This is a genomic window from Streptomyces sp. NBC_00258, assembly GCF_036182465.1.
Taxonomy (GTDB): Bacteria; Actinomycetota; Actinomycetes; order Streptomycetales; family Streptomycetaceae; genus Streptomyces.
In genome coordinates this window covers 2,636,253-2,751,595 of the sequence record NZ_CP108081.1, presented here as the reverse complement: position 1 = coordinate 2,751,595, position 115,343 = coordinate 2,636,253, and the positions used below count along the sequence as shown (strand labels likewise).

At 71.2% G+C, this 115,343-nt stretch carries 86 protein-coding genes, 2 tRNA genes, 3 pseudogenes and 1 riboswitch (1 of these 92 only partly in view); of the genes and pseudogenes, 50 read left to right on the top strand and 41 right to left on the bottom strand.

Annotated elements, in window-relative coordinates; genetic code table 11:
• Nucleotides 1-175 precede the first annotated feature (175 nt).
• The 6 genes from OG718_RS12490 (at nucleotide 176) to OG718_RS12465 (ending at nucleotide 6,229) form a co-directional block, all read left to right on the top strand.
• Nucleotides 176-1,378 carry an MBL fold metallo-hydrolase gene (locus OG718_RS12490; protein WP_328844156.1) on the top strand — a complete coding sequence of 401 codons (1,203 nt, stop codon included), beginning with the start codon at nucleotides 176-178 and terminating at the stop codon, nucleotides 1,376-1,378.
• A gap of 383 nt (nucleotides 1,379-1,761) precedes the next feature.
• Complete coding sequence (locus OG718_RS12485) at nucleotides 1,762-4,188, top strand: sensor histidine kinase (RefSeq protein WP_328844155.1); 2,427 nt, start codon at nucleotides 1,762-1,764, stop codon at nucleotides 4,186-4,188.
• 65 nt (nucleotides 4,189-4,253) lie between these two features.
• The gene (locus tag OG718_RS12480) at nucleotides 4,254-4,688 is read left to right on the top strand and encodes a roadblock/LC7 domain-containing protein (protein WP_143634356.1); all 435 of its coding nucleotides are present in this window, start codon (nucleotides 4,254-4,256) and stop codon (nucleotides 4,686-4,688) included.
• 2 nt (nucleotides 4,689-4,690) lie between these two features.
• Entirely contained in the window at nucleotides 4,691-5,062 is a 372-nt protein-coding gene (locus tag OG718_RS12475) for a DUF742 domain-containing protein (protein ID WP_143635063.1), read from the top strand.
• Nucleotides 5,040-5,639: a GTP-binding protein gene (locus OG718_RS12470; RefSeq protein WP_143634358.1), complete on the top strand. Its 600-nt coding sequence runs from the start codon at nucleotides 5,040-5,042 to the stop codon at nucleotides 5,637-5,639. The genes OG718_RS12475 and OG718_RS12470 overlap by 23 nt, the downstream gene beginning before the upstream one ends.
• The gene (locus OG718_RS12465; protein WP_328844154.1) at nucleotides 5,636-6,229 is read left to right on the top strand and encodes a GAF domain-containing protein; all 594 of its coding nucleotides are present in this window, start codon (nucleotides 5,636-5,638) and stop codon (nucleotides 6,227-6,229) included. Before OG718_RS12470 ends, OG718_RS12465 begins: the two co-directional genes overlap by 4 nt.
• A 72-nt stretch (nucleotides 6,230-6,301) precedes the next feature.
• Here OG718_RS12465 and OG718_RS12460 read toward each other — a convergent pair whose 3' ends face one another.
• The gene (locus OG718_RS12460; RefSeq protein WP_328844153.1) at nucleotides 6,302-8,185 is read right to left on the bottom strand and encodes a DUF2264 domain-containing protein; all 1,884 of its coding nucleotides are present in this window, start codon (nucleotides 8,183-8,185) and stop codon (nucleotides 6,302-6,304) included.
• Between the two features lie 302 nt (nucleotides 8,186-8,487).
• Between OG718_RS12460 and OG718_RS12455 the strand changes: the two genes are divergently transcribed.
• The 8 genes from OG718_RS12455 to OG718_RS12420 all read left to right on the top strand — a co-directional run bounded on the left by OG718_RS12455 (nucleotide 8,488) and on the right by OG718_RS12420 (nucleotide 16,651).
• The gene (locus OG718_RS12455; RefSeq protein ID WP_328844152.1) at nucleotides 8,488-9,672 is read left to right on the top strand and encodes a Gfo/Idh/MocA family protein; all 1,185 of its coding nucleotides are present in this window, start codon (nucleotides 8,488-8,490) and stop codon (nucleotides 9,670-9,672) included.
• A gap of 346 nt (nucleotides 9,673-10,018) precedes the next feature.
• Nucleotides 10,019-11,047, top strand: coding sequence for an L-threonine 3-dehydrogenase (tdh, locus tag OG718_RS12450; protein WP_143635065.1), 1,029 nt, complete (start codon nucleotides 10,019-10,021; stop codon nucleotides 11,045-11,047).
• Nucleotides 11,048-11,056: 9 nt separating this feature from the next.
• Nucleotides 11,057-12,262 carry a glycine C-acetyltransferase gene (locus tag OG718_RS12445; protein WP_328847746.1) on the top strand — a complete coding sequence of 402 codons (1,206 nt, stop codon included), beginning with the start codon at nucleotides 11,057-11,059 and terminating at the stop codon, nucleotides 12,260-12,262.
• A 92-nt stretch (nucleotides 12,263-12,354) separates the two neighbouring features.
• Nucleotides 12,355-13,257 (top strand): LysR family transcriptional regulator, encoded by a 903-nt coding sequence (locus OG718_RS12440; RefSeq protein WP_143634364.1) that lies wholly within the window; start codon nucleotides 12,355-12,357, stop codon nucleotides 13,255-13,257.
• Between the two features lie 48 nt (nucleotides 13,258-13,305).
• Nucleotides 13,306-13,902, top strand: coding sequence for a helix-turn-helix domain-containing protein (locus OG718_RS12435; RefSeq protein ID WP_328844151.1), 597 nt, complete (start codon nucleotides 13,306-13,308; stop codon nucleotides 13,900-13,902).
• A complete protein-coding gene (locus tag OG718_RS12430) occupies nucleotides 13,899-14,450 on the top strand; it encodes a GNAT family N-acetyltransferase (RefSeq protein ID WP_328844150.1) in 552 nt (183 codons plus the stop codon). Before OG718_RS12435 ends, OG718_RS12430 begins: the two co-directional genes overlap by 4 nt.
• A 97-nt stretch (nucleotides 14,451-14,547) precedes the next feature.
• Nucleotides 14,548-14,907, top strand: coding sequence for an MmcQ/YjbR family DNA-binding protein (locus OG718_RS12425; protein WP_186001073.1), 360 nt, complete (start codon nucleotides 14,548-14,550; stop codon nucleotides 14,905-14,907).
• Between the two features lie 358 nt (nucleotides 14,908-15,265).
• Entirely contained in the window at nucleotides 15,266-16,651 is a 1,386-nt protein-coding gene (locus OG718_RS12420) for an MFS transporter (RefSeq protein ID WP_328844149.1), read from the top strand.
• A gap of 27 nt (nucleotides 16,652-16,678) precedes the next feature.
• On the opposite strand, the gene OG718_RS12415 is transcribed toward OG718_RS12420, so the two are convergent.
• Both OG718_RS12415 and OG718_RS12410 read right to left on the bottom strand, forming a co-directional pair.
• The gene (locus OG718_RS12415) at nucleotides 16,679-17,593 is read right to left on the bottom strand and encodes a transketolase family protein (RefSeq protein WP_328844148.1); all 915 of its coding nucleotides are present in this window, start codon (nucleotides 17,591-17,593) and stop codon (nucleotides 16,679-16,681) included.
• Nucleotides 17,594-17,654: 61 nt separating this feature from the next.
• On the bottom strand, nucleotides 17,655-18,359 hold the full coding sequence (locus tag OG718_RS12410; RefSeq protein WP_328844147.1) for a thiamine pyrophosphate-dependent enzyme: 705 nt from the start codon (nucleotides 18,357-18,359) through the stop codon (nucleotides 17,655-17,657).
• Between the two features lie 174 nt (nucleotides 18,360-18,533).
• Here OG718_RS12410 and OG718_RS12405 point away from each other — a divergent pair.
• Nucleotides 18,534-18,610, top strand: a tRNA-Pro gene (locus OG718_RS12405).
• Nucleotides 18,611-18,697: 87 nt separating this feature from the next.
• Here OG718_RS12405 and OG718_RS12400 read toward each other — a convergent pair.
• Nucleotides 18,698-19,684, bottom strand: coding sequence for a formylglycine-generating enzyme family protein (locus OG718_RS12400; RefSeq protein ID WP_328844146.1), 987 nt, complete (start codon nucleotides 19,682-19,684; stop codon nucleotides 18,698-18,700).
• Nucleotides 19,681-20,034 (bottom strand): annotated as a pseudogene (locus OG718_RS12395) (hypothetical protein); the annotation flags it as partial. The pseudogene OG718_RS12395 and the gene OG718_RS12400, both read right to left, overlap by 4 nt.
• On the opposite strand from OG718_RS12395, the pseudogene OG718_RS12390 reads away from it, so the two are divergent.
• Both OG718_RS12390 and OG718_RS12385 read left to right on the top strand, forming a co-directional pair.
• A pseudogene (locus OG718_RS12390) lies at nucleotides 20,027-20,350 on the top strand (family 43 glycosylhydrolase); the annotation flags it as partial. The pseudogenes OG718_RS12395 and OG718_RS12390 overlap by 8 nt on opposite strands.
• 471 nt (nucleotides 20,351-20,821) lie before the next feature.
• On the top strand, nucleotides 20,822-21,220 hold the full coding sequence (locus OG718_RS12385) for a hypothetical protein (RefSeq protein WP_328844145.1): 399 nt from the start codon (nucleotides 20,822-20,824) through the stop codon (nucleotides 21,218-21,220).
• Nucleotides 21,221-21,297: 77 nt separating this feature from the next.
• Here OG718_RS12385 and OG718_RS12380 read toward each other — a convergent pair whose 3' ends face one another.
• The 3 genes from OG718_RS12380 to OG718_RS12370 are packed head-to-tail and all read right to left on the bottom strand — an operon-like array spanning nucleotide 21,298 to nucleotide 23,296.
• Nucleotides 21,298-22,170, bottom strand: a complete 873-nt coding sequence (locus OG718_RS12380; protein WP_143634378.1) for a haloalkane dehalogenase — start codon at nucleotides 22,168-22,170, stop codon at nucleotides 21,298-21,300.
• A 32-nt stretch (nucleotides 22,171-22,202) separates the two neighbouring features.
• Nucleotides 22,203-22,607, bottom strand: coding sequence for a pyridoxamine 5'-phosphate oxidase family protein (locus OG718_RS12375; protein WP_143634380.1), 405 nt, complete (start codon nucleotides 22,605-22,607; stop codon nucleotides 22,203-22,205).
• On the bottom strand, nucleotides 22,604-23,296 hold the full coding sequence (locus OG718_RS12370) for an NAD(P)-dependent oxidoreductase (protein WP_328844144.1): 693 nt from the start codon (nucleotides 23,294-23,296) through the stop codon (nucleotides 22,604-22,606). The genes OG718_RS12375 and OG718_RS12370 overlap by 4 nt, the downstream gene beginning before the upstream one ends.
• 76 nt (nucleotides 23,297-23,372) lie before the next feature.
• On the opposite strand from OG718_RS12370, the gene OG718_RS12365 reads away from it, so the two are divergent.
• The gene (locus OG718_RS12365; protein ID WP_328844143.1) at nucleotides 23,373-24,029 is read left to right on the top strand and encodes a TetR/AcrR family transcriptional regulator; all 657 of its coding nucleotides are present in this window, start codon (nucleotides 23,373-23,375) and stop codon (nucleotides 24,027-24,029) included.
• Nucleotides 24,030-24,231: 202 nt separating this feature from the next.
• Here the strand turns inward: OG718_RS12365 and OG718_RS12360 are convergent, their stop codons facing one another.
• Complete coding sequence (locus OG718_RS12360) at nucleotides 24,232-25,587, bottom strand: PQQ-binding-like beta-propeller repeat protein (protein WP_328844142.1); 1,356 nt, start codon at nucleotides 25,585-25,587, stop codon at nucleotides 24,232-24,234.
• Entirely contained in the window at nucleotides 25,584-26,135 is a 552-nt protein-coding gene (locus OG718_RS12355; protein WP_306936383.1) for a SigE family RNA polymerase sigma factor, read from the bottom strand. Before OG718_RS12355 ends, OG718_RS12360 begins: the two co-directional genes overlap by 4 nt.
• Nucleotides 26,136-26,355: 220 nt before the next feature.
• On the opposite strand from OG718_RS12355, the gene OG718_RS12350 reads away from it, so the two are divergent.
• Nucleotides 26,356-27,534 (top strand): cytochrome P450 family protein, encoded by a 1,179-nt coding sequence (locus OG718_RS12350; protein ID WP_328844141.1) that lies wholly within the window; start codon nucleotides 26,356-26,358, stop codon nucleotides 27,532-27,534.
• Between the two features lie 106 nt (nucleotides 27,535-27,640).
• Here OG718_RS12350 and OG718_RS12345 read toward each other — a convergent pair whose 3' ends face one another.
• The 5 genes and pseudogenes from OG718_RS12345 to OG718_RS12325 all read right to left on the bottom strand — a co-directional run bounded on the left by OG718_RS12345 (nucleotide 27,641) and on the right by OG718_RS12325 (nucleotide 31,481).
• Nucleotides 27,641-28,060 (bottom strand): TOBE domain-containing protein, encoded by a 420-nt coding sequence (locus tag OG718_RS12345; protein WP_143634389.1) that lies wholly within the window; start codon nucleotides 28,058-28,060, stop codon nucleotides 27,641-27,643.
• A gap of 117 nt (nucleotides 28,061-28,177) precedes the next feature.
• Nucleotides 28,178-29,338 carry an ABC transporter ATP-binding protein gene (locus OG718_RS12340; RefSeq protein ID WP_328844140.1) on the bottom strand — a complete coding sequence of 387 codons (1,161 nt, stop codon included), beginning with the start codon at nucleotides 29,336-29,338 and terminating at the stop codon, nucleotides 28,178-28,180.
• Nucleotides 29,335-30,213 (bottom strand): ABC transporter permease, encoded by an 879-nt coding sequence (locus OG718_RS12335; protein ID WP_143634392.1) that lies wholly within the window; start codon nucleotides 30,211-30,213, stop codon nucleotides 29,335-29,337. The genes OG718_RS12340 and OG718_RS12335 overlap by 4 nt, the downstream gene beginning before the upstream one ends.
• Nucleotides 30,210-31,034, bottom strand: a complete 825-nt coding sequence (modA, locus tag OG718_RS12330; RefSeq protein ID WP_328844139.1) for a molybdate ABC transporter substrate-binding protein — start codon at nucleotides 31,032-31,034, stop codon at nucleotides 30,210-30,212. The genes OG718_RS12335 and modA overlap by 4 nt, the downstream gene beginning before the upstream one ends.
• A gap of 51 nt (nucleotides 31,035-31,085) precedes the next feature.
• Nucleotides 31,086-31,481: pseudogene (locus OG718_RS12325) on the bottom strand (TOBE domain-containing protein).
• A gap of 187 nt (nucleotides 31,482-31,668) precedes the next feature.
• Here OG718_RS12325 and OG718_RS12320 point away from each other — a divergent pair.
• Nucleotides 31,669-32,361, top strand: a complete 693-nt coding sequence (locus tag OG718_RS12320; RefSeq protein WP_143634394.1) for a M24 family metallopeptidase — start codon at nucleotides 31,669-31,671, stop codon at nucleotides 32,359-32,361.
• A gap of 67 nt (nucleotides 32,362-32,428) precedes the next feature.
• Here the strand turns inward: OG718_RS12320 and OG718_RS12315 are convergent, their stop codons facing one another.
• Both OG718_RS12315 and OG718_RS12310 read right to left on the bottom strand, forming a co-directional pair.
• Nucleotides 32,429-33,430 (bottom strand): glycoside hydrolase family 43 protein, encoded by a 1,002-nt coding sequence (locus OG718_RS12315; protein WP_143635068.1) that lies wholly within the window; start codon nucleotides 33,428-33,430, stop codon nucleotides 32,429-32,431.
• Between the two features lie 79 nt (nucleotides 33,431-33,509).
• Nucleotides 33,510-34,280 carry an SCO2400 family protein gene (locus tag OG718_RS12310; protein ID WP_143634396.1) on the bottom strand — a complete coding sequence of 257 codons (771 nt, stop codon included), beginning with the start codon at nucleotides 34,278-34,280 and terminating at the stop codon, nucleotides 33,510-33,512.
• Between the two features lie 229 nt (nucleotides 34,281-34,509).
• Between OG718_RS12310 and OG718_RS12305 the strand changes: the two genes are divergently transcribed.
• Both OG718_RS12305 and OG718_RS12300 read left to right on the top strand, forming a co-directional pair.
• Complete coding sequence (locus tag OG718_RS12305; protein WP_328844138.1) at nucleotides 34,510-34,635, top strand: hypothetical protein; 126 nt, start codon at nucleotides 34,510-34,512, stop codon at nucleotides 34,633-34,635.
• A 442-nt stretch (nucleotides 34,636-35,077) separates the two neighbouring features.
• Nucleotides 35,078-36,925: an ABC transporter ATP-binding protein gene (locus tag OG718_RS12300; RefSeq protein ID WP_143634398.1), complete on the top strand. Its 1,848-nt coding sequence runs from the start codon at nucleotides 35,078-35,080 to the stop codon at nucleotides 36,923-36,925.
• A gap of 18 nt (nucleotides 36,926-36,943) precedes the next feature.
• Here the strand turns inward: OG718_RS12300 and OG718_RS12295 are convergent, their stop codons facing one another.
• Together OG718_RS12295 and OG718_RS12290 are read right to left on the bottom strand one after the other, a co-directional pair.
• Nucleotides 36,944-37,594: an NAD(P)H-binding protein gene (locus OG718_RS12295; RefSeq protein WP_328844137.1), complete on the bottom strand. Its 651-nt coding sequence runs from the start codon at nucleotides 37,592-37,594 to the stop codon at nucleotides 36,944-36,946.
• Nucleotides 37,595-37,670: 76 nt separating this feature from the next.
• Complete coding sequence (locus OG718_RS12290; protein ID WP_143634402.1) at nucleotides 37,671-38,102, bottom strand: VOC family protein; 432 nt, start codon at nucleotides 38,100-38,102, stop codon at nucleotides 37,671-37,673.
• A 120-nt stretch (nucleotides 38,103-38,222) separates the two neighbouring features.
• Here OG718_RS12290 and OG718_RS12285 point away from each other — a divergent pair, with 120 nt between their 5' ends.
• The 3 genes from OG718_RS12285 (at nucleotide 38,223) to OG718_RS12275 (ending at nucleotide 43,641) form a co-directional block, all read left to right on the top strand.
• Nucleotides 38,223-38,891 carry a GntR family transcriptional regulator gene (locus OG718_RS12285; RefSeq protein WP_143634404.1) on the top strand — a complete coding sequence of 223 codons (669 nt, stop codon included), beginning with the start codon at nucleotides 38,223-38,225 and terminating at the stop codon, nucleotides 38,889-38,891.
• Nucleotides 38,892-39,112: 221 nt separating this feature from the next.
• Nucleotides 39,113-40,063, top strand: coding sequence for an SDR family NAD(P)-dependent oxidoreductase (locus OG718_RS12280; RefSeq protein ID WP_328844136.1), 951 nt, complete (start codon nucleotides 39,113-39,115; stop codon nucleotides 40,061-40,063).
• A 203-nt stretch (nucleotides 40,064-40,266) separates the two neighbouring features.
• A complete protein-coding gene (locus OG718_RS12275) occupies nucleotides 40,267-43,641 on the top strand; it encodes a pyruvate carboxylase (protein ID WP_328847745.1) in 3,375 nt (1,124 codons plus the stop codon).
• Nucleotides 43,642-43,905: 264 nt separating this feature from the next.
• Here OG718_RS12275 and OG718_RS12270 read toward each other — a convergent pair whose 3' ends face one another.
• Entirely contained in the window at nucleotides 43,906-44,988 is a 1,083-nt protein-coding gene (locus OG718_RS12270; RefSeq protein ID WP_328844135.1) for a DUF2235 domain-containing protein, read from the bottom strand.
• A gap of 134 nt (nucleotides 44,989-45,122) precedes the next feature.
• Here OG718_RS12270 and OG718_RS12265 point away from each other — a divergent pair, with 134 nt between their 5' ends.
• The 3 genes from OG718_RS12265 to OG718_RS12255 are packed head-to-tail and all read left to right on the top strand — an operon-like array spanning nucleotide 45,123 to nucleotide 48,615.
• Nucleotides 45,123-46,295: a caspase family protein gene (locus OG718_RS12265; RefSeq protein ID WP_328844134.1), complete on the top strand. Its 1,173-nt coding sequence runs from the start codon at nucleotides 45,123-45,125 to the stop codon at nucleotides 46,293-46,295.
• Nucleotides 46,292-47,578: a hypothetical protein gene (locus OG718_RS12260; RefSeq protein WP_328844133.1), complete on the top strand. Its 1,287-nt coding sequence runs from the start codon at nucleotides 46,292-46,294 to the stop codon at nucleotides 47,576-47,578. The genes OG718_RS12265 and OG718_RS12260 overlap by 4 nt, the downstream gene beginning before the upstream one ends.
• Entirely contained in the window at nucleotides 47,575-48,615 is a 1,041-nt protein-coding gene (locus OG718_RS12255; RefSeq protein ID WP_143634415.1) for a ComEC/Rec2 family competence protein, read from the top strand. The genes OG718_RS12260 and OG718_RS12255 overlap by 4 nt, the downstream gene beginning before the upstream one ends.
• 15 nt (nucleotides 48,616-48,630) lie before the next feature.
• On the opposite strand, the gene OG718_RS12250 is transcribed toward OG718_RS12255, so the two are convergent.
• From OG718_RS12250 to OG718_RS12230, 5 genes are all read right to left on the bottom strand, one after another.
• A complete protein-coding gene (locus tag OG718_RS12250) occupies nucleotides 48,631-49,158 on the bottom strand; it encodes an NUDIX hydrolase family protein (RefSeq protein ID WP_055612524.1) in 528 nt (175 codons plus the stop codon).
• 162 nt (nucleotides 49,159-49,320) lie between these two features.
• A complete protein-coding gene (locus tag OG718_RS12245) occupies nucleotides 49,321-50,385 on the bottom strand; it encodes an iron-siderophore ABC transporter substrate-binding protein (protein ID WP_143634417.1) in 1,065 nt (354 codons plus the stop codon).
• Nucleotides 50,385-52,292: an ABC transporter ATP-binding protein gene (locus OG718_RS12240; protein ID WP_328844132.1), complete on the bottom strand. Its 1,908-nt coding sequence runs from the start codon at nucleotides 52,290-52,292 to the stop codon at nucleotides 50,385-50,387. Before OG718_RS12240 ends, OG718_RS12245 begins: the two co-directional genes overlap by 1 nt.
• Nucleotides 52,289-53,983: an ABC transporter ATP-binding protein gene (locus OG718_RS12235; RefSeq protein WP_328844131.1), complete on the bottom strand. Its 1,695-nt coding sequence runs from the start codon at nucleotides 53,981-53,983 to the stop codon at nucleotides 52,289-52,291. Before OG718_RS12235 ends, OG718_RS12240 begins: the two co-directional genes overlap by 4 nt.
• A 150-nt stretch (nucleotides 53,984-54,133) precedes the next feature.
• Complete coding sequence (locus OG718_RS12230; protein WP_328844130.1) at nucleotides 54,134-55,471, bottom strand: lysine N(6)-hydroxylase/L-ornithine N(5)-oxygenase family protein; 1,338 nt, start codon at nucleotides 55,469-55,471, stop codon at nucleotides 54,134-54,136.
• An 86-nt stretch (nucleotides 55,472-55,557) separates the two neighbouring features.
• Between OG718_RS12230 and OG718_RS12225 the strand changes: the two genes are divergently transcribed.
• Complete coding sequence (locus tag OG718_RS12225; RefSeq protein ID WP_328844129.1) at nucleotides 55,558-56,505, top strand: methionyl-tRNA formyltransferase; 948 nt, start codon at nucleotides 55,558-55,560, stop codon at nucleotides 56,503-56,505.
• Between the two features lie 173 nt (nucleotides 56,506-56,678).
• Nucleotides 56,679-57,494: an acetylglutamate kinase gene (gene argB, locus OG718_RS12220; RefSeq protein WP_328847744.1), complete on the top strand. Its 816-nt coding sequence runs from the start codon at nucleotides 56,679-56,681 to the stop codon at nucleotides 57,492-57,494.
• Nucleotides 57,495-57,626: 132 nt separating this feature from the next.
• On the opposite strand, the gene OG718_RS12215 is transcribed toward argB, so the two are convergent.
• Genes OG718_RS12215 through OG718_RS12205 form a run of 3 tightly spaced genes read right to left on the bottom strand, consistent with a single transcriptional unit; the run spans nucleotide 57,627 to nucleotide 60,632 of the window.
• Nucleotides 57,627-58,502 (bottom strand): ABC transporter ATP-binding protein, encoded by an 876-nt coding sequence (locus tag OG718_RS12215; RefSeq protein WP_143634434.1) that lies wholly within the window; start codon nucleotides 58,500-58,502, stop codon nucleotides 57,627-57,629.
• Nucleotides 58,503-58,506: 4 nt separating this feature from the next.
• Nucleotides 58,507-59,586 (bottom strand): FecCD family ABC transporter permease, encoded by a 1,080-nt coding sequence (locus OG718_RS12210; RefSeq protein WP_143635073.1) that lies wholly within the window; start codon nucleotides 59,584-59,586, stop codon nucleotides 58,507-58,509.
• A 23-nt stretch (nucleotides 59,587-59,609) separates the two neighbouring features.
• The gene (locus OG718_RS12205) at nucleotides 59,610-60,632 is read right to left on the bottom strand and encodes a FecCD family ABC transporter permease (protein WP_260694952.1); all 1,023 of its coding nucleotides are present in this window, start codon (nucleotides 60,630-60,632) and stop codon (nucleotides 59,610-59,612) included.
• Between the two features lie 110 nt (nucleotides 60,633-60,742).
• Here OG718_RS12205 and OG718_RS12200 point away from each other — a divergent pair, with 110 nt between their 5' ends.
• Genes OG718_RS12200 through OG718_RS12185 form a run of 4 tightly spaced genes read left to right on the top strand, consistent with a single transcriptional unit; the run spans nucleotide 60,743 to nucleotide 81,933 of the window.
• Entirely contained in the window at nucleotides 60,743-79,852 is a 19,110-nt protein-coding gene (locus tag OG718_RS12200; protein ID WP_443055010.1) for an amino acid adenylation domain-containing protein, read from the top strand.
• 42 nt (nucleotides 79,853-79,894) lie between these two features.
• Complete coding sequence (locus tag OG718_RS12195; RefSeq protein ID WP_328844127.1) at nucleotides 79,895-80,116, top strand: MbtH family protein; 222 nt, start codon at nucleotides 79,895-79,897, stop codon at nucleotides 80,114-80,116.
• Between the two features lie 12 nt (nucleotides 80,117-80,128).
• Complete coding sequence (locus OG718_RS12190; protein WP_328844126.1) at nucleotides 80,129-81,703, top strand: amidohydrolase; 1,575 nt, start codon at nucleotides 80,129-80,131, stop codon at nucleotides 81,701-81,703.
• A complete protein-coding gene (locus tag OG718_RS12185) occupies nucleotides 81,700-81,933 on the top strand; it encodes a hypothetical protein (RefSeq protein WP_328844125.1) in 234 nt (77 codons plus the stop codon). The genes OG718_RS12190 and OG718_RS12185 overlap by 4 nt, the downstream gene beginning before the upstream one ends.
• Before the next feature lie 56 nt (nucleotides 81,934-81,989).
• Here the strand turns inward: OG718_RS12185 and OG718_RS12180 are convergent, their stop codons facing one another.
• Nucleotides 81,990-82,649: an isochorismatase family protein gene (locus tag OG718_RS12180; protein ID WP_186001074.1), complete on the bottom strand. Its 660-nt coding sequence runs from the start codon at nucleotides 82,647-82,649 to the stop codon at nucleotides 81,990-81,992.
• Nucleotides 82,650-82,785: 136 nt separating this feature from the next.
• Between OG718_RS12180 and OG718_RS12175 the strand changes: the two genes are divergently transcribed.
• From OG718_RS12175 to OG718_RS12135, 9 genes are all read left to right on the top strand, one after another.
• Nucleotides 82,786-84,885, top strand: a complete 2,100-nt coding sequence (locus OG718_RS12175; RefSeq protein WP_328844124.1) for a penicillin acylase family protein — start codon at nucleotides 82,786-82,788, stop codon at nucleotides 84,883-84,885.
• Between the two features lie 78 nt (nucleotides 84,886-84,963).
• Nucleotides 84,964-85,542, top strand: a complete 579-nt coding sequence (locus tag OG718_RS12170; RefSeq protein WP_143634445.1) for an RNA polymerase sigma factor — start codon at nucleotides 84,964-84,966, stop codon at nucleotides 85,540-85,542.
• Between the two features lie 89 nt (nucleotides 85,543-85,631).
• Complete coding sequence (locus OG718_RS12165; protein WP_328844123.1) at nucleotides 85,632-86,282, top strand: helix-turn-helix domain-containing protein; 651 nt, start codon at nucleotides 85,632-85,634, stop codon at nucleotides 86,280-86,282.
• Nucleotides 86,283-86,329: 47 nt separating this feature from the next.
• Nucleotides 86,330-87,667, top strand: a complete 1,338-nt coding sequence (locus OG718_RS12160) for a M24 family metallopeptidase (protein WP_306936356.1) — start codon at nucleotides 86,330-86,332, stop codon at nucleotides 87,665-87,667.
• 95 nt (nucleotides 87,668-87,762) lie between these two features.
• Nucleotides 87,763-88,704: a thiamine pyrophosphate-dependent dehydrogenase E1 component subunit alpha gene (locus OG718_RS12155; protein WP_143635078.1), complete on the top strand. Its 942-nt coding sequence runs from the start codon at nucleotides 87,763-87,765 to the stop codon at nucleotides 88,702-88,704.
• Nucleotides 88,692-89,672 carry an alpha-ketoacid dehydrogenase subunit beta gene (locus OG718_RS12150; RefSeq protein WP_306936355.1) on the top strand — a complete coding sequence of 327 codons (981 nt, stop codon included), beginning with the start codon at nucleotides 88,692-88,694 and terminating at the stop codon, nucleotides 89,670-89,672. The genes OG718_RS12155 and OG718_RS12150 overlap by 13 nt, the downstream gene beginning before the upstream one ends.
• A gap of 29 nt (nucleotides 89,673-89,701) precedes the next feature.
• Nucleotides 89,702-91,060 (top strand): amidohydrolase family protein, encoded by a 1,359-nt coding sequence (locus tag OG718_RS12145; protein WP_328844122.1) that lies wholly within the window; start codon nucleotides 89,702-89,704, stop codon nucleotides 91,058-91,060.
• On the top strand, nucleotides 91,057-91,968 hold the full coding sequence (locus OG718_RS12140; protein WP_328844121.1) for a cupin domain-containing protein: 912 nt from the start codon (nucleotides 91,057-91,059) through the stop codon (nucleotides 91,966-91,968). Before OG718_RS12145 ends, OG718_RS12140 begins: the two co-directional genes overlap by 4 nt.
• A gap of 25 nt (nucleotides 91,969-91,993) precedes the next feature.
• The gene (locus OG718_RS12135; protein WP_306936352.1) at nucleotides 91,994-92,683 is read left to right on the top strand and encodes an SDR family NAD(P)-dependent oxidoreductase; all 690 of its coding nucleotides are present in this window, start codon (nucleotides 91,994-91,996) and stop codon (nucleotides 92,681-92,683) included.
• 46 nt (nucleotides 92,684-92,729) lie between these two features.
• Here OG718_RS12135 and OG718_RS12130 read toward each other — a convergent pair whose 3' ends face one another.
• From OG718_RS12130 to OG718_RS12105, 6 genes are all read right to left on the bottom strand, one after another.
• On the bottom strand, nucleotides 92,730-93,545 hold the full coding sequence (locus OG718_RS12130) for an SAM-dependent methyltransferase (protein WP_328844120.1): 816 nt from the start codon (nucleotides 93,543-93,545) through the stop codon (nucleotides 92,730-92,732).
• Between the two features lie 44 nt (nucleotides 93,546-93,589).
• A complete protein-coding gene (locus OG718_RS12125) occupies nucleotides 93,590-94,261 on the bottom strand; it encodes an endonuclease (protein ID WP_306936350.1) in 672 nt (223 codons plus the stop codon).
• Entirely contained in the window at nucleotides 94,258-94,608 is a 351-nt protein-coding gene (locus OG718_RS12120) for a DUF3140 domain-containing protein (RefSeq protein WP_306936349.1), read from the bottom strand. The genes OG718_RS12125 and OG718_RS12120 overlap by 4 nt, the downstream gene beginning before the upstream one ends.
• Before the next feature lie 78 nt (nucleotides 94,609-94,686).
• Nucleotides 94,687-95,166, bottom strand: coding sequence for a Dps family protein (locus OG718_RS12115; RefSeq protein ID WP_143634459.1), 480 nt, complete (start codon nucleotides 95,164-95,166; stop codon nucleotides 94,687-94,689).
• Nucleotides 95,163-95,441 carry a WhiB family transcriptional regulator gene (locus OG718_RS12110; RefSeq protein ID WP_306936348.1) on the bottom strand — a complete coding sequence of 93 codons (279 nt, stop codon included), beginning with the start codon at nucleotides 95,439-95,441 and terminating at the stop codon, nucleotides 95,163-95,165. The genes OG718_RS12115 and OG718_RS12110 overlap by 4 nt, the downstream gene beginning before the upstream one ends.
• Nucleotides 95,442-95,509: 68 nt before the next feature.
• The gene (locus OG718_RS12105; protein WP_328844119.1) at nucleotides 95,510-96,319 is read right to left on the bottom strand and encodes an alpha/beta hydrolase; all 810 of its coding nucleotides are present in this window, start codon (nucleotides 96,317-96,319) and stop codon (nucleotides 95,510-95,512) included.
• 152 nt (nucleotides 96,320-96,471) lie between these two features.
• On the opposite strand from OG718_RS12105, the gene OG718_RS12100 reads away from it, so the two are divergent.
• From OG718_RS12100 to OG718_RS12090, 3 genes are all read left to right on the top strand, one after another.
• The gene (locus tag OG718_RS12100) at nucleotides 96,472-97,245 is read left to right on the top strand and encodes a sulfite exporter TauE/SafE family protein (RefSeq protein ID WP_143634464.1); all 774 of its coding nucleotides are present in this window, start codon (nucleotides 96,472-96,474) and stop codon (nucleotides 97,243-97,245) included.
• A 186-nt stretch (nucleotides 97,246-97,431) separates the two neighbouring features.
• Nucleotides 97,432-99,267 carry a glycoside hydrolase family 15 protein gene (locus OG718_RS12095; RefSeq protein ID WP_143634465.1) on the top strand — a complete coding sequence of 612 codons (1,836 nt, stop codon included), beginning with the start codon at nucleotides 97,432-97,434 and terminating at the stop codon, nucleotides 99,265-99,267.
• A gap of 82 nt (nucleotides 99,268-99,349) precedes the next feature.
• Complete coding sequence (locus tag OG718_RS12090; protein WP_328844118.1) at nucleotides 99,350-100,096, top strand: cobalt-precorrin-6A reductase; 747 nt, start codon at nucleotides 99,350-99,352, stop codon at nucleotides 100,094-100,096.
• A gap of 22 nt (nucleotides 100,097-100,118) precedes the next feature.
• Here OG718_RS12090 and OG718_RS12085 read toward each other — a convergent pair whose 3' ends face one another.
• From OG718_RS12085 to OG718_RS12075, 3 genes are all read right to left on the bottom strand, one after another.
• Nucleotides 100,119-102,257, bottom strand: a complete 2,139-nt coding sequence (locus OG718_RS12085; protein ID WP_443055006.1) for an MDR family MFS transporter — start codon at nucleotides 102,255-102,257, stop codon at nucleotides 100,119-100,121.
• A 199-nt stretch (nucleotides 102,258-102,456) separates the two neighbouring features.
• Nucleotides 102,457-103,227, bottom strand: a complete 771-nt coding sequence (gene cobF, locus OG718_RS12080; RefSeq protein ID WP_143634470.1) for a precorrin-6A synthase (deacetylating) — start codon at nucleotides 103,225-103,227, stop codon at nucleotides 102,457-102,459.
• 79 nt (nucleotides 103,228-103,306) lie between these two features.
• Nucleotides 103,307-103,819 (bottom strand): DUF309 domain-containing protein, encoded by a 513-nt coding sequence (locus OG718_RS12075; RefSeq protein ID WP_143634471.1) that lies wholly within the window; start codon nucleotides 103,817-103,819, stop codon nucleotides 103,307-103,309.
• A gap of 101 nt (nucleotides 103,820-103,920) precedes the next feature.
• Between OG718_RS12075 and OG718_RS12070 the strand changes: the two genes are divergently transcribed.
• Nucleotides 103,921-103,994 (top strand) — tRNA-Pro (locus tag OG718_RS12070).
• Nucleotides 103,995-104,032: 38 nt separating this feature from the next.
• Here the strand turns inward: OG718_RS12070 and OG718_RS12065 are convergent.
• Entirely contained in the window at nucleotides 104,033-106,735 is a 2,703-nt protein-coding gene (locus OG718_RS12065; protein WP_328844117.1) for a discoidin domain-containing protein, read from the bottom strand.
• Nucleotides 106,736-106,966: 231 nt separating this feature from the next.
• On the opposite strand from OG718_RS12065, the gene OG718_RS12060 reads away from it, so the two are divergent.
• From OG718_RS12060 to OG718_RS12050, 3 genes are all read left to right on the top strand, one after another.
• Nucleotides 106,967-108,016 carry a LacI family DNA-binding transcriptional regulator gene (locus tag OG718_RS12060; protein WP_328844116.1) on the top strand — a complete coding sequence of 350 codons (1,050 nt, stop codon included), beginning with the start codon at nucleotides 106,967-106,969 and terminating at the stop codon, nucleotides 108,014-108,016.
• Nucleotides 108,017-108,140: 124 nt separating this feature from the next.
• Entirely contained in the window at nucleotides 108,141-111,020 is a 2,880-nt protein-coding gene (locus tag OG718_RS12055; protein WP_328844115.1) for a glycosyl hydrolase family 95 catalytic domain-containing protein, read from the top strand.
• A 191-nt stretch (nucleotides 111,021-111,211) separates the two neighbouring features.
• Nucleotides 111,212-111,384: riboswitch (cyclic di-AMP (ydaO/yuaA leader) on the top strand.
• A complete protein-coding gene (locus tag OG718_RS12050; protein ID WP_328844114.1) occupies nucleotides 111,369-112,913 on the top strand; it encodes a C40 family peptidase in 1,545 nt (514 codons plus the stop codon). It overlaps the preceding riboswitch by 16 nt.
• A gap of 93 nt (nucleotides 112,914-113,006) precedes the next feature.
• Here the strand turns inward: OG718_RS12050 and OG718_RS12045 are convergent, their stop codons facing one another.
• Both OG718_RS12045 and OG718_RS12040 read right to left on the bottom strand, forming a co-directional pair.
• On the bottom strand, nucleotides 113,007-113,867 hold the full coding sequence (locus tag OG718_RS12045; RefSeq protein WP_143634474.1) for a DUF4394 domain-containing protein: 861 nt from the start codon (nucleotides 113,865-113,867) through the stop codon (nucleotides 113,007-113,009).
• Between the two features lie 166 nt (nucleotides 113,868-114,033).
• Nucleotides 114,034-115,343, bottom strand: the final stretch of a protein-coding gene (locus OG718_RS12040; RefSeq protein WP_328844113.1) for an AfsR/SARP family transcriptional regulator. It continues 1,963 nt past the right edge of the window; only the last 1,310 of its 3,273 coding nucleotides appear in the window; the start codon falls outside the window, past its right edge; the stop codon is at nucleotides 114,034-114,036.

Sequence of the window (115,343 nt, the reverse complement as noted above, 5' to 3'; positions counted from 1 at the left end):
GAAAGTGCTGCATGTATCTGTCAACACACTGAATGGATCTTCAGTAGAACGTGATGTCGTACTCGATGGATCCCGCCATGGCCCGCGCGGAAACCGCCCTGCCATACGCCCGACCCGGCGCTGTCAGAGGCGGCGACCATAATGGAAAGTCAGACCGACTCCACCTGGAGGTGCCGTGACCGGTTCCCGTTCTCTGAGCTCCGGGCTCCGTGCGCTGCGGCCCGCCGCGTTCGGCGCGGATCCGAGCGGTGAGCGCATGGAGCGCATCCGCAGATCGCCGAACTACGCGGACGGCGTCTTCCGGAATCCCGAGGGCGCGCCCCGGCCCGACGGCGCCATGCTCGAGTTCGCGCGGTCCTTCTTCCGCAAGGAGGAGCGTGTCCGCCGCGCCCCGGCGGGCACGGTGCCGGTGCATGCCACGACCCTCGCGGACCTGGCCCGGCCGCCGGCCGAGGGGCTGCGGCTGACCTGGATGGGGCACTCCAGCGTGCTCGCCGAGATCGACGGGCACCGGGTGCTCTTCGACCCCGTCTGGGGCGAGCGCTGCTCCCCGTTCGCCTTCGCCGGTCCGAAGCGGCTGCACCCCGTGCCCCTGCCGCTGGAGGCGCTCGGCCCGGTGGACGTGGTCGTCATCTCGCACGACCACTACGACCACCTTGACCTGCCCACGATCAAGGCCCTGGCCGGTACGGACACGGTGTTCGCGGTGCCGCTCGGCGTCGGCGCCCACCTGGAGCACTGGGGCGTCTCCGCGGACAGGCTGCGCGAGCTCGACTGGCACGAGACGACGAAGGTCGGCGGAATCTCCCTCACCGCCACGCCCGCCCGCCACTTCTGCGGCCGCGGCCTGCGCAACACGCAGCACACCCTCTGGGCGTCCTGGGCGGTGGCCGGGGACGAGCACCGGATCTACCACAGCGGCGACACGGGGTACTTCGCCGGTTTCGCGGACATCGGCGCCGAGCACGGCCCCTTCGACGCCACGATGATCCAGATCGGCGCGTACAGCGAGTTCTGGCCCGACATCCACATGACACCCGAGGAGGGCATGCGGGCCCATCTGGACCTCCAGGGCGGTCGGCCGACTGGCGTGATGATGCCGATCCACTGGGCGACCTTCAATCTCGCGGCGCACCCCTGGGCGGAGCCCGGCGAGGGTACCGTCACCGCGGCCCGTGCGGTCGGCGCCCGGGTCGCGCTGCCCCGGCCCGGTGAGCCCTTCGAGCCGACCGCGGAGACCGTTCCGTCCGAGCCCTGGTGGCGTGGTGTGGCCGTCACCCCGGAAGGCGGCTGGCCCTCCGCCGCGGAGACGGTCCCTGACACACCGCGTGACACGAAAGAGGACACCGGAGACCCGGAATCCGTGCCCGCGGGGTGACGTAGAAGCGCGCGAACGGCATTCGAAGGCAATCGGCGAGGGCCGAGGAGCATCCTGCTCCTCGGCCCTCGCCGATTTTTGCTGACCGCTTCTGACCAGGTCTGATCGGTTCACTGGCGCACGGGAACGGGCGTGCGAGGGGTTTATCGGCCTGTCGTACGAACCCTCATACCAGAGCGGGACGCAGGCCGCCGGACTTTGTCAACTGCGCATCGCACATGATGCGGTGGCGACTACTGTGAGTGGCCGCTGAGCGACACAGGGCCGAATTCTTCGGCTCTCTCGACCGGCGCGGCGATGGCGCGTGTCCCAGTCGGCGCATGCCTCGGTCGCAGCACCCGCGGGAGCCCCCACAGCCCCGACACACCAGTACGAGGACGTCGATGTCTCACCTTCGCGCACCGGCCGCACGCGCAGACCGCCGCGAGGGCGGGCGGCACGGGCGACCGGTCGCCCGCACCGCCCCCACGCTGCCCGAGACCCATATACGGCCCCAGCTCCTCCGCCTCGCGGTCCTGCCGCCCATCGCGGTGGCCCTCAGCGCCAGCGCCGCCGTGCTCTTCATCGTCCGCACGACCGCCGCACGGCCCGGCCCCACCCTGTGGATCGTGCTCGGTGGAGCGGTCGCGGTCGCCCTCGCGGGCATCGTGATCGCCACCGTGGCCGCCGACCGCGTCGCGAGGTCCGTACACGAGCGCGTCGGTACTCTGCGCCGCACCAGCGCCCGCGGGCAGGCCGATCTGCGTGCCCTCGTCGAGACGCTGCGCCGGGGCGACGGGCCGCCCGAGCCTCGCCAGCGCAGCCGGCCCGCCTCGGACGCCGACGAGTTCGACCTGCTCGAGGACGACCTGGCGCGCGCCCACGACGGCGCCGTGAACGCCGTCGTCCAGGCCGCCCAGCTCTCCAGTCAGGCGGGCAGCGAGCAGAAGGTCGAGGTCTTCGTCAATCTGGCACGGCGCCTGCAGTCCCTGGTGCACCGCGAGATCTCGATCCTCGACGAGCTGGAGAACGAGATCGAGGACCCGGACCTGCTCAAGGGTCTGTTCCACGTCGACCATCTCGCCACCCGGATCCGGAGGCACGCCGAGAACCTCGCCGTGCTCGGCGGGGCCGTGTCGCGCCGGCAGTGGAGCAACCCGGTCTCCATGACCGAGGTGCTGCGCTCCGCGATCGCCGAGGTGGAGCAGTACTCGCGGGTCAAGCTCGTCCCGCCGATCGACGGCACCGTGCGCGGGCACGCCGTCGCCGACGTGATCCATCTGCTGGCCGAACTCGTCGAGAACGCCACGGTGTTCTCTGCGCCGCACACCCAAGTGCTGCTGCGGGCCAACGTGGTCACGTCCGGGCTCGCCGTCGAGGTCGAGGACCGCGGGCTCGGGATGCCGCTGGCCGAGCAGCACAAGATGAACGCGTTGCTCGCCGATCCGGATCAGGTCAACGTCGCGAGTCTGCTGCAGGACGGCCGCATCGGGCTGTTCGTGGTCTCGCAGCTCGCGCGTCGGCACGGGATCGTGGTGCGGCTGCAGACCAATATCTACGGTGGCGTGCAGGCCGTACTGGTCGTGCCGCAGGCGTTGCTGGGCGCGGAGGGGGACCAGTCGGCCGGGGGCGGGGCCGATGCCGTGGCCCGTTCCGGGGTCGGGTCTGGGGTTGGGGTTGGTTCCGGGGTCGGGTCTCCGCGGGAGGTCACGGCAGGAGGTGCCGGAGCCGGTGCGAGGGCCGGGGCGCTGGGGCAAGGTGCTTCCGGGCGTGAGGGGGCGGCCGGCCGTGGTGATCCCGGACATGGTGGTCCCGGACATGGTGGTCAGGCACATGCCCCTTCGGCGCCTGCCGCTTCGGTACAAGGTGCCTCGGTGTCCGGGGCTCCGGCACATGTTGCTCCGGTACATGGGACTGCGGCACATAGCCCTTCGACACACGGCTCTTCGACACATGGGGCCACGGTTTCTCATGGCATGTCGGCACAGGAGCCGCCGCTGAGGAACACGCCTCGCCACGGCACGCCAGGGCAGGACGCGCCGGCCCATGGCACGCCACCACATGGCACGCCCGCACATGGGAGCGCGGGACAGGGGACACCGGCTCACGGGACACCTGCCTATGGGACTCCCGCTCATGGGACTCCCGTCCATGGGGCACCTGACCACGGGAATCCGGTTCACGGGACTCCCGCCCACGGGACGCCGATCCCCGTACCGGGCGTGGTTCCGGGCGCCTCCGTCGACGTACCGCGGGCGCCGTTCCACGAATCCGCGTCGTATCCGTCCCACGATGCCCACGGGGTGAGGACCGCCGTGCCGGCGCAGCCGCGGCGGGACAGCGCGCCGGGCGGTCTGTCGGTCGTGAACGATGGTGCTCCGACCCCGCTCCCGGTGCGCCGTGCCGAGACGCGGCCCAACCCGGCGGAGGCCGTGCCCGGTATTCGTCCGGGCGATCGCCGGTTCGTCACCGAGAACACGGTCACGCCCCCGACGCCGCGCGGCGGTGTGGTGCGCGGCACCATGAGCAAGCCCCAACTGCCCAGACGGCGGGCTCAGGAGCACCTCGTGCCCGAGCTGCGCGACGGACCCGCACCCCGGCCGGACTCCGACTTCCACGTCGGTCACGACCCCGGCCTGATGGCGGCTTTCCAGCGCGGTATCGGGCTCGCCGAGGCCCAGTTGAGGGACTCCGCCCACATGGGTGAAACGCCCATAGGCGAAGCGCACCCCGCGCACGAACCACCCGAGGCACACGCGGCGCACGAGAAGGCGCCCGCGCCAGGTCATGACCTCACCGCCCGGCACGACGGGAGCACACCAGCCGGATGAACCACGCCACCCCCACCCACACCTCCGCTCCCGCAGACCTTCGTACTTCAAGGAGTCGATCCCCCATGGCGAGCGATGTGCCGACCGGGCACGCATCCGATCTCGACTGGCTGATGAGCGGCCTGGTGCAGCGCGTACCGCACACCAGAAGCGCGGTACTGCTCTCCTGCGACGGCCTCGTGAAGTCGGTGCACGGGCTCGACCCCGACAGTGCCGACCACATGGCGGCCCTGGCCTCCGGGCTCTACTCCCTGGGCCGCAGCGCGGGCGTCCGTTTCGGTGACGGCGGTGACGTACGCCAGGTCGTCGTCGAACTGGACTCCACCCTGCTGTTCGTGTCCACCGCGGGCTCCGGTACGTGTCTCGCCGTGCTCGCAGGACGGGACGCAGACGCGGCCGTGCTCGGCTATGAGATGGCGATGCTGGTCAAGAGCGTCCGTCCGTACCTGATGACCGCGCCGAGGCAGCACACCGTCGAACCGTCGGCGATGAGGCCTTGAGCGTGACCTCGGCGGGCGACGGGCCCTGGCTCGATGATGCGGCCGGACGCCTTGTGCGCCCCTACCAGGTCAGCAACGGCCGGACCCGGCCGAGCACCGCGCTCGATCTTCTGTCGCAGGTGATGGCCACCGGCGTCACCCCTCTCGGCTACCTCGGCCCCGAGCACGCCCAGGCACTCGAACTGTGCCGGGACCCCGTCTCGGTCGCCGAGGTCGCCGCGCATCTGAGACTGCCCGCCGCGGTGACCAAGGTGCTGCTGTCCGATCTCGTCGACTGCGGGGCGCTGTCCATGAAGCCCCCGACGTTCCACCACAACCCCACTGACCGGTCTCTTCTGGAGGCAGTGCTCGATGGACTACGACGACAGCTCTGACCCCTTTCCCACCGCCTTGAAGATCCTGGTGGCGGGAGGGTTCGGAGTAGGAAAGACCACCTTCGTCGGCGCGGTGAGCGAGATCGCGCCGCTCAGCACGGAGGAACTGCTGACGACGGTCAGCGCCGCGACCGACAATCTCGACGGCATCGAGAACAAGGTCGAGACGACCGTCGCGATGGACTTCGGCCGCATCACCCTCGATCCGGAACACGTGCTGTACCTGTTCGGCACGCCCGGACAGGAGCGGTTCTGGTTCATGTGGGACGAGCTCTCCGAAGGCGCGCTCGGCGCGGTCATCCTCGCCGACACCCGCCGTCTGGAGGACTGCTTCGCCGCCGTCGACTTCTTCGAACAGCGCGGCCTGGGATTCATCGTCGCCGTCAACGAGTTCGACGGAGGCTTCCGCTACGACCCGGAGGAGGTGCGGGCGGCCATCGACCTGGACCCGGAGGTGCCCGTCGTGCGCTGCGACGCCCGGATCTCCAGCTCGGGAGTGCAGACCCTGCTCACCCTCGTCCGCCATCTCCTCGCCCACGCCCCCTCGCACGCCCCCAGCCACGGAGCCCACACATGACGTACGACCCGCCACGCCCGGCCGGTCGGCTGCTGCTCACCCCCGAGGACAAGGAGGCCCCCGCCAGAACACGTCGGCTGCGGGTGCTCGGTCTGGGGCAGCACACGGAGCCGGCCCTCGACGCGTTCGCGGACCGGCTCGCCGAGCTCGCCGGGGCGCCGTACGCGATGGTCAACTTCATCGACGAGGAGCGGCAGTTCTTCGCGGGCCTGCACACTCCCGACGGCACCGTCCCGCCCGAGCCGTCGGCCGACGCCCGTACGGATCACACGGGCGCCGCGAAACCGAGGATCGGGCGCTATATGGCCCGGGACCATGGCTTCTGCCCACATGTGGTCGTCCGCCACAAGGCGCTGGTCCTGGAGGACGTCCGCGACTATCCCCGCTTCGCCGGCAACCCGGTCGTCGACGAGTTCGGCATCCACTCCTACCTCGGCGCCCCGCTCATCGACCGCACCGGCATCGTGCTCGGCACGGTGTGCGTCGCCGACGTCGAGCCCCGGCCGTGGGGGCGGGCGGGGCTCGACACCATCAAGTCGATGGCGGCGGAGCTGGTCGGGCGGATCGAGCTGCGGGAAGGCGGGTTCTGACCCGCGGCCTTCGCCTCCACATGGAGACGATGCCCCTCTCACACGGAGTCCGATGCACGTCGTTCATGTGCTTCATACGGAGACGGTGTCCCCTTCGGGGAACGTGATGCGGACCTCCTGTCCCTCGACCTCGCAGGACACCGACTCCCGTAGCGCCTGGGGGTGCACGGAGTCCCGCGTCAGCGCGAGCAGCGTGACGTACACGCCGGAGCCGCCCGGACGACCCGCCGCGCACCGCAGGTACGGCGTCGCGGAGTGCGGGCCGAAGGCGTTGGCCTCGACCTCGCGCGCGATGCCCGTGTCCTCGTCCCAGCCGTGCAGCGCGACAACGACACTGGTCAGCCCGTTGTCCGTCCGGGCCAGTGCCCAGCCGTGGCCCCGCTCGGCGGTGGGCCGGGTTTCGGAGGCGACCGCGTAGCCGCCCTCCCGGACGGTCAGGCCGGTCGGCGCGAGCACCCGGTGCACGCGTATCTCCCAGGGACCGCGCAGCACGCTCGTCGTCTCGATCGGGAACTCCTCCTCGCTCCCGGGCAGTTGGGCGCTGTAGCGGGAGGCGGCCGTCCGCCCGGAGCAGTGCAGCGGGACGATGGTGCGCCGGCGTGACGCGGTGCCGTCCGGGGTGACCAGCGCGATGTGCCCGTCCACGGTCCGCTCCCAGGCGTGGGGAGCCGCCTCGGGCGCGGTCGCCGTCGAGTAGCCGAACTTCGCGTGGTGCGGATCGTCCTCGGCGGGCCCGGACGGGGAGTTGTGGTCGCTGCCGTGGTTGACCAGGCGGACGATGCCGTCGTGTTTCGTGCCGTGCAACAGCCAGCCGGGGGCCGGGAGCGCGGTGTACTGGTCCGACTCCTCGACGGGCAGCGGCAGTTCGCGTGCCGTCCACACCGGGTGCTCCGGAGACAGCAGCAGCCCTAGGAAACCCATGCTCGCCCAGTACGGGGACGCGGGTCCCGAGTACGGCCGGGTCATCGGCAGGAACGTTTCGTACCAGCCGAGCGGCAGCAGCCCGCGCTCGTCGGGCACCCCCCGCTCCACGAAGTGCCGCACCGTGCCGGACGCCAGCCGTCGGGTGAGGCCCGGCTCCAGCGGCGTACAGCCGGCGAGGGCGCCCATCCATGCCGGAGCGGCGGTGGCGAAACGGTACGTCAGGGAGCGGCCGTGGTGCACGGGGGCACCGTCCGCGCCGAAGAACCGCGGGTAGTCGGCGAGGAATCGGGCGAGCCGCTCCCGGTAGACGTGGCCGCGGCCGCCGCCGTCGCCGCCGGTCATCCGGCACCACAGCAGCGGGTACAGGTGCATGGTCCAGCCGTTGTGGTAGTCGAAGATCCGGCCGTCGCCGTCGCTGTACCAGCCGTCGCCGGCGTACCAGTCGTCGAGGCGGTCGAGTCCGGCGTCGATGTCGTCCTGGCGGTGGGGCGCGCCGACCGAGGCCAGGAACTGCTCGGCCACCACCTGGTAGAGCCGCCAGTGGTTGTCCCAGGTGCGGCGGCCCACGAAACCCCACAGCCAGTCCACGACCCGCTCCTGGGCCTCGGTGTGCAACCGGTCCCAGATCCAGGGGCGGGTCTCGTGCAGCGCCACGGCGATCGAGGCGGCCTCCGCCATCTGCTGGGAGCAGTCGGTGAGTTCGGGCCAGGCCTCGCCGCTGTCGCGGTCGGTGCCCGCTGTCAGACCCCGCGCGTAGCGTTCCATGAGACGGGGATCGACGTCGCCCCGCGCCCCGGCGATCCGGAAGGAGGCCAGCAGGAATGACCGCGCGAACCCTTCGAGGCCGTCCGACACGACCCCCGACCACGAGGTCCGCCCGGGCAGCCGGTACTGCGCGAGGCCCGGCGTCGCGTACGGGACCAGGGCTTCGAGCTGCCGGTCGGCGAGCGCCTCCCAGTGTGCCCGCGTCCAGCCGGTGTGCGGCGACAGGACGTGGTCGATGGGCGGCAGGGACACATGCGGTGCGGGCATGGCAGGTTTCCGACTCCTCTGTTCCCGGGCGGGATTCCGGGTTCCGAAGAGGGATACGGCTGGTGGGGGCCGACAGATCAATCGTGCCGTGTGCGTATGCCAAGCGTCCTGTGCGCACAGCGTGAGAGCTGTTGCCCCACGGGCGGCCCTGTTCGTATGTGCGGCCCCCGTGCGCCCTCGCGGAAGGCGTCGCCCGATGGGAGGTTGACCCCGGCACAGGTGGTCCCGGCCTCCTCGGACGAACACGGCCGGACCGCCCGCGGCCGGACCCGACTCCTCGTCACCGAACGGGAAGGCACCTCATGACCGACCTGCGTCTCGGCGCCCTCGGCTTCGGCCTGCGCGGTTCGCTCGCGCGCATCGCCCACCGGCCCGGCCGGGGCTCGCGCGTGACCGTCGTCGCCGAACACGACCCGGCACTGCGGGACCGCGCCGCCGACCGCATCCCCGGCGTCCGGACCGTCGAGGACCACCGCAAGGTCATCGACGACCCGGACGTCGACGCCGTGCTCGTCCTCACCCCGGACCACACCCATGCCGACATCGCCTGCGAGGCCCTGCGCGCGGGCAAGCCCGTCTTCGTCGAGAAGCCCCTGGACATCACCATCGAGCGGTGCGACCTCATCCTGCGCACGGCCTTCGAGACCGGCACACGGCTGTATGTGGGCCACAACATGCGCCACATGCCGGTGATCCGGCTGATGCGCGACCTCATCCTTCGCGGCGACATAGGCACGGTCAAAACAGTGTGGGTACGCCACTTCGTCGGCTACGGAGGCGACTGGTACTTCAAGGACTGGCACGCCGAACGCCGGTGCACCACCGGCCTGTTGCTGCAGAAGGGCGCCCACGACCTCGACGTACTGCACTGGCTCGCGGGCGGATACACCCGGCGGGTACAGGCGTTCGGCGACCTGATGGTGTACGGCGGCAATCCGCACCGTCGTTCGCCGGGCGAGCCGAAGTCCGACGACTGGTACACGGAGGACGGCCACTGGCCGCCGCACACCCAGCGGGCGCTCAACCCCGTCATCGACGTCGAGGACGTGTCGATCGTCAACATGCGCCTGGACAACGGGGTGTTGGCCGCCTACCAGCAGTGCCACTTCACCCCCGACTACTGGCGCAACTACACCGTCATCGGCGACGCGGGCCGCCTGGAGAACTTCGGGGACGGGCCCGGGGGAGTGGTGAAGGTATGGAACGGCCGCCGCTCCGGGTACCGGGCCGAGGCCGACGCCGAGTACCCGGTGCCCGACGTGGAGCAGGACGCCGAGCACGGGGGCGCGGACCCGCTGCTGATCGAGGAGTTCCTGCGGTTCGCACGCGAGGGAGGGCGCACCGACACGTCTCCGATGGCCGCGCGCATGGCGGTTGCGGCGGGATTCCGGGCCACCGAGTCACTGCGCGGGGGCGGCGTTCCGTACGAGGTGCCGATGCTGGACGCGGAACTGATCGCGTACTTCGAGAGGGGGCAGACACGCTGACGGGGGGGGCGGGGTGATGCGAGGAAGCGGACGCGTCGAGGGGGCGGGGCCGGGCGAGAGGCCAGACACGTTCGCGGGTCCGAGGGACGCGTGGGAGGGAAGCGGATTCGGGAGAGGGGAGCGAGGCGTGAAGGAAAGCTGCGGCGGAGCTTAAGAAAACCTCGATGGACCGCAGCGCCCGCGTACGGCAGATTTCTCCGCGTCGGCAGTGGAGCGCCGCAGCCGCTGAGAGGCGCTCCCGCATGGGCCCACCCGCCATGCCCCCTGCCGTGACGCCACCCCTCACTCCGGGCCAGGGTCTGCCTTGGCATGCCCCGGCCCGGAACCCTCGTACACGGGAGCCGTGTTGAAGGCGCTGGTCAAGGAGAAGGCTGAGCCGGGACTCCGGCTCATGGACGTACCGGAGCCGGTCGTCGGACCCGGTGACGTGCTGATCAAGGTCCTCAGGACCGGTATCTGCGGCACCGACCTGCACATCCGCAGCTGGGACGGCTGGGCACAGCAGTCGATCAGGACCCCGCTCGTGGTCGGCCACGAGTTCGTGGGCGAGGTCGTCGAGACGGGCGCCGGCGTCGGCGACATCTCCGTGGGCGACCGGGTCAGCGGCGAGGGCCACCTCGTGTGCGGCAAGTGCCGCAACTGCCAGGCCGGGCGGCGCCATCTGTGCCGCGCCACGGTGGGGCTCGGCGTCGGCCGCGACGGCGCGTTCGCCGAGTATGTCGCGCTGCCCGCGTCCAACGTGTGGGTGCACCGCGTCCCCGTCGACCTCGACGTCGCCGCGATCTTCGACCCCTTCGGCAACGCCGTGCACACCGCGCTGTCGTTCCCGCTGGTCGGAGAGGACGTACTGATCACCGGCGCGGGGCCCATCGGCCTGATGGCCGCCGCCGTCGCCAAGCACGCCGGGGCCCGGCACGTCGTGGTCACCGACGTCAGCGAGGAGCGTCTGGAGCTCGCCCGCAAGATCGGCGTCAGCCTCGCGCTGAACGTCGCCGAGTCGACCATCACCGACGGACAGCGCACGCTCGGCCTGCGCGAGGGCTTCGACGTCGGCCTGGAGATGTCCGGCAACCCCGTCGCGATGCGCGACATGCTCGCCAACATGACGCACGGCGGAAAGATCGCCATGCTCGGACTGCCGTCCGAGGAGTTCGCCGTCGACTGGTCCCGGATCGTCACCTCCATGATCACGATCAAGGGCATCTACGGCCGCGAGATGTTCGAGACCTGGTACGCGATGTCGGTCCTCCTCGAAGGCGGCCTCGACCTCGCCCCCGTGATCACCGGCCGCTACGGCTACCGCGACTACGAGGCGGCGTTCGCCGACGCGGCGAGCGGCCGCGGCGGCAAGGTCATCCTCGACTGGACCCACTAAGGACTGATGATGTTCGACTCCGTACGCGATGACCTCCGCACCACCCTCGACGAGATCCGCGCCGCAGGCCTGCACAAGCCCGAGCGCGTCATCGGCAGCCCGCAGTCCGCGACCGTGAACGTCACCGCGGGCGGCCGCCCCGGAGAGGTCCTCAACTTCTGCGCGAACAACTACCTCGGTCTCGCCGACCACCCCGAGGTGATCGCCGCCGCCCACGAGGCCCTCGACCGCTGGGGCTACGGAATGGCGTCCGTGCGCTTCATCTGCGGTACGCAGGAGGTGCACAAGGAGCTGGAACAGCGCCTCTCCGCCTTCCTCGGCCAGGAGGACACGATCCTCTACTCCTCCTGCTTCGACGCCAACGGCGGAGTCTTCGAAACCCTCCTCGGCGAGGAGGACGCGGTGATCTCCGACGCCCTCAACCACGCGTCGATCATCGACGGCATCCGCCTCTCGAAGGCCCGCCGCCTCCGCTACGCCAACCGCGATCTCGCGGACCTGGAACAGCAGTTGAAGGAGGCCGCGGGCGCCCGCCGCAGGCTGATCGTCACCGACGGCGTCTTCTCCATGGACGGGTACGTGGCCCCGCTGCGCGAGATCTGCGACCTCGCCGACCGTTACGACGCGATGGTCATGGTCGACGACTCGCACGCCGTCGGCTTCGTCGGCCCGGGCGGCCGCGGCACCCCCGAGCTGCACGGTGTCATGGACCGCGTCGACATCATCACCGGCACCCTCGGCAAGGCACTCGGCGGCGCGTCCGGCGGGTACGTCGCCGCCCGCGCCGAGATCGTCGCCCTGCTGCGCCAGCGCTCGCGCCCGTACCTCTTCTCGAACACCCTGGCCCCGGTGATCGCCGCCGCCTCGCTCAAGGTCCTCGACCTGCTGGAGTCGGCGGGCGACCTGCGCGAGCAGCTCGCCGCGAACACCGCGCTGTTCCGCTCCCGGATGACCGAGGAGGGCTTCGACATCCTCCCCGGCGACCACGCCATCGCCCCGGTCATGATCGGCGACGCGGCCGTCGCCGGACGCATGGCGGAGCTGCTCCTCGACCGCGGGGTGTACGTGATCGGCTTCTCGTACCCGGTGGTCCCGCAGGGCCGCGCCCGCATCCGCGTACAGCTGTCCGCCGCGCACTCGACGGAGGACGTGAACCGCGCTGTGGACGCCTTCGTCGCGGCGAGGGCGGAGCTGGAGGCGGAGGCGAAGGCCTGAGCGCGGAGGAACGGGGCCGGGTGCCCGGCCCCGCGGATGGGCTGAGGACCGGAGCAGCAGAGTGAGCGCGAACCTCTGAGAGAATCGGTCACATGATCGAAGCGCGGCGGCTCCACATCCTCCGTGCGGTGGCGGACCATCGCACGGTGACGGCCGCCGCCGCCGCGCTCTACCTCACGCCCTCCGCCGTCTCGCAACAGCTCACCGCCCTTGAGCAGGAGACCGGCCACCGCCTGGTGGAGCGCAACGCCAGGGGCGTACGCCTGACTCCGGCCGGCGAGATCCTGCTCGGCCACACCAACGCGGTCCTCGCCCAGCTGGAGAAGGCCGAGGCGGAGCTCGCCGCGTACGACTCGGGTTCGGCGGGCACGGTCACGGTCGCCTCCTTCGCGACCGGTATCGGCCTGGTCGTCGCGCCCGCCGTGGCCCGGCTCGCGCGGACCGCGCCCGGCATCCGTATCCGCGTCCAGGACGCCGAGGGCGACGCCAGCCTGCCGATGGTGCTCGACCGGCAGGTCGACGTGGCGGTCGCCGTCGAGTACCGGGGCGCCCCGGACGCCGACGACCCCCGCCTCGCGCACATCCCGCTGTACGCCGAGCCGTTCGACGCCGTGGTCCCGGTGACCCACCGCCTCGCCGACCGTACGGAGGTGCCGCTCGCCGAGCTGGCCAAGGACCCGTGGATCGGCCCGTACCCCGGAAACCCCTGCCACGACGTGGTGGTCCTGGCCTGTGAGCACGCGGGATTCCAGCCCCGTCTCGAACACTCCTCGGACGACTTCCGGGCGGTCGTCGCGCTCGCGTCGGCGGACGCGGGGGTCGCCCTGGTGCCGCGCTCTGCCCTGAGCGGCATGGATCTTGCGGGTGTGGTCGTACGCCCCGTCGACGGGGTCGCACCCACGCGCCGGGTCTTCGCCGCCGTGCGCCGGGGAGCCGAGGAGCATCCGCTGATCCGGCCGGTGCTGGAGGCGCTGGGCGAGGCCGCACCGGTGTGATGGCCGCCCACGGGTGGCGCGTTTCTTATATGGGATAGCATCCCGAATATGAGAAGTGATGGAGGCGCTGCCGCGGAGGCCGGCGGCCCGGACCCCGTCGATGCCCGACTCGGCGTGCGGCTGGCCGAGCTGCGGGCCGAACGAGGCTGGTCCCTGGGCGAGTTGGCCGAGCGCAGCGGGGTGAGCCGGTCGACCCTGTCCCGGGCCGAGCGCGCGGAGATCAGCCCGACGGCCTCGCTCCTGAACCGACTCTGCGGGGTCTACGGCCGCACCATGTCGCAGCTGCTCAGCGAGGTCGAGGCGGAGCCCGCCCTGCTGGTACGGGCCGTCGACCAGGCCGTTTGGGAGGACAGGGCGTCCGGTTTCGTACGCCGCTCCGTGTCCCCGCCGCATGCCGGGCTGCGCGGCGAACTCGTCGAGGGCCGGCTCGCGGCCGGTGCGGACATCGCGTACGACCGGCCGCCCGTAGCCGGCCTCGAACAGCACATCTGGGTGCTCGACGGGCGGCTGGAGGTCACGGCCCAGGACACCGGGCACCGGCTCGACGCGGGCGACTGCCTGCGGTTGCGGGTGTGGGGGCCGACTCGATTCCGGTGCACCGGCCCCGAGGACGCGCGCTATGTGCTGGCGGTGGTGCTGCCATGATCACCGTCGTACGGCTCACGGCCGACCAACTGCTCCGATCCGTCGACGAGTTGGCCGACCTGCTGACCGACACCGTCGACGGGGGAGCGTCGGTCGGATTCCTCGCCCCGCTCGACCGTGCGGCCGCCGTCGAGTGGTGGCGGGGGCGGGCGGACATGCTCGCGGAGGGCGGTCTCGCCGTGTGGGCCGCGTACACGCGGGGCCGGATCGTCGGCACCGTCAGCCTGGTCTTCCCGGACAAGCCCAACAGCAGTCATCGCGCCGAGGTGGCGAAGCTGATGGTGCACAGGGAGGGTCGCGGTAAAGGGCTCGGCCGCTCGCTGCTCGCGACGGCCGAACGCGCGGCCGCCGAGGCGGGCGTGACCCTGCTCAACCTCGACACCGAGACGGACAGCCCGGCCGAGTCCCTCTACCGGTCGGCGGGTTGGACCCGGGCGGGCGTCATACCCGACTACGCGCGGACGCCTGCCGGGGTGCTTCGTCCGACGACGATCCTCTACAAGTACGTGGTGGCGACCGAGGGTTCGGAGCCTGCTCCGAGTCGTTGACCGCCCCACTCGTGGGGGTTGGCCGAACCGGATCTCAGCGGTGCCTGTACCGGCTCTCAGCAGGTGAATGTCAGTGGCATTGGCTACGGTTCCTTCCATGCAGGATGCCGAAGACGTACGCCGAATCTGCCTCTCTCTGCCGGACACGACGGAGAAGATCGCCTGGAGCATGCCCACCTTCCGGGTCGCGGGGAAGATGTTCGCCACGCTGCCCGAGGAAGAGACCTCCATCGCCGTGCGCTGCCCGAAGGAGGAGCGCGACGAACTGGTCCTGGCCGAGCCCGGGAAGTTCTGGATCGCCGACCACGAGGCGGGCTTCGCCTGGGTGCGTGTGCGGCTCACGGCTCTTGAGGACTCGGACGAGTTGCGTGACATCCTCGCGGACTCCTGGCGGCAGGCGGCTCCGACCCGGCTGCTGGAGTCCTACCCGGAATTGGGGCTTCCGGCTGACGGCTGAGGGGCGTTGTCAGTGCCGCGTGGCATGATCCGAAGGCAGGTGGGGAGCTCGGCGCGGAGGGGTGCCGCGGTCCCGTCGAGGGGCTGATCGGTGGGGGAGGGGTGTGAGGGGGATGGCTGGGGGCGGGTCGTCCTCGGGCGAGGCGCCGTCGTCGGAGGAGGGGACGGGTGCCGGTGGCCGTGACCTCGGGGTTGGCGGGCGCGGACCGGGTGTCGGTCACCGTGATGCGGGCGCCGGTCACCCTGGCGCGGACGGGGGCCAGCGTGACGCGGGTGTCAGGCACTGTGATGCGGGCGCCGGTTACCGGGACACGGGTGTCGGTCGGCGTGGCGCGGGCGGTGGGGCCGGTCGTCGTGAGGTGAGTGACGCAGGCGGTTCCCGGAAGGTCTGGTCGCGGGATTTCGGACTGTTCTTCACCGCGCGGGCCGTCGCCAAGCTGGGCGACACGATGTTGCCCGTGGCGCTGGCGGCGGGTCTGCTGCAGCACGGCTACGGGGTGGGGGCCGTCGGCCTGGCCATGGCCGCGTCGGCCGCCTGCTTCGCGGGTCTGGTGATCTTCGGCGGGGTCTTCGCCGACCGGTTCAGCACCCGTCTGCTGATGATCGGTGCCGATGTGGTGCGGCTGGGCAGCCAGTCCGTCGCCGCCACGTTGTTCTTCACCGGCCACGTCGTGCTCTGGCAGATCTGTGCGATCGGCGCGGTCAACGGCGCGGCGGCCGCGATCTTCGAGCCCGGCGTCGCCAGCACGGTGCCCCGGCTCGCCACCGACGTCCAGGCGGCCAACGGCGCCATACGGGTCGCGGAGTCCACGGCCCAGCTGGCGGGCCCCGCGATCGCCGGCCTGCTGGTCGCCTTCGCCTCCCCCGGCGGAGTCTTCGCGGCCCACGCCACGACGTACGCCCTGAGCGCCCTGTGTCTCCTGCTGCTCCGGCTGCCCCCGGCCGACCCCGACCACCGGGCCCGCACGAACGGCTTCGGGGCCGATCTCGTCCAGGGCTGGCGGGAGTTCAGATCCCGTACGTGGCTGTGGGCAGTCATCGTCATCTGGTGCGTCCTGATGATCTCCGTCTGGGGTCCGACGGTCCCGCTGGTCGCGACGGAAGTCGTCCAGGAGCACGGCCCGCGCGCCTACGGCCTGGTCAACTCCGCCCTCGGCGCGGGCACGGTCATAGGCGGCCTGATCGCACTGCGACTGCGTCCTCGGCACATGCTTCGCGCGGGTTCGCTCGCCCTCTTCGCCTTCGCCTGCTTCCCGGCCGCCGTCGGAGCGGGCTTCGGGGTGGCGGCGATGGCGGCCGGTGCGGCAATAGCGGGCGCGGGCCTGTCGTTCTGGGGCGTCATGTGGGCGACCAGCGTGCAGACCCAGGTCCCGCCCGATGCCCTCAACCGCATCCACGCCTACGACATCGCCGGCTCCCTGGCCATGATGCCGGTCGGCCAGGCCCTCGCCGGCCCGGCCGCGGCGGCCCTCGGCGCGGACCACGTCCTCCTCGTGGCCGGCGCCATGACCCTCGTCGTGGCGACGGCACTGCTCTCGGTGCCCGCGATACGAGGGCTGGTGCGAGCTGAGACGCCGACGTCGCGGTCGCTGCCGCTGTCGCACGGGTCGGCGGGAACAGCCGCCGGACCCACGCATACCGGCGGCAGAGACAGACAAGGGAGCGGACAACCAGGAGTCAGACGAGGAGACGGACGAGGAGACGGACGAGGGAAGAGACAGACGTGCACCGGCGGAAAGAGCTGAAGCCCGGCCGAGGAGCCAGGCCTGCGCCTACGCGCTGACCCGTGTCGCCCCCAGGAACCCACCGATCCGCTCCCGCAACGACCCGGCGTCCAGCCCGTGCGCGGCCACGTGTTCCTCGATCTGCCCGTAGCGGCGCAGTTCACGGCGGCCGACGCCGAGCCCGAGAACGCGGTGCGGCAGGTCCGCGAGGGCGTCGTTCGCGGCCGGTGTCGACGTGCCGGCCAGGTACGGCTCGACGAGGACGACATCGGTCCCGGCTGCCTCCGTGGCCCGGCGCAGCGCGGCCGAGTCGAAGGGGCGCACGGTCGTCCCGTACAGCACGGTGACGTCGAGGCCCTCGGTGGCGGCGAGTACGGCGTCGAGCATCGGCCCGACCGCGACGACCACACCGGCCCGCCCCTCGCGGACGGTGCGGAACCGGGCTCCGTCGACGGCGCGGGCCTCGGTGTTCGACTGCACGGAGAGTCGTACGTACACCTTGTCGTCGCCCGCCGCGACGGCGTGCCGCAGCAGCGTCTCGGCCTCGTCCGGGTGGCCCGGGACATGCACGGTCCAGCCGTCGAGCGTGTCCAGCAGGGCGATGTCGCCGGGTGCCATGTGCGTGTAGCCGCCCGAGGGCCAGTCGAAGGACGCGGAGGCGCTGACCAGCACCGCGCCCACGTCCTGGTGCCCGAGGTCCAGCTTGACCTGCTCGAAGGGCCGCTCGACGAGGAAGCTGGCGAAGGTGTGCACCACGGGCCGCAGCCCGGTCAGCGCCAGACCTGCGCCCGCCCCGACCAGCAACTGCTCCCGGATGCCGACGTTGATCACGCGGTCCGGATGCTGCTGCCGCGCCTCATCGAACCCGGCCAGACCGATCTCGGCGAGGACGACGGCGACGCGCGGGTCCTCGTCTAGTAGCCGTGAGACGACCGGGGCGAAGCGGTCACGCATGGTGTCCATGGGGAAAGTCCTCCGTGTGCGGGTGTGCGGGTGTGCGTGCGGGTGGGCGTGGGCGACCGGCTCAGGCGGTCTTCGGCTCCACCTGGGCGACGACCACGCGCGGACGTCCCGGGTGAGGGGCGGTGAAGGCGGCGTACAGGGCGTTGTGGTCCCGTCCGTCGACGGTCTCGGCGGACCAGCCGGCGGCGTCGAAGCGCGCGGCGATCCCTCCGGGGAGCGCATAACTGGCGGAGGAGTTGTCGATCACGACGGTGTGCAGTTGGTCGAGCCCGGCCGGACCGGCGTAGGCGAGGGCCTCGTGGTTGCTGCCCTCGTCCAGTTCGGCGTCCCCGACCAGCACCCAGACACGAGGGTCGGGCAGTCCTTGGGCGCGCAGGCCCAGCGCCGTACCGACCGCGATCGGCAGCCCGTGCCCGAGGGAACCGCTGCCGATCTCGGCACCCGGTACGAGCACGCGGTCCGGATGGTGCCCGAGCGGCGAGTCGTACGAGCCGAAACCCGGCAGCCAGTCGACCGGGACGAATCCCTTCGCTGCGAGCACCGCGTAGTACGCCATCGGCCCGTGCCCCTTGGACAGCAGGAACCGGTCCCGTTCCGGATCGTCCGCCCGTTCCGCCGTCACCCGTAGAACCCGGTCGTAGAGCACCCAGAGCGCGTCGAGCGTGGACGTCGCCGCCGGCCCGTGCTTCTCGTCCCCGCTCATCAGCCCCATCAGGTCCGGCAGGTCCGCATACCCGTAGCCGCGTTTCACCGTTGTCGTCGTCATACGGACGATCGTGCGACCTCAAGCAAGGTTGAGGTCAAGTGGTGATCGCAGGGACAAGGTGATCGCAGGGACAAGGCGATCACCGGGACAAAAGGAGTGCGCGACCACCGACCCGAGTGCGGTATTGTTTCCGTGCGCGTTCAACCAGGGGAAACCCCAGGTCACAACGGGCAACGGGACGTGGCGCAGCTTGGTAGCGCACTTGACTGGGGGTCAAGGGGTCGCAGGTTCAAATCCTGTCGTCCCGACCAGCTTTCTGCAGGTCGGAGCCGTTCTCTCGTTAAGAGAGGGCGGCTTTTCGTGTGTCCGGAGGGCTGGTGGTCGCGTGGTGGCTGCCGTCAACCATCGAGGGAGACTCGCGGGCCGTCGGCGGCGTAGGCGATCCGGAAGCCGAGGTTGCCCGTCGTGCTGTCGGCGGTGTTGGCCGTGCGGGCGGCGACGCGGTAGCGGTTGCAGTACGAGTCGTGGCACAGGTACGAGCCTCCGCGCATGACGCGCAGCTCCGGGGACCTGGGGTCCCATGGGTCGGCGCACCACTCCCACACGTTCCCGGAAACGTTGTAGAGCCCGTAGGCGTTCGGGGGAAAGGCGTGGACGGGCGCGGTGCCGGTGTGGCCGTCCACGGCGGTGTTCTTGGTGGGGAAGGTGCCCTGCCAGATGTTGCAGCGGTGCTCGCCGTCGGGGGCGAGTTCGTCGCCCCACGGGTAGCGGGCCTGGTCGAGGCCGCCGCGGGCGGCGTACTCCCACTCGGTCTCGGTGGGCAGCCGTCCGCCGGCCCATCCGGCGAACGCCTTGGCGTCGGACCAGCCGACGTGGGTGACGGGATGGTCCCAGCGGCCTGCGAGGTCGCTGCCGGGTCCCTCCGGGGTGCGCCAGGTGGCTCCCTGAACTCCGCACCACCACGGGGTGGCGTCGGGGCGTGGCGAGACGCGTCTCAAGTCGCCTGGCAGGAGCCGGGCGAAGACGTAGCTCCAGCCGTGGCGCTCGGCCTCGGTGCGGTGCCCGGTGTCCGCGACGAAGGCGGCGAAGCGGGCGGTGGTCACGGCGTGGGCGTCGATGGCGAACGCGTCCACGGCCACCTCACGGACGGGGCCCTCCCCGTCGCCGGGGTTCGCGTCCGCGTCCTCGGTGCCCATACGGAAGGTTCCGCCGGGCAGGGTGACACGGGTGTCGTGGCCGAGCGGCCGGGTGTGGGCGGCAGGCGGCGTGAGTGCGAGGGCGAGCCGCCCCGCGCCGACGGCTTCGGCAGCGACGGCATCGGCGCCGGTGCGGGAGGGGGCGCAGCAGGAGGGGCTGACCCGGCCTGCGCCCGGTGGGCTGCTCATCGCGTGCCGCCGACCGGCGTCGAGGCATCCGTGCCGCCAACCGGTGTCGAGGCATCCGTACCGGCGGGCGTCGAGGAGCCCGCGCCGTCGGCCTTCTCCGTCTCGAACGACGACAGGGTGGTGTCGTGGTCGGTCGGCACGTCGTACATGGGTGTCATCCAGTGGAAGAAGTTGTCGCCGCGGTCCCGTAGCAGGCGGTACAGGCGGTGCATCAACTGCGTGCGTACGTACCGGAGTTCGGGGTGGTCGTAGCGGTTGAGGAGCTCGTGCGGGTCGGTCCGCAGGTCGTACAGCTCGTTGTGCGACTCGGGGTTGACGACCAGCTTGTGGCGCCTGGTGCGCAGCATGCGCTACGCCTACGACCCGCCGGGCACCGGCCGCACGCAGTACCAGTACGACGCGGTCGTCGCCGTCGCCGACCGCTTCGAGGGCCCGTACTCCCGGCGGTGGACCGCGGGCGTCGGCGCGGGCCACAACAACTTCTTCGCCGACCACGAGGGTGGCCTCTGGGCCACGTTCTTCCGCAACCCGGTCGCCGGATACTGGTCCCACCCGTCCCGCGTCGCGAGCGCCGCCGTCCCGGGCGTCGTCCGCCTGGAGTGGACGGGACCGGAGGGCAACCGCCTCTACGTCCGGCGCCGGCGGAACCAACGGGCCGGCGGCTGACCGTGCGAGCGGAGGTATGGGAAAGGGACACCAGCGCCAGTCGTCGGAGGCTCCTCGGCCTAGCCGGCGGTGGCGCACTGCTGCTCGCGGGGTGCCGGTCGGACGGGGTCGGAGTCGGAGCCGGCGGCTCCGGAGGCAGCGGTGCCGGCGGCAGTGGCTCCGGCGGTTCGGGCAGCTACGCCGGGTACCGGACGCGTCCCGCGGCCCCGGAGAACGTGCTCGGCGCGAACTTCAACGAGGAGCCGCGCGGCATGGCCGCCTCGGTGCTGGACGACCTGCGCACCAAGTGGGTGCGCGGCTTCGTCGCGATGCCCGAACTGGACAGTGTGGAGGCACCCCGGCAACCTGCGATCAGGGCCCTGCTGTCGTTCGCCGGCGCCGGCCACGGCACCGTACTGTCGCTGAAATTCCCCTACCGGACCACGCCCCTTCCACAGCCGGGCACCAGCGCGATGGACTTGGAGCGACCCGGTGCCCGCCGTGTACGCCAGTCGCTACGGGGTGACGGCCGGCCCCCCGGTGTGGCAGGAGGTACGGGACGCCGCCGCGGACTCCGTCTCGCAGCAGCGGTGGCGCGATCTGCTGATGAACAGCCCGTGGTTCGCATCCCGCAAGGACTACCTGACCAACCAGGTGCGGCAGTTCCGCGCCACGGGACGGCTGGCCGTGGCGACCTACGGCGCGCTCCAGCAGCCCGCCATGGTCCGCGACATCGGGCCGACGAAGATGCCGTGGCTGCTGAACAGCCTGTACGCCAACCTCGTCGTCCAGCCTTCCGCGAACGGCGCCAGGGCTCACAACCCGGTGTTCTTCGACGCGTTCCGCGCCCTCCAGGACACTTCCGGCGGGGTCGCGATGGCGTGGCGTTGAGCAGCCCGTGTGTCAGATCGTGGAGTCGGGTCGCGTTGATGCCTGAAGTTGTCTGCGTGCGTTGTGGTCGAGGACGCCTACTGGCGTGCCAGACCGTGGCGGTCGGCCCAGGCGTTGATCGCTGCGGCCAGTTCCTCGGGGCGGTCCTCCGGGGAGTGGTGGCCGGCGAGGCCGTGGCGGGAGACCTCCAGGCCGGCGATGTTCTCCTCGCACCAGGCCACGGCCCCTTGGTCGGTCATCGCGCCCGGGCCGGGTACGAACGCGGCGAGCAGTTTGGGGACTTCGGGGCTGGCGGCCAGCCAGGCGTCGTAGTGCTCGACGCGGGCCACGATGTCGGCGGGCTCGTCGTCCAGCGGCATCATGCGCGTCCACGCCAGTACCGGGCGGCGGCTGTGCGGTGTCGGGAAGGGACGGCGGTAGACCTCCAGGTCGGCAGGGTCGAGCGGAGTGGCGAGCGTGTCCGGGAGCCCTTCGATGAACATGGACTTCTCCAGGATCATCTCCTCGCCCACCCCGGGGGTGCGCAGGAGGATGAACAACTCCCGTCCGGCCGAAGGGAGTTCGTCGCCAACCAGCGGCTTGACGATCGTCTCGGTGAAGGCGAGGCCGCGGACGCGGCCCGGGAGACGGGCGGCGCGGTCGAAGGCGAGCGCGCCGCCCCAGTCGTGGCCGACGAGGACGGCCTCGGCAAGGCCCAGGGCGTCGAACCAGGCGTCGAGGTAGCGGGCGTGGTCGTCGAAGGAGTAGGCGAGCTCGGGTTTTCCGGAGTCGCCCATGCCGATGAGATCGGGGGCGAGCAGGCGGCGGCCGGGCGCGGCCACACCCGGCAGGACGTTCCGCCACAGGTGGGAGGAGGTGGGGTTGCCGTGGAGGAAGACGAACGGCAGACCGTCGGGGTCGCCGGACTCGCGGTAGTGGAGAGTGGAGTCGAGGACGGGGAGGATGGGCACGGCGGAGTTCCTACGCTTTCTTCGAGGGGGATTCAGAGGTTGAGGCTCAGGACTCGGTCGAGGGCGATCTCGACGACGACCAGGTCCGGCGGGGCGGGCGGGGCCGCGCGGTAGCGGACGGTGTAGCGGCGGATCGCCTCGGCCAGGCTCGCGGGGTCGTCGGTGACGGTGGCCCGGCCTTCGAGGGTGACCCAGCGGAAGCCGTCCGCCTGGCAGAGCGCGACACAGGCCGTCGGGCCGCCCACCGCGACGTTCCGGGCCTTGCGCGCTCCCGCCCGGGTGGTCACCCGGGCCAGGCCGGTGACCGGGTCGAAGGTGAAGCGGACAGGGGTGACATGCGGGGTGCCGTCAGGGCGGAGCGTGGTGAGGGTGGCGGTGTGGGGGCGAGTGAGGAACACCCTTGTGGTGGGCGGGAGTTCGACGGTCGCCCGGCTCACTTCTTCTTCACGCCCTCGTTCCAGATCAGCTTGGCGATGTTCGGCTTCACGGCCGTGGTGACGACACCCATGGCCGTACGGACGTACCGCCGCTCCTCCAACTCGCGCAGCATGCTCGAGGCGAGGTCGGCACGGGCGGTGAAGACACCGTCGGCACTGGCCTCGTCGGTGTGATAGTCCGTGACGACGGGGTGCTCGAAGAGGCCTGAGGGCCGGACGAAGGTCCAGTCGAGGTTCGTCTGACGGATCACGGCCTCCATGCGGCGCATGTCCTCGTGGAGGGTACGGCCGAGGCGTCGGTTCACCAGCGGGTCGAGCACATGATTGAAGAAGTGCGCGCCCGTGGGACGCCAGTGCGGGTCAGCGACACTGGAGCTCACGGCGAGCAACCGCTTGATGCCGTGGCGAGCCATGGCCCCGGTGATGGCCGTGGCGCTCGCCGAGTACGTGCTGATGGTCTCCTTGCTGAAGCGCGCGCCCAATACGGAGAGGACGGCGTCCGTCCTCCTGATCGCGGCGTCGACAGCCGCCGGGTCGGTGGCGTCGGCGTCGGCCACGGTGAGACCGGGCCGCGTGGAGAGGGAGCCGGGTCGGCGAGTCACGGCGACGACCTCGTGGCCGGCAGCGAGGGCCTGGTCGGTGAGGTGGCGGCCGGTCGGTCCATTGGCACCGAAGACTGCGATACGCATGGCGTCGGGTCATCCCTTCGTGTGGTTGCAGGAACGCCCTTGACTGTGCCGATCACGAAAAGGAGGCTCAACGCTGATGAATAACTCCGCCCCTGTCACCGCCCGCCTCCGAGGCCGCCCCCGCGGCAACCCACCGACCCGCGAGTCGATCGTCTCGGCGGCCCGGGCGCTCTTCCTGGAGCGCGGCTACCGGGGCACCACTCTGCGCGCGGTGGCCGGGGCCGCAGGCGTCGACCCGGCGCTGATCGCGTACCACTTCGGCTCGAAGAAGAGCCTGTTCGCGGACGTGATGCAGTTCCAGTGCGCCAATGCGCTGGCGGTGGACGACGTCCTCGGCGGCGACCCGGCCACTCTCCCCGACCGTCTGATCGACGCGGTGACGAACCTGTGGGAGGACGCGGACTTCGTACAGCTCACCACCCAGGGTGAGGAGGCCGCTGAGGTGATTCGTGAATACCTGGAACGCGAGCTGCTGGCCCGGCTTGTTGAATTTCTCGGCGGCCGGGACGCAACCGCCCGCGCCACGGCCGTGGTGACGATCCTCGGCGGCCTCATCTACACCCGCTACCTCAACCCCCTCCCGACCCTCGCCGCCCTCACCCCCTCCGAGACCCGCCGCATCCTCACCCCGGCGCTGCGCGCGGCACTGACCCCGAGGCCGCGCACCGGGGCAACCACCAGAGTGGGCCGTCGGGGCTCGCCGACCTCCGGTGGAAGAGCCGTCCGGCCTTGACGAGACTGCTCGGCGCTGGGGGGCATGGAGGCGCCGGTTCAGAGTCTGTCGTCCCGACCAGCTTTTTCTGCAGGTCGGAGGTCGTTCTCCCGCTTGTGAGAGGGCGGGTTCCCGCGTTCCTGGAGGGCGGGTGGTCGCAGTGTGGCTGCGTGGGTGCCGTCGGCCGGGGCAGCGTTGCCGCCCCGGCCGAGGGGCCTTGGGGTCAGTCCCTGATCTGAGGCAGGAGGGAGACGATCCCGCTGCCGTTCCGGGCGATCAGCGCATCCTCGTAGAGCAGGAGTTGGGGCGGGTTCCCGAAGGAGGGCCCCGGCTTCTGCTTGCCGGTGTCGGCGTGGCCGCGCCAGACCTGCTCACCCGTGCGCAAGTCGAGGCCGGACAGGTCTCCGGTCGGGCCGACGAAGTACACGACCCCTTGGCTCGCCGACACCACGGGGGCCGCGAGGCCCGTCGACGTCTCCTTGTCGGGCATCCTGACGCCCACTGGGCCGGTCCACAGGGTCTTTCCCGAGGTCAGCGAGTAGGCCGAGACCTTGCCCTGCCAGGACACCGAGATCAGAAGATCACCGACGATGTCCGAGTTGGCCGGCTCTCCCTCGATCCGGTAGGAGTGCGAGGTCTGCTTCCCGGAGCCGCTGACGGTGGTCAGCCGCAGGTCCTTGTCGCCCACGTTCTTCGCTGCGATCAGGACCATCCGGTCGCCCGAGGTCCCGACGAGCTGCTGCCTGCCGGGCATGGTCATGACCTTCTCGGCGCTTCCGGTGGCGGGATCGAGACGGAAGACGTCGGTGTCGCCCGGCTCCTCGGTGTCCTGACCGCACAGGAGATAGGGCACCCCGCTCAGCACTGCCCGTTGACACATGATGCCCTTGTCCCACGTGTGTCGCCACTTCTCCTCACCGGTCAGCGGATCGAGGGCCGACATCGTGCGGAGCGAAGGGGTGTTGGCCAGTACCGCGCCGTCGATGAGCATGGCGGCCTGGTCGGTGCGGTCGTCCTGCGGCATCTCGGCCGTCCACAGCACCTCGCCGTTGTCGGCGTCCACCGCCATCAGATCGGTACCGCCGATGTAGTCCCCGTTCGGCTCCTTGTCCGCGGTGTGATTGCGGTAGGCGTACACCACGCCGTCGCGCACGGCGAAGGGGTGGTCGATCCCGTCGCCTTCGCGATTGACCTTGACAGTCCACAGCCGCTCGCCGGTGTTGGCGTCGAACTTCGCGGCGTCGTACTTGGACCCGCTGCAGTACAGCGCGGAGCCCTCCACCAGGCAGCCCCGCTCGCCGGCACCCTGGATGTCGCTCTGCCACGGCTTCCAGCCCTCCGGTGACACCGCCGGGCGTACCGGCCGGTCATGCTCGGCAGCACCGCCGCCCCCGAAGCCCAACACCGCCCCCACGCTGATCGCGGCAACGGCCACCGCCGCCCCCGCGGCCTGCGAGAAGCGACGCCGACTGCGCCGCCGCACCACCTTCTCGGCCAGGTCCCCAGGCGCCCGCACCCGGTCCAGGGCGACCGAGCGCAGTGTCTCCCGGACCTTCTTCTCCACCTGCTCCGTCGTCATCCCTGGACCTCCTTCGGCGTGTAACTGAGCGACTGCACCTGTTCCGGCGGCCCTTCGGGCCCGAGCTCCGGTACGAGCGTCCGGAGCTTGGCGAGCGACCGGTACGCCGTACTGCGCACCGTGCCGACCGGGCATCTCAGCAGTGCCGCGACCTCGGCCTCCGGCAGGTCCTCGAAGTAGCGCAGTACGACCACGGCCCGCTGCCGTTTCGTCAGTTTTCCGAGCGCCGCCCACAGCGCGATCCGCAGCTCGGAGTCCGACTCGGTACCGGCGTCGCTGCCGGACTCGGGCAGCACGGGCACCGTCGTCTCGGCGCGGTGCCTGCGCAGCCGCCAGCGGTTGACCTGCTGGCGGTACATGACCTGCCGGATGTACGCCTCGGGCTGCTCGATGTGAGCCCAGCGCCCGTAGGCCTTCATCAGCGCAATCTGCAGCAGATCCTCCGCGGCGTGCCGGTCCCCGCCGGTGAGCAGCACCGCGAGCTGCAGCAGCGCGGTGGAGCGCATCGCTACGAACTCCCGGAACTCGTCGTGACTTGTGGCCTCCATCGACCCTCCCCTTCTCGCAACCATCACGACGCGATGAGCCACCCGCGGCTATCCCTCGGCGGGCGAGATTGTGTGTTCGCACCAAGTCGGTGACAGCCTCGTACACGCGAAGAGGACCGGCCTTCCCCCACGCCACTGCCATCGCCCCCGCCTTCGCCCAGGGCAAGATCGCACGTACCGTCACTGACGAACCGACACCTTCGGGAATGGAGCCGCAAGCGTGACCGACCCGTTGCAGGACCCGCGGTTCTTCGCAGATCCGTACTCGGCCTACGCGTGGCTGCGAGACGCGGCGCCGGTGCGGAAGGTGGCCACCGGTTCAGGTGGGCGCTACAGCTACCTGGTCACGGGCTACGCGGAGGCCCGGGAGGCATTCGCGGATCCTCGGCTCTCGAAGAACACCGTGCGGTTCTTCGCCGACCGGCCGTCGCAGCGGGATCTCCATCCGGCCGTCTCCCAGAACATGCTCGCCACCGACCCTCCGCGGCACGCACGGCTGCGGGCTCTGGTGACGAAGGCGTTCACCACCGGGGCCGTCGCACGGATGCGCCCCTATATCGCCGGCCTGGCCGACGAGTTGCTCGACGCCTGGCCGGGCCGCGGACCGGTGGACCTCGTCGAGAGCCTCGCCGTCCCTCTGCCGGTCACCGTCATCTGCGAGATGCTGGGGGTACCCGAGTCCGACCGTCGGCTCGTGCGTACCTGGTCGAGCGATCTGTTCGCCGCCGGAGACCCCCGAGGGATCGACGCCGCCTCACATGCCATCGGCGGCTACATGACCGACCTCGTCGCCTCCCGACGCAGTTCGCCCGGTGAGAGTCTGCTCGACGACCTCATCGCCGTACGAGACGGCCAGGACCAGTTGACCGAGGACGAACTCGTGTCGCTCGCCGTGCTCCTGCTCGTGGCCGGCCACGAGACCACCACCAACTTCATTGGCAACGCGGCCCTGGCCCTTCTCCAACACCCGGAGTCACTCGGGCGGTTGAGGGCCGAGCCGCAACTGCTCGGGAGTGCGCTGGACGAGTTGCTGCGCTTCGACTCGCCTGTCGGGATCGCGACGTTCCGCTACAGCACCGAAGAGTTCACGCTCGGCGGAACCGTGATTCCCGAAGGCATTCCGGTGCTCATCGCTCCCGGCGCCGCCAACCGCGATCCGAACCGGTTTCCCGGTCCGGACCAGCTCGATTTCAACCGCGGTGCCACCGGACATCTTGCCTTCGGCCACGGAATCCACAGATGCCTGGGAGCGCCCCTCGCGCGAGCCGAAGGCGAACTCGCGCTCCGGGCGGTCATTTCCCGCTTCGCCGGCATTCGGCTGGCAGTTCCCGCGGAGGAACTGGAATGGCGGCACACGCGGTTGATGCGCGGCCTTGCATCCCTGCCCCTCATTCTGTGACGACAAGTCATCCTGACGGCTGACGGCTGACGGCTGACGACGAGAACGCTGGCGGGCCGGTGGTCGGCGTGCCGAGGCCGACGCCCCGCCCTTGCCGGGCATCGGCTCATACGGTCGCGAGGGACACCTCGGTCGACTTGATCAGGGCGGTGACGGCGGTACCGGTTCCCAGGCGGAGGTCCGTGACGGCGTCCTTCGTGATCGCCGAGGTCAGGTTGCCGCCGTCGACGCTCACCTTCACGGACGCCATGGCGTCGCCCGTGGCGATGTCGGTGACCGTGCCCGGGAGCCGGTTGCGGATGGACAGCCCGTCCACCGGGCCGGTGGCCAGCGAGATCTCGGTGGACTTCACCAGGGCGCGGACAGCGGAACCCTCCGCGAGACCGAGTTCCTTCACGGCCTCCGAGGTGATCGCCGCCGTGAGCTCCTGCCCGCCGTCGAGACGCACCTTGACGGTCGCCATGGCCTCGCCCGGGGTGACGGCGGTGACGGTGCCGGGGAGCTGATTGCGGATGCTCAGGCTCATGACGGGATGCCTCACAGACTTCATGGTGGTTATGTCCCGCTTTGGGGCGGCTGTGAGTTTCACCGTAGCGGGGTGGGGTGTGGGCCGGGGTGAGGCTGGTCGCACCCGCCGGGCGAATCAGGCCGGGTAGGCGTGCGTCTGGGCCGCCTTGACCGTCGCCCACACCGTGGCCCCGGGGTGGAGGTCGAGTTCGGCGGCGGCGACGGTGGTGAGGTCGGCGGCGAGCGGGAGTTCGCCGGTGAGGTCGGCCCGGATCTGGTCGCCGTGGGTCTCCATGCCCGCGACCTCGCACTGCCAGAGATTGCGGGCACTGGAACCGGTGGGGCGGTCCCGGTAGAGGGTGACCGCGCTCGGCGGGAAGGCGACGAAGACCGGGCCCGTCAGATCCTCCGTGGTGGTGATCGACGGGCCGCCGTCCACGTGGACCGTGTGGCCCTCGGCCCGTCCCTTGTAGAGGTTCAGACCGACCAGGTGTGCGATGTAGTCCGTGCGAGGGTGGCGTGCGATGTCGGCGGGGGTGCCTTCCTGGACGACGCGGCCGTCCTCGATGACGACGAGACGGTCGGCCAGGACCATGGCGTCGAGCGGGTCGTGGGTGACGAGTACGGCGACGGCCTCGAACTCCGCCAGGTGGCGCCGGAGTTGGGTCCGTACCTCCAGGCGGGTGCGGGCGTCGAGGGCGGCGAGGGGTTCGTCGAGGAGGAGGAGCCGGGGGTTGGTGGCGAGGGCGCGGGCGAGGGCGACGCGCTGGGCCTGGCCGCCGGAGAGGCGGCGGGGCCTGGCGCCGGCATGCTCGGCGAGGCCCATCCGCTCCAGCCATTCGGCGGCCTGGGCGCGGGCCCCCGCCTTGGTCGCGCCGTGGCAGCGCGGGCCGAAGGCCACGTTGTCCAGGGCCGTGAGGTGCGGGAAGAGCAAATAGTCCTGGAAGACGACACCGACCGGGCGAGACTCGGGCGCCGTACGGTCCAACACCGCGCCGTCCAGGCGCAGTCGGCCGCCGGTGAGCGGCGTCAGGCCGGCCAGGGCACGCAGGGCGGTGGTCTTTCCGGCCCCGTTGGGGCCCAGCAGGGCGACCACGTCACCGGGTGCGGCGGTCAGTGCCACGTCGAGCCGGAACGAGCCCCGGTCGACGACGAGATGGGCGTCAAGACCCGCCGGGACCGGGCCGGGGACGCCCGTGGCCTCGTACGCGGACTTCTCTGTCTTCTCTGTCTTCTCCTCCGTCTTCTCGGACTTCACGGACTTCTGGGTCTTCTGGGTCTTCCCGGTGTGGGTCATGAGGCGGTCATCCAGCGATCGCGCAGCCCGGCCAGGACCGCGACGGACACGGCGAGCAGCACCAGGCTGAGAGCGATGGCCGCCTCCGGGTCGCTCTGCAGGGCCAGGTAGACGGCCAGCGGCATGGTCTGCGTACGGCCGGGGAAGTTGCCGGCGAAGGTGATCGTCGCGCCGAACTCGCCCAGTGCCCGTGCCCAGGCCAGCACGGCGCCTGCCGCGATTCCGGGCGCGATCAGCGGCAGCGTGACGCGGCGGAAGGCGGTGAAGCGGGAGGCACCGAGCGTGGCGGCCGCCTCCTCGTAGCGGGGGTCGGCGGCGCGCAGGGTGCCCTCGACGCTGATGACCAGGAACGGCATCGCCACGAACGCCTCGGCGATGACGACACCGGTGGTGGTGAACGGCAGCGTGATCCCGAACCACGAGTCCAGCCACTGCCCGACGATGCCGTTGCGGCCCAGCGCCATCAGCAGTGCCACACCGCCCACCACCGGCGGCAGGACGAGCGGCAGCGTGACGAGGGCTCGCACGAGACCGCGTCCGGGGAACTCGACCCGGGCCAGCAGCCAGGCCAGGGGCACCCCGATCACCAGGCTCACCGCGGTCGCCGCCGTGGCACACAGCAGGGACAGCTTCAGCGCCTGCCAGACCTCGGGGCTGGTCAGCTGGTCCGGCAGGCTGTGCCAGGGGGTGCGGACCAGCAGGGCGATCAGCGGCAGCACCAGGAACGCCAGGCCCAGCAGCGCGGGCACCAGCAGGGGCAGTGGTACGCCCCGGCCGAAGCCCTTCCGGACACGCCCGCGGCCGCGCCGGGGCCCACCCCGGAGGGTGTCGGCCGCGGCGGCGGACCTGTCGGGCGCGTCGGTCGGGGAGGTCACGGCTTGAGGAACCCGGCCCCGGTCAGGACCTTCTGGCCGTCGGCGGACTGCACGAGCGCGATGAACGCCTTGGCCGCCTCGGCGTTGGGCGCGTCCTTGAGCTGGACGATCGGGTAGTCGTTGATGGCGTCGGCCGACTCGGGGAAGCCCACGCCCTCCACCTTGTCACCCGCGGCGCTCACATCGGTCTTGTAGACGACGGCCGCGTCGGCCTCCTTGAGCTCGACCTTGGTCAGGGCGGCCTTGACGTCCTGCTCGTACGAGACCGGTGTGAGCTTGAGCTTGCCGGCGTCGAGCGCCTTCTGGGCCGCGGCGCCGCAGGGCACGGTCCTGTCGCAGAGCACGACCTTCAGGCCCGACCTGGTGAGGTCCTTGAGGGAGGCGACCTTGTCCGGGTTGCCGGGCAGGGTGGCGATCTCCAGCTGGTTGCGGACGAAGGTGGCGGGCGTCCCCGACGCGTCGCCCTTGTCCGTGACGATGGCCATCGTCTTGGGGCTGGCGGAGGCGAACACGTCGGCCGGGGCGCCGCCGGTGATGCTCGCGGCGAGGGAGTCGCTGCCGCCGAAGCTGAACGTCACCTTCGTGCCGGGTTGCTTCTGCTCGAACTGTTTGCCCAGCGCGGTGAAGCTCTCCTTCAGGGAGGCCGCGGCGAACACGGTCACCGTGCCGGACAGCTTCGGGGACGAGGACCCCGACGCGGCGGAGTCGGACCCCGTCGACGAGTCGTCGGAGGAGGAGCAGGCGCTCAGGGCCAGCAACGCGGCGGCTCCCGCACCGGCCACCTGAAGGGTCCGGCGGGTCCGGCGCGCGGAACGAGTCATCACGGATCTACTCCCTCTGTCACATGGCGAAGAATCCACCGCGGGACTCCTCTACGGTCTCTCGACGACCAGGTTGGTCGACTTGATCACGGCAACCGCCGGAACACCGGGTCCCGGCTTCAACTCCTCGGCCGACTCGCGGCTGACCAGGACACCACCCGGAACGGCCCCGCCTGGATCTCCACCTGCGCGGACACGTCTCCGAGGATCACGTCCGTGACGATGCCGGAGAGGCGGTTGCGGGCCGAGGAGCCTGCGTTCTCCCGCTCCGTGCGGTGCAACTGCCGGGCATGGGCGGCGAGGACCGGCCCGGGGGCGATCCGGCGGCCCGGCCCGTCCCGTCCTGTCGCGTTCGGCGGCGAGTCTCCCACCGTCGACCAGGCGCCTCACGGTGTCGGCGCTGACACCGAGCAAGGCGGCGGCGACCCCGATCCGGTAGGTGAGCATGCGCCGATGATACTGCCGCAAATACAAGGTGAAAGCCTACTGTCTCATTGCATGAGCCGGATCATTGTTTCGTAGGGTTGGAATGTGCGTTTGTACGAGACCGGCGTTTGGGTGCAGTCGACCGGGAGGTGGCAGCCGTGAACAATCCGGTTGCCGGACCAAGATTCACCCGCCTACGGTCGGGCTCATGGCGGATGACGAACCCATGCGCGCGGCGCGGCTGCTGGACGCTCAGGCGAAGGCCGAGCGGCTCTTCGCGGAGATCGAGGAGCGCGGGCTCGTCGCCGCGGGGGAGGAGGAGCGGGCGGTCAGCGACCGGGTCCGGGATCTGGCGAACGAACTGTTCGGTACGACCCGGCACTGGCACAAGCGGATCGTGCGCTCAGGCCCGAACACGCTGAAGCCCTACCGGGAGAACCCGCCGGACCGTCCGATCGGCGCGGACGACATCGTGTTCGCCGACTTCGGTCCGATCTTCGAGGAGTACGAGGCCGACTTCGGACGCACCTTCGTACTGGGCGACGACCCGGTCAAGCGGCGGCTGAGGGACGATCTGCCGAAGGTCTTCGCGGCCGGGCAGCGGTTCTTCGAGAGCGAGCCCGACATCACCGGCAAGCGGCTGTACGCCGAGGTCGAGCGGCTCGCGACCGACGCCGGGTGGGAGCTGGGCGGCTGGCATGCCGGGCACCTGGTCGGCGAGTTCCCGCACGAGTGGATCGACGGCGCGGACGTGGAGTCGTACATCGCGCCGGGCAACGACACCCCGCTGCGGCGCACCGACAAGGCCGGGCGCCGCTGCCACTGGATCCTGGAGATCCATCTCGTCGACCGGGAGCGCGGGTTCGGCGGCTTCTACGAGGAACTGCTCGACCTGCGCTGATCCGTCACGCCACCGAGGCCGCGGGGCTCCTGCGCCTCGACCTGCCGAACCCTGTCGCTGAGCGGTGTCATCCGCCGCCGTCGAGGTCGGAGCGTCGGCGGAGCACCCGTAGCTCGTGGCCGAGGAGTTCCATCTCGTACAGCTTGCCCCGTGCGTTGTCGAAGGGGCGGTGGAGGACCATCATCAGGCGGCCGTCGAAGGTGTGGAACAGCATGCCGTGACCGCTGTCCTCGCGGACCAGCGGCCGGTGCTGCTGCCACGGCCCTGTGATGGTGCCGGACTCGGAGGTGGCGTAGGTCTGCACATAGCCGCCGCTGATGCTCCCGTCCTGGCCGACCACGTTCTTCTCGTACGTGGACCACAGCATGAGCAGGGACCCGTCAGGGGTGCGGTGGAGCTGAGGGCCGTCGGTTACGTAGGGCGGGAGCTGGTTCGGCAGACCGGCGGGGATCTGCTCGGTGATCCAGGACGCGTCCGAGGCCTTGAACAGGAGGACCGGGTCCCCGATCGCCCGGGACAGGTCCGGGGCCAACCGGATCGCCTCCATGGTTCCGTCGATGGTCTGCAGCCACTCGTGCGCGTACACCATCCAGGGCTGCCCGGACGGGTCGACGTGGAGCGTGCCGTCGAGGGTCATGAGGTTCTCGGGCGGGGTGGGGCGTGCGGGGTCGACGACGGTGAAGGGACCCAGCAGCGAGTCGGAAACGGCCGTGATCGTGCCGCGCATATAGGCCGGGATCTGGAACGGCACACCCCACTGGTTGGGCGGCGGCACCGGAATCGGCCTGTCCTGGTTGTGCAGCGTCGTGAACAGGTAGTACCTGCCACCCCATTCGTGGACCTCCGGCGCCCATCCGCCGTCGGCCGCCCAGAGTTCCTTCTGCTCGGCGGCCAGGAAGACCACGACGGGGCGCGTCCAGTCGCGCAGGTCGTCGCTGCGGTAGACCATCGTGCCGGTGCCGTCCACGCCCGACACGGAAGGGTCGTTGGACGTGTAGAGGTGGTAGGCGCGCGTCTTCGTGTCGGCGACGACGAACGGATCGTGCAACGGCATGTCGGGAAGACGCATCAGTTCGCTCTCGGCCACGGCCGAAGAATACGTCGACGGGAGCCGAGCGCGATCGGGCCGCCGAGCCGGCTCGATGCCGTCAGCCGAGACACACCACGAGCAGGCAGATCTGCGACGGCGAAGTCGCGGTCGGCGCGGGGCTCGTCTGCGGCGGCTGCGAACTCGGCTCGGTGGCAGAGGGCGTGGGCGTCCGACTGGGCCGCGCCTCGTTGCGGTCGGAGGCCGTGTCCTCGGCGGTGGGTGAGGTCGGGGACGTCGTCCGCGGCTGAGGCGTCGACTCTGCCGTCGTACGCGGCGGGGCCGCCGAGTCGGGTTGCAGGTTCGAGGGCGTGCTGCTGGGCGGGGCGGCGGTGCGCTGCCGACTGGCGCGATCGGGCGCGGAGGACGTGGGGGAGGAGGCGCCGGTGTCGGGCCGTGTCCTGGTCGGCCGCGTGTAGGGCGTCGACGGTTTGTCCGCGGTGTCCGTATCCGTGCCGGCGGACTCCGGTGCCGTGGCCGCCTGTGCCCGGTCACCGGACCGCTGGTCCATCGCGGACACGGTCAGGCCGCCTCCGACGAGTGCGACGGCGGTCGCCACCACTGCCCGGCGCTGGTTCTTCTTCCAGCGGGCCCGCTGACGACGCCGTGCCGCCCGTCCCTGTGGGGCGGACGGCACGGGTACGAGGTCGTCGCCCGGGTCGGCCCACGGGGCCTCCCAGGCGGGCGCCGTGCCCGTCGTCACCGAGGCGGCCGGGGCCGGGACGGTGTGACCGTCGGCGGCGACCGGGGCTATGTCCGGGGCGTAGGCACCGCACCCGGGGCACACCAGGGCGCCATTGAGATGCCGGCGGCAGGAGGTGCAGTAGTCCATCTGGGGTCTTCCTGGGTTGACGCACCGTCGACCCTCCGGGCCGCGGCCCGGGCACGTTCGTACGTGGGATCGAGCGGCCTGCAACGCTAACGAGGCTTTCGAGGGACCGTGTGCAGTCTGTGTGAGACTCCTGCGCGGGTTCTCCGGGGGGTCTGTGGGTTACAGCGGTGTGCTGCGCCCGGCCGGAGCGGGCTCACCGGGGACCGCCCTCGGGCTGAAGGGTCCCGGCGTGTCCGTTGAGTGCTTCGGTCATCTGGCGCTGCGTCTGCTCAGCCACCGCACGAGCTTCCTCGACGACGTCACCGCGCTCACGCACCAGGCTCTCGTAAATAGGCAGGTGATCGTTTCGAGTTGAGCTGGGTATCACAGGGCTGGTCCTTCTTCGTGTTCGTACCCGGATGAACGAGTGGTGTCGATACAGCCGTTCAGCCGGCCGGGCTGAGATCCGCCCGCAATTATGCCCGGCTGATCGCAAGGCATTCCCGTGGCCGACAATTCAGGTAAACCACGGCGGGCAGAACGTAATTGAGGAGAATTCGAAGTCATTCTGTGCCCGCGGTGAAAACATTCCGAGGTGGTCCGGTCGATTGAGAGTCCCTTGGCGGGCCGTGGCGCGTCACCGGTCCAGGGCCTGAGGGCCGGCCCGGCGGCGGGCGGCGGTCACCTCGTTCGTACCGGCGCGCACGACGGGGCGTACCGGTACGCGGCGGGCCGACGGCCGAGAAAACGCTTGGACTCCGGGGGTGCCGACGCGGGACGATTTGGTTCCAGTCGGCACACAACACCACAGGGTTGGAATGGGATCGCCCGAATCGCGAGAGGTTCCGCGGAGCAAGGGCTCGGTGCTCCTTGCACTCCGATACTACGGACGGGAGTTGGCCCGGCTCAGGTGGCTGACGGCACCCGCGATGCTGCTGCCCGCGCTGGGCAACATCGGCATCAACTACATCGCGCCGCTGATCGTCGCGAAGCTCGTCGGCCGCATCGCCGGTGACGCCGGTATCGACCTCGGCTCGACACTGCCGTACGTTCTCGGCTTCGCCGGAGTCCTGCTGCTCGCGGAAATACTGTGGCGCATCGGTCTGCACTGTCTGAACCGCCTTGCCGCGCGCGGTATCGAGCAGCTGTACGTGATCGGCATGGACGAGCTGTTCGCCAAGGACGCGGCGTTCTTCCACGACAACTTCGCCGGGGCGCTGACCAAGCGCGTGCTGAGCTTCGCGTCCCGCTTCGAGGAGTTCGTCGACACACTGACGTTCCAGGTCGTGGGCAGCCTGGTGCCGCTCGTGTTCGGGTCGGTGGTGCTGTGGCGCTACGAACCGCTGCTCGTTGTCGGCCTGTTGTCGATGATCGCGCTCACGGCGCTGTTCGTGGTGCCCCTCATCCGCCGCCGTCAGGCGCTCGTCGACAAGCGCGAGGAGGCGATCGCCAGGGTGGCGGGCCACGTCGCCGACAGCCTGATGAACATGGACACGGTACGGGCGTTCGCGGCCGAGGAACGTGAGGCCGCCGAGCACCGCTCCCGCGTCGCACAGTCGCGGCGGCTCACACTGAGGTCCTGGGACTACGGCAATCTGCGCATCGACACACTGGTCGCGCCGATGTCCGTACTGACCAACGCGCTGGGCCTGCTGCTCGCGGTCGCGCTCGGCGGGGGCAGCCTCGGCGTGGAGGCGGTCGTGGTCGCCTTCACGTACTACACGAACGCGACGCGGATCATGTTCGAGTTCAACCAGATCTACCGCCGCCTGGAGAGCTCGATGACGGAGGCCGCACAGTTCACCGAACTGCTGCTGGCGCAGCCGACCGTGCTCGACCCGGCGTCGCCGGCGCCGCTCCCAGGGGCCGCCGACGTCCGCTTCGAGCAGGTGACCTTCGCCCACGGCGGCGCGCGGCCGCTCTTCGAGGACCTCGACCTGGCCGTGCCCAGCGGGACGAAGATCGGCCTCGTCGGCCGCTCCGGCGGCGGCAAGACCACGCTCACCCGGCTGCTGCTGCGGATGACGGACATCGAGGCCGGCCGGATCCTGATCGGGGGCCAGGACATCAGCAGGCTGCGCCAGGCCGACCTGCGCGGTCTGATCGCGTATGTCCCGCAGGATCCGGCGATGTTCCACCGCACCCTGCGGGAGAACATCGCGTTCGCCCGGCCGGACGCCACCGACGCCGAGATCCGTCGCGCGGCCGAGGCGGCGCACGTCGCGGAGTTCGCCGACGCGCTGCCGGACGGCTTCGACACCATGGTCGGCGAGCGCGGTGTGAAGCTGTCCGGCGGACAGCGCCAGCGGGTCGCTCTCGCCAGGGCGATCCTGCGCGACGCGCCGATCCTGCTGCTCGACGAGGCCACCAGTGCCCTGGACTCCGAGAGCGAGATCCTCGTCCAGGAGGCGCTGTGGCGGCTCATGGAAGGACGGACGGCACTGGTGGTGGCGCACCGGCTGAGCACGGTCGCCACCATGGACCAACTCGTCGTGCTCGACCGCGGACGGATCATCGAGCAGGGCACGCACCAGGAACTGCTCGCGTCGGAGGGCGCGTACGCGAAGCTGTGGCAGCACCAGTCGGGGGGCTTCCTCGACGAGGACGCCATCGACCCCCTCGACGACCCTGTCGACGGCAGCCCCGCCCGGGCCGACCTGCTCTGAGCGTGAGGCGGTCGCGCGTCAGGTGGTCAGCCGCGCGACCGCCTCCGCGACCGGGGTGTCGCCGGAGGTGAGCTCGACGATCACGCGGCCGAGGGCCGGCTCGTGCAGCGCGGCGTCGATGAAGGCGGCGACGTCGTCGCGGTGCACGTCGCCGTACTCGACGGCCGGGCCGGCCGAGACCCGCCCGGTGCCGGGGGTGTCGAGGAGCGTGCCGGGACGGACGATCAGCCAGTCCAGGCCGGTACGCGTCAGGAACACGTCCGCGGTCTTCTTGACCTTGATGTAGTGCTCGAAGCCCTCACTGCGTTCCCCGTCGCGCAGGGCGTCGGGGAACACCGAGACCAGTACGAACCGTGACACCCCGGCGAGGGTGGCGGCACCGGCGGCCTTCTCCATACCCTTGCCGTCGATCAGCGTCGTCTTGTCCATGCCGGTACCGTGCGCCCCGGCCGAGAACACCACGGCGTCGTGCCCGCGCATCTTCCCCGCGAGTTCCTCCACGGAGTCGTGGATGAGGTCGCCGACCACCGGCGTGGCACCCGCCTTCCGCACGGTCTCGCCCTGGGCGGGACCGCGGTGCATACCGGTGACCGTGTCACCGCGAGCGGTCAGCAACTGCGTGAGGCGGCGGCCGACTCCTCCGGCGGCACCGATCTGAAACACCTGCATGAGGGATCCCTCTCTGTCTGGACCTGTCTGGATCTAACGGAGGCCTGTGGAGATCTGTACGGATCTGCCCCGGGCGTCAGGCGGCGAAGACCTGGGAGTCGTCGGCGAACGCCTTGAACTCCAGGGCGTTGCCGGCCGGGTCGAGGAGGAACATGGTCCACTGCTCGCCGGTCTGCCCCTGGAAGCGGACGTAGGGCTCGATGACGAACTCGGCGTTCGCCGCGCGCAGCCGGTCGGCCAGCTGCTGGAACGCGGGGACCGTGAGGATCAGCCCGAAGTGCGGCACGGGTACGTCGTGGCCGTCGACCGGGTTGTGTATGCGCTGGGCGCGCTCCGGCGCGAGGTGCGTGACGAACTGGTGGCCGTGCAGGTTCCAGTCCACCCAGGTGTCCGAGCTGCGGCCCTGCTCCAGGCCGAGCACCTCGCCGTAGAAGCGGCGGGCGGCCGCCAGGTCGTCGACCGGCATGGCCAGATGGAAGCGCGGGATCGGGGAGTCGAGAACGGTCATGGACGTCTCCTGTCTCTCAGCGACGCGGGCCCGGCCCGCTCTTCGGTGATTGTCCTAATGTTGACATTGCATCAACGTCCGAATGTTAACATTCGGACGTCGAGGAGGTGCACGTCAGAGATGGATGATCAGGGCAAGGTGGCCCCGGCACGCCGCAGGGGACTGGCAGACGAGGTCGCGGACCGGATCCGGGAGGCCATCTTCAGCGGGGCTTACGCCCCGGGCGCGCAGCTGCGCGAGGTGGAACTGTCGGCGGCGATGGACGTCAGCCGTGGGCCGGTGCGTGAAGCGCTGCGGCTGCTGGAGCGCGAGGGACTGGTCCACTGCGCGTGGCATCGCGGCACCACGGTGACGACACTGTCCGCCGACGACGTGGCCGAACTCGACAGTCTGCGCGGCGCGCTGGAAGAGCTCGCCGTCCGGCAGGTGATCGCCCACGCCTCGGACGAGGATCTCGCGGCCATCGCGAAATCGGCCGAGGTGATGGAGGGTGCCGCCGACGTGCACGAGATGGTGCGCCGCGACATCGAGTTCCACGACGCCGTCTTCGCCGCGGCCGGCCACCGGCGGCTGGCCGACGCGTGGGAGGCCGTGCGCTGCCAGGTCCACCTGTTCCTGCTGACCCGGATCACCCACAGCACCGAGGGGTATCTGACCTCCGTCCCCGCCGAGCACCGGGAGCTCGTCGTCGCTCTGCGCACACGTGACACCGAGGCCTCGCTCGCACTCTTCGCCGCCCACCGCCGCCGGGCCGTCGACGTGGTCTCCGGGACCGTGGCCACGAGCTGATCGGCCGTCGGGGGCAGAGGGCCCGCCCGTGGAGGACGTCGAAGGCCGTGCGGCGGGGACATCCGGCTGCGGTTGAGCAGCCGTGTCGCCCGTCTGTAGGCGACGGACGGCATCTGTCGGCGATCTGTCGGAGGCCGCCGGGATCTTGGGGATGCGGGCATCAGCCGTGAACGCGCGGCCCGTCCACCGTCGCCAGACCGTCCGAGCGCAAGGAGCGTCCCATGTCGTCCGCAGTCCAGTCCCGGCCGTGGTCCGTTCACCGGCTTCCGCGTGCCGATGGAAAGACCTTCCTGGTCACCGGCGGCAACGCGGGCATCGGGTACTTCGTCGCCGAGCAACTCGCCGGCACAGGCGCCACGGTGGTGCTCGGCAGCCGCGACGCGGCCAGGGCCGAGGCGGCCATGGTGTCCATCCGCTCCCGTGTCCCCGACGCGCTCGTACGTCATCTGAGGCTGGACCTCGCCGACCTGCCCTCGCTGCGGGCCTGTGTGGACGCGCTGGAGGCGGACCGCCTGGACGCGGTGGTCCACAACGCCGGTGTCCTGACCGAAGAGCCGGAGCGCCGGGAGACCGCGGACGGCAACGAGTGGATGTTCGGCATCAACCACCTCGGGCACTTCGCGCTGACGGGATGGCTCGCGCCCCTGCTGGCTGCCGCGCCCGCCGGCTGCGTCGTCACCACCGGAAGCTTCACGGGCAAGTCCGTGCGGCTGGACCTCGCCGACCTGCAGAGCACCCGGGACTACCGGCCCAAGCGCACCTACTCCCGCTCCAAACTCGCGCAGATGCTCTTCGGCTTCGAGCTCGACCGCCGGCTGCGGGCCGCAGCGAGCACCGTGTCGAGCGTGGTGACCCACCCCGGCGGCGCGCTGGACTCGCTGACTCCCGAACGCGCGGACGTGCACCGGCGCACCACCGGGGAACGGCTGAGAGGCCTCCCCGCCGGCCTGCTCGTCCAGGGCAAGGAACACGCCGCGTGGCCTGCCGTGCGGGCCGTTCTCGATCCGTCCGTGAGCGGCGGGCAGCTGTGGGGACCCCGGGTGTTCGGCCTGCGAGGCCTGCCCGCTCTCGAACCCGTCCGCGATGCTCTGGCCGACCGGGCCGTCGCGGCACGACTGTGGGAGGCCAGCCGCCACCTGACCGGTGTCGATCCGACCTTTCGACCGGCGTGACTGCGTGCCCCGTAACTGGGTAGCCGCCCGACCGCTCAAGAAGTTCGCCGGTGGCCCGCGAGGCCGCCCACCAGTCGTCCCGGCCGGGCACCCGGCTGCCCCGCCGGCCGGAGGCATCCGGACGAGTGGCCCGGCTCACATGGCGCGGGGCGGGCGGGGCCGACACGATGGTGCGCGTCACCGGGCAGGCTGAAGGGATCCAAATGTTCCGCAAGGTGCTGGTCGCCAACCGTGGTGAGATCGCTATTCGCGCGTTCCGCGCCGGCTATGAGCTGGGCGCGAGGACCGTGGCTGTCTTCCCGCACGAGGATCGCAATTCACTGCACCGGTTGAAAGCGGACGAGGCCTATGAGATCGGGGAGCCGGGACACCCGGTGCGGGCCTACCTCTCCGTCGAGGAGATCGTCCGCGCGGCGCAGCGGGCGGGAGCGGACGCGGTCTACCCGGGATACGGATTCCTGTCCGAGAACCCCGACCTGGCGCGCGCCTGCGAGGAGGCCGGCATCACCTTCGTCGGCCCGAGCGCGGACACGCTGGAACTGACCGGCAACAAGGCGCGCGCGGTGGCCGCCGCCCGTGCGGCGGGCGTACCGGTGCTCGGCTCCTCCGCTCCCTCCACCGACGTGGACGAACTCGTCCGCGCGGCCGAGGGCATCGGCTTCCCGGTGTTCGTCAAGGCCGTCGCGGGCGGTGGCGGGCGTGGCATGCGGCGGGTCGAGGAGCCCGCCCAGCTGCGCGAGTCCATCGAGGCGGCGTCCCGCGAGGCGGCGTCCGCGTTCGGCGACTCCACGGTCTTCCTGGAGAAGGCCGTCGTCGAACCCCGCCACATCGAGGTGCAGATCCTCGCGGACGGGGAGGGCAATGTCATCCACCTCTTCGAGCGCGACTGTTCGGTGCAGCGACGCCACCAGAAGGTGATCGAGCTGGCCCCCGCGCCGAACCTCGACCCCGGTCTGCGCGACCGGATCTGCGCCGACGCGGTGCGGTTCGCCCGCGAGATCGGCTACCGCAACGCGGGCACCGTGGAGTTCCTCCTCGACCCCGAGGGCAACTACCACTTCATCGAGATGAACCCGCGCATCCAGGTCGAGCACACGGTGACCGAGGAGGTCACCGACGTCGACCTCGTGCAGTCGCAGCTGCGCATCGCCTCCGGCGAGACCCTGGCCGACCTCGGACTCTCGCAGGAGACCGTCACCCTGCACGGCGCCGCACTCCAGTGCCGAATCACCACCGAGGACCCGGCCAACGGCTTCCGCCCGGACACCGGCAGGATCAGCGCCTACCGCTCGCCCGGCGGTTCGGGCATCCGGCTGGACGGCGGAACCACCCACGCCGGTACGGACATCAGCGCGCACTTCGACTCGATGCTGGTCAAACTCACCTGCCGGGGACGCGACTTCAGCACCGCGATCGGCCGGGCCCGGCGTGCCGTGGCCGAGTTCCGCATCCGCGGCGTGGCCACCAACATCCCGTTCCTGCAAGCCGTGCTCGACGACCCGGACTTCCGGACCGGCCAGGTCACGACGTCGTTCATCGAGAAGCGTCCGCACCTGCTCACGGCACGTCACTCCGCCGACCGCGGTACGAAGCTGCTCACCTACCTCGCCGACATCACCGTGAACAAGCCGCACGGCGAACGGCCCGAGCTGAGCGACCCCGTCACCAAGGTGCCGCCCGTGCCCGCCTCGGAGCCGCCCGCCGGGTCCAGGCAGAGGCTCGTCGAACTCGGCCCCGAGGGCTTCGCCCGGTGGCTGCGCGAGGCACCGGCCATCGGCGTCACCGACACCACGTTCCGCGACGCCCACCAGTCGCTGCTCGCCACCCGGGTGCGCACCAAGGACATGCTCGCCGTCGCGCCCGTCGTGGCGCGGACCCTGCCCGAGCTGCTGTCCCTGGAGTGCTGGGGCGGCGCCACCTACGACGTCGCGTTGCGCTTCCTCGCAGAGGACCCCTGGGAACGCCTGGCCGCGCTCCGCGAGGCCGTGCCCAACATCTGCCTCCAGATGCTGCTGCGCGGCCGGAACACCGTGGGCTACACGCCGTACCCGACCGAGGTGACCGACGCCTTCGTCCAGGAGGCCGCGGCCACAGGCATCGACATCTTCCGTATCTTCGACGCGCTCAACGACGTCGGGCAGATGCGCCCCGCCATCGACGCCGTACGGGAGACGGGAACGGCGATCGCCGAGGTCGCCCTCTGCTACACCTCCGACCTGTCCGACCCCTCCGAGCGGCTCTACACCCTGGACTACTACCTCCGCCTCGCCGAGCAGATCGTCGAGGCAGGGGCCCACGTCCTGGCCGTCAAGGACATGGCGGGCCTGCTGCGGGCCCCGGCCGCCGCGACCCTCGTATCGGCGCTGCGCCGCGAGTTCGACCTGCCGGTGCACATCCACACCCACGACACCGCCGGCGGTCAGCTCGCGACCTACCTCGCGGCGATCCAGGCCGGCGCGGACGCGGTCGACGGCGCGGTGGCCTCGATGGCGGGCACCACCTCGCAGCCGTCGCTGTCGGGCATCGTCGCCGCGACCGACTACACCGAGCGGTCCACCGGGCTCAGCCTCCAGGCCGTGGGCGACCTGGAGCCGTACTGGGAGAGCGTCCGCAAGATCTACGCACCCTTCGAGGCGGGCCTTGCCGCGCCGACCGGGCGGGTCTACCACCACGAGATCCCCGGCGGGCAGCTCTCCAACCTGCGCACCCAGGCGGTCGCGCTCGGCCTCGGCGACCGCTTCGAGGACATCGAGGCGATGTACGCCGCCGCCGACCGGATCCTCGGCCATCTGGTGAAGGTCACCCCGTCCTCGAAGGTGGTCGGAGACCTCGCGCTCCATCTGGTGGGTGCCGGTGTGTCGCCGGCGGACTTCGAGGCGGCCCCGAACAGGTTCGACATCCCCGACTCCGTCATCGGCTTCCTCCGTGGCGAGCTGGGCAACCCGCCCGGCGGCTGGCCCGAGCCGTTCCGCACCAGGGCACTGGAGGGCCGCGCCGCCCCCAAGCCCGTCGAGGAACTGACCGCGGACGACCGTACGGGTCTCGCGAAGGCCCGGCGTACGACACTCAACCGGCTGCTGTTCCCCGGTCCCACGCGCGAATTCGAGACACACCGTCAGACCTACGGCGACACCAGCGTGCTGGACAGCAAGGACTTCTTCTACGGGCTGCGTCCCGGGAAGGAGTACGCGGTCGACCTCGAACAGGGCGTACGGCTGCTCATCGAGCTGGAGGCCGTGGGCGAGGCCGACGAGCGCGGGATGCGTACGGTGATGTCCGCCCTGAACGGCCAGTTGCGGCCCATCCAGGTGCGCGACACCTCGGTGGCCTCCGACGTCCCGGCGACGGAGAAGGCCGACCGGGCCAACCCCGGCCATGTCGCCGCGCCGTTCGCCGGAGTCGTGACCCTCGCGGTCGCCGAGGGCGACGAGGTGGCGGCCGGTGCCACGGTGGCCACCATCGAGGCCATGAAGATGGAGGCCGCGGTGACCGCCTCGAAGGCCGGAAGGGTCTCCAGGCTGGCCATCAACAAGATCCAGCAGGTGGAGGGCGGCGACCTGCTCGTCGAGATCGGCTGACGCTCTCGACGGTTCCGGTCGGAGGGCGTTGAGGGGTCACGGGGGCGGTTCGCCGCCTCCGTGACCCCGCCGCGGCTCGGTGTCAGTGCCGCCGGTCTTGCCGCCCTCGCGGTGCTCTCCGCCTGCGCAGGCGAGGATTCCTCGTCGTCCTCCGACGGCGCGTCAGGCTGGTCACGGACATCTTTCTGAGAGGCCGTCACATCCTGCGGGCGGGCGGGATCGCCGGCGAACCCGTGGGCGCGTACCTCCGCCGCCCCGTGGGGATCACTGCCGGCCGGTGAGCCAGCCGGTGTCCGACCAGACGGCCGTCGGCGGGATCCGGGCCGCGTAGCCGGCGTCCTTCTCCAGCCGCGCCCGGACGCTCTCGTGCACGTGCGCGCCCTGCGGAAGTCCACGGCGCCGATAGGTGAGCAGGGCCCAGACCCAGCCCATCCGGTGCACCCTGCCAAGGGCGTCCTCGGGCACGAGGGTCACCTCGCGCGCGTACGCCCGGGGCTTCAGGAGGAGACGTGCTTCGGGCTCGCCGTCCCGCGCTTCGAGGGCGCCGTCCACGACCCACTTGAGGGCGATCGTGGCGAGCCGGGGATCGTCGTCGAAGGTCCCGCCGACGTCGGAATGGACCCCGGCGAACCACACCTGCTCGACCGTCGACGGCACGGCCTGCTTCTTGTCCTCGTCGGCGGGCGTGACGAGGTACTCGCGGTAGGGCCTGCGCTTCTCGTCGATGGAGACGGCGTGACGGGTGCGGCGGACGTTCGGGGCCTGACGGGTGTACGGCCACCGCAGGTTCCAGCGCAGGAGGCCGGCCGCCTTCACGGAGTCCCAGATCCCCAGGTACTCGACGTGGATGCCGACCCGCCCGTCGACCGCGTTGCTGAACGCGCCCGCGAACCGGTGGAGTTGGTCCCAGTCATCCCGCGTCCAGTCCTTGTTCCGCGCGTACACGGACACGGCGTACGGGACGAGGTTCTCCATGCCGGGACGCATCAGGCCGACCGCCTTGAGCATGCCCACCAGGGCGCGGGCCGTGTAGGCGCCGCGGCTGAAGCCGAACACGTAGATGCGGTCGCCCGGTTGGTAGTGCCGCATCAGGTACGTGTACGCCTCGGCGAGGTTGGTCCGCATCCCGGAGCCGAAGGCGAGACCGAGGAGTCTCGACAGATGCCGGCCCACAGGCGTCCAGGCGCCCGCCGCCGAGAACGTGCCGACACCGGGGTCGTAATAGGCGATCTGCCGGGCGGGTTCGCCGAGGTCCAGCATTTCGTAGAGCCGGACGACATTGGTGTTCCCTTTCGCCTTCAACTGATTACCCGTGCCGTCCAGACAGACGACGAGATTCTTGGCCATGGCGGGCCTCACGTTCACCGAGGAACACGATCACTGGCGACATATCGGGACGTATGGGATGTCTCGTGAATATAATAAGGAAAATGCTGCCTGCGGGCATGCTCCGGTGCGGTAGTAGGGGTTCCGGAGGATCCATGGCCGGTTCCGTGGTCCACCTCGATGAGCACGCCGGTCCTCCGTGCACCCACGCACTGGTCATCGGCGTCGGCAAGTATCCCCATCTCGCCGGTGGCGAGGCACCGGTCGCCGATCCCGACGGGATGCGGCAGCTCAGCTCGCCGCCCATCTCGGCCCGTACGCTCGCGACCTGGCTGCTGGCCGAGTACCACGATCCCGGGCGACCGCTCGGCAGTCTCGCGCTGCTGCTCAGCGAGGAAGCGCCGGCCCCGTTCGTGAACCCCCGCACCCAGCAGGCCCACGAGGTCGGGACCGCCACCATCGACAACATCCTCACCGCGGTCACCCAGTGGTTCGACCGCGGCGACAGCCATGTCGACAACCGGCTCGTCTTCTACTTCTGCGGCCACGGCGTCTCGCAGGGCGACGACATGGCGCTGCTGGCCGCGGACATCTTCGCCGACGAGCACAACCCCCTCAACAGCGCACTGGACTTCGCGGGCCTGATGAACGGCCTCAAGCGGTGCAGGGCCAGCGAGCAGGTGTTCTTCGTCGACGCCTGCCGGTCCAACTCCGATGTCCTCATCGAGCGTTCGGGCGCGCGGTTCGCGGGCCGCTCGCCGCTCGGCGCCGGAACACGGCCGCTCGATCTGCCGCGCCGCTTCCACATCCCGTACTACGCCACCCTGTCCGGCGACCGCTCGCACGCGCGGCCCGGCCAGGTGAGCCTGTTCACCGAGGCACTGCTGAAGAGCTTCTCCGGTGCGGCGAGCGACGATCCCGAGGGCGACTGGCGGGTCGACACCTCCGACCTGCTGAAGGCGATCGACCACTTCATGCGCCAGCCGCGGTTCGCCGGGGCGGTCGCGGGCGTCCAGGTCCCCTCGGTCGGTGAACTGCCCGTGTTCGTCCTCCACCAGCTGTCCGGTCCGCCGGTCGTCCCGGTGTACGTCGGCTGCGATCCCGCCGAGGACAACGCCGAGGCCGAGTTCGTCTGCCGTGAGGACGGATCCGAGCGGCTGCGCCGGTCCGCGGGCGGCATCGACGGCGAGGATCCGGAGAGCGAGTGGGCCATCGAACTGCGCTTCGGGGACTACGACTTCGAGGCCCGACTCGGCGACCAGGACGTGCGGACGAAGTCCGTCACCGTGCGTCCGGTGTTCCGCCGCGTGAAGTTGGAGAAGCCATGAGCGCGGGCCTGAGCGTGAACGTCGAGCTGAGCCTCCACGAAGCGGACCTCGCCGACGGGGCGAAGGTGGTCGGCAACATCTACCCCTCGGAGGGCAGCGGCCCCGGTCACCGCGCGGTCCTCTTCCCCTGCGGGACCATGGCGGCTCCGGCGCGGTTCGAGGTCGCCCCCGGCCACTACATCGTCTCCGCGACGCTGCCCTCCGGGGTCGTGCTCTCCAAGGACGCCGAGGTGGCGGACGGCGAGGAGAAGCGGGTGACGCTCCGGCCGGCGGCCTCGCCCTTCGAGTCGCACTCCTGGCAGCACCTCATGGGCAACATCGAGTCCTACGGGGCCTACCACGACGAGGACACGATTCCCGTGCCCCGCTCACTGGGCTCGCGGTCCGGGACCTGGGAGCGCGGCGCGTTCATCGAGCCCGGACACGCGGCCTGGGTCGGCGACCCGAAGCCGACGAGCTGGCAGTTCCCGGCGATGCTCCGGCTGACCGACGGGCCCGCGAAGCAACTGGTCGCGTTTGAGATCGCCCGCTCCGAACCGCACTCCGTCGCCAGTCTCGAACTGGGCGACGCCGCCGCACGGCTGTACCGCTTCGGCGAGCACGGCCCGGTCGACGAGCGGGGCGAGCCCACGCTCGACGTGCCCCTGGGCCCACGCCAGTTCCTCGTCGTCTCGCTGGCCGGCACCGAGTATGTCGTCACCCTGCCCGCCCCCTGGGGTGCCGCACAGATCGAGGTCCTCGTCAACGAACGGCAGAGCCCGACCGGCAGCGCCGTCTCGGTGTCCGTACGGGACAGCCGGGTGGGGCCGGCCCTGGCGTACATGGCCCGGGGCGCCTTCGACGCGGCGGCGATGCTGGTCAGGGACGCGGAGACCATGCTCTACGACGGCAGGATGACGAACCCGCTCGCGGCGGTGGCGGGCGCCTACGTCCTCGTCGGCAGCGAGCTGACCGAGCGGCCGCACCGCTGGGACCCGTGGCTGTCCCGGCTGCGGCGCGAGTTCGACTGGATGAGCGACGGATCCCTGCTCTGGGCCATGCGGCACCTGCGCCGGGCCCACACCGAGCCGGAGCGGGAGGCCGCGCGGGACGCCCTGGTCGAGGCCTTCGACCGCGGAGTGCCGGTCTTCACCCTGGGCCTGAGCCGCCTCATCCACGGGCTCTCCGAGTTCCCCGACGACCCCGGGTGCGCCGCGCGGCTCGAACAGGCCCGCCGCCTGTCGTGGCGGGTCGACATGCGCGAGCCGTTCGTGGTCGTCGCTCTGCGAGGGAGACAGCAATGATCCGGTTCACGATGATGCCCGGCGAGGACGGCGACTGCCTGCTCCTGGAATACGGCGACGGCGGCTTCGTACGCCGGATCCTCGTCGACGGCGGCCGTTCGGGCACGTACCCGCTGATCAAGCCCACGCTCGCCGGGCTCGACGGTCAGGTCGACGTCCTCGTCGTCACCCATGTCGACCAGGACCACATCCTCGGGGTGCTCGCCCTGCTGGACGACCCGGACCGGTCCGTGGAGTTCGGGGACGTGTGGTTCAACGGCTTCGACCACCTCCTCGACACCGAGGGGTTCGGCGCCCAGGACGGTGAGAAGCTCACCAGCGCCCTGCTGGAACAGAAGGTGCCGTGGAACGACGCGTTCGGCGGACGCGGTGTCGAGGTCGGCCGGGAGCTCGCGTGGTTCGACGACGGATCCACGATGGAGGTGCTCTCACCCGACCGCAGGCAGCTGGAGAAGCTGGCGCCGGCCTGGACCGCGGAATGCGCCAGACACGGTCTGATCCCCGGCCGGGATCCCGAGGAGAACCCTCCGGTCCCGGGCTTCGAGCACTTCGGCGGCGTGAACGTGGACCGGCTGGCCGCGTCGGTGTTCAAGCCGGACACGTCGAAGACGAACGTGTCGAGCATCGGTCTGCTCTTCGAGTTCGAGGACAAGCGTGTCGTCCTCACCGGTGACGCGGACGACCGCCGGCTCGTGGCGTCGATACGCCCCAGGGCCGAGGCGGAGGGCGGACGGATGCACGTCGACCTCCTCAAGGTCGCCCACCACGGCAGCGACCACAACCTCTCGAACGAACTGCTCGACCTGATCGACTGCGACCGCTACCTGATATCGACCAGCGGCGCGCGGCACGACCATCCCAACGAGATCGCGATCGCCCGGATCCTCAAGCACGGCGGCGACGAGAAGGAACTCGTCTTCAACTACCGCGACCGTGCGGCTGTGTGGGACGTCACGGGCCTGAAGGATCGCTTCGGCTACACCGTGACGGCCCCGGCAGCGGACGAGCCGGACGGGTTCGTCGCTCTCGAACTCTGAGACCGGCGTCTGCCGTCAGGACAGGTGGCCGATGTGCGCGAGGGCCTGCTTGAGGAGGGCTCCGGTACCGCCGGGCATCTCGTTGATGACCACGGGCGACGCGGCCTCCTCGGGGCTGAACCAGACCAGGTCGAGAGCGTCCTGTCGCGGGCGGCAGTCACCGGACACCGGGACGATGTAGGCGAGGGACACGGCGTGCTGGCGGGGGTCGTGGAACGGTGTGACCCCGAGCGTCGGGAAGTACTCGGCGACGGTGAAGGGCTGCAGCGAGGCCGGGACGCGGGGGAGTGCGACCGGGCCGAGATCCTTCTCCAGGTGACGCAGCAGGGCGTCCCGCACCCGCTCGTGGTGCAGCACCCGGCCGGAGACGAGCGCGCGGCTGACCGTCCCGTCCGACCCGATGCGGAGCAGCAGTCCGATGCTGGTGACTTCGCCGCTGTCGTCGACGCGGACCGGTACGGCCTCGACGTACAGGATCGGCATGCGTGCGCGTGCCTGCTCCAGCTCGTCGTGGGGCAGCCAGCCGGGCGTGGTTTCGGTCATGTCAGACATTGGTTGATCATACTTTCAGGGTCTCGTGTCGCGAGCGTGTCGCGTGACACAGCCGGGGCCGAGGTCACGTGCGTGACACAGCGGGGCCGGGGTCACGGATCGCCCGTGGCCCCGGCCCTCTGTATACATCCGCCGGGTTCCTCGCGGACGTCGTCAGGACGTCGGCTCGGTGACCTTCGTGGCCGTGTCGCCGTCGACCGCCGCGGTCAGCTGCGGGACCAGACGCTCCAGCATGTACGGCAGGCTCAGCACCGACACGAACGAGACGGCGTTGCCGTAGTCGCTCGATTCCTTGACGAAGACCTCACGCCCCTGCTTCACCACGTTCAGGTCGGCGTAGAGGGAGTTCTTGTGGAGCGTCGCCGCGTCCTTGGTCGTGTCCGAGACGATCCACACGATCGCGTCGGTGTCCAGGAGGTCGGTGCGCTCCTTGCTGATGTTGGCGCCGAACTCGTCACCGATGACCTTGTCCAGGTCCTTCGGCAGCTTGAAGCCGAGGTCGGTCAGGATGCGCGAGCGGGGATCCTGGCTGCCGAAGACGAAGATGCCCTCGTACGGGGTCGCCATCACACCGGTGGACTCCGCGAACTTCGGATTGTCCTTGGCCAGGGTCGCGATGTCGTCCTGGACGCCCTTCACCAGGTCCTTCGCCTTGCTCTCCTGGCCGAGCGCCTTGCCGATGATCTCGGTCTGCTTCTGCCACGGCACACCGAAGTCGTTGTACTCCTTCGGCTGGGCCACGACCGGGGCGAACTTCGACAGGGTCGTGTACTGGTCCTTCGTCAGACCGCCGTAGACCGCGAGGATCAGGTCCGGCCGGAGCGCGGCGATCTTCTCCGTCTGCGGGCCGGTGCCGGTGTCCTTCAGCACGGTCGGGGCCTTCGCGCTGCCCAGCTTGTCGGCGGCCCAGGGGCCGATGGCGCCCTTGTAGCCGCCGAGCCACTCGGTGGTGCCGACGGGCACCTTGCCCAGAGCGAGCACGGAGTCCTGGTCGGTCAGCCCGACCGTGACGATCCGCTTCGGCTCGGACTTGATGGTGGTACTGCCGTACTTGTGGGCGATGGTCACCGGGAAGGCGCTGTTCGCGGACGCGGACGAGTCCGCGCCTGCCTCGGAGCTGTCGTCCTCGGAGCCGCAGGCCGCGGCGGTGGTGAAGAGGAGGAGTGCCGAGGCGAGCGCCGCGACGAGGCGTGCGCCTCTTCTGGAAGAGCCGAGCATCAGTGGTCCTTCAGGGTGGTGGTGTCAGGACGGTGGTGCGTGGGGGTCTGGTCGGCCGTGGTGCGGGTGCCGGACCACGCCTCCCACAGGGAGGCGTAGGGGCCGGCCGCAGCGCACAGCTCGTCGTGGGTGCCGCTCTCCACGATCCGGCCGCCGTCCATGACGACGATCCGGTCCGCGGTGGCGGCCTGGGTGAGGCGGTGCGCGACGACGAGCGCCGTACGGCCGTCCACCGCCCGGTCCGCCGCCTGCTCCAGGAGACGGGCACCGGTGCTGCCGGCCTCGGCCGTCGCCTCGTCCAGCACGGCCACCGGCGGATCGGCCAGCACGAGCCGCGCCAGGGCGAGTTGCTGGACCTGTGCGGAGGTGAGGCGATGGCCTCCCTCGCCGACGACCGTGGCCAGACCCTCGGGCAGTACCTCGACCCAGTCCAGGGCGGCCACCGAGGTCAGTGCCGTGCGCAGCTCGTCGTCCGTGGCGTCGGCCCGCGCCAGGCGCAGATCGTCCGCGAGCGGCCCGGCGAAGACGTGCGTCTCCTGGGTGACCAGTGCCACCGGAACTCCGTCGCCGGACTCCCCGGTCCCGCCGGTCGTCACCCGCACCGAACCGGCCGTCGGACGGTGCACGCCCGCGATGAGCTTGGCCAGGGTGGTCTTGCCCGCCCCGCTCGGCCCGACCAGGGCCACCCGCTCGCCCGCCCGGAGTGTGAGGTCCACGTCGTGCAGGACGGGTCGGCCCGGCTCGTACGCGTGATGGATGCCCGTCACGGTGACCGTGCCGCCCGCCTCCGCCGCCGCCTTCGTCTCTGTCTCTGCCCGGGGCCGCGGTGCGTAGGCCTGCTTCTCCGGTTGGGGCGACGGCTGGTCGGCGACCCCGACGAGACGGGCCAGCGCGGCGGTCGCCGACTGCGCGTCGTCGAGGAGGACGAGCGCCGAGTTGACCGGCGCGAACAGGCTGTGGAAGTAGAGCGCGGCGGCGGTCGCGGTGCCGATCGACACCGACCCGCCGCGCACGAGCAGGAACCCGGTGACGAGGACGGCCGCGAGGCCCGCGTACTCGGCGACGTGCAGCCGGTTGTAGAAGTCCAGCACCAGCCGCACGCCGCGCAGCGTCAGTTCGACCGCCGCCGACGACCGCCGGGTCACCCGCTCGGTGTGCTCGTCCTCCATCCGGAACGCCCGAACGGTGCCGGCGCCCGCGATGGTGTCCAGGAGCTGCTGCTGCTGGGACCCGGTGGCGATCCGCTGCCGGGCGTAGAGCGGCACGGCGTTGCGTACGTACCACCGTGCGGTCGACGCCTGGACGGGCACCGCGATGAGCGCCGCTATGAAGAACCGCCAGTCCAGGGCCGCCATCGCGACCAGGGTCAGCGCGATGGCCAGCAGGGAGCGGGCCAGTTCGGGCAGGGCCGTGCGCACCGCGTCGCCCACCACCGACACGTCCCGGGTGACCCGCGCGGTGAGGTCTCCGGCGCCCGCCTTCTCGACCTGTTCCAGGGGCAGCCGCAGCGCCTTCTCCACGAACCGCTCGCGCAGGTGCGCCAGCACGGTCTCGCCGAGCCGGGAGACGAGGGACAGGCCCATCGCGGTGGTCGCGCCCTGGGCGAGGGCGACCACGACCAGCAGGACGACGGGCAGAGTGATGTCCCCCGGCGGACGGTGATCGGCGACGACGTCCACGATGCGGCCCAGCAGCGGCTGGACCAGTAGGCCCACGGCGGTGGCCACGATCATCATCGCGAAGCTGGCGACCGTCAGGCCGCGGCGCGGACGGACGAGTTCGCGGACCGCGGCACGGGTGCGGGCCGGGGTCGCGGTGGGCAGCAGCTCGCGGCCGGCGGGCTCCGAGCCGTCGTCGGGGGCCGCGCCGGTCGGGTCCGCGGCCGGAGTGTTCGGGGAGTCGCTCATGCCAGCACCGCCGCGCGGTAGGTCTCGTGACGGGCTATCAGGTCGGCGTGCGGGGCCGTGTCCGTGACCCGGCCGTCGTCGAGCAGCACCACCCGGTCCGTGACGGAGAGCAGCGCGGGACTCGTGGTCACGAGGACCGTGGTGCGGCCCTTGCGGATCTCCCGGATGCCGGACGCGATGCCCGCCTCGGTCACCGCGTCGACCGCGGTGGTCGGATCGTGGACCACCAGGACGGGCCGGTCGGCCGCCAGCGCGCGGGCCAGGGCGACCCGTTGGCGCTGTCCGCCCGAGAGCGAGCGGCCGCGCTCACTGACCGCCGTGTCCTCGCCGTCGGGCAGCGTCTCGGCGACCTGCGCCACGCCGGCCGCGGTCATCGCGGGCTCGGGATCGGCGGAATCGGGGGCGGCGGCCGTGACGTTGTTGCGGACCGTGCCCTCGAAGAGGTCCGCGTCATGCTCGGCCACCAGCATCGCCGTACGCATCTCGGCCGGGTCCAGGTCTCGCAGGCAGACGCCGTCCAGTTCCACCGTGCCGGTGTCCGGGTCGGCCCGCCGGGCCAGGCAGCGCAGCAGGTCGGTGGCGTGCGCGGGGTCGGTCGCGACCACGCCCAGCAGTTCGCCGGACGCGATGTCGAGGTCCACCTCGCGCAGGCCGCCGTGGCTGACGCCGGTCAGCCGCACCGCGCCGCGCACCGGCTGGGCCAGGGTCCGGTCTCCGGCCGTGACGGTGTGCGGAGTCGCCAGGACCTCCGCGATCCGGGTGGCCGAGGCGCGGCCCTGGGCGAGTTCGGCGTTGACCCACGCGAGCACCTCGAGTGGCCCGAGCAGGAAGAGCGAGAGCCCGACCGCGGACACCAACTGGCCCAGGCTGATGCTTCCCTCGGCCGCCAGCCTGCCTCCGACGAGGGCGACGACGGCGATCAGGCAGCCCGTCAGGGAGAGCACCATGCCGCTCTGGAAGGCCTGCGCGCGAGCGGCCTTCAAAGTGGCCTGCAGCGAGTCGCGGCTGGTGGTGCGGTAGCGGGCGATGGCCGTCGACTCGCCGCCGATGCCCTTGAGGATGCGCAGTCCGGCCACCAGGTCGGCGGCGACGGCCGAGGCGTGTGCCGCGCGCTCCTGCTCGGCCTCGCTGCGGGTCTCCAGCGGCTTGCTCAGCAGGTGTCCGAGCCAGAGCAGCACGGGTGTGCCGAGCAGGACGACCAGGCCGAGCAGCACCGACGTACGCAGCAGGACGACGGCGGTGGTGAGGATGCCCACCAGGGCCGAGATCCCGTACATGACCGACATGTTGACGGCGCCGACCCGCTTGGCGTCCTCGGTCGCGGTATTGGCGAGCGCGCCGGGCAGCCGGCCCTCCTCGGCCCCGCCGCCGGGATGCAGTACCCGTCGTACGAGGGCGATGCGCAGGGCGTGTTCGGCCCGTACCGCGGCGCGGTCGCCGGACCAGGCGCCGAAGCGCCAGCTCAGTGCCAGCCCCACGTAGACCACGGCGAGGACGCCGAGCCACAGGACGAGGGTGCCGGTGTCGGACTTGGTGACGGCACGGTCGATGACCACACCGATCAGGACCGGAACCAGCGCCTCGCCTATCTGATGTCCGGAACCGAGCAGCGAGCCGAGGGCGACGTCCCGCCGCTGCCCTCTGACCGATTCCCGCAGGACGTCCCGCCCCGTCGGATATGAAGGAACCACCCGCACCCCTCCGGGATCGGACGAAGAAAACTTAGGTGAGGCTACTCTAAGTAGACGAGCGTTGCCCAGTGAGGGTGCGTCGCCCGGGGACGGCCGTACGGGCATGACGGCACGCGGATCCGTGCCGTCACACCCGGTCGCCTCAGCTCCTCACCCGGTGCGCGCGGCCAGGTCGTCCGCGCGATGGGCGAGCAGCGAGTCGAGGATCTCGCCCGAGCGGACCGCCGTGGTGGACAGCAGGGTCGAGGTCAGGCCGTGCGTGTGCTCGGTCGCCCCCTGCAGATAGATGCCCGCCGTGACATCGGGCGTGAGCTCGATGCGGTGGTCGCGCCCGACACGTACGGCGTCCTTGTCGTCCCGCAGGCAGAGTTTCGCCGTCCTGCCGAGCAGGGTGTCGAGGTCCCGGGGGCGGTAGCCGGTCGCGTGCACGAGCAGGTCCGCGGAGAGCACCTCCCGTTCCCCTGTGGGGAGATACTCGACGGTGACCTCCAGCTGGTCGTCCAGGCTGCGTACGTCCCGGATGCGGGACACGTTCCGCAGGCGCAGCCGCTCCCGGCCCTGGACCTTCTCGCGGTACATCGTCGCGTACAGCTGCTCGATGAGATCCATGTCGACCACCGAGTAGTTGGTGCTGCGGTGGTAGTCGACCAGGGACTGCTTCACCTCCGGTTTGGACTGGAAGTAGACGTCCACCGCCTCCGGGTCGAAGATCCGGTTGGCGAACGGGCTGTCGTCGGCGGGCGTGTACCCGTACTTCGCGAAGATCGCGCAGATCTCCGAGTCGGGGAAGGACTGGTGCAGATAGTCCACGGCCTCGGCCGCGCTCTGGCCCGCGCCGAGCACCAGGACCCGGCCCACCGGTGTCCCTGATTTGTTCAACTCGCGTACGCGCGGGACGAGTTGGCTGTTGTGCCAGATGCGGTCGGACAGGGCCGTGTCCGGCGGCAGATGCGGTTCGAGACCGACGGCCACCGAGATGTTCCGGGCTCTTCGCGTGATGGTCTGCCCGGGGGCGCCGGGCGCGCGGCTGACGACGTCCAGCCAGCGGACCTCGCCGTCGGGCCCTGTGACCGGATCCACGGAGACGACCTCGTCGGAGTAGTCGACCAGGTGTGCCACCCGGGCGGCCGCCCACTCGAAGTACTCGTGGAACTCGATCCGCAGCGGGAAGAGCGTCTTCGCGTTGAGGAAGTCCACCATCCTGCCCCGCTCCCGCAGGAAGCACAGGAAGCTGAAGTCGCTGGTCGGGTTGCGCATGGTGACCAGGTCCTTGAGAAAGGACACCTGCATCGTGGCGTCTTCGATGAGCATTCCCCGGTGCCAGCCGAACGACGGCTGGCGCTCCAGAAATCCCGCGCGGATCCGGTTCTCCGGAGCGGCTTGGGCGTTGTGTTCCTCAACCGCAATGGCCAGTGCGAGATTTGACGGCCCGAAACCTATACCGAGCACGTCAAGGATGGCGTCCGGCTCGTCGTGCAGTGCGTTCACCGCAACTTTTCCTTCCCCTAGGCGCCACTGATGTTAAATAAGGTTAGCCTTACCTTGCAATGGTGTGTCCTAAGGGAGGATCGACTATGCGGGTCGTCATGTTCGGCTATCAGACCTGGGGGCATCGCACGCTCCAGGCTCTGCTGGAGTCCGACCACGAGGTGGTGATGGCGGTGACCCACCCCAAGAGCGACCACGTGTACGAGAAGATCTGGGACGACTCCGTGGCCGACCTGGCCGAGAAGCACGGTGTGCCGGTGCTGCTGCGCAACCGGCCCGACGATCCCGAACTCCTCGCCGCCCTGCGGGACGCGGCACCGGATCTCATCGTGGCCAACAACTGGCGGACCGTGCTGCCCCCGGAGGTCTTCGACCTGCCGCCCCACGGCACGCTCAACATCCACGACTCGCTGCTGCCGGCCTACGCGGGCTTCTCCCCGCTGATCTGGGCGCTGATCAACGGCGAGCGCGAGGTCGGCGTCACCGCGCACCGCATGAACGCCGAACTCGACGCGGGCGACGTCCTGCTGCAGCGGGCCGTCCCGGTCGGCGCGGCCGACACCGTCACCGACCTCTTCCACCGCACGGTCGACCTGATCGCGCCGGTGGTGAACGAGTCGCTCGACCTGATCGCCTCCGGCCGCGCGCGCTGGATACCGCAGGACCGCAGCAGGGCGAGCTTCTTCCACAAGCGGTCCCTGGAGGACAGCCGCATCGACTGGTCCTGGCCCGCCGAGGACATCGAGCGCCTGGTACGGGCCCAGTGCGACCCGTACCCCAACGCCTTCACCCACCACCGCGGGGCGCGGCTCCGGATCGTCGAGTCCGCGGTGTCGGAGGGCCGTTACGGCGGTACTCCGGGGCGGATCTTCATCCGTGAGGGCGACGGAGTGGTCGTCGTCGCCGGCTCCGAGGCGCGCAACGGCCGGCTGCGCGGGCTGGTCGTCAAGCGTGTCCGCACCGAGGACGGGGCGGAGCACGCGGCGACCGACTACTTCCGCACGATGGGTGGCTACCTGACGGCTCGTCCGTGAGCGGGGCTCTCGCGAACGGGGAGGTCCTCGACGGGACCGTCCTGGACGAGGCCGTCCTCGAACAGGCGGTTCCGGACGCGACGGTCCTGAGCGGGGCCGTCCTGAGCGGGGTGGCGGTGGCCGACGCGGCCCCGTCGCCCGGCCTCGCCGATCGCCTCGCGGCGCTTGCACCCCTGCGCGGACACACGGTCGTCGTCAAGTACGGCGGCAACGCGATGACCGACGACACGCTCCGGCGGGCCTTCGCCCAGGACGTGCTCACACTGTTCCGCGCCGGTGTCCGGCCGGTCGTGGTGCACGGCGGCGGCCCGCAGATCGGCGTCCACCTGGACCGGCTCGGGCTCAAGTCAGCCTTCCTGCAAGGTCTTCGGGTCACCACCCCGGAGACCATGGAGGTCGTACGGATGGTGCTGTCCGGCAAGGTCCAGAAGGACCTCGTGGGACTGCTGAACGAGCACGGGCCGTACGCCGTCGGCCTCAGCGGAGAGGACGGGCACACCCTCACCGCGGTCAAGCGGTACGCCGAAGTGGCAGGTGAGCCCGTGGACATCGGGCTCGTCGGGGACGTGGCACGGGTGAACACCGCGGTCGTGCGCATCCTGCTCGACAGCGGTCACATCCCGGTGGTCTCCTCCGTCGGCCGGGGCGAGGACGGACAGGTCTACAACGTCAACGCGGACACGGCGGCGGGGGCGATGGCCGCCGCGCTGGGGACCCGGGTCCTGGTCGTCCTCACCGACGTGCCCGGGCTGTACGCCGACTGGCCCGCGAGCGACCAGGTCGTCGACCGGATCGGAGCGGGGGAGTTGCAGCGGCTGCTGCCAAGTCTCGATGGTGGGATGGGGCCCAAGATGGAGGCGTGTCTGAGGGCCGTCAGGGCTGGTGTCGGGGTGGCCCGGGTGCTCGACGGGCGTGCGCCGCATGCGTTGCTCGACGGGCTGGCCGGTGCGGTTGGAACCGGGACGACGATCGTGCCGGACCCCGTGTGAACGCTCCGCCGGAAGCAGGGTGATTCGGCTGCGGGGCGGTGAGGGCTGTTCGCGCCCACGCGGCGGAGCCGCATATCGACGCAGCCCCGCGCCCCTGAGCGCCGCGCTTCGCCCGGGCGAAGCGCGGCGCTGTCACTCTGCCGCCGGGACCGCCGCCTCCAGCGGTGGGGCCCCGTGGTGGCGGCCCATCGGGATCACCAGTGGGGTGCCGCTGACCGGGTCCATCGTGATCTGGCAGGTCAGGTCGAAGACGTTCTCGACGGTCTCGGCGGTGATGACCTCGGCCGGACTGCCCTCGGCGACGATCCGCCCGGACTTCATGGCGACGACGTGATCGGCGTACCGGCAGGCCTGGTTCAGGTCGTGGAGCACCATCACGACCGTGCGGTTCTCACGCCGGTTGAGGTCGGTGATCAGGTCCAGCACATCGATCTGGTGGGCCAGGTCCAGATACGTCGTCGGCTCGTCCAGCAGCAGTACGGGCGTGCCCTGGGCGACCGCCATGGCGATCCAGGCGCGCTGGCGCTGGCCGCCGGAGAGCTCGTCGACGGGCCGGTCGGCGAGGTCGGTCATGTTGGTCGCGTCCAGCGCCTGGTGCACGGCCTGCTCGTCGGCCTTCGACCACTGCCGCCACCACGTCTGATGCGGTGAACGGCCCCGGTTGACCAGGTCGATGACGGTCAGCCCCTCGGGCGCGACCGGGCTCTGCGGCAGGATGCCGAGGCGCTGGGCGAGCTCCCTGCTCGGGATGGAGTGCAGCGCCCGGCCGTCCAGGTGCACGGACCCCTCCTTGGGTGCCAGCAGCCGGGCGAGGGCGCGCAGCAGGGTGGACTTGCCGCACGCGTTGGCGCCGACGATGGCCGTGATCCGGCCGGGCGGCACGGCGAGGTCGAGGCCGTCCACGACGAGCCGGTTGTCGTAGGCCAGCCGCAGACCGCTCGCGCGCAGGTCCGGGTGGCTGGTCGACCCTTGGTCAGTGGACTCGGTCGACAGGGAGTCAGCCGACATGGGATCAACCTCCTGAACCCGCGCGGTTGGCGCGGACGAGCAGCCAGAGCAGGACCGGTGCGCCGAGCACGCCGGTGACGATTCCGACCGGAAGTTCCGTGCCGGAGACGAGAGTACGGGCTATGAGGTCGCTGCCCAGGACGACCAGCGCCCCGGTCAGACCCGAGGCGACCGTGGGCGGCCAGGCGGTGCCGGCCAGCCGCTGCGCGATCTGCGGGGCGGCGAGCGCGACGAAGGCGACGGGCCCCGCAGAGGCTGTGGCGAAGGCGATCAGGCCGACACCGGTGAGCAGGATGGCGAGGCGCACCGGCTGTACGCGGGTGCCGAGGCCGGTGGCCACGTCGTCACCGAGCTGGAGGGTACGCAGCAGCCGGCCCAGCAGCAGCGCCGTCGGCAGCAGCACCGCCAGCGCGATGGCGAGCGGGCCGACCTGTCCCCACGTACGGCCGTTGAGGTTGCCGACCAGCCAGCCGAGGGCGGCCTGTGCCTGGAAGCGTCCGCCCTTGGCCACCAGGTAGTCGGTGGCGCTCGTGCAGATCCAGGCCACGCCGATGCCGACCAGGATGATGCGGTATCCGGTGGTGCCGCGTCGCCAGGCCAGCGCGTAGACGATCAGGGCCGTGGCCAGGGCGCCGAACAGTCCGAGGCCCTGGGTGCCCAGGCCCCCGTCCCAGCCCAGCACGATCCCCGCGACCACGGCGGTGCCCGCGCCCTGGGTGAGGCCGATCATGTCGGGGCTGGCCAGCGGATTGCGGGTCATGGTCTGGAACAGCGCGCCGGAGACACCGAAGGCGATCCCGGCCAGCAGCCCGACCAGGGCGCGCGGCAGCCGCAGTTCCTGCACCACGAGGACGGTGCCGGGGTCGCCGGAGTTCACCAGGGCCCGTACGACATCGGTGAAGTCGATCGGATAGTCGCCGGTCGTCAGGCCCCAGCAGAACAGCAGGAAGGTGGCGGCGGCGAGCCCCGCGCACAGCCCCACCAGCCGGGGGCGGAAGACACCGGAGACGGGCGGCAGGGTCAGCCGGTAGGTGCGGAAGTGGGCGGCGCCCGGGGAACGGCCGGTTTCCGGGCGGGACTTCAGGGCGGATTTGGAGTTCGGCACGCTCACACCTCCGCCAGATTGCGCCTGCGGACCATGGCGATGAAGAACGGGCCGCCGATGAACGCGACCAGCACACCGGCCTGGATCTCGGTGGGCCGCGCCACCATGCGTCCGATGATGTCCGCGGCGAGCAGCAGACAGGGGGCGAGCACCGCGGACAGCGGCAGCAGCCAGCGCTGGTCGGGACCGATGCCCGCCAACTGGGCGAGCACCCGGGCGACATGGGGAACCACCAGGCCGATGAAGACGACCGGGCCGATGACCGCGACCGCGGCCCCGGTCAGCAGGGTGATCGAGGCGACGCCCGCGAGCCGGACCAGGCCGAGGCGCCGGCCGAGCGAGGCCGCGACGTCGTCGCCGAGGGCCAGGCTGTTGAGGGCCGGAGCGCAGGCCAGCGCCAGCACCGCGCCGATGACCAGGAAGGGCAGAACCCGCCACACCATGCCGTCGTCCGCGTCCGCCAGCGAACCCGCGGACCAGAACCGGAACTTGTTGAGCGCGTCCACGTCGGTCAGCACGATGGCCTGCGTGAACGACCAGAGCATCGAGGAGACGGCCACGCCCGCGAGCGCCAGCTTCACCGGTGTCATTCCGGACCGCCCGAGGCCGCCCAGCAGATAGACGACCACGGTGGCGATCAGCGCCCCCGCGAACGCGAACCACACATATCCGTACAACGAGTTGATGCCGAGCACCCCGACGGCCAGCACGATGGCGAAGGAGGCCCCGGCGCTGACCCCCAGCACCCCGGGGTCGGCGAGCGGGTTGCGGGTCAGGGCCTGCATGAGCGCTCCGGCCAGCCCGAGGGCCGCGCCCGCCGAGAGCCCGAGCGCGGTACGCGGCACGCGCGCCGACCAGACGATGTTGTCCACGAAACGGCTCGGCGCGTCGCCGAACAACGCCCGGAGCACCTGGTCCGGCGGGACGTTGGCCGCGCCGAGCGCCAGTGACAGCAGGCAGAGCCCGGCCAGTACGGCGCCGAGCGTCGTCACGAGAAGGACGGGCCGGAAACCCTTGCCCGTCACCTTGCGGTCTCCAACGGCCAGCTCCCTTAGGTTAGGCAGGCCTTAATCGTAGTGGGGAGCGCGAGGTCCGCCGAGACTGGGCCTTTTGGTTAGGTAATCCTTACCTTAGTATGACCTGCGGTCCTCCGGCTGAGCCGGTTCCGCACACTCTGGAGGCACGGTCAGCTGTGTCCGGTTTCGAAACTCGTGTGTCCGGTGTCGACGACGGTGATGTGACGGCGTACTGGCGTCGGCGGCTCGATCCGCTTCCTCAGGAGGCCGCCCTCCCCGTCGACTTCCCGTATCCGCTGAAGCCCGGCGGAGAGCCGCGGACGATCGGCCGCACACTGGACGCGACGGCCGACGAGGCCACGCTCCTCGCCGCGTACGTGGCGCTGCTGCACCGCTACGGCGGCGCCCGCGACATCACGGTCGGGTACGGCGGGCTGCCGGTCCGGGTCGCCCTCGACGGCGGCACCGGGTTCGCGGAACTGGTGCGACGGGTGGCCGACGCGTGCGCGGAGGCCGAGACCCATCGGGTCGGGCCGGCCCTGCTGGTCGCCCAGACGCGGCCGGAGCCGACGCGGGGCGGCGGGCTGCTGTTCAACACGGCGTTCGGTGCGGGATTCGGCACAGCGCTCGGCATGGCGCCCGGGGTGACCTCCGCGGGCGTACGCGACGACTCACCCGACACGGCGACGACCGACTCGCCCGACACGGTGACGACCGGCTTGCTCGGCACGGCAGCGACCGGTTCGCTCGACCTCGTGCTCGAAGTCCAAGCGGGCGAAGTGCTGGTGACGTACCGTCAGGATCTCTTCCGGGCCGAGACCGCGCAGCGGACGGCCGAGCACTACGCCACCCTGCTGGCCGACGGGCTCGCGCGGCCCGACACCCCGGTCGGTGAGCTGGAGCTCCTGACCGCGGAGGAAAGCCACCGCGTCCTGCGGGAGTGGAACGACACCGACCACACCGTCCCCCTGCGCACCTGGCCGGAGATGTTCGCCGAGCAGGTCGGGCAGCGGCCCGACGAGATCGCTCTGGTCTTCGAGGACACCCGCCTGACCTACGCCGAACTGGACGAACGCGCAGGCCGGCTGGCCCACGCCCTCGTCGCGCGCGGCGCCGGACCCGAACGCGTGGTCGCGCTGGCCGTGCCCCGCTCGGCCGAGCTGATCATCGCCGAGGTCGCCGTACTGAAGTCCGGTGCCGCCTATCTGCCGGTGGACACCGACTACCCGGCGGACCGCATCTCCTACATGCTGGCCGACGCGGGACCCGCCTGCCTGATCACCACGACCGAGGTCGCCGAGGGCATTCCGCCCTGCGAGGGCATGGACGTCCTGGTGCTCGACGCGCCCGACGTCGTACGGGAGTTGAGCGAGCCCCGGCCGGGCGCCCCGGCCCACGGCCCGCTCTCCGTCGCCAACGCCGCCTACGTGATCTACACCTCGGGCTCCACCGGCCGCCCCAAGGGTGTGGTGCTCTCCCACGCGGGCGTCGCCAAACTCGTCGCCACCCAGACCGAGCGGTTCGGGATCGGCCCGCACAGCAGGGTGCTCCAGTTCGCCTCGCCGAGCTTCGACGTGGCCTTCTGGGACCTGTGCCTCGGGCTGCTCTCGGGCGGCCGACTCGTCGTCGTACCCACCGAGTTGCGGGTGCCCGGCGCGCCGCTCGCCGACTACGCCCACGCCAACGGCATCACCTTCATGATCCTCCCGCCGGCGCTGCTCGCCGCGATGCCCGAGGACGTCGAACTGCCGCCCGCCACACTGCTCGCGGGCACCGAGCGGGTCTCGCCCGAACTCGTCGGGCGGTACGCGCGCGGCCGGATGATGTTCAACGCCTACGGCCCCACCGAGGCGACCACCAACTCCACGCTCGGCCTGTGCGACCCCGACACCCCCGCCGGGTCGATCGTGCCGATCGGCGTCCCCGACCCCGGCACCCGGGCTTACGTGCTCGACGCCCGGCTCGGCCCCGTACCGGCGGGCGTCCCGGGAGAGCTCTACCTCGGCGGGGCGGGACTCGCGCGCGGCTATCTCGGGCGGCCCGACCTGACGGCCGAGCGGTTCGTCGCCGACCCGTTCGGAGCGCCAGGGGAGCGGCTGTACCGCACCGGCGACCTGGTGCGCTGGAAGGCCGACGGACGTCTGGAGTTCCTCGGCCGGGCCGACTCACAGGTGAAGATCCGCGGCTTCCGCATCGAACCCGGCGAGATCGAGTCCGTACTGCGTGCCCACCCCGCCGTGGAACAGGCCGCGGTCGTGATCCGCGAGGACCGGCCGGGCGACCGCCGGCTGGCCGCCTATGTGGTGCCCGCACTCGACGCCGGCCAGGACTTCGGCGAGCAGGTCCAGGAGTGGAAGGACCTGCACGAACTGCTCTACGCGGCGGCCGGATCCGAGGGTCGCCAGGACGGGGCGGCGGGCGTCGGCGACGGTTCCGCGGGGTTCCGTGAGAACTTCGCCGGCTGGAACAGCATGTACGACGGACTGCCCATCCCCGTGGCGGAGATGCGGGAGTGGCGCGAGGCGACCCTCGCCCGGATCGGGGAACTCGCGCCGCGCCGCGTGCTGGAGATCGGCGTCGGCAGCGGTCTGATCCTCTCCCGGATCGCCCCCGGCTGTGAGGAGTACTGGGGCACCGACCTCTCCGAGGAGGCGGTACGTGCCCTGCGCGCCCAGGTCGACGCGGTACCCGGACTGGCCGGCCGGGTGCACCTGAGCGCCCGGCCCGCGCACGACACCGACGGGCTGCCGAAGGAGTTCTTCGACACCGTCGTCCTCAACTCCGTTGCCCAGTACTTCCCCGGCGCCGGCTACCTCACCGATGTGATCGGCGCCGCCGCCGAACTGCTGGCCCCCGGCGGGCGGCTCTTCATCGGTGACGTGCGCAACGCCCGGCTGCTGCGCTGCCTGCGCGCCGCCGTGGAGACCCGCCGCGCCACCGGCACGGAGGACAAGCAGGCCCTGCGGGCCGCCGTGGAACGGTCGGTCGCCTGGGAGGGCGAACTGCTCCTGGACCCCGACTACTTCGCGGCACTGGACGGCTTCGACGCCGACATCCGCGTCAAGCGGGGCGCGCATCACAACGAGCTGACCCGGCACCGCTACGACGTGGTGCTGCGCAAGCGGGCACGATCGACGGCTCCGGCGCAGGCTCCCGCGCCGGCCGACGGGGACGAGATCGCGTGGGCCGACCTGGGCGGCCACGACGACTTCGCGGGCGGCCCACGCGGTCTGAACGCCCTCGACGCCCTGCTCGCGGAGTGTCCGGCCCTGCTCAGGGTCACCGGTCTGCCCAACGCCCGCCTCGCCGAGGACCTGGCCGCGCTGTCCGCCCTGGACGACAGCAGCCGCACCGCCGCCCCCGCGGAGGGGCCGGACCCCGAGGTCTTCCACACCCTCGCCGCCCGGCACGGCCTCCGGGCCGCGGTCACCTGGAACGGCGCCGCCGACGACGGCAGCCTCGACGTGCTGTTCGGACGCGACGACACGGTCCTCGACACACCCGGTGACCTCTACCGGCCGTCCGGCGCGGTCCCGCACGCCAACCGGCCCGCGCCCTTCCGTGACGTCAACTCCCTGATGAAGGCCCTGCGTTCGTACGCGGCCGATCAGCTCCCCGAGTACATGGTGCCGTCCGCCGTTGTCGCCCTGGACCGGCTCCCGGTCACCCCGAGCGGCAAGCTCGACGGAGCCGCGCTGCCCGTGCCCGACTACGGGGCCCTCAGCTCCGGCCGCCCGCCGCGCGACGCCCGCGAGGAAGTGCTCTGCGCGGCCTACGCCGAGGTCCTGGGCCTGCGCTCGGCCACCATCGACGACGACTTCTTCGCACTCGGCGGTGACAGCATCACCGCCATCCAACTGCTCATCCACGCCCGCAGAGCCGGGCTGCGGCTCAGCTCTCGCGATGTCTTCCGGCACCGTACGGTCGCCGCGCTCGCCGAGGCCGCCGACGTACGGACCGACCCGCCGGCCGACGGGCGAGACGCGGCGGAGGAGACCCCGCTCGTCCGGCTGACCGACTCCGAACTCGCCGAGATCCAGGGAGAGTTCCCGGTCGTCGTGCGGGAACTGCTGCCGCTGAGTCCCCTCCAGGAAGGCTTCTACTTCCACTCCGTCGTCGACGGCACGGACCGCGACGCCTATGTCGTCCAGCAGGCCCTCGAACTCTCCGGTCCGGTCGACAGCGAGACGCTCCGCCGGGCCGCCCAGCGCGTCCTCGACCGGCACGCCCCGCTGCGCGCATGCTTCCGCGCGCTCGCAGACGGCCGGCCGGTCCAGATCATCGCCGAGGGGCTGGAGCTGCCCTGGCGCGAGGTGGATCTCTCGGCGGGGGACACCCAGGTCGCCGACGACCGGCTGACGCTCGTCGCCGACGCGGTCGCCGCCGAGGAGCGCGCCCGCCGCTTCGACCTCGCACGGCCGCCGCTGGTGCGCTGCGCGCTGATACGGCTCGGCGAGGACCGCAGCCGACTTCTGCTGACGTTCCATCACATCGTCGCGGACGGCTGGTCGTTGCCCGTCCTGCACCGCGAGCTGATGGCCTGCTACGGCGAGACTCCGGCCGCGCTGCCCGAGGTCGCCCCCTACCGCTCGTACCTGCGGGGCCTCGCCGCGGCCGACCGCGACGCCGCGCGCGAGACGTGGCGCGGCGCGCTCGCCGGGATCGAGGAGCCCACCCGCCTCGTCGAGACGCCCGCCGACGGTACGCCGATCACGCCCGCGCAGATCCGTGTGGAGCTGTCCGAGCAGGTCACCGCCCGCCTGTCGGCCCGCGCCCGCGAACTCGGCGTGACGCTGGGCACGGTCGTCCAGAGTGCCTGGGGCCTGCTGATCGGGCGGCTCACGGCCCGCCAGGACGTGGTGTTCGGCACCACCGTCTCCGGCCGTGACGCCGAGGTCGAGGGCATCGAGTCCATGGTCGGGCTGTTCATCAACACCCTGCCCACCCGCTTCCGCTGGGAGCCCGCGGACACCCTCGCGGACCTGGTCGGACGCCTCCAGGACGAGCAGGCCGCGCTGCTGGACCACCAGCACCTCGGTCTCGCCGAGCTGCAGCGCGTCGCCGGACTCGCGGGCAGCGGTGAGCTGTTCGACACCCTGGTCGTCTTCGAGAACTACCCGTCCGCGACCGGCCTGACCGACCCCTCCGGCGCGGTCCGGGTCACGGGCCACGAGTTCCACGACGCCGTGCACTACCCGCTGGCCCTGATCGTGAAGCCGGGCCGGCGCCTCGACCTGCGGCTGAAGCACCACGCCCAGCGCCTCGACGCCGACAGCGTGCGCCGTGTCGCGGACCGCCTCACCCGGATCCTGCACGCCCTGGCCGCGGACCCCGGGCAGCCGGCCGCCGCCCTGGAGCTGCTCTCGGCGGACGAGCAGGCGCACGCCCACCCGGCAGGCGAACCGCGCGAGGTACCCGAGACGACCCTCGCCGGGTCGTTCATGGCCCAGGCCGTCCGCACCCCGGACGCCACGGCGGTGGTGTACGGGAACGAGACCCTCACGTACGAGGAACTCGACACCCGCGCCGAGGAGTTGGCCCGACGGCTCCGCGTCCGGGGCGCCCGGCCGGGCGAGATCGTCGCGATCGCCGTCCCGCGCTCGGCGGAACTCATGGTCGCCCTGCTCGGCGTGCTGAAGTCCGGCGCCGCCTATCTCCCCGTCGACGTGGACTACCCCGCCGACCGCGTGACCCACATGCTCGCCGACTCCGGAGCGGCGACCGTCGTCACCACCACCGACACCGCTTCCCGGCTGCCCGAGGTCCCGGGCCCGGCCCGCCTGCTCCTGGACACCCCGGACGAGGACGAGCAGACCGACGCTCCCCAGGTCCGCGTCCCGGCAGGCCCCGACGACCCCGCGTACCTGATCTACACCTCCGGGTCCACCGGCCGCCCCAAGGGCGTCGTCGTCACCCACCGCGCCATCGTCAACCGCCTGGCCTGGATGCAGGGCGCGTACGAACTCACCGCCGACGACCGGGTGCTGCAGAAGACCCCGGCCAGTTTCGACGTCAGCGTCTGGGAGTTCTTCTGGGCACTGTGCGAGGGCGCCACCGTGGTGCTCGCCCGCCCGGACGGACACCGCGATCCGGCGTACCTGGCCGGGCTGATCCGCGAACAGGGCGTCACCACGCTCCACTTCGTACCGTCCATGCTCGAAGCCTTCCTGCAGTCCGACGAGATCACCGCCGACCCGGCCTGGGCCGCCTCCCTGCGGCGCGTCTTCAGCAGCGGCGAGGCCCTGCCCGGCGCCGCCGCGGCCCACTGGCAGCGGCTCACCGGCGTACCGCTGCACAACCTGTACGGCCCCACCGAGGCCGCCGTGGACGTCACGTACCACCCGTACGACGGCACTCCCGGCACCACCGTGCCCATCGGGCGCCCGGTGTGGAACACCGGCCTGCGCGTACTGGACTCCTGCCTGCGCCCGGTGCCCGAAGGAGTGCCGGGCGAGCTGTACCTGACGGGCGTTCAGCTCGCTCGCGGCTACCACGCGCGACCCGGGCTGACCGCCGAGCGGTTCGTCGCCGACCCGTTCGGCGGGCCCGGCGAGCGCATGTACCGCACGGGCGACCTCGTGCGCCGCCGCGCCGACGGCGTCATCGAGTACCTCGGCCGCACCGACCGCCAGGTCAAGATCCGCGGCAACCGGATCGAACTCGGCGAGATCGAGGCTGCGTTGGCGCGTGAGACGACCGTCGCCCAGGCCGCCGTCACCGTCACGGGCAACGCGCTGGTCGCGTACGTGGTCCCCGCCCGCGACACACACCCGGAGCCCGCCGAACTCCAGGCCGCGCTCGCCGAGTCGCTGCCCGCGCCCATGGTGCCCGGCGCCTATGTCGTCCTGGACGCCCTGCCGTTGACGCCCAGCGGCAAGCTCGACCGGGCCGCCCTGCCCGCGCCGCAGGTGACACGGGCCGAGGTACGGGCCCCGCGCGACGAGCGCGAGCGCGCCCTCACCGACATCTTCGCGGCCGTGCTGAAGCTCGACGAGGTCGGCATCGACGACGACTTCTTCATGCTCGGCGGCGACAGCATCACCTCGATCGGCGTCTCCAGCCGTGCCCGCCGGGCGGGCCTGGACCTCAACCCGCGTGACGTCTTCGAACACCGCACACCCGCGGCCCTCGCGACGGCGGCCACCCCCGTCGCCGAGGCGCGCGCCCTGCGTTCCGACTTCGCCCTCACCGCCGAGGAGACCGAGCGCGTCCACCGCCTCAGCCCCGGCCCCGTGGACGACATCTGGCCGCTTGCCCCGCTCCAGGAAGGCCTCTTCTTCCACTCCACGTACGACGACGGCGCCCTGGACGTCTACACCGTCCACGAATCCTTCGACATCGCCACCCCGCTCGACACGGACCGGCTCCGCACCGCCGTGCGGGTGTTGCTGGAACGCACGCCCAGCCTGCGCGCCGGGTTCACCAGCGAAGGACTGCGCCAGCCGGTGCAGTTCATCGTCCGGGACCCGGAGATCCCGCTCGAAGAGGTCGACCTGTCCGGGCTGAGCGTGGCCGAACAGGACGTCCGGCTCAGGGAGTTGACCGACGCCGAGCGCACCCGCCGCTTCGACCTGACCCGGCCGCTGCTGTTCAGGATCCTGGTGATCCGGCTCGGTGAGGAGCGCGGCGACCGGCTGGTCGTCGGCCGCCATCTGCTCCTGTGGGACGGCTGGTCCGCCTGGCTCTTCCTCGACCAGCTCTTCGCCCTGTACGAGTCCGGCGGCGACGCGAGCGCCCTGCCCGCCCCCGGCTCCTACCGCGACTACCTGACCTGGCTGGAGGTCCAGGACACGGCGGTCGCCACCGCCGCCTGGCGCTCCGCCCTCGCGGGCCTCGACGAGCCCACCCTGCTCGTCGCCGCCGACCAGGGCCTGGAGCCGGACATCCCGGAGAGCCTCGACGCCTTCGTCGCGGACGAGGTGGGCGAGCGGCTGCGCGACATCGGCCGACGGCACGGACTGACCCTCAACACGGTGCTCAACGCAGCCTGGGGACTGACCCTGGCCAGCGCGACCGGCCGCACCGACGTCGTGTTCGGCACCACCGTCGCGGGCCGGCCGAGCGAGGTGCCGGAGATCGAGAACGTCATCGGCATGTTCCTCAACACGGTCCCCGCCCGCATCGCCTACGACCCGGCCGAGCCCGTGCTCGGGCTGCTCCGCCGCGTCCAGGACGAGCGGCTCGCCGTGATGCCGTACGAATACCTGGGCCTGGGCGTGCTGCAGGCCGAGACCGGCCACCGGCGGCTGTTCGACACCCTCTTCGTGCTGCGCAACAGCGACACCGAGGAACGGCTGGCCGAGCTGACCGAACAGCACGGGGCCACCGCTGTCGCCAACGTCGACGCCACCCACTACCCCGTGAACCTCGTCGTCACGCCGGGACGCAGCATCCAGGTCACCCTGACCCACCGGGCCGACGTCGTCGGGCGCCCGAAGGCGGAGGAACTGCTCCGCCGCTTCACCCTGCTCCTGGAGCGGCTGACCGACGACCTCGACGCCCCGGTGGGGAGCCTCGACCCGCTTCTGCCCACCGAACACGCGGAGTTGGAGCGCGAGCGGGCCGAGGGCCGGGTGCCCGACCCCGAGGACACCATCGCCGACCTGCTGGCGACCCAGGCCGCCGTCACCCCCGACACCACCGCACTGGTCTTCGGCGACGAGACCCTCACGTACGCCGAACTCGACGCCCGGATCAACCGCATGGCGCGGCTGCTGCTCGCCCGCGGCGCCGCCCCCGAGCGGGTCGTCGCGCTCGGGCTGCCCCGCTCCCTCGACATGGTCGTCGCGCTCTTCGCCGTACTGCGCACGGGCGCCGCGTACCTGCCCCTGGAGCTGGACTACCCGGACGACCGGCTCGTGGCGATGCTGGAGGACGCCCGGCCCGCCCTGCTCCTTTCGAACGCCGCCGTCTCCGCGCGGCTGACCGCGGACACCCCCCGCGTCCTGCTGGACGACCCGGCGGTCGCCGCCGAACTCGCCTCCCTTCCGGGCGACCTGGACCGGCAGGTCTTCAGCCTGGAACACCCGGCGTACGTCATCTACACCTCCGGGTCCACCGGCAGGCCCAAGGGCGTCGTCACCCCGTACCGCGGGCTGACCAACATGCAGCTCAACCACCAGCGGGAGATCTTCGAACCGGCCATCGCCTCGGCCGGCGGACGCAGGCTGCGCATCGCGCACACGGTCTCCTTCGCCTTCGACATGTCCTGGGAAGAGCTGCTCTGGCTGGTCGAGGGGCATGAGGTGCACATCTGCGACGAGGAGCTGCGGCGCGACGCCGAGGCCCTGGTCGCGTACTGCGAGACCCACCGCGTCGACGTGATCAACGTGACGCCCACCTACGCCCATCTGCTCATGGAGCAGGGCCTGTTGGAGGGCCACCGCCCGCCGCTCGTGCTGCTCGGCGGCGAGGCCGTGTCCGAGACGGTGTGGAACCGGCTGCGCGACACGGAGGGCACCTACGGCTACAACCTCTACGGGCCGACCGAGTACACCATCAACACCCTCGGCGGCGGCACCCTCGACAGCGCGACCCCGACGGTCGGGCGCCCGATCCGCGGCACCCGCGCCCACATCCTGGACGCCTGGCTGCGGCCGGTTCCCGAGGGTGTGCCGGGCGAGCTCTACATCGCGGGCATCGGGCTGGCCCGCGGCTACCTCGACCGCCCCGGCCTGACCGCCGAGCGGTTCGTCGCGGACCCGTTCGGTGAACCCGGCGAGCGCATGTACCGCACCGGAGACCTGGTGCGCCGCAACCCCGACGGCAACCTCGACTTCCTCGGCCGTACCGACGACCAGGTCAAGATCCGCGGCTACCGCGTGGAACTGGGCGAGATCGAGGCCGCGTTGTCGCGGCACCCCCAGGTCGCGCACGCCGCCGTCGTCGTCCGCGAAGAGCGGCTCGTCGGCTATGTCGTCCCGGGCCGGCTCACCGGCACCGACCGGGACGACGCCGAGCGCGACCAGGTCGGCGAGTGGCAGGAGATCTACTCCGACGAGTACGAGGAGATCAGCACCGCCGTCTTCACCGAGGACTACGCCGGCTGGGACTCCTCGTACGACGGGAATCCCATCCCCTTCGACCACATGCGGGAGTGGCGTGCGGCCACCGTCGAGCGGATCCGCTCGCTGGAGCCCCGCCGGATCCTGGAGATCGGTGTCGGCTCCGGCCTGCTCCTGTCCCAGCTGGCCCCGGACGCGGAGGCCTACTGGGCCACGGACTTCGCCGCGCCCGTCATCCGCAAGATCGGTGAAGACCTGCGCCAGGACCCGGAGTTGGCCGCCAAGGTCACGCTCCGCGCCCAGCCCGCCGACGACCTGAGCGGCCTGCCCGCCGACGGCTACTTCGACACGATCGTCATCAACTCCGTCATCCAGTACTTCCCGAGCATCGACTATCTGACGTCGGTGATCCAGGGCGCCATGCGCCTGCTGGCCCCGGGCGGCGCGCTGTTCGTCGGCGACGTACGCAACCTGCGGCTCGCCCGGACCTTCCAGACGGAGATCCAGCAGGCGAAGGGGGTCACGGACGAGGCGCTGGAGCGGGCCGTCGAACGCGGTCTGCGCCTGGAGAAGGAACTCCTCGTCGACCCCGACTACTTCACCACCCTCGGTCACGGCGTCGACCTGCGCACCAAGCGCGCCCGGCACCACAACGAGCTGACCCGCTACCGCTACGACGCCGTCCTGTACGCAGGCGAGCCCGCCCTCCGCCTCGACGGCATCCCGGTGGTCGACCACACGAGCGACCTCGACCTGGCCGGCCTCGCGCGGACGGCCCCGGTGCGCGTCAACGGCATCCCCGACGCCCGCATCGGAGCCGCCGGGGGAGTGGACCCGGAGACGCTTCGGGAGCTCGGCCTCGAATTCGGCCACCCCGTCCTGACCACCTGGTCCCGCGAACCCGGCACGTACGACGCGGTGTTCCTCGACGGCGCGGTGCCGCTCGACGGCAAGGGCGCCGGGCTCACCGCCGGACTGTATCTCCCCGGCGGAGGAGAGGCCCCGTACGCCACCGAGCCCACCATCGCGCGCGGCGCCAACAGCCTGATCCGGCGGCTGCGCGAGGACCTCAAGCAGCAGCTGCCCGACTACATGGTCCCGGCCGCCTTCGTGACCCTCGACCGGCTGCCCATGAACGACAACGGCAAGCTGGACGTCCGGGCCCTGCCCGACGCCGAACCGGCCGTCGCGCTCGGCACCGGCCGTGGACCACGCACTCCGCAGGAGGAGGTGCTCTGCCGCCTCTTCGCGGAGGTGCTGGGGCTGCCCGAAGTCGGCGCCGAGGACGCCTTCTTCGACCTCGGCGGTCACTCCCTCCTCGCCACCCGGCTCATCAGCCGGGCGCGTACCGAACTGGGTGCCGAACTGGCGATCCGCGACCTGTTCGAGGCGCCCACGCCCGAACTCCTCGCGGCCCGCGCGGACGGCGGGCGCCCCGCCCGCCCGGCCGTCGCACCCGCCGACCACAGGCCCGAGCGCATCCCCCTCTCGGCGGCCCAGCGTCGGCTGTGGCTGGTGGAGCAGATCACCGGCAGCGGTGTCGCGTACAACTTCCCGCTTGTCTTCCGGCTGCGCGGCGACCTCGACCTGGACGCGCTGCGGGCCGCACTGCGGGACGTCTCAGGGCGGCACGAGGCCCTGCGCACCGTGTTCCGCGAACACGACGGCGAGCCGTACCAGCACATCGTCCCGGCGGCCGAGGCCGAACCCGGCCTCACCGTGACGGACTGCGCCGAGGCCGCGCTGGACACCCTGATCGAGACGGCCCAGCGCCGCCCCTTCGACCTCGACCGTGAACTCCCGCTGCGCTGCGAGGTGTTCCGCGTCGGACCGGCCGACCACGTGGTCGCCGTGGTGCTGCACCACATCACCACCGACGAGTGGTCGGACCGGCCGTTCCTGGCCGACCTGAACGCCGCCTACGCGGCACGTACGGCGGGTGCCGCGCCGGACCGGGCACCGCTGCCGGTGCAGTACGCCGACTACACGCTGTGGCAGGAGCAGTTGCTCGCACAGGTCGGCGAGGCCCAACTCGCCTACTGGAACGACACGTTGCGCGACCTCCCCGAAGAGCTCACGCTGCCGCTGGACCGGCCGCGCCCCGCCGAGCCCACCGGACGCGGCGGCACCGTGCGCCACGAGGTGCCCGCCGAGGTGGGCCTGGCGCTGCGCGACCTGTCCGGCGCGACCGGGACCAGCATGTTCATGCTGCTCCAGGCGGCCACGGCGGCCCTGCTGCACCGGCTGGGCGCGGGCGAGGACATCCCGCTCGGGGCTCCGATCGCGGGCCGCACGGACAGCGGCCTCGACGACCTGGTCGGCTTCTTCGTCAACACGCTCGTCCTGCGCACCGACCTGTCCGACGGGGACGGCGACCTGACATTCCGTCAACTCCTGGGCCGGGTGAGGGAGTCGTCGCTCGCCGCGTTCGAGCACCAGGACCTGCCCTTCGACCGGGTGGTGGAGGCCCTCAACCCGCCGCGCGTGGCGGGCCGCAACCCGCTGTTCCAGGTGATGCTGGGCTACCACTACCGCCCCGACGGCGACCCGGACCTGCTGGGCCTGCCGACCGAGTGGTCCGACATGGACACCGGCATGGCCAAGTTCGACCTCGACTTCACCTTCGTGGACGAGGGCGAGCGGATCGTCCTGCTGCTGGAATACGCCTCGGATCTCGTGGACCCGGGCACGGCCGAACTGCTCGCCGAACGCCTGGTCCTGCTGCTGCGGCAGGCCGCCTCGGCACCGGACGCCCCGCTCGGCGCGATCGACGTACTGACCGACCCCGAGCGGGAGGCCGCCACCGGCGCGTGGAACGACACCGCCCACCCCGTCGAGCCCCGCGCGGTGCCCGAGGTGTTCGCCGACATCGCCCGAGCCCACCCGGACCGCACCGCGCTGGTCACCGGCACGGGACGCCTGACCTTCGCCGAACTCGCCGGCCGGGTGGACTCCGTCGCCGCCCTGCTCCGGCAGCACGGCGTCACCGAGGAATCCGTCGTGGGCCTCGCCCTGCCCCGGCACGAGATGGTGCCCGCGATCCTCGGCGTGCTCACCGCGGGCGCCGCGTACCTCCCGCTGGACCCGGACCACCCGGCCCACCGGCTGGAGTTCATGCTCGACGACGCGGCCCCCGTCTGCCTGCTGACCACCACCGCCCTGGCCGGCCGGCTGCCGTCGGCCACGGGCGTGGAACGGCTGCTCCTGGACGGCCAGTTGCCCGCCCCCACAGAACGAGCCGAGCCGTGTACGTACCCCGCACAGGCCGCCGCCTACACGATCTACACCTCCGGCTCCACCGGCCGCCCCAAGGGCGTCGTCGGCACTCACCGGGGCCTGAGCAACCTCTTCGCCTCGCACCTGCGCGACGTGATGAACCCGGCCGTGCGGGACACCGGACGGGACACCCTGCGCGCCGTGCACGCCGCCTCGTTCAGCTTCGACGGCTCCTGGGAACCCTTCATCTGGCTGCTCGCGGGCCACGAACTCCACGTGGTCGACGAGGCCACGATGCTGGACCCGGCCGCGCTGCTGGCCTACCTCGACGACCGGAGCATCGACTTCGTCGACCTCACGCCCACCTATCTGCGGGAACTGCTGCACCACGGCTTCCTCGCCCCCGGCAGCCGAGTCCCCGCCGTCATCGCCGTCGGCGGCGAGGCCACCCCGCCGCCGCTCTGGCGGCGCCTGGCCGCCCTGCCCGGCACGGCGGTCCACGACCTGTACGGGCCGACGGAGTGCGCCGTCGACGCCTACGGCTGGCACGGCGGCGACACCGGCCTGGCCCCCTGGGCGGCACCGCTCGACAACATCCGCGCTCACGTCCTCGACGAACGGCTGCGCCCGGCCCCCGTCGGCGTACCCGGGGAGCTGTACCTGGCCGGCGAAGGCCTCGCCCGCGGCTATCTGGGCCGCCCGGCGCTGACCGCCGACCGCTTCGTGGCGAACCCGTACGACGGGTCCGGCGAGCGCATGTACCGCACCGGCGACCTGGTGCGCCGCCGCTCCGACGGCACCCTCGAATTCCTCGGCCGGGCCGACGACCAGGTCAAACTGCGCGGTTTCCGCATCGAGTTGGGCGAGGTCGAGACCATCGTCACGGGGCACCCGGACGTCTCCGCGGCAGCCGTGGTCGTACGCGAGGACTCGCCGGGCGTGCGGCGCCTCGTCGCGTACGTGGTTCCCGTGCCCGGCCGGGAACCCGACCCGGCGGCCCTGCGCACCCACGTGGCCGGCGCGCTGCCCGAGCACATGGTGCCCGCCGCCTTCGTCGCCCTCGACGCGCTGCCGCGCACCATCGCCGGCAAGCTCGACCAGGCAGCGCTGCCCGCCCCGGACTTCACGGCGGCGGTCACCGGACGCCTGCCGCGCACCCCGCGCGAGGAGATCCTCTGCGGCCTGTTCGCGGACGTCCTGGGCCTGGAACGCGTCGGCATCGACGACGACTTCTTCGCCCTCGGCGGCCACTCCCTCGTCGCGATGCGCCTGGCCGCCCGCATCCGGGCCGCGCTCACCGCCGAGGTCTCCCTGCGTACGGTGTTCGAGGCGCCCACGGTCGCGCGGCTCGCCGAGCGCCTCAGGGAAGGCAGCGACGACACCGGCGCAGGGCTGCCCGTCCTCGCACCGGCCGAGCGTCCTGAGCGGATGCCGCTCTCCTTCGCCCAGCAGCGCCTGTGGGTGCTGTACCGGGTGGAGGGCCCCAGTCCCACGTACAACATCCCGCTCGCCTGGCGGCTCACCGGACCGCTCGACGCCGACGCGCTGCAACTGGCCGTCGACGACCTGGTCGCCCGGCACGAGCCGCTGCGGACCGTCTTCCCCGAGGAGGACGGGCGCGCGTACCAGCTGATCCTGGAACCGGCACAGGCCCGCATAGAGGTGCGGACGGCCGCTGTCACGAGCGAGGAGGAACTCGCCGAGCGGCTCACCGAGGCCGCCGAGTACGGCTTCGAGCTGGACCGGGAGGCGCCGCTGCGCGCGCACCTGTTCAGCACCGGGGACGACGAGCACGTACTGCTTCTCCTGCTCCACCACATCGCGGGCGACGAGTGGTCCGACGAGCCGCTCACCCGGGACCTGGCCGTCGCCTACGAGGCGCGCGCGGCGGGCCACGCTCCCGAGCGGGCGCCGCTGCCGGTCCAGTACGCCGACTACAGCCTCTGGCAGCGCGCGCTGCTCGGTGACGAGAAGGACCCGGAGAGCCTCTCCTTCCGCCAACTGGCGTTCTGGAAGCGGACATTGGACGCGCTCCCCGAGGAGCTCGCGCTGCCCGTGGACCGGCAGCGTCCGCTGGAGGCCAGCTACCGCGGTGGCGTGGTGGACATGGCCCTGGACCCGGAACTGGCGGCGGGGCTGCGCGAGCTGGCCCGGTCGGGCAACGTCAGTATGTTCATGATCGTCCAGGCGGCGGTGGCGGCACTGCTGACCCGGCTGGGCGCCGGTACGGACATCCCGCTGGGCAGCCCGATCGCCGGGCGCACCGACGAGGTTCTCGAGGACCTGGTCGGGTTCTTCCTCAACACCCTGGTGCTGCGCACCGACACCTCCGGCGACCCCGCATTCCGCGAACTGCTCGCCCGGGTGCGGGAGACCGACCTGGCCGCCTTCGACCACCAGGACGTGCCGTTCGAGCGGGTCGTGGACGTGCTCAACCCGGCGCGTTCGCTCTCCCGGCACCCGCTGTTCCAGGTCATGATCGTGTACCTGGCCGCGGGCGGTGACGAGGCGGGTCTCGCGGGACTTGAGTCGCGGCGGGAGGAGGTCGGCGCGACCAGCGCCAAGTTCGACCTCTCCTTCGACTTCGTGGAGCGGGCGGGGGACGAGGGCGTCGACGGCGTCCTCGAATACAGCACCGACCTCTTCGACCGCGCGACCGCCGAAGCCGTCGCCGAACGGCTCGTCCGCCTCCTGCGGGCGGTCGTCGTCGCCCCCGACACCCCGATCAGCCTCATCGACATCCTGGGCGCCGACGAACGCCACCGGATCCTCACCGACTGGAACGCCCGCCCACTGCTCGCCGAGCCGACCACCGTGCCGGCGCTCTTCGAGCGGCAGGCCGCGCTCTCACCGGACGCCCCGGCCGTCGCGTCCGACGGCATGAAGCTGACGTTCGCCCAGCTGAACGCCAAGGCCAACCGGCTCGCCCGGCTGCTGGTCGCGCACGGCGCGGGCCCGGAGCGGCTGGTCGCGCTGGCCCTGCCCCGTACGGCCCGCACACTGCTGGCCATCCTCGCGGTGCACAAGGCCGGAGCCGCCTACCTGCCGCTCGACCCGGACGCTCCGACGGGCCATCTGCGCGACACGCTGGAGGACGCCCGCCCGGTCCTGACGCTCACCACACGGCAGATCGCGCCCCTGCTCCCCGCGGACGGACCCCCGGTCCTGGAGCTGGACGCCGAGGGAACGTGCGAAGTGCTAGCCGAGCACGGCGCCACGGACCTCGTGGACACCGACCGCATCGCGCCCCTGACCCCGCGCCACCCGGCGTACGTCATCTACACCTCGGGCTCCACCGGCCGCCCCAAGGGCGTCGTCATCACCCACGAGACGGTCGGCAACCTCTTCCACAGCCACCGCGAGACGCTGTACGCGCCCGCCAAGGAGGCCACCGGACGCCGTCATCTGCGCGCCGGACACGCCTGGGCGTTCTCCTTCGACGCCTCCTGGCAGCCGCAGCTCTGGCTGCTGGACGGGCACTGTGTCCACGTGGTGTCGGACGAGACCCGCCGCGACCCCGAGCTGCTCGCCGCGGCCGTCGTCGAGCACGGCTTCGACTTCCTGGAGGTCACACCGTCGTTCTTCGCGCAGATGGCCGAGACGGGACTCGTCCGCGAGGACGGCAGCTGCCCCCTCTCCGTCGTCGGAGTCGGCGGCGAGGCCGTCCCCGTCGCGCTGTGGGAGCGGCTCGGACGGCTGAACGGCACCGAGGCGTTCAACCTGTACGGGCCCACCGAGTCCACCGTCGACGCCCTCGTGGCACGGGTGCGCGACAGCTCCCGGCCGCTCGTCGGCCGCCCGGTCGCGGGCACCCGGGCGTACGTCCTCGACGACCGCCTGCAGCCCGTACCGCCCGGCGTGACGGGCGAGCTGTACCTGGCCGGAGGCGGGCTCGCCCGCGGCTATCTGGGCCGGCCCGCCCTGACGGCCGAGCGGTTCGTCGCCGACCCGTTCGGCGGGCCCGGCTCCCGGCTCTACCGGACCGGCGACCTGGCCCGCTGGACCGCCGACGGGTATCTCGACTATCTGGGCCGCGCCGACGACCAGGTCAAGATCCGCGGCTTCCGTATCGAACCCGGCGAGATCGAGTCCGTGCTCGCCGCCGAACCGGACGTCGCCCAGACCGTGGTGACGGTCCGTCAGGAGGGACAGCGGAAACTGCTCGTGGCGTACGTGGTCCCCGTACCCGGCGCGCTGCCCGACCCCGGACGCCTGCGCGGCCATGTCGGCCGGCATCTCCCCGACCACATGGTCCCGGCCGCCGTCGTCCTCCTGGACCGGCTGCCGGAACTCGCCAACGGCAAGCTGGACCGGGCCGCCCTGCCCGCGCCCGACTTCTCCGCCCTCTCCACCGGCCGGGCACCCGGCACCGAACTGGAGAAGACGCTGTGCGAGGTCTTCGCCGATGTGCTCGGCCTGGACGAGGTCGGTGTCGACGACGACTTCTTCGCCCTCGGCGGCGACAGCATCATGGCGATGCAACTCGTCAGCAGGGCCCGCGCGTCGGGCGTGCGGATCACCCCGCGCCTGGTGCTCCGCCACCGCACGGTGGCCGGGCTCGCGGAAGTCGCGACCGCCACCGGCACCGCCGACGCGCGTCCGGTCGACGACGGCACCGGCATCGTGCCGCTGACGCCGGTCATGCACTGGCTGCGCGAACTGGGCGGCCCGTTCAAGGGCTACCACCAGGCGGCCCTCGTCCAGACGCCCGCCGCACTGGACCGGCCGAGGCTCGCGACCGTACTGCGGGCTCTCGCGGACCGGCACGCCATGCTGCGCGGCACCCTGGTCCGTACGGAACCGGGCGGCTGGAGCGTCGAGGTGCCGCCGGCGGGTGCGGTGGACGCCGACGCGTGGATCGAGCGGGTCGACGTCCGCGGACTGGACGCGGCGGAGCTGCGCACGGCGGTCGCGGACGGTGCCCACACCGCCCGTGCGGCGCTGGACCCCGACACCGGCGTCATGGTGAGGGCCGTGTGGTTCGACGCGGGCGAAGAGCCCGGCAGGCTGCTCCTGATGGCACACCACCTCGTCACCGACGGTGTGTCCTGGCGCGTCCTGCTGCCGGACATGGAGACCGCGTGGCGTGCCGTCGAGGCGGGGCGCCCGGCGGAACTGCCGCCCGTCGACACGTCCTTCCGCACCTGGTCGCGCAGGCTCGAAGAGCTGGCGCAGGACCCGGCCCGTGAGGCGGAACTGCCGTTCTGGACCGGCGTGCTGGAGGGCGCGGCGCCCCTGCCGCTGAAGCGCCCGCTCGACCCGGCCCGCGACACGGTCGGCACCGTACGGGAGCTGGAGCTGCGGCTGCCCACCGAGCACACGGGACCACTGCTGTCCGCGGTGCCCTCCGCCTTCACCGCGAACGTCAACGACGTCCTGCTCACCGCCCTCGGCCTCGCCGTGGCCGACTGGCGGCGCCGACACGACAGCGGCCCCGGCGGACCCGTCCTGGTCGACCTCGAAAGCCACGGCCGCGACGAGGAAGTGGCCGGCGACGTCGATCTGTCCCGTACGGTCGGCTGGTTCACCAGCATCTTCCCCGTTCTCCTCGATCCCGGTCCCGTCGACCTGGACGAGGCGCTGGAGGGCGGCCCGGCCGTCGAGGAGGCGCTCGCCCGGACCCGGGAGCACCTCGGCTCACTGCCCGCGAACGGCGTCGGCTACGGCATGCTCCGCCACCTCAACCCCCGTACGGCACCGGTCCTCGCGGGCTACGAGGCGCCGCCGATCGAGTTCAACTACCTCGGCCGCTTCGGCATCCCCGAGGCCACGGACTGGTCGTACGCCCCCGAGGAGGACGTCTCCGACATCGGCGCCGAGCCGGAGATGCGGGAGGGCCACGCGCTCGGCATCAACGTGGTGACCGAGGACCGCGCCGACGGACCCGTACTGTCCGCCAACTGGTCCTGGCCCGAGGCCGTCCTGTCCGAGGAGGCGGTCCGTGATCTGGCGGAGACCTGGTTCCGCGCACTCCGGGCCCTGGTGGCCCGCGCGGCAGCCCGTGACTAGCCCAACACCCCTGCAATCCAAGAGAGTCGGAGGACCAACCGCATGAGCACCAACCCGTTCGAGAACCCCGAAGGCACCTACTCCGTGCTCGTCAACGAGGAGGGCCAGTACAGCCTGTGGCCCGACTTCGTGGACGTCCCGGCCGGCTGGACCGTCGCGCACGGCCCGGCTCCCCGCCAGGAGTGCCTGGACCACATCGAGGCCAACTGGACGGACATGCGCCCCAAGAGCCTCGTGGAGCGGATGGCGGAACAGGCCGGCTGAGGCGCCCGGCCGATGCTCTCCACGAGACTGACGAACGCGCGCTTCCTCACCATGGACCCGGACCGTCCCGTCGCCCACGACCTGGGCATCTGGCGGGGCCGGATCGTGGGCCTGGACGAGGAGGTGACCTCGCTGCCCGCCCGCAGGGTCGTCGACCTCCAGGGCGCCACCGTGCTGCCCGGGTTCATCGACAGCCATGTGCACCTGGCCTGGACCGGTTTCAAGGCGGGCACACCGAGCGTCGCCCCGTGCACCTCGGTCGAGGACGTGCTGGCCGCCGTGGCAGAGGCGGTGGCACGTACGCCGGAAGGGGGCTGGGCCGACCTCGCGGGGTACGACCAGCGCGGCCTCGGACGCCATCTGACGGCCGCCGAACTGGACAAGGTCGGCGCCGGGCGAAAAGTGTTCATGATGCACGACTCCGGACACGGCTGCATGGTCAACACGGCCGTCCTGGACCTGCTGCCCGCCGAACTCCGGCACGAGGGCGGCTTCCTTGCCGAGGGCGCCATGGGAGCCGCCCGGGCGCTTCGACTGCCGTACTCCCAGCAGGAGTTGGCCGAGGCGATCGGGCTGGCCGCCCGGACCTGTCTGGCCGAGGGAGTGACGGCCTGCGCCGAGGCGGGCATCGGCGGCGCGCTGTTCGGCCACAGTCCGGTCGAACTCGGCGCCTATCAACTCGCCCAGGAACAGGGCAGGTTGCCGCTCAGGGTGCAGCTCATGGTGTCCGCGGACCGGCTGCGCCCCGTCACCGCGCACGAGGACGACGGCATTCCCCGTGCCCTCGACCTCGGTCTGCGCACCGGGTTCGGCGACGACCGGCTCTCCGTGGGCGCGCTGAAGATCTACACCGACGGCGGCATGATGGCCCGTACCGCCGCGCTGACCGGCCCGTACCAGGGGCTCGACCACGCGGGTCAGTTGCAGGACGACCCCGAGACCCTCGCGGACACGATCGTCGACGGTCATCTCGCGGGCTGGCAGCTCGCCGTGCACGCCATCGGCGACCGGGCGGCCGACGTCGCCCTGGACGCCCTGGAGCGGGCGCAGCGGATCCGGCCGCGCCCGGGCGCCCGGCACCGCATCGAGCACGCGGGCCTCATCCGGCCCGACCAGCTGGAGCGCTTCGCGCGGCTGGGCGTGACAGCAGTGATCCAGCCGAACTTCCTGCGCTGCTTCGGCGACGACTACGCGGCGATCATGGGGGAGGTGCGGGCGCCCTGGCTGTACCGGGGGAGGGGTTTCCTGGAGCACGGGATCACCCTCGTGGGCAGCTCCGACCGGCCCGTCGCGGACGGATCGCCGCTCAGGGCAGTGCAGTTCATGGTCGAGCGCGCGTCCACGTCCGGGCAGGTGATCGGTCCGGACGAGGGCATCACGGTCGACGAGGCCCTGCGCGCGTACACCGTGGCCGGCGCCTTCGCCTGCCACTGGGAGGACAGCGCGGGGAGCCTGACCCCGGGGAAACGCGCCGACCTGGTCGTCCTGGGAGACGACCCGGGGAGTGTCGACGCGTCCCGCATCGGCGACATCGAGGTGGTCGCGACGTTCGTCGACGGCCGTGAGACCGAGGAGGCCGCGTCGTGAGCACGCGGACGGACAACGACAACGCCCGGTACGCACACCTGTGGCAGGGATCGGCGTACCCGCACCGGTGGGTGCTCTGGGACACCACCGGCGACATCCTGGTGTTCGACCGGGACGGCAACTGCCTCGTGGACATCGACGACGAGGGCGTGAAGCACGAGGTCGTGCGCAGGATGCGCGAGGCGGGCGTGCCGGAGAGCGACGACTATCCGGGTCGCCCCTGCTCGTGAACGACTGTTGGTGAACGGTTGCCCGTGAACGACCCGCTTCGGCGAAGGCGAAGGCATCACATGCTCTGTGCCGCCCTGCCGTGCAGGAGCTGGCGGATCAGCTGGTTGGTGGTGCACACGACGCTGGTGCGTCCGATCCACCGCAGCGCCATGGAGTGGTCCTCGGCGGAGAAGTCGGCCACCGCGTCGGCCACGACGAACGGCTGGATGTCGTGCATGAAGGCGTCCGCGGCCGTCAGCAGTATGCCGAGATGCGCCCGAACCCCGCACAGGATCAGCTGGTCGCGCCCCTCGGAGCGCAGCAGCCTGCCCAGGTGACTGCGGAGGAAGGCGTTGTGGCGGACGTTCACCAGCAGGTGTTCCCCCACTCTGGGCGTGAGCTCCGCGACGATCGCCGCGTCCTCGCCGGGCTCCTGCCCGATGCCCGGGCCCCAGATGTCGGTCATCAGCCCCCGCTGGCCGGGGCGTTGGGCGGCCGGCTCGGCGCTGAACACGACGGGCATGCCGAGCGTCCCCGCGAGCTCGCGCAGGGTGGCGCTGTTGTCGAGCAGCTCCACGACGGGGGAGCAGTCCGGCGGGAAGGCCTGGACGAAGTGGTTCTGCATGTCGTGGATCAACAGCGCGGCCCGTGCCGGATCGATCGTCCAGGGCGGGCCCGACGGGGGCACGGCGGAACGGTCGGGCATGGGATAGGAGTTGATGACCGGCAAGCCCATGGGCGGACTCCTCCCTGATGGCGTGTGCGCCGAGTCCGATTGAGGGAAGTTAGCTTAGCCTAAGCTAACTTGATGAGTGGTGGATCGTCAGGTGGCCGGTTCGGCCGAGTCACCAGGAGTTCGAGGAGCGGGGACCATGGCGAGCAGTACGTACCGGGACGCCTGGGGCATCCCGCATCTCCGGGCCTCCGATCCGCTGCGGCTGGCCTTCGCTCAGGGCAGGAACGCGGCGCGCGACCGGGCCTGGCAGATCGAGACCGAAAGGCACCGTTCACAGGGCACCACGGCCTCCTTCCTCGGGGCGGGCGCCGTCCCCTGGGACCGTTTCGTCCGCCGGGCCCGGCTCGACGACACGGCCCGGCGCTGCTTCGAGACGCTGGAGGAGGAGACGGCGGCCTGGGTGTCGGCGTACGTGGACGGGGTGAACGCCGGCCTTGAGCGGGGAGCGGCCGACGCGCCGGAGTTCGCGGCCACGGGACTGGCCCCGGGAACGTGGCAGAAGTGGACGCCCCTCGGTGTCTGGCTCGCCCACCACATCCTCTTCGCCGGATTCCCGACCAAGCTGTGGCGCGAGGAGGTCGCGGGCCGGCTCGGCGACGAGGCCCTCGAACTCTTCGCCGCGGACGGCCCCGGAACCTCGGGCTCCAACGGCTGGATGGTCGCGGGCGACCGCACCGCGTCCGGATCCGCGCTCATCGCGGGCGACCCCCACCGCTTCATCCAGGACCCCGGCTTCTACCAGCAGATCCACCTCTCGTGCCCGGAGTACGACGTCGTCGGCTTCGCCGTCCCCGGGGTGCCCGGCATCGCGCACTTCGGCCACACCGGGACCGTGGCCTGGGCCATCACCAACGCCAGTTCCGACTACCACGACCTCTACCGGGAGCGCCTGCGCACATCGGGCGACGGCATCGAGGCGTTGGGGCCCGAGGGATGGCGGCCGGCCGCCCATCACCGGGAGACCATCCGGGTCGCGGGCGGCGACGCGGTCGAGATCGACGTGATCGAGACGGAGCGCGGGCCCGTCATCATCGATGGCCCGGCCGAGGGTGCCGGAGGCGACTCGGGATCCGCCGAACTCTCCGGCGGCATCAGCCTCCGCTACCCGCCCCGCGTCACCGAGGAGCTGGGCTTCGACGTGCTCCCGGCCCTCCTCCGGGCCCGTACGGTCCAGGACGTGGACCGGGCACTCGACCGCTGGATCGAGCCGGTGAACGTCGTGCACGCCGCGGACACGTCCGGCGGACTGCTGCACCGCGTGGCCGGATACGTGCCCGTACGTCATCGGGAGAACGGGCTGCGGATCGTGCCCGCCTGGCGGAGCGGGCACGAGTGGCAGGGCCGTCATGACACACCCCGCGCCGAGGTGGACGGCATCGCGGTGATGGCCAACGAACGTGGCCTGGCCGCGCCGTTGGGCACGGAGTTCGCCCCGCGGTACCGCGCCGACCGGATCGACGGCCTGCTGCGGGTGTCACGGCAGTGGGAGCCCCACGACATGGCGGCCATCCACATGGACACCCGACTCGCGGCAGCCGCACCCCTGTTGGAGCGAGTGGCGCGGCTCGACGGACTCGGCCTCGAGGCGGCGCGGCTGAGGACGCGACTGCTGGCCTGGAACCGGCACATGGACGCCGACAGCACCGCCGCCGCGGACTACGCCCGGCTTCGCTCCGCCGTCGTACAACGGGTCGCGGCGGCCCCCGAGTTGAAGAGTCTCGCCGTGCCGCCCCTGCCGTATCCCATGGTGTTCGAGCCATGGCTGAACCTCACCGCGAAGGTCGCCTTCGCGCTTGAGGACCTGCTGGCCACCGAATTGCTTCCGGGGTTGGACAGCGGGGCGGTCGTCCGGGCGGCTCTGGAGGAGACGGCGCCCCTGGAGCCCGTGACCTGGGGCGAACTGCACCGGCTCGCCCCCGGCCGGATCCTCCCCGCCGCCGAGGACGAGGAGTGGCCCGGTCTCGGCGGGGACCACGACTGTGTGCTGGCCACGTCGAGCACGCCCGGCGTGACGGATCTCAGCTCCCGGGGGCCGTCCGCCCGGTACGTCTGGGACCTGGCCCGCCGCGAGAACAGCCTCTGGGCGGTGCCGCTGGGCGCCCGCGGCATCCCCGGAGACCCACACCGGCGGGACCAGCTTCCACTGTGGCTGAGCGGTCAACTCGCTCCTGTCATCACTGATTTCGCGCTTCTCGTCGAAGAACCGGAGCATGGTTCCCGAGGCATCGGAATGTGATCGTCCGTTCTTCATGCGGATGAATGAAAGGCGAAGGCCCCTGGTTTTTCGCCCTCCCCGCTCGGACAGATCGGGGTCATGGATCATGGGAATTGGGCGGAGACTTCAGGTGCGGCCGGGACCGGCGACCGGGAACTCGATGCAGCTCAGGAGGACATACGCAGGGAGTTGTCCTGGGAGGTGATCGCCGGCCACCGGGAGCGGCTGATGAGGCTTGTCCGCCGACGGCTTCCGAACGCGCAGGACACGGAGGACTGCGTACATGAGGCGATGCTGAGGGCGGCCGCCTGCGGCGATCTGGACCGCGAGCGGATCGGCCCCTTTCTGACCTCGGTGGCGCTGCGCCTCTGTGTCGACAACCACCGCGAACAGGAGCGGAGCCGGCTGCTGCTGCCCCGCACCGCCGATGTCCGTACGCCCGAGATCCCGGACGAGGGCGTGTGCGACAGGGACTTCGGGCGCTGGCTGCTCCGCCAGGTGCACCTCCTGCGGGGCCGGGAGCGGCAGGTCGTGCTCGCCCGCGCCCATGGAATCTCCACGCTGGAATTCGCCCGCATCCACCAGATCTCGGTCAAGGCGGCCGAGGGCGCGTTCACCCGCGGTCGAGCGCGGCTTCGGCTGATCTGCGCCAGGTCCATGGACGGTGTCGTGGCGTAGATCGGCGTATGCCGTTTTCGAGCAACGCTCCCGATTCCTCCGGCCACGCTGTTCAATGAACATGAACATCCCTGCGAAAGGAGCCGTCCGTGTCCCCTGTGGTCGTGCCGCCCGTCGGCGCGCGCATCCGGCAGGCGCGTACGGCGCGGGGGATGAGCCTGCGCGGCCTCGCGCGGGAGATCGGGGTCTCCGCGAGCCTGATCTCCCAGATCGAGACCGGCAAGAGCCAGCCCTCGGTGAGCACCCTGTACGCGATCACCACCGCGCTCTCCATCCCGGTCGAGTCGCTCTTCGACGCGGAGGGGGAGACGGCCCGAACCCCGGCGACCGCGGCCGTGGGCGCGCCGCCCGACACCGTGCTGCATGCCCTCGCCGCCTTCGCCGCCGACCCGGGCCGCAGGATCGGACCGCTGGTCGGAGGTGGTGAGCGGGAGGTGCTGGAGCTAGACTCGGGTGTTGTATGGGAACGTCTCGGCCACGTTCCGGGAGCGGACGTCGACTTCCTGCGCGTGACCTACCGGCCCGGCGGGACCTCCTCCAGCGCGGGAGGCCTGATGCGTCACCCCGGGACGGAGTACGGCTATCTGACCTCCGGCGAACTCGTCCTCACGCTCGGTTTCGAGGAGCACCTGATCCGGCCCGGTGACGCGGTCTGCTTCGAGTCGACGACCCCGCACCGGTACCGCAACGACGGCAGTGAACCCGCTGTCGGCGTCTGGTTCGTGTTCAGTATGGGTTGACACTTTCCCCGGACGGTCGTTCACTCCGAATGAGGGTGGTGGTCGTCATGGCAATCCGCACATTCGGACCGAACGCCGTCGACTGGGAACAGCGCATCGACCTCGACCGGCTGCGCACACAGCGGCTGGCCCGGCTCCACGCGGCACTGAACCGCTCCGAGCTGGGAGCGCTGCTCAGCTTCGACTTCGCCAACATCCGCTACATGTCGTCCACCCACATCGGCACCTGGGCGATGGACAAGCTGATCCGTTTTGCGCTGCTCGTCCGCGGCGGCGAACCGATCGTCTGGGACTTCGGCTCGGCCGCCCGCCACCACCAGCTCTACAACCCCTGGCTCGACTACAGCGACGGCAAGGAAGGCCCGCCCACCGGCGCCCGCGCGGGCATCTCCACCCTCCGTGGCGCCTTCCACCCGGACGCCGGGATCGGCGCGGACGTGGCGGCCAAAGTGGCGGCGGAACTGCGTGAACACGGCCTGGCGGGCGAGCCGTTGGGCGTCGACCTTGCCGAGATGCCCGTCCTGCACGCCCTCAAGGAACAGGGCATCGACGTCGTCGACGGCCAGCAGGTCTTCCTGGAGGCCCGCCGCGTCAAGACACCCGACGAGATCTCCCTGCTCACCCAGGCCTGCTCGATGGTCGACGCCGCCTACGAGGAGCTGTACGCCCACCTGCGACCGGGCATCCGCGAGAACGAGTGCGTCGGCCTCGTCAGCAAGGTCCTCTACGACCTCGGCAGCGAGTACGTCGAAGGCGTCAACGCCATCTCGGGCGAGCGCTGTTCACCGCATCCGCACGTCTACAGCGACCGGCTGATCCGCCCCGGCGACCCCGCCTTCTTCGACATCCTGCACAGCCACCTCGGCTACCGCACCTGCTACTACCGCACGTTCGCCGTCGGCAGCGCATCGCCCGCCCAGCGCGACGCGTACATCCGCTGCCGCGCCTACATGGACGAGGCCATCTCCCTGGTCAGGCCCGGCGCCACGACCGCCGACATCGTCCAGGTCTGGCCGCGCGCCGAGGAGTTCGGCTTCCCGGACGAGACGGCCGCCTTCGCGCTGCAGTACGGGCACGGGGTGGGCCTGTCCATCTGGGAGAAGCCGATCTTCAGCCGCCTCGTCTCGCTCGACCATCCCGAAGTCCTAGAAGAGGGCATGGTGTTCGCCCTGGAGACCTACTGGCCGGCGGCGGACGGCTGGTCGGCGGCGCGCATCGAGGAGGAACTCGTCGTCACGGCCGACGGGTGCGAGGTGATCACCAAGTTCCCCGCCGAGGAACTCCTCGTTGCCGGCCGCAAGTACTGGACCGTCGGCGGCGAGCTCAACACCCGGCGCGAGTCCCAGTCCCACCTCAACACCCGCGAGGGCAGGGGGGAACGATGACGGACGCCCCCCGGCCGGGTTCCTCTCGGCCCCAAGCCCCTCGGCGGGAGAACCCCGGCCCGGACTCGGCCCAACTCCTCGCGCTGTACGAGCAGATGGCCGTCATCCGGCGTACGGAGCAGGCCGCCCACGACCTGTTCATGTCCGGCCTCGTCAAGGGAACAACGCACCTCGCCGCCGGACACGAGGCCATCGCCGTCGGGACGAGCGCGGCCCTGCGCGACGACGACTACGTGTTCGCCACCTACCGCGGCCACCACCACGCGCTGGCCCGCGGCGCGACCCCCGAGGAGTGCCTCGCCGAACTCATGAGCCGCGCCACGGGACTGTGCAAGGCCAAGGGCGGCTCGATGCACCTGACCAAGGCATCGCGGAACATGCTCGGTTCGTACGCGATCGTCGGCGCGCATCTCCCGATGGCGGTCGGCGCCGCCTGGTCCGCCCGGCTGCGCGGCACCGAACAGATCGCCGTGGCCTTCTTCGGCGACGGCGCGACCAACATCGGCGCGTTCCACGAGGCGCTCAACCTGGCGGCCGTGTGGAAGCTGCCCGTGCTGTTCGTCTGCGAGAACAACCTGTACATGGAGTACACCCCGATCGCCGACGTGACCGCGGTGGCCAACCCCGCGGCCGACCGGGCGCCCGCCTACGGCATCCCCGGCGAGATCGTCGACGGCAACGACGTGGTCGCCGTCCAGGAGGCGGTGACCCGGCTCGCGGGCCGGGCCCGGGCAGGAGACGGGCCCAGCCTGCTGGAAGCGCAGACCTACCGGCACTTCGGCCACAGCCGCGCCGACCCGGCGACGTACCGCCCGGCAGAGGAGGTCGAGCGCTGGCTCAAGCACGACCCGCTGGACGTGGCACGCGGCCGCCTCGCCGAACTAGGGGTGCCCGCCGGCACGGTCACCGAGGCCGACGAGCGCGCAACCGGTCTCGTACAGGCGGCAGTTGAGGCCGCCAAGAACGCGCCCGCGCCCGATCCCCGGGAAGCGCTGACCGACGTGTGGGCCGACGGAGGTGCGGCGTGGCGGACGTGATCACCTACCGGCAGGCGGTCGCCGAGGGCATCGCGCGGGAGATGCGGCGCGATCCGTCGGTGGTGTGCCTGGGCGAGGACATCGGCGCCGCGGGCGGGGTGTTCAAGACGACCGCCGGGCTGTACGAGGAGTTCGGGTCCGGGCGGGTGTGGGACACGCCGATCTCCGAACAGGCCATCGTCGGGGCCGCGATGGGCGCCGCCATGACCGGCATGCGCCCCGTCGCCGAGATCATGTTCTCCGACTTCCTGGCCTGTTGCTGGGACTACCTCGCCAACGAGATACCCAAGGTGCGGTACATGACGGGCGGTCAGGTCACCGTGCCGCTCGTGGTGCGTACGGCCAACGGCGGTGGACTCGGCTTCGGCGCGCAGCACTCGCAGGCCACCGAGAACTGGGCGCTGACCGTCCCCGGACTGAAGATCGCGGCACCGGCCACCCCCGCCGACGTGGTCGGCATGATGGCGGCCGCCATCCGCAGCGACGACCCCGTGGTCTTCTTCGAGCACAAGGGACTCCTCGCGTCCAAGGGAGCGCCCGCGCCACCGGACCACGTCGTCGAGCTGGGGCGGGCAGCCGTCGTACGCGAGGGTGCCGACATCACGCTCGTGGCACTCGCCTCGATGGTGCCGGTGGCGCTCACCGCCGCGGAACGGCTCGCCGAGGAGGGCATCGAGGCGGAGGTGATCGACCTGCGCTGCCTGGTGCCGCTCGACACCCGGACCGTACTCGGCTCCCTCGCGAAGACCTCACGGCTCGTGACCGTCGAGGAGAACCCCTACCAGGGCGGCTGGGGCGGCACGCTCGTGTCGGTCGTCGCCGACGAGGGCTTCGGCCTCCTCGACGCGCCCGTGCGCCGGGTCGCCGCCGAATGCGTGCCCCTGCCCTTCGCGGACGCGCTCGAAGAGCAGGTGATCCCCACCGTCGACAAGGTCGTGACCAAGGTCCGCGACCTCACCGCGTACTGAACTCGGCAAGGAGAGAGGCGAGTAGGGCGATGACGAATCGGATGCTCCTGCGCTCGGGCCACGTGATCTCGATGGACCCCGACATCGGGGACCTGCCCGGCGGTGACGTCCTCATCGAGGACGGGAAGATCGTGGCGGTCGACCGCGACATCAGCGCGGACGCCGAGGTGCTCGACATGACGGGCCGCATCCTCGTGCCCGGCTTCGTCGACACCCACCGCCACACCTGGGAGGCGCCCATCCGCGGCTGCGCGCCCAACGCCACCCTCGACGACTACTTCGTGGAGGTCCTCGACACCTTCGCGCCCGTCTACACGCCCGAGGACGTGTACGCGGGCAACCTGGCGGGCTCACTGGAGTGTCTGAACGCCGGGATCACCACCCTCGTCGACTGGTCCCACATCAACAACACGCCCGAGCATCCCGACGCCGCGGTCCAGGCGCTCGGCGAGACCGGCATCCGCGCCCAGTACGCGTACGGCAGCGCCAACACCTCGCTCGCCGACTACTGGTACGAGAGTAAGATCTCGATTCCGGGGGACGACGTACGCAGGGTGAGAGACCGTCACTTCGCTTCGGACGACGGGCTGTTGACCATGGGCCTCGCCACCCGTGGCCCCGGCTTCTGCATCAACGACGTCGTCGAGGCCGAATGGCGCCTCGCACGCGAACTGGGCATCCCCATCACCGTGCACGTCGGCATGGGACGGCTCGCCGGCCGCTTCGGCATGGTCAGGCAACTGCACGAGCTGGGGCTGCTCGGCTCCGACACCACCTATGTGCACTGCTGCTACTTCAGCGAGGAGGAGTGGCGGATGGTCGCCGACAGCGGCGGCACGGTCTCCATCGCACCGCAGGTGGAGACCCAGATGGGGCACGGCTGGCCACCCGTGATGAAGGCCATCGAGCACGGGCTGCGGCCGTCCCTGAGCATCGACGTGGTCACCACCGTGCCCGGCGACATGTTCACCCAGATCCGCGCGGCCTTCGGCGCCGAGCGGGCACGGGTGAACGCCGAGTGCTGGAAGGCCGACATCCCGGTCCCCGAAACGATGTTGACGGCACGTCAGATGCTGGAGATCGCGACGGTCAACGGCGCGCATGTCGCGGGACTTGAACACCGCACCGGTTCACTGGCCCCCGGCAAGCGCGCCGACGTCGTCGCGATCGACGCGACCGCGCTCAACGTCGCGCCGCTCATCGACCCGGTGGCCGCCGTGACGCTGAGCGCGGACGTGTCCAACGTCGAGACCGTCATCGTCGACGGCGTCGTCCGCAAGCGCGACGGCAGGCTGCTCGCCGACACCGGGCGGGCACGGCGCCTGGTCGAGGAGTCCCGCGACCGTCTCGCGGCAGCGGTCGAGGCGCGTGGGAAGCAGCAGGCATGACGCACCACGTGATCCGGCGGGCGGCGGACGCCACGTTCGCCGCCCCGCCCCAACCGCCGTACGGGAGCACGGGATTCACACGGCGGACCGTGGTCGGCGAGGAGGACGGCTCCGTACACACGGGCTTCGGCGTGTGCGAACTGACGCCGGACGGGGCGATCGGGGCCCACGTCCACTCGTACGAGGAGTCCTTCCACCTGCTCTCCGGGACGGTGGTCCTCGATACGCCCGAGGGCTCGTACCTCCTCGAAGAGGGCGACTACGGGCTGCTGCCCACGGGCGTGCCGCACGCCTGGCGCGGGGCCGGGGACACCGCCGCACGCTGGGCGGACATGCTCGCACCGGTGCCGAGGGCGCGCTACGGACACGACACCCGGGCGGTGCCCGCGCTGCCGGACCGCGAGCCGGTCCGGATCGACGTCCGCGACCCGCGCACCCGCTCGTTCGGCCACTTCGAGGCCGCCCAGATGGACCCCGGCAAGCAGTCCCAGGACCTCCTCGCCGTGTCGGCCAGCATGCGCACCGCGCTGCTCGTCTACAGCGGGATCACCGTGAAGATGATGGTGGACGCCGACCTGGGCGCGGTGGCCTCGACGATGTTCATGGTGCAGTACGCGGCCGACGGCGTCGCGGGCGCGCACGATCACCCCTTCGAGGAGACGTATCTGATCGTCGAGGGAACCGTGGACGCCGCCTTCGACGGCGAGCAGTACCGGCTCGGTGTCGGCGACGCCGCCTGGGCGGGCGCCGGTTGCGTCCACAGCTTCACCAACGCCGGTACGGGACCGGTGCGTTGGCTGGAGACCCAGGCACCCCAGCCGCCGTCGCGCCACTCCTACCGGTTCGCCCGCGACTGGGACCACCTGCGCGACGTGCTGGGGGGAGAAGCAGGGGAGTGGAAGCCGTGATCCGCCACGTGCCGGGGGAGAGACCATGAGCAGTGTTGTCGTCATCGGCGGTACGGCCGGCATCGGCCGCGAGATCGCCCGCACCCGCGCCGAACACGGTGACGAGGTCGTACTCACCGGCCGCGACGCCCACCGCGCCGACACGGCCGCCAAGGAGATCGGCGCGCACGGACTCGCCCTGGACCTCTCCCGGCCGCGCGAGATCGCGGGCGCCCTGGCAGGCGTCGAGCGCGTCGACCACCTCGTCCTCGCGGGCATCTCCCGCGACCAGAACACCGTCACCGACTACGACATCGACGCCGCGCTGCACCTCGTCACCCTCAAGCTCGTCGGCTACACCGAGGTCGTCCACACACTGCTGCCCCGGATGACCGGGGAGAGCGCCGTCGTGATCTTCGGCGGGCAGGCCAAGGAACGGCCCTACCCGGGCGCCACGACCGTCGCCACGGTGAACGCCGGCGTCACGGGCCTGGTGCGCACCCTCGCAAGCGAACTCGCCCCGATCCGCGTCAACGCCGTCCATCCGGGCATCGTCGGCGACAGCCCGTTCTGGGCGGGCAAGCCCCCGGAGGTGCTGGAGAACATCCGCGCCCAGACGCCCACGGGCCGACTGGCTCGCATGCGGGACATCGTGGACGCGGTGGACTTCCTGCTGCGCAACGAGGCGGTCAACGGCGTCAACCTGAGCGTGGACGGAGGGTGGCTGCTGCGCTGAGCCAGGGGGTGCCGTCGCGGCGCTCAAGAAGTGGCTCAGGAGGGGCTCAGGAGGTCTTGAACCCTACGCCCGCGTACAGCGGCACCGGCGCCTCGCCCTTGAGCCGCTCGCCCGCCGCGAGTTCCGGATGCCATTCCGGCAGAGGGACGACCCCCGGTTCGACCAGTTCGAGTCCCGTGAAGAAACGGGTCACTTCGGCGTGCGAACGGGCCACGAGCGTGACGCCGCCCGCCGCGTACGACCGCACCGCCCGGTCCATGTTCTCCGGATCGTAGTCCCCTGTGATCATCGACAGCACGAGGCAACTGCCGGTGGGCAGCGCCTCGACCAGACCGCCCACCAGGTCGTACGCCCCGTCCTCGTCGGCGACGAAGTGCAGCAGCGCGACCAGCGACAGCGCGATGGGCCGGTCGAAGTCGAGGACGGCCCTGGCCTGTTCCAGGATCTTTCCTGTGTCGCGCACATCCGCCTGGATGTACTCGGTCACCCCCTCGGGAGTGCCGTGCAGCAGCGCCGCGGCATGGGCCAGCACGATGGGGTCGTTGTCGACGTACACGATCCGCGCGTCGGGCACCGTGGCCTGCGCTATCTGGTGGAGGTTGGGCTCCGTCGGGATACCCGCGCCGATGTCGAGGAACTGACGGATGCCCGCCTCCTGGACCAGCCACCGCGTGGCGCGGTGCATGAACCAGCGGTTGTTGAGCGCGGAGTGCTTGGCATGCGGCTCCAACGCCAGCATTCGAAGGCCCAGTTCCTCGTCGACCGGGTAGTTGTCCTTGCCGCCCAGGAGCCAGTCGTACACACGTGCCGGATGGGGCCTGCTGGTGTCGATGCGCTGGAGGGGGGACTCGGTCCCGGTCATGCGTGCTCCTCTGCTCGTCATGGTGTGCGAGCAGTCTGGCACCGTCAGTCGCCTTTCGAACGTGGTTTCCCCGCGTGCCGCAGACACTCCTCCACGACGTCCTTGTCGAGCGCCGCCCGTACCAACGCGGCGGCCAGCACGGCCGGTTCGGTACTCCCGGCGAGCTTCACCAGACGGTCCGGCTCCGTCGGCAGCCCGAGCCGGCCCGCGCCGTCCAGGGCCTTCGCGTCGAGATACGGGGCGGCCTCGGGCCACACCAGCTGCACCTCGCGCAGGAAGATGTCCACACCCGCGGGCCCGAGCCCCGGTATCTCCCGCAGCAGGCCGCGGAGTTCGTCCAGGTCGCCGTCCGCCGCGTCCCGCATCCCCCGCGGATCGCCGCCCCAGCGCTCCGTCAACAGCTCGGCCCCGTCGCCGAGTTGGGTCGCCGTGCGCTCGTCATAGCGCCGGTAGCCGCCGCTGCCCAGCGCGTCCACTCGCTCCTGCCAGGTCGCCGCGGCCATCCGGCGTGGATCGCGCAGCCCCGCGTCGTACAGGGCACGAGTGGTCGCGAGGGCGACGGAACCGCGGATCCGGGCGCTGAGCAGACAGGCCATGACCAGGGTGCGGTACAGCGGCTGCGGTGTGTTCCGCAGCCGGATGCCCGCCTCCTCGGCGAACGTACGACCGTGCCCGGCGAGCAGCACCTCCACGACCCGCTCGGCCCTGCCGGTCATGACGACGGCTTGAGCGGATCGTGGCCCAACGCCATCAGCCGATGACGGCGCTGTGTCTCCTCGGCCCCGGGCCCGGCCAACGGTTCGCCCTCCGGGTCCGTCTCGGCCGTGACGGTGTCCACGACCTCGTACATCACGTCGAGGTCGTCGTCGGTGAGGTCGGTACGGCGCTTCTGGAGGATGGCCAGCACATGCTCACCGGTGGGCGAACCCGCGTGCTCCGGCAGCGGTTCCGTCTCCTCGGAGGCGTCGCTCACCCGCAGCCACGCGGCCAGCTCCTGCGAGGTCATGTTCACCGCGCGGTGGAACTCGTCCCACAGCGCGTCGAGTTCGAGGGCGTCGGTCATGACGTACCCCTTCCGTTCGTGCGCTCGTCCCTGCCTGTGTGGCCTGCGGGCGCTGCTTGCCGCGCACGCCCGCGGATCTCAGGCGCGCGGCCAGTCCTCGGCCTGGAACATCCAGCGGTGCTTCTCCAGCTCCGCCGTCAGACCGATCAGCAGGTCCTGGGTGACGGGGTCGGGCTCGTCCGTCGCGGTGATCCGCTCCCGCAGCCGTCCGATGGTCGTGTCCAGCGCCTCGACGAGCACGCCGACGACCTCGGTGTCCTGGACCCAGCCCTCCTTCGGGCCCTGCGGGGCGGCCGTCGTCGCGACCGTCTCGGGCCGGCCGTCGGGCGGCACACCGAGCGTCGCCGCGCGCTCGGCCACGGTGTCGGCGTACGTACGGGCCGTGTCGACGACCTCGTCGAGCTGCAGATGGATCGAGCGGAACCGCGGGCCCACGATGTTCCAGTGGGCCTGCTTGCCGATGAGCGAGAGCCCGAGCAGATCCACCAGAGTGCCCTGCAAGGCCTCCCCGACGACCTGCCGAGCAGACTCGGACAGGGTGCTCTTCACCACGGTCATGGTGCATTTCTCCTTGACGTTTGCGATGTTCGCGGCGTTTGCCGACGGCGGACCATGCGGAGCAGCGCGGCGCGCTCCTCCTCGCCCGTGCCACCCCACACACCGGAGGTCTGTCCGGTGGAGAGCGCCCACGCGAGGCACTGTCCTGCCACCGGACAACGGGCGCAGACGCGCTTGGCGGCCGCGATGTCGTGCCGTGCGGGGCCGACCGTACCCACGGGGAAGAACAGTTCTGGGTCCTCCTCCGCGCAGGCCGCTCGCCGCAACCACTCCATGAGGGGCCGGGTGCCCAGGGCGGATCAGCGAAAACACCCGATTCCGAGGCCGCGGGGCCCGTCCGCTCTCAGTGCGCGAGTACCCGGTCCACGAAGGCGGTCACGTCCGCGAGGACCGTGTCCTTGTTCGTCTCGTTGAACACCTCGTGCTGAGCGCCCGCGTACACGCGCTCGGTCCAGTCGGCCCCGCGCAGCTCCTCTACGCCCGCGCGGCTCGCGGGCAGCGGCACGATCCGGTCGTCGTCCCCGTGCAGCCACAGGAGCGGCAGCGCACCCACGTCACCGGTCTTGGCGATGGTCTCCAGAGTGCGTACGAAGGCCTCCAGGGTGGGGCGCTTGAACGGCCCGTGCCAGACCAGCGGATCCGCCGCGTACGCCGCACCGACGGACGGGTCGCGCGAGAGCGTGGTCGGGTCGATGGGGATGTCGGGCAGCGGATCGAGCGCGAGCAGCTGGGGCAGCAGGTCCCAGCTGCCGATGACCGGCCCGGAGAGGACGAGCGCGGCCAGGCCGTCCCCGTACCGCTGGGCGTATCGCGCGGCGATCAGGCCGCCCATGGAGTGGCCGATCAGTACGACCGGCACATCCGGGTGGGCGGTCCGGGCCAGCCGCTCCACCGCGTGGACGTCGCTCACCACGTCCTCGAAGTCCTCGACCAGCACGCGCTCGCCCGCCGACCTCCCGTGCCCCATGTGGTCGGGGCCGAACACGGCCGCGCCGTGCCCGTGCAGCACGTCGGCCACGTACTCGTACCGGCCGATGTGCTCCCCGTAGCCGTGCACGAGCAGCGCCACGTACCGCGGGCGCTCCCGTGGCCACTCGCGTGCGGTGATCGTGCCCCGGGTGCCCGGGAGGGTGTGCTCGCGGGAGTCGGCCATGGGTCCTCCATCGGCGTCGGCGAAGGGTCGGGGGCGATCTTTCCAGGGGAGGTGGAAGCGGTCCATAGCGCGCGACCGGCGCCGGAGGCAGGGGCCACCTGTCGAGACGGTCCTGACGCGGCCGGATACGTGGGCATAGCATCGGTCTCCGCATGAACACGATGACGCTCTGGCACATATCCCTGTGGGAGTTCGCCGCACTCGCCGCCGCGGCCCTGCTCGTCGGTTTCTCCAAGACAGCCGTCAGCGGAGCCAACACGGTCAGCCTCGCCATCTTCGCGGCCGTACTGCCCGCCCGGGCGTCGACAGGAGTCCTGCTCCCCATCCTCATCGTCGGTGACGTGCTCGCCGTGCTCACCTACCGGCGGCACGCGCACTGGCCGACCCTGTGGAAACTGTTCCCGGCGGTCGCCGCGGGAGTCGTCGCCGGCACGGTGTTCCTGATGTGGGCCGACGACCAGGTCGTACGGACGTCGATCGGCGCGATCCTGCTGCTGATGGCCGGCGTCACCATCTGGCGCCGCCGCAGGGCCGAGGCGGAGGAGGAACCCGACTCGCTCGCCACGCGGACCGGCCGGATCAAGGCCCGTTCGTACGGCGTGCTCGGCGGCTTCACCACGATGGTCGCCAACGCGGGCGGCCCGGTGATGTCGATGTACCTCCTCTCCGCGGGCTTCCGGAAGCTCGGCTTCCTGGGGACCTCCGCCTTCTTCTTCCTGATCGTCAACGTCTCCAAGGTCCCCTTCAGCGTCGGCCTCGGCCTCATCGACGGCAACTCGCTGCTGCTGGATGCCGCCCTCGCCGCCTTCGTCGTACCGGGGGCGTTCATCGGGAAGTGGGCCGTGAACCGGATCAATCAGCGACTCTTCGAACAGCTGGTGATCGCGGCGACGGTGGTGGGCGGAGCGCAGCTGCTCCTGCGCTGATCCCGTCGCGTCGCCACCCGGCCGCGAGGCGGTGCCCCGTAAGGGGCGCGGGGCCGTATCGATCCGCGGCTCCGCCGCCGGGCGCGACCAGCCCCACCGGCTCGCGCCAAACGAACCGCGGATCCGGCGGAGCGCATACGCTGGGAGGCGTCAAAAGCGTGTTCCCGGGGCAGGGAGGCTGCGGCCATGTCCGAGGCGTCCGGTCACCAGGATCCACCGGCATCCGCCCGCTATCTGCCGATCGCCGAGCACGGCCTGATCGGCGATCTGCGCAGCGTGGCCCTGGTGGGCACGAACGGCACGATCGACTGGTACTGCTGTCCGTCCTTCGACGCACCCAGCGTCTTCGCCTCCATCCTCGACGCCGACCGGGGCGGCTCCTTCGAGCTGGCGGCCGCCGTGCCGGCCCGGACCAAGCAGTTCTACTTCCCCGACACCAACGTCCTGGTCACCCGGTTCTTCACCGAGGACGGGGTGGGCGAGATCCAGGACTTCATGCCGGTGGACGGCGACGAGACGGAGGCGGACCGGCACCGGCTCATCCGCCGAGTGCTGTGCGTACGCGGCTCGATCCCCTTCCGCGCGCGGGTGTCCCCCCGGTTCGAGTACGGAGCCCGGCCGCACACCGCACGGCTGCACGACGACATGGTGATCTTCGAGTCGGACAGCCTGTCCCTCGCGCTGACCGCCACAGAGCCGCTCGAATGCGACGGGCTCGACGCGCGAGTGGACTTCAAGCTCCAGGAGGGCGAGTCCGCGGTGTTCGCCCTCGACCAGGTCAGCGGCGACATCGCGCCCCGCCGCTGCCCGCGCGCCGAGGCCGAGGAACTGTTCGCCGCCACGGTGGCCTTCTGGCGGCGCTGGCTGACCGCGTCCCAGTACCGCGGCCGGTGGCGGGAGATGGTGCACCGCTCCGCTCTGACCCTCAAGCTCCTCACCTACGCGCCGACGGGCGCCATCGTGGCCGCCGCCACGACCAGCCTGCCCGAACAGCTCGGCGGCGAGCGCAACTGGGACTACCGGTACGTGTGGGTGCGCGACGCCGCGTTCTGCGTGTACGCGCTGCTGAGGCTGGGTTTCACCAGCGAGGCCGAGTCCTTCATGGCCTTCGCGGCCAAGTACATCACCCCGGGCGACGGCCTCCCCGGGGGCCCGCTGCAGATCATGTACGGCATCGACGGCCGCACCGACCTGCCCGAGCGGGAGCTGCCCCACCTGGAGGGATACCAGGGCTCCGCCCCCGTCCGGGTCGGCAACGCGGCGTCCGACCAGCTCCAGCTCGACATCTACGGGGCGCTCATCGACTCGGTCTACCTCTACGACAAATGGGCCCAGCCGATCTCCAGCGACCAGTGGGACGACATCTGCGGACTGGTCGACTGGGTCTGCGAACACTGGGACCAGCCCGACGAGGGCGTCTGGGAGACCCGCGGCGGCCGCAAGAACTTCCTCTACTCCAGGCTCATGTGCTGGGTGGCGATCGAGCGGGCCATCAGGCTGGCCACCCGCCGGGGCCTGCCCGCCGACATCGTGCGCTGGCGCGACGCCCGCGACACGATCTACCGGCGGATCATGAAACGCTGCTGGTCACCGGCGCGCCAGGCGTTCGTCCAGCACGAGGACGACGACGTCCTGGACGCCGCGGTGCTGATGATGCCCCTGGCCAAGTTCATCTCGCCCACCGACCCGAAGTGGCTCTCCACCCTCGACGCGCTCACCGAGGACCTGGTCTCCGACTCGCTGGTCTACCGCTACGACCCGAACGCGAGCCCCGACGGCCTGCGCGGCGAGGAGGGCACCTTCTCGATCTGCTCCTTCTGGTACGTCGAGGCCCTGACCCGGGCCGGACGGCTCGACGAGGCGCGGCTGGCCTTCGAGAAGATGCTCACCTACGCCAACCACCTCGGCCTGTACGCCGAGGAGATCAGCCACACCGGCGAACAGCAGGGCAACTTCCCACAGGCCTTCACCCATCTCTCCCTGATCAGCGCGGCCTTCAACCTCGACCGGGCCCTGGGCTGACCGTGCCCGGCAGGGACGCCGGACCGGCGGACCTACAGGCCGGCGGATCGGCGAAGGAGCCCGGCCCCGTACGCTCGACGCCATGTCTCCGCATGTCCTGGTCCTCGGCGGGACCACCGAGGCGCGTGAACTGGCCGCGTCGCTCGCGGCCCGCCCCGGCGTGCGCGTGACCACGTCGCTCGCGGGCCGCGTCTCCCGGCCGGGGGCCCTGGACGGGGACGTACGCGTCGGAGGGTTCGGCGGGGCGGAGGGCCTCGCGCAGTGGCTGCGCGCCGAGCACGTGGACGCCGTCGTCGACGCCACACACCCCTTCGCCACGGGCATCACCGAGAACGCGGCACGGGCCGCGGCGACCACCGGTGTCCCGGCCGTCGTCCTGCGCCGCCCGGGCTGGACCCCCGTCCCCGGCGACCGCTGGCACCCGGCGGCGTCCCTCCCCGAAGCCGCCGACCTGCTCCCGCCCCTGGGCCGGCGCGTCTTCCTCACGACGGGCCGCCTGGGTCTCGCGGCCTTCGCCCGGGAACCCGAACTGCACTACCTCGTACGCTCGGTGGAACCTCCCGAGCCGCCGATGCCGCGCCACACGGAAGTCCTGCTGGCGCGCGGCCCGTTCACGGTGGAGTCCGAAACGGCCCTCCTGCGCGACCACCGCATCGACGTCCTGGTCACCAAGGACAGCGGCGGCTCGGCCACCTCGGCCAAACTGACGGCCGCCAGGGAACTGGGACTGCCGGTCGTGGTCGTACACCGCCCACCCCTCCCGGAGGGGGTACGAGCCGAAGCGGATGTGGCGTCGGTGCTGGCCCGGCTGGGCTTCGGGGGAGGGTAGGGCCGCTCGGGCGGCGTGTTCGTCAGCCTTCCTTCGTGGCCCCGGCCAGGGGCTTGGGGCGGTTCTCCGTCAGGATGTCGTGGGTCAGGTCCTCGACCAGAAGACGCTTGGCGATGGTGTCGACGGCGGCGCGGAGGTCCGCGCCGGAGGGGCGGCCGATGTCCTGTTCGACGCGTTCGGCGAGCGCGGTGGACAGGGCCTCGCCGATGACGCGCGCCTCGCGGGCGCCCGCCTCGGTGTGGGAGAAGAGGGTGCCGTCGCGGGTGAGGTAGCCCTCCTCGACCATGCGCTGGAAGACCGGGACCAGGACCTCCGGAGGCATGCGGCGGCGGGCGGCGATCAGGCTGAGGCTCGCGTGGCCGACCATCCGGGTGAACAGCTCGACCTGCATCACCGCCCAGGCGCCCGCGATGTCGAGACGGGTGTCGGACTCGGTGACGAGCCGGCGCATGGCGTCGGGACTCGTACCGCCGATGATCTTTCCGACCACGGCCTCCAGACGCCGCTGGTTGTCGGCCGAGGAGGGGGTCGCGAAGCCCTCGCCCAGGTCCGTGGACCCCATCCGGGCGCTGTCGCGCAGCTGCACCTGCTTGAGGAACAGCGCGATCACGAAACCGATCAGCGTCACCGGCACGGTCCACAGGAAGACGGTCTGGAGCGTGTCGGCGTACGCCTCCACGATGGGCGCGGCGGTCTCCGACGGCAGTCCGTGCAGCCCCTCGGGACTGGTCGCGGCCTTCATGAGGGCCGAGGGGTCGGTCCCGCTCGACCGGGCCGCCTCGGCGACGCCGTCCGCGAGCTGGGGCGTCAGCGTGTTCGTGTAGATCGTGCCGAACACCGCGGTGCCGAACGAACTGCCCAGCGTACGGAAGAAGGTCACCCCGGACGTCGCGGTGCCCAGGTCGGTGTACTCGACGGTGTTCTGCACGGCGATGGTGAGCACCTGCATGCACAGACCGATCCCGGTGCCGAGGACGAACATGTAGAACGACGCGAGCCAGGTGCTGGTGCCGGGGCCCATCAGGGAGAGCAGAAACAGGCCGGCAGCCATGACCAGCGACCCGACGATGGGGAAGACGCGGTAGTGGCCGGTCTTGCTGACGACGTTGCCGCTGAACACCGAAGCGATGAGCAGCCCGATGACCATGGGCAGGGTACGGACGCCGGAGATCGTGGCCGAGTCGCCGTCCACGTACTGCAGGAACGTCGGCAGGAACGTCATCGCGCCGAGCATCGCGAAGCCCACGATGAAGCTGAGGATCGAGCAGACCGTGAAGACGGGGTTGCCGAACAGCCGCATCGGCAGCATCGGTTGGGCCGCGCGGGTCTCCGCCCAGCAGAAGGCCGCGAGGGCGAGGACGCCGCCCGCGAAGAGGCCGATGATGACCGGCGAGCTCCAGGCGTACTCGTTGCCGCCCCAGCTGGTCGCCAGGATCAGGGCGCTGGCGCCGACGGCCACGAGGGCGATGCCCAGGTAGTCGATGACCGGGCGGGAGGCCGACTTCACCACCGGGATCGTGCGGGCCGCGGCCACGACGACGAGGATCGCGATGGGGACGTTGACGTAGAAGCACCAGCGCCAGGTGAGGTGGTCGGTGAAGAGGCCGCCGAGCAGGGGGCCGATGACGGTGGCGACACCGAAGACGGCACCGATGGCGCCCTGGTACTTGCCGCGCTGACGCAGCGGGATCACGTCGGCGATCAGGGCCATCGCGGTGACCATCAGACCGCCCGCGCCGATGCCCTGCATGCCGCGCCAGACGATCAGCAGCGTCATGTTCGAGGCGAGGCCGCACAGAAACGAACCGGTGATGAAGATGATCGCCGACGCCTGGAAGATCACCTTGCGGCCGAACAGGTCACCGAACTTGCCGACCAGCACCGTCGCGACGGTCTCCGCCAGCAGATAGCTGGTGACCACCCACGACATGTGCTCCGCACCGCCGAGGTCCGACACGATCGTCGGCAGGGCCGTGCCCACGATCGTCTGGTCCAGCGCGGCCAGCAGCATGCCGAGCATGATCGTCACGAAGACGACATTGCGGCGGCGCTTGTCCAGCACGGGCGGCTGCGCGGGGACCGTCTGAGCCCCGGACGGCGGCTCGGCGGTGTCGGTGGTCGTCACACCGGTCAGCTTCACACCGGGTGGTGGCGTGTGCATGCGGGGCCGTCCGCACGGGTGCGGGCCGCTGCCGCGGGGGTGGTGCGGGGCAGCGCAGGGGCGCCGGGCGCCCCCGAACGCTCCGCCGGAAGGCCGGTGATTCGACCGCGGGTCCGCCCGTGGCTGGTCACGCAGTTCCCCGCGCCCCCTCGGGGCGCTGCCGGACCCCGCGTCTGCGGCATGATCCGCCGGACCGGCCCTAGTCCCGAGGGCGCCTGCGCAGCAGGTATGTGTCCATGATCCAGCCCTTGCGGTCGCGGGCCTCCTCGCGCAGTTCGGCGATGCGCGGGGCCGTCTCCGCGAGGGGGCCGGAGGCCAGGATCTCGTCGGGCGTGCCGATGTAGGCGCCCCAGTAGATGTCGATGTCCTGGTCGGCGTACCGCTGGAACGTCTGGTGGGCGTCGAGCATGACCACCACGTCGTCGACGTCCTCCGGGAAACCCTGGGCGAGCCGGCGGCCCGTGGTGATCTGGACGGGCCGGGCCACGCGGTTGAGCCCGGTGCGGTGGCGGGCGACCAGCGCCGAGACGCTGCTGATGCCCGGCACCACGTCGTGTTCGAAGGAGACCGCGCCCCGGTCGAGGATCTCCTCCAGAATCCCCAGCGTGCTGTCGTACAACGAGGGATCGCCCCAGACGAGGAACGCCCCGCTCTCGTCCTCGCCCAGCTCCTCGGTGATCAGCCGCTCGTAGATGTCGGCACGGGCACTGCGCCAGTCCCCGACGGCGGGGGAGTAACCCGCGCCCCCGGCAGCCCGGTCCCGCTCCGGATCGCGGGCCTCCACCAGGCGGTACGTCCCGTCCGGCAGATGCGCGTCGAGAATGTCACGGCGCAGCTGGACGAGGTCCGACTTGACCTCGCCCTTGTCGAGGATGAAGAACACATCCGTGCTCCTCAGAGCCTTGACCGCCTGCAGGGTCAGTTGGTCGGGATCGCCCGCCCCGATGCCGATGACATGAATCTTTCGCACACCCCGAGTCTGCCCCACGCCTCCGCCGGCCCCGTCACCGCGTCCGACGGAGGAGTGCCGGCCCGGTCCCCCGCCGCCCTCAGGCTCCTTCGCCCCGCAGTCGCGGCGCCCACACCTCCGCGTCCACGGCCGCCCCTTCCTTCTCCACCGTGCCCGCCAACTCCCGTGCCCACGCGGCCAGTCCGGCCAGCTCCAGCCCGTGCGGCCGCGGCCGGCCGGCCTCCGCGCCCCAGTCCTCGACCGCCCCGGCGCCCCGCCGCAGCAGCCGTGCCCCGCCCGTCACGTTCCCCCGGGCCGCATGGGTGAGCCCCACCGCGAGCTGGGCCAGCCCGCGCCACAGCGCCCGCTCCTCGTCGGGACCCGACTTCCACGCGTCCTCGAAGACCTCGTGCGCGTGGAACGGTTTGCCCGCCGCCAGCAGCGCCTGCGCCTCGGTGACCGTCTCCTCGGGCGGGCGCACGACCCCTTCGGGCTGCCGCTCCACCCCGTCGGTCCCGTACGGCAGGGGCCGCCCGAGCCCGTCCCGCGGCCGCGCGTTGCGCGCCCGCCCCTCGGCGTCCCGGTCCCGCCTGTCGTCAGAAGCACTGCTCATGCACCGATTGTCCCTCGCCCCACGCCACCTTCGAAGCAGCCCCGGGTGTGGGGTAGTGTTCTGTTTGCGCGATCACGTGGTTCCACCACGACGAAGCGCATCGGGACGTGGCGCAGCTTGGTAGCGCACTTGACTGGGGGTCAAGGGGTCGCAGGTTCAAATCCTGTCGTCCCGACTAGAGGAACACTGATAGTCGCAGATCAGAGCCCTGCTTCACTCTTGTGAGGCAGGGCTCTCGATCGTCAGCCAGTCCAGCGCGGCGACCTGCCGTCCTTCCTTCGCCACGAGGTAGAGGTCGTGGGTACCGGACACCTCGCGCTTCAGGCTCACCGTTCGCTCCCGCCAGTCGCCGCCGCTGTCGCCCCGGAGGGGCACCACTGCGACCGGCGGACCGTCCGGTGAGTCCAGGCGAAGCTGCAGCGAACAGGTGCGTGCGCAGGAGGACGTGCTGCGCAGGGTGACCCGCCCGCCGTCGATGTTCACCGCGCGGAACCCCACCCGGTCGCCGGAGCCGAGCACACCGGTGGCGGCCGTGCCGCGCTCCACGCCCCGCACGACCGTGGCCTGCTCGGCCTGGAGTGTGCTGGAGGCGTCGGGGCCGTCGCCGTACAGGCGCAGGTCATTGACGACCCAGGGGACCGGTCCGCTCGCGGTGAGCGTGAAACGGAGGTAGCGGGCCGTGGTCTGTCGGGGGAGCACCGCGTCCTGGGTGAAGGAGCGGCCCGAGACGCGGGCGAGCGGCTCGCCCCAGTGGGTGCCGTCGCGGCTGACCGAGACGGAGAAGCCGTACGGCTGGCCGACGGTGTCGCGGCCGGCGTCGAGTGAGAGCCTTCCGAAGGCCTTGGGCTCACCGAGATCGACGGTCAGATACTGGCCCGGGGACTGTGGACCCGCCGCCGTCCAGCGGGTGTTGATGTCCCCGTCGGTGACGGCGGAGGCGTCCGTGCCGTCGCTCGCGGTCGCCGTCCAGGAGCCGTGACGCACCCGCTGCAGACAGCCCGGCAGGTTGCAGCCCGTCGACCAGATCGGCGCGCCGTACTCGTACGCGCCCTGGTCGGGAGCGGCGCCCCGGACGTCGTTGGTGATGCCGTCGATGGTCTCGCCGGCGTCGATGGCGGGGGAGTCGGCCGTCAACCACAGTTCGCCGTTCACGGCGTCCGTGTAGCCGGGCTTGTCGCTGATCAGGTTGGAGCGGACCACCGGCAACGGGTCGCCGGTCCGGGTGGCGCTGATCGGCTTCGGACCGATGATGTTGCTGATGTACGAGCCGGAGGCGTCCGTCGCCCCGCTGAGCAGCACCGAGTTGCCGTTGATGCCCATGCCGTAGCTGGAGTTGTGGTCCTCGTTGGCGATGCTCGGGCCGGTGTGGCCGTTGAAGAAGGTGCCCCGGGTGCCGGTGTTCCAGGCGACGTTGTGGTGCAGCCGGAAGTGGCCGGAGTAGTTGTCCACGTAGAAGCCGACCTGGCCGTCGGCGTCGTGCGAGGTGTTGTGGTCGATGGAGGTGCCGGTGCCGTTCAGGCTGCAGCAGACGTAGAACGGGGAGCCGTCGCGGGACGTGCGCATCGCCTCGGACATGTCGTTGTATGCGATGCGGTTGTCGTGGAACTCCGTGCCGTTGAGCTGCCAGGCCGTGTCGATCGAGGCCCGTCCCGTGCGCCGGATCGTGTTGTGGGTGACCGTGTGCCCGTTGCCGTTGACCTCGATGCCGGGTGTGTAGCTGCCCATCCAGCCGACGTCGTGGATGTAGTTGTTGGTGACGGTGTTGCCGGTGCCGCGCAGCAGGACGCCGTCCCCGGCGGACTGGGAGATCTCGCTGTTCTTCAGGGTGTTGCCGGTGCCGAGGATCTGTACGCCCGAGTCGAGGATGCGGGACGCGACGATGTGGCCTTCGAAGGGCGGTATCGCGAGATCGCTGTCGGGCGGCATGGGGAGGGTGGAGAACTCCGAGATGTAGGTGGCCCGCAGCCGGTCGACCACAACTCCCTTGCTGTTGTCGCCCGTTCGGAGCGAGGTGCCCCACAGATTCAGGCCGCGCACGGTGACGTACGAGCTGTCGGTCAGGTCGACGCCCCACAGCCGGTGCTTCGCGGTCACCGTGTGCCCGGCCATACCGCCCTTCGGCGGCACCATGTAGAGCCGGTGCGCGGTCTCGTCGTAGTACCACTCCCCGGGCCGGTCGAGGGCGGCCTTGGAACCGACGAGGTAGTAGTTGCGGTAGTTCTGGTTGCCCATGCACAGCGGCGGGCAGCGATAATTGCCGCCTTTGAAGTCCAGCTTGCCGGGGCCGGTGGTGGTGACCGTGCCGGTCTGCTGGGCCCAGGGGTTGGAGCCCGCCCACAAGTGCACCGTCGCGCCGGTCCAGTCGGCGTCCGCCAGATCGGTGTCGTCGATGTGCTGGTCGGTGGAGGTCGGATCGGCCTCGGCCCAGGTGGTGTTCAGCGGATCGGGGCCGGAGTTGGGCCAACGGCCTTCCTGCGCCCGGGCGTTGTCCAGGAACACCGCGTTGAAGTCGGGATCGGGGGGAAGCTCGGTGTCGGCCGCGACCAGACCGTCGCCCGCGTCCTTCCAACCGGTAACCGGTTCGGTCCCGTCGACCGTCACCGGTCCGTCGCCGTACGCCGCGATGGTGATCGGCGCGTCCTCGGTGCCGGAGGGCGGAGCGAGTTGCTCGCGGTAGGTGCCGCGATGGACCAGGCAGGTGTCGCCGGGGCGGACGCGGGAGAGACACTCGCCGATGGTGCGCAGCGGTCTCGCCGCAGAGCCGGACGCGTGGTCCTTGCCCGAGGGATCAACGTGGTAGACGCGACCGGGGCCCGCTTCCTGTGCCTGTGCCGGTGTCTGAGCCTGGACCGGGAGGGCCAGCAGTGCTGTGGCAGCGGCCAGCACGGATAGTCGTCTGAGCTTTCTGGTTGCCATGTCCCGCCTCCAGTCGTCGAGGGGTCCGGGGGTTCGTCGGTGATTCCGGAGAGTGCCACCGCGCCTCCCCGGCTTCCGGAGCGTCCGGGGCGCCCGGCACCAGGCATCTCAACCAGTGCTCACCCGGCGGGAGTCGGCCGCTGCGTCGAGGGAGCACCCCTACTCCCAGGCGTATGGTTGCGATAGTTTTCGCAACTCGCTACCGCCTCGAAAACGTAGGAGATTCATCCGATGACGTCAACGGTTCGGACGGGATCTGACCCTGGGAGGCGGCGCACACTGGCCGAAATTGCCGAACAAGCTGACGTTTCGGTCTCCACTGTCTCCAAGGTGCTGCATGAGAGATCCGATGTATCGGCGGAGACCAGGGCCAGGGTGCAGCGCATCCTCGAACAGTGCGGCTATCTGGCGAAGCATCGCCCCGCGGCCACCGCGGCACCGCCCGGCGGTCTGATCGACTTCGTCATCAACGAACTGGACAGCCCCTGGGCCGTGGAGCTGATCCGCGGCGCGGAGGACGTCCTGCACGACGCGAACATGGGGCTGGTCGTCTCGGCCACGCACGGCCGGACCAGACGCGCCCGCCAGTGGCTGGACTCCCTGGCCACCCGGCCCACCCGCGGGGCGATCCTCGTGGTGCCGGAGCTGACGCCGGAGCAGCACGAGGAACTGGGCCGGCTCGGCATCCCGTACGCGCTGGTGGCGCCCATCGACGAACCCGCGCCCGGGACGCCGTGGGTGGGCGCGACCAACTGGCCCGGCGGTCTTGCCGCCACCCGCCATCTCATCGAGCTGGGTCACCGGCGGATCGCGATCATCAGCGGCCCGGAGCGCCGGCTCACCTCGCGGGCGCGGGTCGACGGCTATCGCTCGGCACTGGCGGAGGCGGGGCTCCCCTTCGATCCGGCGCTGGTGCGCTACGGCGACTTCACTCACGACCTCGCGTACCGGCACGCGTTGGAGCTGCTGGCGCTGCCCGAGCGTCCGACCGCGGTCTTCGCGGGCAGTGACCACCAGGCGCTGGGCACTTACCGCGCCGCCGCCGAACTCGGGCTGCGGATCCCGGCCGACGTCAGTGTCGTCGGTTTCGACGACCTGCCGTTCGCCGACTGGGTGACCCCGCGGCTGACCACGGTCCGCACCCCCCTGGCCGACATGACCGCCCTCGCGGCGCGGATGGTGCTCCGGCTGCTGTCCGGGGAGCAGCCGGAGGTGACACGGGTGGAGGTGGCGACGGAACTGGTGGTGCGGGAGAGCAGCGCGCCGCCGGACCGTGGATGAGTGGTCTTCGCCAGTCATCGGATGAACAGCTGAGTGTGTGAGGTGTATTGACGCCTCATTGGCTACTTCCTACCCTCGCATTCAACCAAGTCATCGGATCAATGTGGCGGGACGGGAGTCGATGATGGGTGTCAGCAGGCGGGGATTCCTGGGCCGCGTCGCCGCGAGCGCGGCCGGCGGAGCGGCGACCGGAATGGGCGTCGCGGAACCGGCGTCGGCCCAACAGGGCCCGGTCGTCGGCCCCGAGGCGCTGACCGGCATGCGCACGGACCGCGAATGGCGGGACTTCCTCGCCGGACAGGACCCGCGCTGGAAGCGACTGCCGCGCGCCTGGTACGAGGGGCCGTTCCTCGGCAACGGACTGCTCGGCTCGATCGTCCACGAGGAACCCGGGACCAACGCCCTGCGCTTCACCGTGCACCACAGCGAAGTGCAGGACCACCGGCCGGAGTTCGGCCACAACTGGGGCGTGGCCCGCCTCCCGGTCGGCAACCTCCGCCTGCACCCCGTCGGCGCCATCACCGGCGCCGACCTGCGGCTGGACCTGTGGAACGCCGAGGTCAGCGGAACGGTCACCACGGACAAGGGCACCATCGCACTGCGCGCACTGGTCCACAACGACCGGACGCTGCTGCTCGTCACCGCACGCCCGAGCGCGGGCGAACGCGACTTCCGCTGGGAGTTCGCCCCCTCGCCCGCCGTCAGCCCGCGCATCGTCCGGGAGGACCCTCCGGCGGGCCTGGAGCCCAACCCCGCTCCGGTGACCACACGCGAACCGGACGGCACGGGCGTCGTCGTCCAGTCACTGGTCGCGGGCGGCCGGACCGTCACCGCCCACCGGGAACGCCGACACGGAGACGAACGTGCATACGTCCTGGCCGTCGCCCACTCCCATCCCGGCACCGACGCCGAGGGCCGGGCGAGATCCGCGGTCCGCAAGGCATCGGCGCTGCCCGTCTCCAGCCTGCTGCGCACCCATCGCGCGTGGTGGCACCGCTTCTACCGCAAGAGCTTCCTCTCCGTCCCCGACGAGATGCTGCAGAGCTTCTACTGGATCCAGCTCTACAAGCTCGCCTCCGCCGCCCGCGAGGACGCGCCGATCATGGCGACCACCGGACCCTGGCTGGAGTCCACGCCCTGGCCCGCGGTGTGGTGGAACCTCAACGTCCAGCTGGAGTACTGGGCGGTGCACGGCTCCAACCACCTCGAACTGGACGCCGTTCCGCACACCCTCGCCGAGAACACCGACACACTCATCGGCGGCCTGCGCCCCGAGTACCGGTCCGACTCGGCGGGCCTGCGCCGCGCCACCGACGCCATCTGCGACACCAGCGGCACCGTCGCCGTCCCGGGCATCGGCGCCAACCCGGAACTCGGCAACCTGCCCTGGGCGCTGCACAACGTCTGGCTGACCTACCGGCACACCATGGACCGGGGCATCCTGGAGGACGTCCTGTACCCGCTGCTGCGCCGAAGCACCAACTACTACCTGCACTTCCTGTACGAGGGCGACGACGGCAGGCTGCATCTGCCGCCGACCCACTCGCCCGAGTACGGCAACGCCCCCGACTGCAACTACGACCTGGCGCTGTTGCGTTGGAGCTGCACGACCCTGCTGGAGACCACGGACCTGCTCGGCGTACGGGACGAGCTGGCGCCCAAGTGGCGCGAGGTGCTGGAGAAGCTGACCGACTACCCGGTGGACGAGAACGGCTTCATGATCGGCGCCGGCGTCCCCTTCGCCAAGTCCCACCGGCACTACTCCCACATGCTCTCCGTCTACCCGCTCCACTCGGTCAACTGGGAACAGCCCGAGCACCGCGACCTGATCGAACGGTCGCTGAACCACTGGATCGGCTTCGAGGGCGCCCTGCGCGGCTACAGCTTCACCGGCGCCGCCTCGATCACCGCCCAGATGGGCCGGGGCGACGACGCGCTGACGTACTTACGGGAGCTGGTCGACCGATTCGTACAGCCCAACACCATGTACTACGAGGCCGGTCCGGTCATCGAGACACCGCTGTCCGCCGCGCAGAGCCTGCACGACATGCTCTGCCAGAGCTGGGGCGACACGATCCGCGTCTTCCCGGCCGTCCCGGGTGCCTGGCGGGACGTCACGCTGCACGACTTCCGCACCCAGGGCGCGTTCCTGGTCAGTGCGGTCCGCCGGGCCGGCGCCACCCGTTGGGTCCGCGTACGCAGCCTCGCGGGGGAGCCGTGCCGGGTACGCCACTCCGTGCGCGGGCGACTCGCGGTCTCCGGGGTCGGCGGCCCCGCACCAGCCTGGCGCGACCTGGGCGACGGCGTCGTCGAACTCGACCTGGCCCGCGACGCGGAGGCGGTGATCCACCCCGCCGGCTCGCGGCCGGACCTGAGGATCGCCCCGGTGAAGGTGACCGTGCCGGCCGACCCGTGGGGGCTGCCGGAACCGCCGCAGAGCGGAACCGTCACCCAGCTCGATCTCACCGGACACTTCGACAACGACGGCATCACCACCGAGATGTACTACGGCGACGGGGACTTCGACGGCACCGGCCGTACGTACCCCATGGCCCAACTCCCCCAGACCGGGCAGACGACGGACAACGGGATCGCCTTCCTCTTCACCAACGGCAGCGAGGGAACGAACAACAACCTCGTGGCGGCCGGGCAGGAGATCGCCGTCCCGCAGGGCGCACAACGTGCGTTCACCAAGCTGCACGTGCTCGGCGCGGGCGACACGGCCGCCGTGACCGTCCCCGCGGTGGTCCGGTACGCCGACGGAACGAGCGAGGCCGCGTCGTTCGCGCTCACCAACTGGCTGGCCTCCGGCCCCGAGTACGGCGAGACCGAGGCGGTGACCACCGGCCAGATCCACACGCGCACCGGGCCGTTGGCCACCAAGGCGGCCCTCTTCCACCAGGTGATCGACCTCGACGCGAGCAGGCGGGTCACCGCGATCACGCTGACCGCGCCTTCCGGTCCGGCCAGGGCCCATGTGTTCGCCCTCTCGCTGGAGGAGTAGCCGGAGTAGGGGAAGTGGCTGAAGTGGCGAACCGTGAGAAGTCGCCGAAGTCCGGCGATGTCTCGACCCGGTACGACGAAGGTCACAGTTATATATCGGACACTTCGCACTTCAATCTTCACACGAGGTGCACATGTTGGCTAAGTTGACGGACAGGACGCACGACTCCCTCCGGTGAACCTCGCCGGGTCGCGCGGCCTCCGCCGAATCCGGTGCCCCTCGCGGCAGCCGGAACCGGGGACCCAACCGAACTTTGGGGTGAATCGGCCCAACCGCCCGACAGGGCAAGGGCCGTAGGGCATACCTTCCGGATTCCTCGCCCGAACCCGACAGCTAACTCGGTAGGCGGTGCACGGAAGGAGTACGGCTCCCATCGCGCCGGAACGAACCCCGCGCCCCGGAGGCAGCAACCTCCCGGGCATACCCCGGCCCGCCCTCGCGACGGCGGCCGCCACCTCAGTGGACCTGTACTCCTCGGCAGGCGGCTCCTCGCCCGAAAGAGGAGACGAGGGGCCGAGTCGCGAAGAGGTCCAGCAGCGGATCAGCAGCCTCTACGACCAGGCCGAGACCGTCAGCGGGAACTACAACGCGACCCGGGCGATGAGCTCGGGGCGGTCGCGTGAGCGTGTGACGCCCGGGCCCGACACCGGGCGTGGGCGCGCCGACACGGTCGCCGCCGCCCCTGCCCTGAGTGATCGTGCCAAGCAGTGGTTCGACGTCGGGCGCTCGCAACTGGGGCCCCTCGTCCCCGCCGTGCTGCCGCCCGACAGAATGCCGGACCGCGACCAGACGGGGACCCGGCCCAAGAGCCCCGGTGGGCGTCCGGCGGACCGGTCGTCCGACCGCGCGCTGGAAGCGCCGGGCAAACCCCTCCTGGAGCTGACCGCCGGACCCGGCGCCGCGACAGCCGCGCGGCCCGTGGCGGAGTTGACGGCCGGTCCGATCGCCGCGCTGCCGGCCGTGCCGCAGCCGCGTGAGGAGGCCACCGAGGTCATGCCCGCGCTGGTCGCCGATCCGCGGCAGTCGCTGAAGACCTCCAAGCAGCGGAACCAGAGCAAGCTCGCGAAGGCCCGTGAACTGCTGTCCGCGCACACCGCCCGGCGGAGCACGCCGGTGGCGGCCATCGAACCCCCGCGGACGGAGACCGCCTGGGCCACCACCGAGGGACAGGGCTACCGCCAGGCCGAGGCCGAATGGTGGCAGTCACAGCCGCAGTCGGCCGGTTTCGGCACGGGGCTGTCCGTCGACGCCCTGGGCGGCCCGGACCTGACGCTCGGCATGGGTCTGCCCGCTGCTCCGGCTCCGTCGATCGCTCCGGTTCCGTCGATCGGCATGGATCTGCCGATGGGCCCGGACCTGTCGTTCGGTATGGCTCCGTCCATCGACGTCCGTACGCCGATCGGCACGGGCCTGCCCATCGGTTCGGACGGTGCTGCGAATCCGGGATACGGCGTTTCGAACCCCGGCTACGGCGCTGCCACCCCGGGGTACGGCGGATCGACCCCGGGGTTCGGCGGATCGACCCCGGGATACGGCGGGAAGGCGGCGACAGCGGTCGAGTTCGCCCGTGGGCAGATCGGCAAGCCCTGTGTGTGGGGAGCGATGGGGCCGGGCTCGTACGATTGCTCCAGCCTCACCCAGGCGGCCTGGAAGGCGGCCGGGGTCGCACTCCCGCGTACCGTGAACGATCAGGCGACCGCCGGTATGGCCGTCCCCCTCTCCGACATCCGTCTCGGCGACCTGATCCTCTTCCACGGGCACGTCGGCCATGTCGGCATCTACAGCGGCAACGGCATGATGGTCCACGCGCCGAGCCCGGGCGCGGCCATCCGCGAGGAGTCGATCCACTGGGCCGGGGAACCGGCGATCCACAGCGTGATCCGGCCTGCCTGACCCGACCCGGAGGCCGTATCGGTGCGCGCGCGAGGCGCCGCCCGATACGGCCTCTGATCGTCTGGTTCCGGAGACGGCAGGTCTGCGAAAGTGTCAGCTCATGTCGAGCGAGACGGCGACGTCGGTGATGGATACGGGGAACTGGTCCACACTGGTCGTGGCTCCGGTGAGCACGTCGACGGTGTAGAACGTCGACGTCGAGGCACCGGCCGGGGTAAGGGTGGCGAAGGCCGTGTTCGAGATCGTCTTGCCGGCGCTCAGATCGCTGAAGATGTCGAAGCCGGTGTTGACACCGGCGTCGAAGCCGAGTGAGCCGGTCGGGACCAGCAGGCCGTTGGCGGGTGGCGACTGGATGACGACCTGGTCCGAGGTCGCGTTGATGTCGAACAGCGTCGTCGCGGTGGCCGAGTTCAGGTCGTTGTTGGTGTAGGCCGCTCCGGTGACACCGTGGGTCGTCGCCCCGTCCGTGGTCAGCGGGGTGTTCGTGGCGGTGCTGCTGTTGGCGAGGTTGTGCGCCAGGTTCTGACCGGTGTCACTGATGATCCGCAACCGGTCGGCGGCGGGGTTGAAGTCGACACCGAAGTTCGTGCCCTGCAGTGGAACACTGAGCTGCGAGACCTTGGTGAGCAGCGGGTTCGGGACCGCGGGCGGGATCTGGACCGTGTAGATGCCGCCCTTGTTGCCGACCATGTACAGCAGTCCGTTCTGTACGCGGAAGTCGAGCCCGATGACGGCGGTGTCGCCGACGAGCCCGTCGATGCGCTTGAACCAGTTGAGCGTGCCGGGGTCGTCGGTGTTGAACGCGGCCATCCGCGTACCGTCGTCCGTGATGCCGAACGCCAGCAGGCGGGGCGGCGCCGCGTGGCTGGTGCCCGGCGTCGCCACGACGAGTGCCGCCATGGCGGACGCGGTCGCGACCGCCGCGGCCATTCTCTTCTTGAGCCCTGCTTTCATCACTACTTCCCTCTCGGTCGGCGTGAGCGCGAGCGCGCGCTGTGGCAGAGGTGTTGCCACCTGGTCCGGCAGGCCGGATCGACAGGCGGCGACGGCAAGCTATGGGGCGGGACTGGACATCCACTGGACGGTGGTTGAACGGCCGAACGGCGGGGGCCCCGCGGGTTCACGGCCCCGATGTGGTCGACGACGCGGTGGCTGCCACCCACGGCTCCAGGGCCCGGCGGGCGCGCTCGGCGCCCGCGTGTGCCCGTGCCAGCTGGTCGTGTTCACCGGTGACGGCCGCGACCGTCGCGGCGGTGGAGTGGTGGTCGAGCGCCTCCTCGTGACGGCCGCCGCCGTGCAGCGCCTCGGCGAGGCCGTTGAGCGCCGACGCCTCTCCGTAGCCCTCCCCGTTCTCACGGAACAGTTCGAGGGCTCGCCGCTGGCAGGTGACGGCGGCCTCGAACTCGCCCTGCCCCAGCCGGATGTCGCCCAGACCGGACAGTGCGTACGCCTCGCCGCCGTGGTGCCCCAACTGCCGGAAGAGCGCGAGGGCCTGTTCCTGGCACTCGGCCGCGGCCTCCGAACGGCCCTGCCGCAGAAGGGCGTTGCCGAGGTGGGAGAGGGTGCGGGCGCGGCCGATCCGGTCGCCGGTCAGATCGTGCAGGGCGAGGGCCTGCCGTTGGTGGTCGGCCGCCTGCTCGTACTCGCCCAGCCGCAGACAGACGTTGCCGAGGTTCGTGAGGGTGCGCGCCTGGCCCACCTGGTCGCCTGTCTCCCGGTAGAGGGCGAGGGCCTGTTGATGGTCGTGCGCGGCGTCGCGGAGGCTGCCCAGCCGCCAGTGGACGTTGCCGAGGTTGGACAGGGTCCTGGCCCGCCCCGCGCGATCGCCCGTCCGGTGGTGCAGTTCGAGGGCCCGTACGAGGTGTTCCTCGGCCGATCCCGAGTCGGCGAGCCGCCAGTGCACGACCCCGAGGTTGGTCAGCGCGTGGGCCTGTCCGCCCAGGTCGCCGATCGTCTCGGCGGCCCGCAGGGCGTGGCGGTGGATCTCCAGCGCCTCGGTGTGGTGACCGGAGTCGAGATGCCGGAACAGCAGAGCGGCCAGGCGGACGGCGTGCCGGGGACTGCCGCGGTCCGCGGCCACCGCGCAGACGGCTGCCAGCGTCGGCCGTTCGGCGTCCAGCCAGGTCCGGGCGGCGGCCGCGTCGCCGACGACGGGCGAGACACGGACGGGCGGGGCGACGGCGGGCCTGTGGTGCCGCTCGGCCGGGTAGAGCGTGTCCATGGCCGCCGCGGCCGTGCTCAGGTAGTGGTCGAAGAGACGGACCAGCGCGGCCTGCCGTTCGGCCTCGGAGTCATGCGTACGGGTCAGGCGGTACGCATAGGCGCGCAGCAGGTCGTGCGTGCCGAACCGACCCGGCCGGGCGGGCTGGAGGAGGTGGGCACGGGCCAGCAACGCCAGGGTCCCGGCGGCGTGGGCGGGGCTCTCGCCGG

Excerpts from the sequence above, each read along its gene's own strand:
- OG718_RS12485 (WP_328844155.1), top strand. The coding sequence starts at position 1,762 with ATGTCTCACCTTCGCGCACCGGCCGCACGCGCAGACCGCCGCGAGGGC.
- OG718_RS12480 (WP_143634356.1), top strand. The coding sequence starts at position 4,254 with ATGGCGAGCGATGTGCCGACCGGGCACGCATCCGATCTCGACTGGCTG.
- OG718_RS12470 (WP_143634358.1), top strand. The coding sequence starts at position 5,040 with ATGGACTACGACGACAGCTCTGACCCCTTTCCCACCGCCTTGAAGATC.
- OG718_RS12465 (WP_328844154.1), top strand. The coding sequence starts at position 5,636 with ATGACGTACGACCCGCCACGCCCGGCCGGTCGGCTGCTGCTCACCCCC.
- OG718_RS12460 (WP_328844153.1), bottom strand. The coding sequence starts at position 8,185 with ATGCCCGCACCGCATGTGTCCCTGCCGCCCATCGACCACGTCCTGTCG.
- OG718_RS12455 (WP_328844152.1), top strand. The coding sequence starts at position 8,488 with ATGACCGACCTGCGTCTCGGCGCCCTCGGCTTCGGCCTGCGCGGTTCG.
- OG718_RS12445 (WP_328847746.1), top strand. The coding sequence starts at position 11,057 with ATGTTCGACTCCGTACGCGATGACCTCCGCACCACCCTCGACGAGATC.
- OG718_RS12440 (WP_143634364.1), top strand. The coding sequence starts at position 12,355 with ATGATCGAAGCGCGGCGGCTCCACATCCTCCGTGCGGTGGCGGACCAT.
- OG718_RS12435 (WP_328844151.1), top strand. The coding sequence starts at position 13,306 with ATGAGAAGTGATGGAGGCGCTGCCGCGGAGGCCGGCGGCCCGGACCCC.
- OG718_RS12430 (WP_328844150.1), top strand. The coding sequence starts at position 13,899 with ATGATCACCGTCGTACGGCTCACGGCCGACCAACTGCTCCGATCCGTC.
- OG718_RS12425 (WP_186001073.1), top strand. The coding sequence starts at position 14,548 with ATGCAGGATGCCGAAGACGTACGCCGAATCTGCCTCTCTCTGCCGGAC.
- OG718_RS12415 (WP_328844148.1), bottom strand. The coding sequence starts at position 17,593 with ATGGACACCATGCGTGACCGCTTCGCCCCGGTCGTCTCACGGCTACTA.
- OG718_RS12410 (WP_328844147.1), bottom strand. The coding sequence starts at position 18,359 with ATGACGACGACAACGGTGAAACGCGGCTACGGGTATGCGGACCTGCCG.
- OG718_RS12400 (WP_328844146.1), bottom strand. The coding sequence starts at position 19,684 with ATGAGCAGCCCACCGGGCGCAGGCCGGGTCAGCCCCTCCTGCTGCGCC.
- OG718_RS12370 (WP_328844144.1), bottom strand. The coding sequence starts at position 23,296 with ATGCGTATCGCAGTCTTCGGTGCCAATGGACCGACCGGCCGCCACCTC.
- OG718_RS12365 (WP_328844143.1), top strand. The coding sequence starts at position 23,373 with ATGAATAACTCCGCCCCTGTCACCGCCCGCCTCCGAGGCCGCCCCCGC.
- OG718_RS12360 (WP_328844142.1), bottom strand. The coding sequence starts at position 25,587 with ATGACGACGGAGCAGGTGGAGAAGAAGGTCCGGGAGACACTGCGCTCG.
- OG718_RS12355 (WP_306936383.1), bottom strand. The coding sequence starts at position 26,135 with ATGGAGGCCACAAGTCACGACGAGTTCCGGGAGTTCGTAGCGATGCGC.
- OG718_RS12345 (WP_143634389.1), bottom strand. The coding sequence starts at position 28,060 with ATGAGCCTGAGCATCCGCAATCAGCTCCCCGGCACCGTCACCGCCGTC.
- OG718_RS12340 (WP_328844140.1), bottom strand. The coding sequence starts at position 29,338 with ATGACCCACACCGGGAAGACCCAGAAGACCCAGAAGTCCGTGAAGTCC.
- modA (WP_328844139.1), bottom strand. The coding sequence starts at position 31,034 with ATGACTCGTTCCGCGCGCCGGACCCGCCGGACCCTTCAGGTGGCCGGT.
- OG718_RS12320 (WP_143634394.1), top strand. The coding sequence starts at position 31,669 with ATGGCGGATGACGAACCCATGCGCGCGGCGCGGCTGCTGGACGCTCAG.
- OG718_RS12315 (WP_143635068.1), bottom strand. The coding sequence starts at position 33,430 with ATGCGTCTTCCCGACATGCCGTTGCACGATCCGTTCGTCGTCGCCGAC.
- OG718_RS12310 (WP_143634396.1), bottom strand. The coding sequence starts at position 34,280 with ATGGACTACTGCACCTCCTGCCGCCGGCATCTCAATGGCGCCCTGGTG.
- OG718_RS12300 (WP_143634398.1), top strand. The coding sequence starts at position 35,078 with ATGGGATCGCCCGAATCGCGAGAGGTTCCGCGGAGCAAGGGCTCGGTG.
- OG718_RS12295 (WP_328844137.1), bottom strand. The coding sequence starts at position 37,594 with ATGCAGGTGTTTCAGATCGGTGCCGCCGGAGGAGTCGGCCGCCGCCTC.
- OG718_RS12290 (WP_143634402.1), bottom strand. The coding sequence starts at position 38,102 with ATGACCGTTCTCGACTCCCCGATCCCGCGCTTCCATCTGGCCATGCCG.
- OG718_RS12285 (WP_143634404.1), top strand. The coding sequence starts at position 38,223 with ATGGATGATCAGGGCAAGGTGGCCCCGGCACGCCGCAGGGGACTGGCA.
- OG718_RS12280 (WP_328844136.1), top strand. The coding sequence starts at position 39,113 with ATGTCGTCCGCAGTCCAGTCCCGGCCGTGGTCCGTTCACCGGCTTCCG.
- OG718_RS12275 (WP_328847745.1), top strand. The coding sequence starts at position 40,267 with ATGTTCCGCAAGGTGCTGGTCGCCAACCGTGGTGAGATCGCTATTCGC.
- OG718_RS12270 (WP_328844135.1), bottom strand. The coding sequence starts at position 44,988 with ATGGCCAAGAATCTCGTCGTCTGTCTGGACGGCACGGGTAATCAGTTG.
- OG718_RS12265 (WP_328844134.1), top strand. The coding sequence starts at position 45,123 with ATGGCCGGTTCCGTGGTCCACCTCGATGAGCACGCCGGTCCTCCGTGC.
- OG718_RS12260 (WP_328844133.1), top strand. The coding sequence starts at position 46,292 with ATGAGCGCGGGCCTGAGCGTGAACGTCGAGCTGAGCCTCCACGAAGCG.
- OG718_RS12255 (WP_143634415.1), top strand. The coding sequence starts at position 47,575 with ATGATCCGGTTCACGATGATGCCCGGCGAGGACGGCGACTGCCTGCTC.
- OG718_RS12250 (WP_055612524.1), bottom strand. The coding sequence starts at position 49,158 with ATGACCGAAACCACGCCCGGCTGGCTGCCCCACGACGAGCTGGAGCAG.
- OG718_RS12245 (WP_143634417.1), bottom strand. The coding sequence starts at position 50,385 with ATGCTCGGCTCTTCCAGAAGAGGCGCACGCCTCGTCGCGGCGCTCGCC.
- OG718_RS12240 (WP_328844132.1), bottom strand. The coding sequence starts at position 52,292 with ATGAGCGACTCCCCGAACACTCCGGCCGCGGACCCGACCGGCGCGGCC.
- OG718_RS12225 (WP_328844129.1), top strand. The coding sequence starts at position 55,558 with ATGCGGGTCGTCATGTTCGGCTATCAGACCTGGGGGCATCGCACGCTC.
- OG718_RS12215 (WP_143634434.1), bottom strand. The coding sequence starts at position 58,502 with ATGTCGGCTGACTCCCTGTCGACCGAGTCCACTGACCAAGGGTCGACC.
- OG718_RS12200 (WP_443055010.1), top strand. The coding sequence starts at position 60,743 with ATGACCTGCGGTCCTCCGGCTGAGCCGGTTCCGCACACTCTGGAGGCA.
- OG718_RS12195 (WP_328844127.1), top strand. The coding sequence starts at position 79,895 with ATGAGCACCAACCCGTTCGAGAACCCCGAAGGCACCTACTCCGTGCTC.
- OG718_RS12190 (WP_328844126.1), top strand. The coding sequence starts at position 80,129 with ATGCTCTCCACGAGACTGACGAACGCGCGCTTCCTCACCATGGACCCG.
- OG718_RS12180 (WP_186001074.1), bottom strand. The coding sequence starts at position 82,649 with ATGGGCTTGCCGGTCATCAACTCCTATCCCATGCCCGACCGTTCCGCC.
- OG718_RS12175 (WP_328844124.1), top strand. The coding sequence starts at position 82,786 with ATGGCGAGCAGTACGTACCGGGACGCCTGGGGCATCCCGCATCTCCGG.
- OG718_RS12170 (WP_143634445.1), top strand. The coding sequence starts at position 84,964 with ATGGATCATGGGAATTGGGCGGAGACTTCAGGTGCGGCCGGGACCGGC.
- OG718_RS12160 (WP_306936356.1), top strand. The coding sequence starts at position 86,330 with ATGGCAATCCGCACATTCGGACCGAACGCCGTCGACTGGGAACAGCGC.
- OG718_RS12155 (WP_143635078.1), top strand. The coding sequence starts at position 87,763 with ATGGCCGTCATCCGGCGTACGGAGCAGGCCGCCCACGACCTGTTCATG.
- OG718_RS12145 (WP_328844122.1), top strand. The coding sequence starts at position 89,702 with ATGACGAATCGGATGCTCCTGCGCTCGGGCCACGTGATCTCGATGGAC.
- OG718_RS12140 (WP_328844121.1), top strand. The coding sequence starts at position 91,057 with ATGACGCACCACGTGATCCGGCGGGCGGCGGACGCCACGTTCGCCGCC.
- OG718_RS12135 (WP_306936352.1), top strand. The coding sequence starts at position 91,994 with ATGAGCAGTGTTGTCGTCATCGGCGGTACGGCCGGCATCGGCCGCGAG.
- OG718_RS12130 (WP_328844120.1), bottom strand. The coding sequence starts at position 93,545 with ATGACCGGGACCGAGTCCCCCCTCCAGCGCATCGACACCAGCAGGCCC.
- OG718_RS12125 (WP_306936350.1), bottom strand. The coding sequence starts at position 94,261 with ATGACCGGCAGGGCCGAGCGGGTCGTGGAGGTGCTGCTCGCCGGGCAC.
- OG718_RS12120 (WP_306936349.1), bottom strand. The coding sequence starts at position 94,608 with ATGACCGACGCCCTCGAACTCGACGCGCTGTGGGACGAGTTCCACCGC.
- OG718_RS12115 (WP_143634459.1), bottom strand. The coding sequence starts at position 95,166 with ATGACCGTGGTGAAGAGCACCCTGTCCGAGTCTGCTCGGCAGGTCGTC.
- OG718_RS12110 (WP_306936348.1), bottom strand. The coding sequence starts at position 95,441 with ATGGAGTGGTTGCGGCGAGCGGCCTGCGCGGAGGAGGACCCAGAACTG.
- OG718_RS12105 (WP_328844119.1), bottom strand. The coding sequence starts at position 96,319 with ATGGCCGACTCCCGCGAGCACACCCTCCCGGGCACCCGGGGCACGATC.
- OG718_RS12100 (WP_143634464.1), top strand. The coding sequence starts at position 96,472 with ATGAACACGATGACGCTCTGGCACATATCCCTGTGGGAGTTCGCCGCA.
- OG718_RS12095 (WP_143634465.1), top strand. The coding sequence starts at position 97,432 with ATGTCCGAGGCGTCCGGTCACCAGGATCCACCGGCATCCGCCCGCTAT.
- OG718_RS12090 (WP_328844118.1), top strand. The coding sequence starts at position 99,350 with ATGTCTCCGCATGTCCTGGTCCTCGGCGGGACCACCGAGGCGCGTGAA.
- OG718_RS12085 (WP_443055006.1), bottom strand. The coding sequence starts at position 102,257 with ATGCACACGCCACCACCCGGTGTGAAGCTGACCGGTGTGACGACCACC.
- OG718_RS12075 (WP_143634471.1), bottom strand. The coding sequence starts at position 103,819 with ATGAGCAGTGCTTCTGACGACAGGCGGGACCGGGACGCCGAGGGGCGG.
- OG718_RS12065 (WP_328844117.1), bottom strand. The coding sequence starts at position 106,735 with ATGGCAACCAGAAAGCTCAGACGACTATCCGTGCTGGCCGCTGCCACA.
- OG718_RS12060 (WP_328844116.1), top strand. The coding sequence starts at position 106,967 with ATGACGTCAACGGTTCGGACGGGATCTGACCCTGGGAGGCGGCGCACA.
- OG718_RS12055 (WP_328844115.1), top strand. The coding sequence starts at position 108,141 with ATGGGTGTCAGCAGGCGGGGATTCCTGGGCCGCGTCGCCGCGAGCGCG.
- OG718_RS12045 (WP_143634474.1), bottom strand. The coding sequence starts at position 113,867 with ATGAAAGCAGGGCTCAAGAAGAGAATGGCCGCGGCGGTCGCGACCGCG.